At 65.2% G+C, this 115,343-nt stretch carries 89 protein-coding genes (2 of these 89 cut by a window edge); 49 read left to right on the forward strand and 40 right to left on the reverse strand.

Going from position 1 to position 115,343, the window contains the following annotated elements; all coding sequences use genetic code 11:
• The 3 genes from OO12_RS12045 to OO12_RS12055 all read left to right on the forward strand — a co-directional run.
• Positions 1 to 1,035, forward strand: the 3' portion of a protein-coding gene (locus tag OO12_RS12045; RefSeq protein WP_034159149.1) for an acetyl-CoA C-acetyltransferase. The gene continues 219 nt to the left of window position 1, outside the view; 1,035 of the gene's 1,254 nt are visible here — the last part of the coding sequence; the start codon falls outside the window, past its left edge; the stop codon is at positions 1,033 to 1,035.
• Between the two features lie 178 nt (positions 1,036 to 1,213).
• On the forward strand, positions 1,214 to 3,322 hold the full coding sequence (locus tag OO12_RS12050; protein ID WP_034159150.1) for a type I secretion system permease/ATPase: 2,109 nt from the start codon (positions 1,214 to 1,216) through the stop codon (positions 3,320 to 3,322).
• Positions 3,319 to 4,713, forward strand: coding sequence for an HlyD family type I secretion periplasmic adaptor subunit (locus tag OO12_RS12055; protein WP_034158936.1), 1,395 nt, complete (start codon positions 3,319 to 3,321; stop codon positions 4,711 to 4,713). Before OO12_RS12050 ends, OO12_RS12055 begins: the two co-directional genes overlap by 4 nt.
• Before the next feature lie 166 nt (positions 4,714 to 4,879).
• Here OO12_RS12055 and OO12_RS12060 read toward each other — a convergent pair whose 3' ends face one another.
• Entirely contained in the window at positions 4,880 to 5,650 is a 771-nt protein-coding gene (locus tag OO12_RS12060) for a nuclear transport factor 2 family protein (RefSeq protein WP_082006499.1), read from the reverse strand.
• Between the two features lie 182 nt (positions 5,651 to 5,832).
• Positions 5,833 to 6,237: a YybH family protein gene (locus OO12_RS12065; protein WP_160296793.1), complete on the reverse strand. Its 405-nt coding sequence runs from the start codon at positions 6,235 to 6,237 to the stop codon at positions 5,833 to 5,835.
• Positions 6,238 to 6,464: 227 nt separating this feature from the next.
• Here OO12_RS12065 and OO12_RS12070 point away from each other — a divergent pair, with 227 nt between their 5' ends.
• The 13 genes from OO12_RS12070 (at position 6,465) to OO12_RS12130 (ending at position 25,592) form a co-directional block, all read left to right on the forward strand.
• On the forward strand, positions 6,465 to 7,316 hold the full coding sequence (locus tag OO12_RS12070; protein WP_034158939.1) for a sulfurtransferase: 852 nt from the start codon (positions 6,465 to 6,467) through the stop codon (positions 7,314 to 7,316).
• A gap of 1 nt (position 7,317) precedes the next feature.
• Complete coding sequence (locus OO12_RS12075) at positions 7,318 to 8,616, forward strand: hypothetical protein (protein ID WP_034158940.1); 1,299 nt, start codon at positions 7,318 to 7,320, stop codon at positions 8,614 to 8,616.
• Between the two features lie 64 nt (positions 8,617 to 8,680).
• Positions 8,681 to 10,360 carry an alpha/beta hydrolase-fold protein gene (locus tag OO12_RS12080; protein ID WP_160296794.1) on the forward strand — a complete coding sequence of 560 codons (1,680 nt, stop codon included), beginning with the start codon at positions 8,681 to 8,683 and terminating at the stop codon, positions 10,358 to 10,360.
• Positions 10,361 to 10,372: 12 nt separating this feature from the next.
• Positions 10,373 to 11,098: a hypothetical protein gene (locus OO12_RS12085; protein WP_052215795.1), complete on the forward strand. Its 726-nt coding sequence runs from the start codon at positions 10,373 to 10,375 to the stop codon at positions 11,096 to 11,098.
• 168 nt (positions 11,099 to 11,266) lie between these two features.
• Positions 11,267 to 11,836 (forward strand): RNA polymerase sigma factor, encoded by a 570-nt coding sequence (locus tag OO12_RS12090; protein WP_082006501.1) that lies wholly within the window; start codon positions 11,267 to 11,269, stop codon positions 11,834 to 11,836.
• On the forward strand, positions 11,805 to 12,785 hold the full coding sequence (locus tag OO12_RS12095; protein ID WP_235364769.1) for a FecR family protein: 981 nt from the start codon (positions 11,805 to 11,807) through the stop codon (positions 12,783 to 12,785). The genes OO12_RS12090 and OO12_RS12095 overlap by 32 nt, the downstream gene beginning before the upstream one ends.
• 109 nt (positions 12,786 to 12,894) lie before the next feature.
• Positions 12,895 to 16,092 carry a TonB-dependent receptor gene (locus OO12_RS12100; RefSeq protein WP_052215796.1) on the forward strand — a complete coding sequence of 1,066 codons (3,198 nt, stop codon included), beginning with the start codon at positions 12,895 to 12,897 and terminating at the stop codon, positions 16,090 to 16,092.
• Between the two features lie 37 nt (positions 16,093 to 16,129).
• On the forward strand, positions 16,130 to 18,067 hold the full coding sequence (locus OO12_RS12105; RefSeq protein ID WP_052215797.1) for a S9 family peptidase: 1,938 nt from the start codon (positions 16,130 to 16,132) through the stop codon (positions 18,065 to 18,067).
• Complete coding sequence (locus OO12_RS12110) at positions 18,064 to 19,863, forward strand: DUF885 domain-containing protein (RefSeq protein ID WP_052215798.1); 1,800 nt, start codon at positions 18,064 to 18,066, stop codon at positions 19,861 to 19,863. The genes OO12_RS12105 and OO12_RS12110 overlap by 4 nt, the downstream gene beginning before the upstream one ends.
• Positions 19,860 to 21,686, forward strand: a complete 1,827-nt coding sequence (locus OO12_RS12115; RefSeq protein WP_052215799.1) for a DUF885 domain-containing protein — start codon at positions 19,860 to 19,862, stop codon at positions 21,684 to 21,686. The genes OO12_RS12110 and OO12_RS12115 overlap by 4 nt, the downstream gene beginning before the upstream one ends.
• Positions 21,683 to 23,083, forward strand: a complete 1,401-nt coding sequence (locus OO12_RS12120; protein ID WP_034158943.1) for a M28 family peptidase — start codon at positions 21,683 to 21,685, stop codon at positions 23,081 to 23,083. The genes OO12_RS12115 and OO12_RS12120 overlap by 4 nt, the downstream gene beginning before the upstream one ends.
• Positions 23,080 to 24,369, forward strand: a complete 1,290-nt coding sequence (locus OO12_RS12125) for a metal-dependent hydrolase family protein (RefSeq protein WP_034158944.1) — start codon at positions 23,080 to 23,082, stop codon at positions 24,367 to 24,369. Before OO12_RS12120 ends, OO12_RS12125 begins: the two co-directional genes overlap by 4 nt.
• On the forward strand, positions 24,366 to 25,592 hold the full coding sequence (locus OO12_RS12130) for a hypothetical protein (protein ID WP_034158945.1): 1,227 nt from the start codon (positions 24,366 to 24,368) through the stop codon (positions 25,590 to 25,592). Before OO12_RS12125 ends, OO12_RS12130 begins: the two co-directional genes overlap by 4 nt.
• 490 nt (positions 25,593 to 26,082) lie before the next feature.
• Here OO12_RS12130 and OO12_RS12140 read toward each other — a convergent pair whose 3' ends face one another.
• The 6 genes from OO12_RS12140 to OO12_RS12165 are packed head-to-tail and all read right to left on the reverse strand — an operon-like array spanning position 26,083 to position 32,653.
• Positions 26,083 to 27,228 (reverse strand): MalY/PatB family protein, encoded by a 1,146-nt coding sequence (locus tag OO12_RS12140; protein WP_052215800.1) that lies wholly within the window; start codon positions 27,226 to 27,228, stop codon positions 26,083 to 26,085.
• Positions 27,225 to 28,052, reverse strand: a complete 828-nt coding sequence (locus OO12_RS12145) for an ABC transporter permease (RefSeq protein ID WP_034158947.1) — start codon at positions 28,050 to 28,052, stop codon at positions 27,225 to 27,227. Before OO12_RS12145 ends, OO12_RS12140 begins: the two co-directional genes overlap by 4 nt.
• Positions 28,052 to 29,239 carry an ABC transporter permease gene (locus OO12_RS12150; protein ID WP_052215801.1) on the reverse strand — a complete coding sequence of 396 codons (1,188 nt, stop codon included), beginning with the start codon at positions 29,237 to 29,239 and terminating at the stop codon, positions 28,052 to 28,054. Before OO12_RS12150 ends, OO12_RS12145 begins: the two co-directional genes overlap by 1 nt.
• Positions 29,224 to 30,300: a polyamine ABC transporter substrate-binding protein gene (locus tag OO12_RS12155; protein ID WP_200887452.1), complete on the reverse strand. Its 1,077-nt coding sequence runs from the start codon at positions 30,298 to 30,300 to the stop codon at positions 29,224 to 29,226. The genes OO12_RS12150 and OO12_RS12155 overlap by 16 nt, the downstream gene beginning before the upstream one ends.
• A complete protein-coding gene (locus OO12_RS12160; RefSeq protein WP_052215802.1) occupies positions 30,297 to 31,442 on the reverse strand; it encodes an ABC transporter ATP-binding protein in 1,146 nt (381 codons plus the stop codon). The genes OO12_RS12155 and OO12_RS12160 overlap by 4 nt, the downstream gene beginning before the upstream one ends.
• Positions 31,439 to 32,653, reverse strand: a complete 1,215-nt coding sequence (locus OO12_RS12165) for an aminotransferase-like domain-containing protein (RefSeq protein WP_034158948.1) — start codon at positions 32,651 to 32,653, stop codon at positions 31,439 to 31,441. The genes OO12_RS12160 and OO12_RS12165 overlap by 4 nt, the downstream gene beginning before the upstream one ends.
• A gap of 154 nt (positions 32,654 to 32,807) precedes the next feature.
• Here OO12_RS12165 and OO12_RS12170 point away from each other — a divergent pair, with 154 nt between their 5' ends.
• From OO12_RS12170 to OO12_RS12190, 5 genes are read left to right on the forward strand one after another with little or no spacing between them, the layout of a single operon-like run.
• Entirely contained in the window at positions 32,808 to 34,205 is a 1,398-nt protein-coding gene (locus OO12_RS12170; protein WP_082006504.1) for an amidohydrolase, read from the forward strand.
• Positions 34,202 to 35,470, forward strand: coding sequence for an amidohydrolase family protein (locus OO12_RS12175; protein WP_034158949.1), 1,269 nt, complete (start codon positions 34,202 to 34,204; stop codon positions 35,468 to 35,470). Before OO12_RS12170 ends, OO12_RS12175 begins: the two co-directional genes overlap by 4 nt.
• Positions 35,467 to 36,198: a hypothetical protein gene (locus OO12_RS12180; protein WP_034158950.1), complete on the forward strand. Its 732-nt coding sequence runs from the start codon at positions 35,467 to 35,469 to the stop codon at positions 36,196 to 36,198. Before OO12_RS12175 ends, OO12_RS12180 begins: the two co-directional genes overlap by 4 nt.
• Positions 36,195 to 37,604 carry an amidohydrolase gene (locus OO12_RS12185; RefSeq protein ID WP_034158951.1) on the forward strand — a complete coding sequence of 470 codons (1,410 nt, stop codon included), beginning with the start codon at positions 36,195 to 36,197 and terminating at the stop codon, positions 37,602 to 37,604. The genes OO12_RS12180 and OO12_RS12185 overlap by 4 nt, the downstream gene beginning before the upstream one ends.
• On the forward strand, positions 37,601 to 38,893 hold the full coding sequence (locus tag OO12_RS12190; protein WP_034158952.1) for an amidohydrolase family protein: 1,293 nt from the start codon (positions 37,601 to 37,603) through the stop codon (positions 38,891 to 38,893). The genes OO12_RS12185 and OO12_RS12190 overlap by 4 nt, the downstream gene beginning before the upstream one ends.
• A 119-nt stretch (positions 38,894 to 39,012) precedes the next feature.
• On the opposite strand, the gene OO12_RS12195 is transcribed toward OO12_RS12190, so the two are convergent.
• The 3 genes from OO12_RS12195 to OO12_RS12205 are packed head-to-tail and all read right to left on the reverse strand — an operon-like array spanning position 39,013 to position 44,990.
• Positions 39,013 to 41,817 carry a M16 family metallopeptidase gene (locus tag OO12_RS12195; RefSeq protein WP_034158953.1) on the reverse strand — a complete coding sequence of 935 codons (2,805 nt, stop codon included), beginning with the start codon at positions 41,815 to 41,817 and terminating at the stop codon, positions 39,013 to 39,015.
• Positions 41,818 to 41,862: 45 nt separating this feature from the next.
• Positions 41,863 to 42,981, reverse strand: coding sequence for a dipeptidase (locus OO12_RS12200; RefSeq protein WP_034158954.1), 1,119 nt, complete (start codon positions 42,979 to 42,981; stop codon positions 41,863 to 41,865).
• A complete protein-coding gene (locus OO12_RS12205) occupies positions 42,978 to 44,990 on the reverse strand; it encodes an amidohydrolase family protein (protein ID WP_235364770.1) in 2,013 nt (670 codons plus the stop codon). Before OO12_RS12205 ends, OO12_RS12200 begins: the two co-directional genes overlap by 4 nt.
• Positions 44,991 to 45,114: 124 nt before the next feature.
• On the opposite strand from OO12_RS12205, the gene OO12_RS12210 reads away from it, so the two are divergent.
• A complete protein-coding gene (locus OO12_RS12210; protein ID WP_034158956.1) occupies positions 45,115 to 45,825 on the forward strand; it encodes an SDR family oxidoreductase in 711 nt (236 codons plus the stop codon).
• A 3-nt stretch (positions 45,826 to 45,828) separates the two neighbouring features.
• Here the strand turns inward: OO12_RS12210 and OO12_RS12215 are convergent, their stop codons facing one another.
• The 3 genes from OO12_RS12215 to OO12_RS12225 are packed head-to-tail and all read right to left on the reverse strand — an operon-like array spanning position 45,829 to position 48,116.
• A complete protein-coding gene (locus OO12_RS12215; RefSeq protein WP_034158957.1) occupies positions 45,829 to 47,364 on the reverse strand; it encodes a tryptophan halogenase family protein in 1,536 nt (511 codons plus the stop codon).
• An 18-nt stretch (positions 47,365 to 47,382) separates the two neighbouring features.
• A complete protein-coding gene (locus tag OO12_RS12220) occupies positions 47,383 to 47,877 on the reverse strand; it encodes a PIN domain-containing protein (RefSeq protein WP_034158958.1) in 495 nt (164 codons plus the stop codon).
• A complete protein-coding gene (locus tag OO12_RS12225; protein WP_034158959.1) occupies positions 47,877 to 48,116 on the reverse strand; it encodes a type II toxin-antitoxin system Phd/YefM family antitoxin in 240 nt (79 codons plus the stop codon). Before OO12_RS12225 ends, OO12_RS12220 begins: the two co-directional genes overlap by 1 nt.
• A gap of 204 nt (positions 48,117 to 48,320) precedes the next feature.
• Here OO12_RS12225 and OO12_RS12230 point away from each other — a divergent pair, with 204 nt between their 5' ends.
• Together OO12_RS12230 and OO12_RS12235 are read left to right on the forward strand one after the other, a co-directional pair.
• Positions 48,321 to 49,697, forward strand: a complete 1,377-nt coding sequence (locus tag OO12_RS12230) for a cation:proton antiporter (RefSeq protein ID WP_052215803.1) — start codon at positions 48,321 to 48,323, stop codon at positions 49,695 to 49,697.
• 14 nt (positions 49,698 to 49,711) lie between these two features.
• Positions 49,712 to 50,929: an alginate export family protein gene (locus OO12_RS12235; RefSeq protein ID WP_052215804.1), complete on the forward strand. Its 1,218-nt coding sequence runs from the start codon at positions 49,712 to 49,714 to the stop codon at positions 50,927 to 50,929.
• Positions 50,930 to 50,942: 13 nt separating this feature from the next.
• Here the strand turns inward: OO12_RS12235 and OO12_RS28030 are convergent, their stop codons facing one another.
• Entirely contained in the window at positions 50,943 to 51,290 is a 348-nt protein-coding gene (locus tag OO12_RS28030; RefSeq protein WP_152616392.1) for a hypothetical protein, read from the reverse strand.
• 237 nt (positions 51,291 to 51,527) lie between these two features.
• On the opposite strand from OO12_RS28030, the gene OO12_RS12240 reads away from it, so the two are divergent.
• Complete coding sequence (locus OO12_RS12240; protein WP_160296796.1) at positions 51,528 to 51,962, forward strand: VOC family protein; 435 nt, start codon at positions 51,528 to 51,530, stop codon at positions 51,960 to 51,962.
• On the opposite strand, the gene OO12_RS12245 is transcribed toward OO12_RS12240, so the two are convergent.
• From OO12_RS12245 to OO12_RS12255, 3 genes are read right to left on the reverse strand one after another with little or no spacing between them, the layout of a single operon-like run.
• Positions 51,959 to 52,999: an acetylserotonin O-methyltransferase gene (locus tag OO12_RS12245; protein ID WP_235364771.1), complete on the reverse strand. Its 1,041-nt coding sequence runs from the start codon at positions 52,997 to 52,999 to the stop codon at positions 51,959 to 51,961. The two genes, OO12_RS12240 and OO12_RS12245, sit on opposite strands and share 4 nt — an antisense overlap.
• A complete protein-coding gene (locus OO12_RS12250) occupies positions 52,989 to 53,411 on the reverse strand; it encodes a VOC family protein (protein WP_034158961.1) in 423 nt (140 codons plus the stop codon). Before OO12_RS12250 ends, OO12_RS12245 begins: the two co-directional genes overlap by 11 nt.
• On the reverse strand, positions 53,408 to 55,513 hold the full coding sequence (locus OO12_RS12255; RefSeq protein WP_034158962.1) for a methyltransferase: 2,106 nt from the start codon (positions 55,511 to 55,513) through the stop codon (positions 53,408 to 53,410). The genes OO12_RS12250 and OO12_RS12255 overlap by 4 nt, the downstream gene beginning before the upstream one ends.
• Before the next feature lie 290 nt (positions 55,514 to 55,803).
• Between OO12_RS12255 and OO12_RS12260 the strand changes: the two genes are divergently transcribed.
• The 3 genes from OO12_RS12260 to OO12_RS12270 all read left to right on the forward strand — a co-directional run bounded on the left by OO12_RS12260 (position 55,804) and on the right by OO12_RS12270 (position 58,617).
• Positions 55,804 to 56,064 carry a hypothetical protein gene (locus OO12_RS12260; protein ID WP_034158963.1) on the forward strand — a complete coding sequence of 87 codons (261 nt, stop codon included), beginning with the start codon at positions 55,804 to 55,806 and terminating at the stop codon, positions 56,062 to 56,064.
• A 76-nt stretch (positions 56,065 to 56,140) separates the two neighbouring features.
• Positions 56,141 to 58,009: a WD40 repeat domain-containing protein gene (locus tag OO12_RS12265; protein WP_034158964.1), complete on the forward strand. Its 1,869-nt coding sequence runs from the start codon at positions 56,141 to 56,143 to the stop codon at positions 58,007 to 58,009.
• Between the two features lie 11 nt (positions 58,010 to 58,020).
• A complete protein-coding gene (locus OO12_RS12270; protein WP_034159165.1) occupies positions 58,021 to 58,617 on the forward strand; it encodes an NADPH-dependent FMN reductase in 597 nt (198 codons plus the stop codon).
• Positions 58,618 to 58,649: 32 nt separating this feature from the next.
• Here OO12_RS12270 and OO12_RS12275 read toward each other — a convergent pair whose 3' ends face one another.
• From OO12_RS12275 to OO12_RS12285, 3 genes are all read right to left on the reverse strand, one after another.
• A complete protein-coding gene (locus OO12_RS12275; protein WP_052215807.1) occupies positions 58,650 to 60,374 on the reverse strand; it encodes a WD40 repeat domain-containing protein in 1,725 nt (574 codons plus the stop codon).
• Positions 60,371 to 61,138, reverse strand: a complete 768-nt coding sequence (locus tag OO12_RS12280) for a formylglycine-generating enzyme family protein (protein WP_034159167.1) — start codon at positions 61,136 to 61,138, stop codon at positions 60,371 to 60,373. Before OO12_RS12280 ends, OO12_RS12275 begins: the two co-directional genes overlap by 4 nt.
• A gap of 268 nt (positions 61,139 to 61,406) precedes the next feature.
• Entirely contained in the window at positions 61,407 to 63,731 is a 2,325-nt protein-coding gene (locus tag OO12_RS12285; RefSeq protein WP_052215809.1) for a TonB-dependent receptor, read from the reverse strand.
• A gap of 446 nt (positions 63,732 to 64,177) precedes the next feature.
• Between OO12_RS12285 and OO12_RS12290 the strand changes: the two genes are divergently transcribed.
• The 7 genes from OO12_RS12290 to OO12_RS12320 are packed head-to-tail and all read left to right on the forward strand — an operon-like array spanning position 64,178 to position 71,099.
• Positions 64,178 to 65,137, forward strand: a complete 960-nt coding sequence (locus tag OO12_RS12290; protein ID WP_034158965.1) for an aldo/keto reductase — start codon at positions 64,178 to 64,180, stop codon at positions 65,135 to 65,137.
• A 42-nt stretch (positions 65,138 to 65,179) separates the two neighbouring features.
• Positions 65,180 to 66,154, forward strand: coding sequence for a TauD/TfdA dioxygenase family protein (locus OO12_RS12295; protein ID WP_052215810.1), 975 nt, complete (start codon positions 65,180 to 65,182; stop codon positions 66,152 to 66,154).
• Positions 66,154 to 67,257 (forward strand): ABC transporter substrate-binding protein, encoded by a 1,104-nt coding sequence (locus OO12_RS12300; protein WP_034158966.1) that lies wholly within the window; start codon positions 66,154 to 66,156, stop codon positions 67,255 to 67,257. The genes OO12_RS12295 and OO12_RS12300 overlap by 1 nt, the downstream gene beginning before the upstream one ends.
• An 11-nt stretch (positions 67,258 to 67,268) precedes the next feature.
• Positions 67,269 to 68,138, forward strand: a complete 870-nt coding sequence (locus OO12_RS12305) for an ABC transporter permease (protein ID WP_034158967.1) — start codon at positions 67,269 to 67,271, stop codon at positions 68,136 to 68,138.
• A complete protein-coding gene (locus tag OO12_RS12310; protein ID WP_052215811.1) occupies positions 68,135 to 68,890 on the forward strand; it encodes an ABC transporter ATP-binding protein in 756 nt (251 codons plus the stop codon). Before OO12_RS12305 ends, OO12_RS12310 begins: the two co-directional genes overlap by 4 nt.
• Positions 68,887 to 70,281: an LLM class flavin-dependent oxidoreductase gene (locus OO12_RS12315; protein WP_034158969.1), complete on the forward strand. Its 1,395-nt coding sequence runs from the start codon at positions 68,887 to 68,889 to the stop codon at positions 70,279 to 70,281. Before OO12_RS12310 ends, OO12_RS12315 begins: the two co-directional genes overlap by 4 nt.
• The gene (locus OO12_RS12320) at positions 70,278 to 71,099 is read left to right on the forward strand and encodes an NADPH-dependent oxidoreductase (RefSeq protein WP_034158970.1); all 822 of its coding nucleotides are present in this window, start codon (positions 70,278 to 70,280) and stop codon (positions 71,097 to 71,099) included. The genes OO12_RS12315 and OO12_RS12320 overlap by 4 nt, the downstream gene beginning before the upstream one ends.
• Positions 71,100 to 71,168: 69 nt before the next feature.
• On the opposite strand, the gene OO12_RS12325 is transcribed toward OO12_RS12320, so the two are convergent.
• Entirely contained in the window at positions 71,169 to 73,679 is a 2,511-nt protein-coding gene (locus OO12_RS12325; RefSeq protein WP_034158971.1) for an ABC transporter permease, read from the reverse strand.
• Positions 73,676 to 74,374 (reverse strand): ABC transporter ATP-binding protein, encoded by a 699-nt coding sequence (locus tag OO12_RS12330; protein WP_034158972.1) that lies wholly within the window; start codon positions 74,372 to 74,374, stop codon positions 73,676 to 73,678. The genes OO12_RS12325 and OO12_RS12330 overlap by 4 nt, the downstream gene beginning before the upstream one ends.
• A 44-nt stretch (positions 74,375 to 74,418) precedes the next feature.
• Here OO12_RS12330 and OO12_RS12335 point away from each other — a divergent pair, with 44 nt between their 5' ends.
• Positions 74,419 to 75,141, forward strand: coding sequence for an arylesterase (locus OO12_RS12335; RefSeq protein ID WP_152616393.1), 723 nt, complete (start codon positions 74,419 to 74,421; stop codon positions 75,139 to 75,141).
• Positions 75,142 to 75,238: 97 nt separating this feature from the next.
• On the opposite strand, the gene OO12_RS12340 is transcribed toward OO12_RS12335, so the two are convergent.
• Positions 75,239 to 83,656 (reverse strand): hypothetical protein, encoded by an 8,418-nt coding sequence (locus tag OO12_RS12340; RefSeq protein WP_052215812.1) that lies wholly within the window; start codon positions 83,654 to 83,656, stop codon positions 75,239 to 75,241.
• A 1,317-nt stretch (positions 83,657 to 84,973) separates the two neighbouring features.
• On the opposite strand from OO12_RS12340, the gene OO12_RS12345 reads away from it, so the two are divergent.
• Positions 84,974 to 85,291 carry a hypothetical protein gene (locus tag OO12_RS12345; RefSeq protein WP_034158975.1) on the forward strand — a complete coding sequence of 106 codons (318 nt, stop codon included), beginning with the start codon at positions 84,974 to 84,976 and terminating at the stop codon, positions 85,289 to 85,291.
• Positions 85,292 to 85,325: 34 nt separating this feature from the next.
• On the forward strand, positions 85,326 to 87,362 hold the full coding sequence (locus OO12_RS12350) for a hypothetical protein (protein WP_152616394.1): 2,037 nt from the start codon (positions 85,326 to 85,328) through the stop codon (positions 87,360 to 87,362).
• Between the two features lie 258 nt (positions 87,363 to 87,620).
• Here OO12_RS12350 and OO12_RS12355 read toward each other — a convergent pair whose 3' ends face one another.
• Entirely contained in the window at positions 87,621 to 88,394 is a 774-nt protein-coding gene (locus tag OO12_RS12355; protein ID WP_034159170.1) for a class II aldolase/adducin family protein, read from the reverse strand.
• Positions 88,395 to 88,491: 97 nt separating this feature from the next.
• Here OO12_RS12355 and OO12_RS12360 point away from each other — a divergent pair, with 97 nt between their 5' ends.
• The 5 genes from OO12_RS12360 (at position 88,492) to OO12_RS12380 (ending at position 95,892) form a co-directional block, all read left to right on the forward strand.
• On the forward strand, positions 88,492 to 89,160 hold the full coding sequence (locus OO12_RS12360; RefSeq protein ID WP_052215813.1) for a Crp/Fnr family transcriptional regulator: 669 nt from the start codon (positions 88,492 to 88,494) through the stop codon (positions 89,158 to 89,160).
• Between the two features lie 86 nt (positions 89,161 to 89,246).
• Complete coding sequence (locus OO12_RS12365) at positions 89,247 to 90,470, forward strand: AAA family ATPase (RefSeq protein WP_152616395.1); 1,224 nt, start codon at positions 89,247 to 89,249, stop codon at positions 90,468 to 90,470.
• Position 90,471: 1 nt separating this feature from the next.
• Positions 90,472 to 90,942: a hypothetical protein gene (locus tag OO12_RS12370; protein ID WP_034158977.1), complete on the forward strand. Its 471-nt coding sequence runs from the start codon at positions 90,472 to 90,474 to the stop codon at positions 90,940 to 90,942.
• Entirely contained in the window at positions 90,939 to 92,942 is a 2,004-nt protein-coding gene (locus OO12_RS12375; RefSeq protein WP_034158978.1) for a hypothetical protein, read from the forward strand. The genes OO12_RS12370 and OO12_RS12375 overlap by 4 nt, the downstream gene beginning before the upstream one ends.
• Positions 92,935 to 95,892 (forward strand): tetratricopeptide repeat protein, encoded by a 2,958-nt coding sequence (locus OO12_RS12380; RefSeq protein WP_034158979.1) that lies wholly within the window; start codon positions 92,935 to 92,937, stop codon positions 95,890 to 95,892. Before OO12_RS12375 ends, OO12_RS12380 begins: the two co-directional genes overlap by 8 nt.
• A gap of 125 nt (positions 95,893 to 96,017) precedes the next feature.
• On the opposite strand, the gene OO12_RS12385 is transcribed toward OO12_RS12380, so the two are convergent.
• Genes OO12_RS12385 through kynA form a run of 3 tightly spaced genes read right to left on the reverse strand, consistent with a single transcriptional unit; the run spans position 96,018 to position 99,531 of the window.
• A complete protein-coding gene (locus OO12_RS12385) occupies positions 96,018 to 97,511 on the reverse strand; it encodes a benzoate-CoA ligase family protein (RefSeq protein WP_034158980.1) in 1,494 nt (497 codons plus the stop codon).
• Positions 97,508 to 98,743, reverse strand: a complete 1,236-nt coding sequence (gene kynU / locus OO12_RS12390; RefSeq protein WP_034158981.1) for a kynureninase — start codon at positions 98,741 to 98,743, stop codon at positions 97,508 to 97,510. The genes OO12_RS12385 and kynU overlap by 4 nt, the downstream gene beginning before the upstream one ends.
• Complete coding sequence (gene kynA, locus OO12_RS12395; RefSeq protein ID WP_034158982.1) at positions 98,740 to 99,531, reverse strand: tryptophan 2,3-dioxygenase; 792 nt, start codon at positions 99,529 to 99,531, stop codon at positions 98,740 to 98,742. Before kynA ends, kynU begins: the two co-directional genes overlap by 4 nt.
• 154 nt (positions 99,532 to 99,685) lie before the next feature.
• Here kynA and OO12_RS12400 point away from each other — a divergent pair, with 154 nt between their 5' ends.
• A complete protein-coding gene (locus tag OO12_RS12400; RefSeq protein ID WP_034158983.1) occupies positions 99,686 to 100,162 on the forward strand; it encodes an Lrp/AsnC family transcriptional regulator in 477 nt (158 codons plus the stop codon).
• A gap of 145 nt (positions 100,163 to 100,307) precedes the next feature.
• Here the strand turns inward: OO12_RS12400 and OO12_RS12405 are convergent, their stop codons facing one another.
• Together OO12_RS12405 and OO12_RS12410 are read right to left on the reverse strand one after the other, a co-directional pair.
• Entirely contained in the window at positions 100,308 to 100,832 is a 525-nt protein-coding gene (locus tag OO12_RS12405; RefSeq protein WP_034158984.1) for a methylated-DNA--[protein]-cysteine S-methyltransferase, read from the reverse strand.
• Positions 100,833 to 100,909: 77 nt separating this feature from the next.
• A complete protein-coding gene (locus tag OO12_RS12410; RefSeq protein WP_034158985.1) occupies positions 100,910 to 101,371 on the reverse strand; it encodes a MarR family winged helix-turn-helix transcriptional regulator in 462 nt (153 codons plus the stop codon).
• Positions 101,372 to 101,520: 149 nt separating this feature from the next.
• Here OO12_RS12410 and OO12_RS12415 point away from each other — a divergent pair, with 149 nt between their 5' ends.
• Positions 101,521 to 101,937, forward strand: a complete 417-nt coding sequence (locus OO12_RS12415) for an organic hydroperoxide resistance protein (protein WP_034158986.1) — start codon at positions 101,521 to 101,523, stop codon at positions 101,935 to 101,937.
• Between the two features lie 195 nt (positions 101,938 to 102,132).
• Here the strand turns inward: OO12_RS12415 and OO12_RS12420 are convergent, their stop codons facing one another.
• Positions 102,133 to 103,071 (reverse strand): GlxA family transcriptional regulator, encoded by a 939-nt coding sequence (locus tag OO12_RS12420; RefSeq protein ID WP_034158987.1) that lies wholly within the window; start codon positions 103,069 to 103,071, stop codon positions 102,133 to 102,135.
• 118 nt (positions 103,072 to 103,189) lie between these two features.
• On the opposite strand from OO12_RS12420, the gene OO12_RS12425 reads away from it, so the two are divergent.
• Positions 103,190 to 103,981, forward strand: coding sequence for an SDR family NAD(P)-dependent oxidoreductase (locus OO12_RS12425; protein ID WP_034158988.1), 792 nt, complete (start codon positions 103,190 to 103,192; stop codon positions 103,979 to 103,981).
• A 24-nt stretch (positions 103,982 to 104,005) separates the two neighbouring features.
• Here the strand turns inward: OO12_RS12425 and OO12_RS12430 are convergent, their stop codons facing one another.
• From OO12_RS12430 to OO12_RS12445, 4 genes are all read right to left on the reverse strand, one after another.
• Complete coding sequence (locus OO12_RS12430; protein WP_034158989.1) at positions 104,006 to 104,896, reverse strand: alpha/beta fold hydrolase; 891 nt, start codon at positions 104,894 to 104,896, stop codon at positions 104,006 to 104,008.
• 66 nt (positions 104,897 to 104,962) lie between these two features.
• Positions 104,963 to 106,282 (reverse strand): acetamidase/formamidase family protein, encoded by a 1,320-nt coding sequence (locus OO12_RS12435; RefSeq protein ID WP_082006506.1) that lies wholly within the window; start codon positions 106,280 to 106,282, stop codon positions 104,963 to 104,965.
• Positions 106,283 to 106,334: 52 nt separating this feature from the next.
• The gene (locus OO12_RS12440) at positions 106,335 to 106,709 is read right to left on the reverse strand and encodes an antibiotic biosynthesis monooxygenase family protein (protein WP_034158990.1); all 375 of its coding nucleotides are present in this window, start codon (positions 106,707 to 106,709) and stop codon (positions 106,335 to 106,337) included.
• On the reverse strand, positions 106,706 to 107,035 hold the full coding sequence (locus tag OO12_RS12445; protein WP_034158991.1) for an NIPSNAP family protein: 330 nt from the start codon (positions 107,033 to 107,035) through the stop codon (positions 106,706 to 106,708). The genes OO12_RS12440 and OO12_RS12445 overlap by 4 nt, the downstream gene beginning before the upstream one ends.
• A gap of 137 nt (positions 107,036 to 107,172) precedes the next feature.
• Here OO12_RS12445 and OO12_RS12450 point away from each other — a divergent pair, with 137 nt between their 5' ends.
• Positions 107,173 to 107,874: an ArsR/SmtB family transcription factor gene (locus tag OO12_RS12450; protein ID WP_034158992.1), complete on the forward strand. Its 702-nt coding sequence runs from the start codon at positions 107,173 to 107,175 to the stop codon at positions 107,872 to 107,874.
• 137 nt (positions 107,875 to 108,011) lie between these two features.
• Here OO12_RS12450 and OO12_RS12455 read toward each other — a convergent pair whose 3' ends face one another.
• The 5 genes from OO12_RS12455 to OO12_RS28560 all read right to left on the reverse strand — a co-directional run bounded on the left by OO12_RS12455 (position 108,012) and on the right by OO12_RS28560 (position 111,807).
• Positions 108,012 to 109,328, reverse strand: a complete 1,317-nt coding sequence (locus OO12_RS12455) for an alpha/beta hydrolase family protein (RefSeq protein ID WP_052215815.1) — start codon at positions 109,326 to 109,328, stop codon at positions 108,012 to 108,014.
• A 28-nt stretch (positions 109,329 to 109,356) separates the two neighbouring features.
• Complete coding sequence (locus OO12_RS28555; protein WP_052215816.1) at positions 109,357 to 109,842, reverse strand: MarR family winged helix-turn-helix transcriptional regulator; 486 nt, start codon at positions 109,840 to 109,842, stop codon at positions 109,357 to 109,359.
• A gap of 77 nt (positions 109,843 to 109,919) precedes the next feature.
• Positions 109,920 to 110,867 carry a fatty acid desaturase family protein gene (locus tag OO12_RS12465; protein ID WP_052215864.1) on the reverse strand — a complete coding sequence of 316 codons (948 nt, stop codon included), beginning with the start codon at positions 110,865 to 110,867 and terminating at the stop codon, positions 109,920 to 109,922.
• Positions 110,867 to 111,637: a crotonase/enoyl-CoA hydratase family protein gene (locus OO12_RS12470; protein ID WP_034158993.1), complete on the reverse strand. Its 771-nt coding sequence runs from the start codon at positions 111,635 to 111,637 to the stop codon at positions 110,867 to 110,869. The genes OO12_RS12465 and OO12_RS12470 overlap by 1 nt, the downstream gene beginning before the upstream one ends.
• Positions 111,634 to 111,807, reverse strand: coding sequence for a hypothetical protein (locus OO12_RS28560; protein WP_160296797.1), 174 nt, complete (start codon positions 111,805 to 111,807; stop codon positions 111,634 to 111,636). The genes OO12_RS12470 and OO12_RS28560 overlap by 4 nt, the downstream gene beginning before the upstream one ends.
• A 59-nt stretch (positions 111,808 to 111,866) precedes the next feature.
• Between OO12_RS28560 and OO12_RS12475 the strand changes: the two genes are divergently transcribed.
• Both OO12_RS12475 and OO12_RS12480 read left to right on the forward strand, forming a co-directional pair.
• On the forward strand, positions 111,867 to 112,655 hold the full coding sequence (locus tag OO12_RS12475; protein WP_034158994.1) for a hypothetical protein: 789 nt from the start codon (positions 111,867 to 111,869) through the stop codon (positions 112,653 to 112,655).
• Between the two features lie 168 nt (positions 112,656 to 112,823).
• On the forward strand, positions 112,824 to 115,343 hold the 5' portion of the coding sequence (locus OO12_RS12480; RefSeq protein ID WP_034158995.1) for a M16 family metallopeptidase. It continues 339 nt past the right edge of the window; 2,520 of the gene's 2,859 nt are visible here — the first part of the coding sequence; its start codon is at positions 112,824 to 112,826; its stop codon lies off the right edge, out of view.

Consider the following 115,343-nt stretch of genomic DNA (forward strand, 5'->3'; position numbering starts at 1 on the left):
GCGCTCGATGCGGGCTATGACATCAAGGCCAGCGGCACCACGCTCGATCGCTTCTGTGGCGGCGGCATCACCACGGTCAGCCTGGCTGCCGCGCAGATCATGTCCGGCATGGAGGATCTGGTCATCGCCGGCGGCACCGAGATGATGTCGCTGACCGGCACCATGGCCGCCGCCGAGCAGGCGGCGGGCTTTCCTCCGCCGCTGATGGGGTCGCACAACGACCGCCTGACGCTCACGCATCCGCAATCGCATCAGGGCGTATGTGGCGATGCGATCGCGACGATGGAGGGGATTTCGCGCGAAGCGCTGGACGCGCTCGGGTTGGAAAGTCAGCGCCGCGCAGCGGTCGCCATCGCCGAGGGCCGTTTCGCCAGGAGCGTGGTGCCGGTGCTCGACGACGACGGCGCCGTCATCCTCGATCAGGAGGAATTCCCTCGCCCGCAGACCACCGCCGAAGGGCTTGCCGCGCTGAAGCCAAGCTTTGCGGCGATCGCCGATTATCCGATCGACGCGCAGGGCACGACTTTTCGCGGGCTGATCAACCAGAAATATCCCGACCTGGAGATCGAGCATTTCCATCACGCCGGCAATTCGTCGGGCGTGGTCGATGGCGCGGCGGCGTTGCTGCTCGCCAGCCCGGCTTATGCCGAAAAACATGGCTTGAAACCGCGCGCGCGCATCGTCGCGACGGCGAATATGGGTGATGACCCGACTCTGATGCTCAACGCGCCCGTGCCCGCGGCGCGGAAAGTGCTGGCCAAGGCGGGGCTGACCGTCGACGATATCGACCTGTGGGAAATCAACGAGGCGTTCGCCGTCGTTGCGGAGAAGTTCATTCGCGACCTTGGACTCGACCGCGACAAGGTCAACGTCAATGGCGGCTCGATCGCGCTTGGCCATCCGATCGGCGCGACCGGCGCGATCCTGATCGGCACGATCCTCGACGAGCTCGAGCGCCGCGATCTGAAACGCGGCCTGGTGACGATGTGCGCGGCGGGCGGCATGGCCCCGGCGATCATCATCGAGCGTGTGTAGACGCCATGGAAAGCGTCGGGCGGGGGAGAAGTGCAGGAGGTTGAAATCCTAGCGCATTGAATTGCACTCAAATTGTCTTTGATCCGCCGCGTCGCTTGTCTACGGTCGATTCGACGGGGACTGGCGGCAAATTGGCATGACTCAAGCGGAACAACGGACAGGAGCCGACCCACGGGGCGTGGGCGACGGGTTGGTGGCCTATGCCACGATCCTGGCCATGCACCGTGTCGCGGTCGATCCCGATCAGCTTCGTCACGCGCTGGGCCATCACGATCCGGTGACGGCGGAAGAAATATTGCGCCTCGCCAAGCGGCAGGACGGAGTCCGTGCCCGGGCAATCGACAGCAAGTTCGACAAGTTGCACCGCCTGCCCTTGCCGGTCATGGCCGAAGGCGATGGCGGCTGGTTCATCGTCGGCCGCGTGACGGGCGAGGACGTGCTCATCCAGTGCCCCGGATCGCGCGCCGAGCGGGTCGATCGCGCCCAGCTGGAGCAGATGTGGACGGGCAAAGTGATCCTGCTGACCACGCGCGAAGGTATTGCGGGTGTGGTGGGCCGGTTCGACTTCACCTGGTTCATCCCGCAGATCGTGCGCTACCGCAAGCTGATCGGCGAAGTGCTGCTGATCACATTGTGCCTCAATCTGCTTGGCCTTGCCGCGCCGCTGTTCTTCCAGAATGTGATCGACAAGGTCCTGGTCCACAACACGCTCGCCACGCTGCAAGTGCTGTCGATCGGCTTCGTCGCGGTCTCCGTCTGGGAAGTCGTGTTCGGCTGGTTGCGAACCCGGCTGTATTCGGAAACCAGCCAGAAGCTCGACGTCGAACTCGGCAGCAAATTATTCCATCATTTGCTCAGCCTGCCGCTCACCTATTTCGAGGGGCGGCGCGTCGGCGACACGGTGACGCGCGTTCGCCAGCTCGAATCGATCCGCGAATTCCTGACCAACGCCTCGCTCTCCGTGCTGGTCGACCCGGCCTTCACCATCGTCTTCCTGGTTGCGATGTGGATCTATTCGACCACCCTGTTCTGGATCGTCGTGGTGACCATCCCGGCCTATATCGCGGTGTCCCTGATCGTGACGGGTCCGTTGCGGCGCCGGCTCGACGAGAAGTTCGAGCGCGGCTCGGCGAACAATGCATTGCTGGTCGAAAGCGTTTCGGGGATGCAGACGGTGAAGGCCGCCGCGGTCGAGCCGCAATGGCAAAGCCGCTGGGAACGCCAGCTCGCGGGTTACAGCGCGGCCAACCAGCGTGTGATCAACCTCGGCAATACCGGCAGCCAGGCGGTCCAGCTCATCTCCAAGCTCAGCCTGGCGGCGATCCTGTTCTTCGGCGCGCGCGAAGTGATCGCGGGCGCGATGACGGTCGGCGGGCTGGTCGCATTCAACATGTTCGCGCAACGCGTGTCGGGTCCGGTGATCCGCATGGCACAGCTGTGGCAGGATTTTCAGCAAGTGCGCCTGTCGATCGAGCGGCTCGGCGACGTGCTCAATGCGCCGGCAGAGCCTGGCGCCGGGTCGAAGGTCGCGCTGCCCAGGCTCAAGGGCGAGATAAAGTTCGAAGGCGTCCGGTTCCGTTATGGCCTGGAAGGTCCCTGGACACTCGAGGACATCGATTTCGAACTCGGGGCCGGAACGACGCTGGGCATCGCGGGATCCTCGGGATCGGGAAAATCGACCCTGACCAAATTGCTGCAGCGGCTCTACACGCCGGCCGGCGGGCGGATCATGATCGATGGCGTCGACATCGCCCAGATCGACCCGGCCTGGCTGCGGCGGCAGATCGGCGTGGTGCTGCAGGAGAATCTGCTGTTCAACCGCTCGATCCGCGAGAATATCGCGCTCGCCAATCCGGCGATGCCGCTTGGCAATGTGATGGCGGCGGCGCAGCTGGCGGGCGCGCACGACTTCATCCTGACCTTGCCGCAAGGCTATGACACGATCATCGAGGAACGCGGCGTCAATCTGTCGGGTGGGCAGCGGCAGCGGATCGCGATTGCCCGTGCGCTCGTCACGCAACCGCGCATCCTGATTCTCGACGAAGCAACCTCGGCGCTCGATGCCGAGAGCGAGGAAATCATCCAGAAAAATCTGAAGGCGATGGCGCAGGGTCGCACCGTGCTGATCATCGCGCACCGCCTGTCGGCGATCCGTCAGTGCGATCGGATCATGACGCTGGAGCGCGGGCGTATCGTCGAGGTCGGTTCGCATGACGAGCTGATCAAGCTTGATGGACGCTATGCCGGCCTGCACCGGCGCCAGATGGGCCTGGGGGATTCGGCGTGAGCGCAATCAGACGCCACTGGGCGATCGTCCGCGCCGCGCTTGCGCATGAAAAGGAGCGTAAGAGCACGTTGTTCCGGTCCGACGAGACCGACTTCCTGCCGGCCGCGCTCGAAATCGTCGAAACGCCGGTGTCGCCGACGGCGCGGGCAACCACCTGGATCCTGGTCGGCGCGCTGGTGTTCACCATTTGCTGGCTGACTTTCGGCAAGGTCGATGTCGTCGCGGCGGCGCCGGGCCGGTTGATCCCGGTCGACAGCGTCAAGCTGATCCAGCCGGCCGCGCCCGGTGTGGTCCATGCGATCCTGGTGCATGATGGACAACGCGTTCGGGCCGGGCAGGCGCTGGTCGAACTCGACCCGACCGTTTCGAATGCCGAGGCAGTACAGGCGCGCAAGGCACTGGAGACGGCGGAACTCGATGCGGCGCGTGGACATGCGATTCTGTCGGGCCTCGATGGTCATGGTCTTGTCTTCAATCCGCCGCCAGGCACGCCGCCAGCGGTCGCCGCGACGCAGGTCGCACTGGCCCGCGCGCAACTTGCCGATATTCAGGCAACCGCGGAAACGCACCGGGCGGAGCGCCACGCATCGGTGTCGTCGCGCAGTGAGGCGCTGATCCAGGCAGCGAAACTGACCGAGACGCTCCCGCTGCTTGACGAACAGATCGCGGCGAACGAGCAATTGCTCGCCAAGGGCTATGTCTCGAAGCTGAAGGTGATCGAGATGCGGCGCCAGCGGCTGGCGGCGGCGCGCGACCGCGATGCGGCGATCCAGACGGCGAACAAGGCTGCGGCGCAAATGGCGGGCGCGGGCAGTAATATCGTCCAGTCGGGGGCGGAAGCGCGCGCGCGCGTGCTCGCCGACCTCGCCAAGGCCGAGTCCGATGCGAAGCTGCGCCGCGAGGAACTGGCCAAGGCAACGCAGAAATCCAGCCTGCAGACGCTGACCAGCCCGGTGAACGGGACGGTCACGCAGCTTGCCATCCACACGCTGGGCGGTGTGGTCGAAGCGGCCAAGCCGATCATGGTGATCGTACCCGATGGCGGCAAGCTGGTCGCCGATGTGAAGATCCTCAATCGCGATGTCGGATTTGTCCGGGTCGGTCAGGCGGTTGCGGTCAAGCTCGATGCCTTTCCCTTTACCCGGCACGGCACCTTGCCCGGGACGATTCAGAGCCTGGGTTCCGATGCCATCGAGGACGAAAAGCTCGGGCTGGTCTATCCGGCCCGGATCATCCTCGATCGGACCAGCGGTCTCAAACCCAATAGTCAGGTCAAGGCCAGCGTTGGGATGCAAGTGACCGCCGACATCCGCACGGGCCAGCGCAGCATCCTTTCCTACCTGCTGAGCCCGATCGATGAAGCGACGCTGGAGGCGGGACGGGAGCGGTGAGGCGGGGCGGCAATCCCTCACCGATATATGATCGAAGCGCTGTCCACGGTATTGCGGTCTCTTCAGCAGGTCCGGGCCACGCAAATCGACCCTGTTCCAGCGGTGGTGAGCGCGGTTAGCCCGACCGATAAAATATACGGAAGCGCCGGATGGCGCGATGCTGGAATCAGGCGAGCTTCTTCAGCAGCATATCATTGCCATTGCGGCGGCTGATATAGCCGATGATCCGACCGGAATGGTCGCGCTGGAAGAGGCGCCGGCCAGTGGGAACGCCCGGAGTGAACAGCACGTCGCGAATCTCGACCGCCAGCGGTGTTGCCGGGCCGCCATTGCTGCTGGAGACCAAGCCTTCGCCCTTGCGGGAAATCGTTACCGAGTAGGTGGGGTCGAGTTGATAAATGCCGGCATAGGCTTCGAGCTCGGCGGTCGGCACACTGATCGCCGGCGGATCAATCGGTACGACCATGGTATGGCTGGCGATCATCTTCCAACCGCCCGGCCGTTTTGCCCATGTCTCCGTGGACTGAAATTTATAGTCGAGCCTGTGGCCGTGAAAATCCTGGGTCAGTTCGTCGATGAAGGTGGCGGTGGCGACATTTCCCTGGCGGCTCAGGGCCCAATGGGTGACCTCGATCCGGCCCGGGATCGGCGACGGAGCCGCACTCGCGACAATTTCCTTCCTGGTGACGATTTCACCGGTTTCATTGGTGAACACCACGTCGGGTGCGAGATAGCGAGCCAGTGTCGCGGCATCCCCTTTTTGACCGGCTTCCGAGAAATCCTGGGTTTGCCGCTTCAACAGAGCGGAGAGCGCCGAATCCGCAATCCTTTGCGCTGGCGTTGCCGCTATCGCGTTGATGGAGATTGCCGCGATCGTCGCCCCGAGCGCTACCACGATGAGTCGGCGTTGCCCGGTCGGGGAGATGAAGGCGAGCATAGGACTCCTCTCTGTTCGGGCGGGCCGGTCGGGCTCGGATCGAAAGGATGAAATAGTCCCGAAACCTCGGTCCGTCGATGGCGCGGCCGATCCGTTCAGAGCTTATAGCGGACGTTCATGGATGCGGTGCGTCCGCATGGCCATTTCCGCTGCAATGCTCATGGCGCGCGAGGCGACATCGGTCATTTCCGGCCGCTCCCGGCCATGTCCGCATGACGGTGGATCAGTTTCCAGTCGCCATCCTCATGGCGAAAGACTTCCGTCACCCGGATGCGCATAGCGACCGGCTCATCCTTGCCGGCAAGGTGAACGCTGGCATCCTGGAATCCCGTCCAGAAGGCGATGTCGCCGGTGGCTTTTTGCAGGACATCCAGTCGCGAGGTGCTGCCTGGCGCAAAACGCTTCGCATCTTCCTCGTAACGGTTTGCCACCGTCTTCGCGCCGGTGACGCTGTCGCCGCCCGGGCTGTGGAAACTGGCCTCGTCATTAGGCGTCAGCAGGGCTTGCAACGGCGCTGCGTCGCCATTGACGTACGCGCTGGCGGCCTCTGCGCGGCGACCGAAGAAAGACTCGAAATCTGCGCTCATCATCATTCTCCATCGTCGAAAGCCTGTCGTGGCGGGTGAACGATCAAGCTGATGAGGGGTTTCGGGTGCCGCGCGGACAATGCGGCGACGATGATCGGCGGGTGGCGGAAGGCGGTGTCCAGCGCATCATAGTTTCTGCGCATCCGGGCGCCGGAGCGTGCCAGCACAGCAAGCCTGTACGGTCCGGCGGTCCAGCGATGCCTTCAGGGTCGGACGGAAGGAACATCATGTCATACACTTGCCTGATCAGCGCGGAAGACCTGGCCAACTGGCCGGGCGGTTCGGGTCTGGTGATCTTCGATTGCAGCTTCAGCCTGGCGGATTCAGGCGCCGGGAAGGAAGATTATCTCGCCGGGCATATTCCGGGCGCCCGGTATCTGCACCTTGAGCTTGACCTCTCCAGCACGCCGACGGGTCGCAACGGCCGGCACCCGCTGCCCGATCCGCGAGTCCTTGCCGCGACGCTGCGGCGCCATGGCCTCAGCCACAATGATCAGGTCGTTGTCTATGACGCGTCCGGCGGCCCGTTCGCGGCGCGCGCCTGGTGGCTGCTGCGCTGGCTTGGTCATCCGGCGGTGGCGGTGCTGGATGGCGGCCGCCAGGCCTGGGAAGATGCCGGGCTGGTGTTCGAGGGTGGCGGTCCCGCCACAATGGTATCCGGCGATTTTGAAGCAATCCGGCCGGACGAACTGATGACGGTCGATGCCGCCAATGTCCTGGCGAGCGTCGGCGCGGCGGATGCGCTCATTCTCGATGCGCGCACCGCTAGCCGGTTCCGCGGCGAAGCCAATCCGCTCGATCCGATCCCCGGCCGCATCCCCGGGGCGGCCAACCGCTTCTACGGCGACAATCTCGCCGCGGATGGTCGATTCAAGTCGCCCGCGATCCTGGCCGACGAATTCTCTTCGATCCTGAACGGGACGGCGCCTGCCGGCGTGATCCTGCAATGTGGGTCCGGGGTGACGGCGTGCCATAATGCGCTGGCGATGGAGGCGGCCGGGCTGCGCGGTGCACGGCTCTACCCTGGATCATGGAGCGAATGGATTGTCGATCCGGAACGCCCCCGGGCGCGCGGCTGACATGGTTTGGCCGGTCGGACTCGTCGCCCCACAGGCGGCATTGCTGCTGACCATGCTATGGCTCGCCGCGATGCCGGCGCGTGCCGAGCCATCTCCGGCACCGATCGCGCACTATCAATTCTCCGCGCGCTTCGATGCGGCGCGGGGCACGATCACCGCAAAGGCGACCATCACGCTGCCGGCCGCATCCGGGGAAACCGCTTTCGTATTGGGGGAGCGTTTCACGCTCACGGGAACGTCGAACGATTGCGGCGCGCGCATTGAACTCGCACCGGCCACTGCACCGCTGCCGCATCTGCAGCGCATTGCTCTGCGGTCGGGCGATGCGCGGCGGGCTTGCCGGGTGACGATCGCCTATCACGGGCCGATCGATGAAGTCGGGGAGGTCTTGCCGTCGCTGTCGGCCGGGCGGATCGAACTTGGCATCGACACGATGTGGCTGCCCGTCCGCCAGGATCTGGGCATGGCCTTTACGATCGATGCCGATATCTCCGGGCTGCCGCCCGCCCTGGTGGTCGTGACGCAAGGTGCGCTGACACGGCGCGGCGAGCGGCTGAATATCCACCGCGCGACGCCGGACAATGATCTGGTGCTGGTCGGCGCGACAGGGCTCAAGCGGGTTACCGCGCCCGATGTCGAATTCTACACCGCAATCCCGGACGACCCGCTGGTCGCGACATTGCGCCGGAACGCGTTCGGGGCCGCCGCTTTCTATCGCAACCTGCTCGGCGCGCCGCAGGTCGGGCCGGTACGAATGATCGTCGTGCCGCGCGGCAGCGGTGCGGGTTATGCGCGGCGCGGGCTGGTGGTGATGCCGACTTTTCGCGCGCCCGGCGCGCCGGTGCCGCCGTTCGACGCCGCCAGTCCGGCGCGCTTCGTGGCGCATGAATTCCGCCACGCCTGGGGTGCGACCCCCGATGTTGCGTTCGCCAATTACTGGATGTCGGAGTCGATCGCGGAATATTTCGGGTTGCGCTATGTCGAGGTGACGCTGGGCATTGCCGAGCGCGATGCGATGCTGAAACGCAAAGCAGAGGCGGCGCCCAAGGCCGGACCGCTGCTCGGTGACAAGCGGCCGAGCGGCGCTGCGCTCTATCAAAAGGGGCCGTTGCTGCTCTTCGCGCTTGAGGCGAAGATCGGTCGCCCGGCGCTCGACCGGATCCTGGTCCGCGCCGATCCACCGATCGCCACCGATGCATTCCTCGCCCGGCTGAGCGAAATCGCCGGGCCGGCAGTCGCGGCGGATTTTCGTGCCCGCCTTGCCGATGCGTCGTGGCAGCCGGAGAGATTGGCGAACTGACTGGCGGAAAACGCTGCGCCGACCATCATCGCCAGCGGGAAGCCGATTTTTGGGGAGCGGGCGGATGGGTGACAGGAACATGTTCAGGCTGGGGTTGCGCGCCGTGCTCGCTCTCCTTGCGCTGACGCTCGCGCTACCGGCGGTCGCCCAGGTCAGCTTTTCGGTGCAATTGCCCGGCGATGCCAAGACCGGCCCGGTCACCGGCCGGCTGATCGTTGTCGCGGCGACCGCCGATACGGCCGAGCCGCGCATGGTGATCGGGATGAACGGACCGCCTTCGTTCGGGGTCGATGTCGATGCATTCAAGCCGGGCAGCAGCATCACTGTCGGGCAGGAATCGATCGGTTATCCGATTGACCTGAAGCGCTTGCCGCCGGGTGATTACAACATTCAGGCGGTGCTGATCCGTTACGTCCTGGCGAAGCGGTCCGATGGTCACGCCATCTGGGTGCCGGCGCCGAACCCGGAACGTGCACCGGCATTCATGAGCGGCGGCAATCTCTACAGCAAGCCGATCAAGGTGAAGATCGCGCCGACATCGCCGGCGCCGATCGCTTTGTCGCTGACCGAGACGATCCCACCCCCGGCACCGCTTGTCGACACGCCCTGGCTCAAGCATGTCCGGATCAAGAGCAAGATCCTGTCCGATTTCTGGGGAATTCCCATGACGATCGGCGCGACGGTGCTGCTGCCCAAGGGGTTCGATGACCATCCCAATGCGCGCTATCCCACGGTTTACGCGCTCAGCCATGGCGATGTGCCGTTCGGCTTCGACACCGACCCCGCCACCGACACGCCGCGCGCGCGTGCCCAGGCGGCCGATGGCGGGCTCAAGACCGGCTATCAATTCTCGCAGGAATGGCAGGGCGATCTACCGCGCTTTGTCGCGATCACCCTCGAACAGTTCAGCCCGTATTTCTTCGAATCCTATGTCCTCAATTCGGCCAATAACGGGCCGTGGGGCGATGCCATCACCAAGGAATTGATGCCGCATCTTGAAAAGAAGTACCGGCTGATCGACCAGCCTTATGGCCGCATCACCGAAGGCGCGTCGACCGGCGGCTGGGAATCGCTCGCGCTGCTGCTCCATTATCCCGACCTGTTCGGTGGCGCTTGGACCTTCAATCCCGATCCGATCGACTTTTCGCGCTACCAGCTGACCGACGTCTACAAGGACGCGAACATGTTCGAGTTCCGGTTCAACGACTGGCAAGTGGCCGACCGGCCATTCCGCCGCACGCGCGAGGGGCAGCCGGGATTGTCGGTTCGCGATCTGTCGAAGCTGGAGGCGATGCTGGGATCGAAGGGGCGCGGCTATTACCAGCTTGCGATCTGGCAATCGACCTATGGCCCGGTCGGCAAGGATGGCTATCCGGTGCCGCTGTTCGATCCGCTGACCGGCGTGATCGATCATGAGGTCGCGGAATATTCGCGCAGGAACGGCTATGACCTGACCGATTATGCGCGCACCAACTGGAAGACGCTGGGGCCGAAACTGGCCGGCAGGATGAACTTCTTCGCCGGCGAACAGGATGATTTCTTCCTCAACCTGGGCGTCTATAAATTCCAGGAAATGGTCACCGAGGTCGCCGGGCAGAATTATCCGATCCGCTTCGAATATGGCCGGCCGAAAAAGGGTCACAACTGGCATCATACCGACTGGGCCGGCGTCATCCGCGAAATGGCCGCGCATGTGCGCAAGACCGCCCCGGCGGGCGCGCCGCTGACCGACTGGAACTATTGAGGGGGACGGGCGATGTTCAGGCCAGGCTGGAAATTGCCGCTCGCGCTCGGCGTGGCGGTCGGGGTCGGCGCGTTGCTGCCGGGGGGATGGGCGATCGCAACCTCAGGGCCGCCCGATGCGAGCTTCGGCACGATCAACGCGGCGCGCATCAACATCGTCGAGCCGAACGGCAAATACCGGCTGGTGATCGCCAACACGCCGCGCTTCCCCGGGCTGTTCATGGGCGGCAAGGAATATAAGCATCACAATCGCAAGCAGGGCGGGATGCTGTTCTTCAACGATGAAGGCGACGAAGTCGGCGGCATGGGTTTTGGCAGCCGCAGCGCCGACGGCCATCAATCGGCCAGCGCGAGCATATTGTTCGATCAGTACAAGCAGGATCAGACCGTAGGCATGGTCTATTCCGAAACCGACAAGAATCGCACCGCCGGCTTGCGTGTCTGGGATCGCCCCGATGCGTCGATCCAGCCGCTGATGGAAATGAGCGATCGCGCCGCGCGCGCGGCAAGCGATGCGGAGAAGGACAGGATTCGTGCCGAGATGCTTGCGCACGCCAAGGCCAATGGCGGCGTCGGTGAGGAACGTTTCTTCGCCGGCAAGCAGCTTGACGACGCGATCGTCCGGCTGGCCGACAAGCAGGGCCGGCCCCGGCTGGTGATGAAAGTCGGTGCCGACGGGCAGCCGATGATCGAGTTTCTGGGAGAGGATGGCAAGGTGGTGAAGCGCATTACCCAGTAGTGTGAGACCCTCCGGACCGCACCGATTGCCGCGCTACCCATGCGATCGAGGACGCGAGTTCTCGATGAATTTTCCGTGTCTTTATAATATCTTGACATCAATTTTCTTTTGTGACGCGGTCGTGACATTTCGCTTGACGTAGCGTCAGATTACTGTTGCGATTGCGTCATGGAACATCAGGCCCGGCTTCTCTGGTTTGCGCGCGAAGTGCTGCCGCACGAGGCCGATGTGCGTCGCTGGCTGTTCGGGCGGATTCGCGGGCTGAGTTCGTGCGAACTCGATGAAGTGGTGCAGGAGGCCTATGCGCGGATCTGGGCTGCCGATATCGAGCGGATTGGCAATGGACGCGCCTATCTGTTCGTGACGGCGCGCCACATTGTCGGCGAACATGTCCGGCGCTCGCGGATCGTTTCGATCGAGCTGGTGGCGGATTTGGAGTCGCTGAACATCGTCGATGATGAGATCGGCGCGCATCGCCGGCTAAGTGGCGAACAGGAAGTCGAGCGGGTCATGGCCGCAATCGCGACCCTGCCGCCCAAATGCCGGCAAGCGTTCCAGCTCAAGAAATTCGAGGAATTGTCGCAACGCGAGATTGCCGAGCGCATGGGGATCGCGGAGAGCACGGTGGAGAAGCATCTTGCAAAAGCGCTGCGGCTCGTGATGCAGGTAATGAAAGCGCCGGCGGCCGGCGTGGAGGATGATGACGGTGGTAAGCGGAGACTCTGGGGCCTCGGATGACGTCGAGTCCCGCGCCGCGACCTGGGTCGTCCGCTCTGCCGAAGGCCCGCTTTCCGACGTAGAGCAGCAGCAACTCGACAACTGGCTTTCCGAAAATAGCAGGCACCTCGGCGCTTATGTCCGCGCCCAGGCGGTATGGATCGATGTCGATCGCCTGGCCGCGCTCGATGGCGGACGCGATATCGAGCCGGTGCCGCAAGCGCGGCATTGGCCGTGGCGGCGGATGGCGCTTGCCGCATCGGTGCTGATCGCGGTTTCGGGTGGCCTGATCGCGCAGGACCGGCTTGGCGGAAGGATCGCCACTGCGCGGGGCGAAGTGCGCGAGGTGGCGCTTGATGACGGCTCGAAACTGTTCCTCAATGGCGACACCGTGGTTCAGGTGCGGTTTGCGGGCAAGGAGCGCCGGATCCTGCTTCGGCGCGGCGAAGCGTCGTTCCAGGTCGCGCATGATCGCGCGCGGCCCTTCATCGTTCAGGCTGATGCCGTGTCGGTGCGCGCGGTCGGCACCGATTTCGCGGTCGGCATTGCCGATGCCGGCGACGTCTCGGTCACCGTTGCCCAGGGCGTCGTCGCTGTGACCGAGAAGGAAACCGGGCAGCCGCGCCAGCATATGCTGCGCCATGACGAACAATTCGTCGCCGCGGCGACGGGCACGCGCCGTGTCGGTCTTGACGCGCGCGAGGTCAATCGCCGGCTGGCCTGGCGCAAGGGCCAGTTGGTGTTTCGCGGCCAGATGCTCGCCACCGCCGCCGCCGAGGTCAATCGCTATGCCGCCAAGCCGGTGGTGATCAATGACCCTTCGCTCGGGCGTGCCGAGTTCATGGGCGTGTTCAATGTCGGGGACGCGCGCGCCTTTGCCCGCGGCGCCGCCGCGGCCTTCAATGGCGAGGTGGTCGAGACCGACAAGGCGTTCATTCTGTCGCGGGAACAAAATTCGCCGTCACATTAATGGCGGATATCGCGTCGTCGCCGCTCTCTTGCCTTGAGGCCGATACAGGTCATGGGGCGGGAGACATTCAGTGGCAAAGCGGCAAGGGGTTCGAATTGTAACCAGGACGATGTTGTTGGCCGGCGCGGCGATGCTCGGCGTGATGTCGAGCGCGGCTTACGCGCAGAGCAAGCAGCACTTCAGGATTCCGGCGAGCGACGCCGGCGATGCGGTACAGAGTGTCGCGCAGCAATCCGGGCTGCAGGTGTTGGCGCCCGACGCCGACCTGCGCGGGGTACGCACCAATCCGATCGACGGCGATTATTCCCCGATCGACGCGCTGCACCGGATGCTCGCGGGACACGGGCTCGAGGTCGTTGCGGGCCAGGACGGCATTGTGACCATCCGCCGTGCGACGGTGGTGGGGCAGGCTGAGACCAAGCCCGATCCGCTGGCCGAGGATATCGTGGTCACGGGGTCGCGCATCCGCCGGCCCGGCTTCGACACGCTCGAAGCCACGATCGTCACCGATAGCGAAGTGATCGCGCAGCGCGGCTATACCAATGTGGCGCAGGTGTTCGACGATACGCCGGGCTTTGTTGCCTCGGGCGTCAACCCGATCGGCACGACGCAAGGCACGTTCAATGCAGGGCAGAGTTTCGTCGACTTTCTCGGCCTCGGGTCGCAGCGCACGCTTGCGCTGATCAATGGCCGGCGCGCGGTGTCGTCCAACTCGATCTCGGGCAGCGGCAACAATGCGTCTCCCGGACAGCAGGTCGATCTCAACGTCATTCCGGTCGGGTTGATCGAGCGGGTTGAAACGATCGCGATCGGCGGCGCGCCGATCTACGGCTCCGACGCGATCGCCGGCACCGTCAACATCATCCTGAAAGACAAATATCAGGGCCTCAGCGTGACTGGCCAATACGGCATCAGCGAACGGGGCGATGCGCCGGGCTATTCGATCCGCGGTCTGGCCGGGATCAATTTCGACGAAGGGCGCGGCAATATCGCGATCAGCGGCGAATATCATGAGCAGAAGGGAATGGTGCTCAGCAAGCGATCCGGCCTTCGTTTCGCGGTACCGAAACCGGGATCGACACCGTCCAATACCGTCACCAACGATCTGGTCTATGGCTATTTCACCGAAGGTGGCCTGCCGTTCGATCCCAACACCTTCGGTTTCATCCGCGACAGTTCGGGCCAGGCGCTGCAGTTCCAGGGTGGCGACCTGCGCGCCTATGTCCCGGGGACCAATGTTCGCGGCGCCCTGTTCGATGGTGGCGACGGCGTCCGCATGGCGGATCATTTCAGCCTGTTGTCGCCAACCAAGCGGGCGATCGTCAGTGGCATCGGTCATTATGACCTGACGCCGTCGATCCGCTTCGTGTTCGAAGGGTCGTATGCGCGCAGCGAGGGCAAGGAACTCAGCGAGGTCGCAGCGTTCACCTCGCCCTATGTCAGCGGCACGATCCTGACCGTGTCGGCCAACAACCCCTTCCTCTCGCCGGCAACGCGCAGCACGCTGGCGGCCAACGGCATCACCGGCGATTTCGTGCTGGCGCGCAATTTCAGCGACTTGCTCGATCGCGGCGGCCTGACCGTCAACACGGTCAATTTCTACCGCGCCGTGGCCGGCCTGGAAGGCAAGACCAGCCTGTTCGGCGAGGCCGCGGGATGGGAGCTTTCGGTCAACTACGGCAAGAGCCGTGCAACGACCGAAATGAGCTATATCAACAATGACCGTTTCCTGGCGGCGGTCGATGCAGTCCGCGATGGCAGCGGCAGAATCGTCTGCGCCAGCGGCGGAAGTTGCGTGCCGTTCAACGTCTTCGGCGTAAACGCCTTCAGCGACGAGGCGGCGAATTATGTCCTCGACCGGGGCAAGGCGGTCAGCCTGAACCAGCAATTCGTCGCGACGGCGAATTTCAACGGGGCACTCCCGTTCCGCATCTCGCCCGAGCCGATCAAGTTCAACATCGGTGCCGAATATCGCAAGGAAATGGGCGATTTCAGGGTCGATCGCGTACTCGGCGCAGGGGCGAACCTGCTCGGCCTCGACCTGGCCAGCCCCTATTCGCCCGACAAGGGGAGCTTCAATACCAAGGAGCTCTACGGCGAATTGTCGGTTCCGCTGGTATCGGAATCGCAGGACATCCCGATCATCAAGAATCTCAGCGCCGACGGCTCCGTGCGCTATGTCGACAATTCGATTGCCGGCGGCGACGTGACCTGGGCGGCTGGCGGTCGCTTTGCGCCGCGCCTGCCGGGGATCTTCGATGGCCTGTTGCTGCGCGGCACCTATGCGCGCGCGATCCGCGCGCCCGCGGTCACCGAGCTCTTCTCCGGCGCATCGCCGACGCGTGGGTCGATCAGCGATCCCTGTTCGCCGGCCAATTATCAGCGTGGCGACAATCCGGCGGCACGCACCGCCAATTGCACCGCGGCGCTGAGCGCGCTGGGCATTTCCAGCCCGGCGAATTTCAACCCGACCACCGCGGGCCTGTCGCCGATCGGCACGATTTCCGGTAACCCGAACCTCGACAATGAAAAGGCGCGCTCCTGGTCGGTGGGCGTGGTCTATCAGCCCAGGCTGATTCCCGGTTTCCGGGTCTCGGCGGACTGGACACAGATCAACCTGACCGGCGGTATCGAAAGCCTGGGGATCCAGCAGGTACTCGCGGCCTGTTACGACAGCAGCGATTTCCCCAACGCCGCTGGCTGCGGACAATTCCGCCGTCTCACCGCGGCCGAAGTCGGACCCGGCACCGCCAACCCGACGCGGTCGGTCGGCGATATCGCGAACGGCTATCGCAGCGGGTACATTAACACCGCGGGGCTCAAATTCGCTGGTCTGATCGTCGCGGCAGAATATGGTTTCGGCATGGCCGCGCTGGAAAAACAGGGTCGGATCAAGCTCGGCGCCAAGCTGTTCCACAACAGCAAGTTCGAATCCCGGATCACCGACAGCGCGCCGGTCTCCAATTCGGTCGGCGGTGTCGGGCTGCCCAAATGGTCGGGTCAGTTCAACCTGGGCTATCAGGGCGCGGCGCTCGATCTGCTGCTGCAGGGGCTCTACACGGGACCGGTCAAGAACGACATTCTGGCGACGTCGGCCACGATTGCGGACAAGGACAATTTTATCGGGTCCTATTGGCGGTTCAACTCGACCCTTGGCGTGCGGGTCAATGACCGTTTCTCGCTCCAGCTCGTCGTCAACAATCTGTTCGATCGCAAGCCCAGCCAGTCGCAGCTCTTTTCACGGAGCTTCGGCACCTACGACCTGATCGGGCGGCGCTTCCTGTTCAGCGTCACGGCCGGACTCTGAGACGAAATCAATGATCGGCGTTCGCGGGAGACGGCATTTGTACAGGGCAATCGGATATCTGGCACTGACCCTGTGCCTGGCATCTCCCGCTGCGGCGACCGACGCGCCGCCGGCCAAACACTATACGATCGAACAATTGATGGGCGGCGACAGCTTCGGCGGCGCATCGCTGTCCCCAGACAATAGGAAGCTGCTGACCACCAGCAACCGGACCGGCATCGCCAATCTCTATGTCGTTCCGGTCGATGGCGGTCCAATCAGGCAGCTCACCGATTCGACGAAGGAAACAGTCAGCTCGATCGGCTATTTCCCGCATGACGAGCGGATTCTCTATTCGAGCGATCAGGGCGGCAACGAACTCGCCCATATCTATGTCCGCGAAGTGGACGGGCAGGTCCGCGACGTCACGCCCGGCACCAAACATGTCGCGCGCTTCGTCGAATGGGCGAAGGACGGCAAATCCTTCTTCGTCCAGACCAACGAACGCGACCCGCGCTATTTCGACCTCTACGAGATCGCGGCCGATGGTTACGCCAAGACCCTGTTGTTCCAGAACGACAAGGCCTACCAGATCCGCGCGGTGAGCCCGGACCGGCGCTATGTCGCGATGAGCCGGATCCATGACAACGCCAACAAGCGCACCTATGTCTATGACCGCACCGCCAAGGCACTGAGCGAAGTCACCGCCGGCACCACGCCGGTGTCGAGCGAGCCGCAGACTTTCGCGGCGAGCGGCGCGACGCTCTATTACACCACCGACAATGGCGGCGAGTTCGCCGGGCTGGCGCGGATCGATTTCGCGACCGGCACGCGCGCCACGGTCTTCGCGCCCAAATGGGACGTGGCGAGCGCTTCGCTCTCCGACGACGGCCGGACGCTGGTGGTCAGCGTCAATGAGGATGCGCGCAGCCGGCCTTATCTGTTCGACGCGACGACGCTGAAGCCGATCGCCTTTACCGATCCCGCGCCCGGCGCGACGGTCGGGGTGCAGCTCGCCAACAATGCACCGTTCGCGGTGGTATCGACCGCCAATGGCGCGATCCCCGGCGATGTCTCGATCCTCGACCTGAAGACCGGCAGGAAACGCCTGCTGCTCAGCGCGCAGCCGCCCGGCGTGGCCCCTGCCGACCTGGTCGCGGGCACGGTGGTGCGCTTCAAATCCTATGACGGCGTCTCGGTGCCCGGCATCCTCTACGTGCCCAAGGGCGCGAAGCCCGGCGATCGCCGTCCGGCGGTGATCCATGTCCATGGCGGCCCGGGCGACGAAAGCCGCATCGGCTATCGCCCGCTGGTCCAGTATCTCGTCAATGGCGGCTATGTCGTGTTCGAGATCAACAATCGCGGCAGCGGCGGATCGGGCCGCAGCTTCTACCATATGGACGATCATCGCCATGGCGACGCCGATCTCGACGATGTCGTCGCGGCGAAGAAAATGCTCGCCGAGACCGGCTTCGTCGATCCGGCGAAAGTCGCGATCCAGGGGCAAAGCTATGGCGGTTATATGACGCTCGCCGGGCTGACCTTCCGCCCCGATGCATTCGCTGCCGGCGTCGATCTCTACGGCGTCGCCAACTGGCCGCGGCTGCTCAGGAACACGCCGGCCTGGTGGGAGGATCTGCGCCAGCTGCTCTTCACCGAGGTTGGCGATCCCGACAAGGACGACGCCTATCTGCGCAAGATCTCGCCGGTGTTCCATGCCGAACGGATCAAGCGGCCGTTGCTGGTGCTGCAGGGCGCCAATGATCCCCGCGTGCTGCCGGTCGAATCGCAGGACATCGTCGCCAAGGCCAAGGCCAATGGCGTGCCGGTCGACTATGTCGAATTCGCCGATGAAGGGCATGGCTTCCGCAAGAAGGCCAATCAGATCGTCGCGTATCGCACGATCCGCGATTTCCTCGACAAATATGTCCGGGGCGGCCCCGCGCCGCGCGCGGAAGGTAGCGCGGTCGCCGGCGACCTTCCGCTCGGGCCATGACCGGGCTGACACGGCGCACCCTGCTGGTGGCGGGAGTGGCTGCGGCCGCCTGTCCCGGCTGGGCGGCGGAAAGCGAAGGCGCCCGGCTCGACCGGTTTTTCGAGACATGCTTCCAGCGCCGGATTGCGCGCAACCCGCTGAGTCAGACCGGGCTTGGCCTCAAATCGGGCATGGACCGCTGGCCCGATACCGGCGAGGCGCGCGCCGCCGATGATGCGGCGATGGCGCGCGCGGAGTTGGCCGAGCTCGCAACGTTCGACCGGGCTGCGCTCGATCCTGCGCGGCGGCTCAGCTGCGACGTGTTCGCTTATGACGGTGCCGAGGCGCTGACATCCTATCGCTGGCGCGGGAACCGCTATCCGGTGTGCCAGATGCGCGGTCCGCAACGCACCATCCCGCAGACGCTGATCAACAATCATCCAATCCACGACCGCGCCGATGCGGAGGCCTATGTCGCCCGACTCCTTGGTGTGAAATCCTATCTCGCCGGCATTGTCGACGGGCTTGAGCGGCAGGCGGCGGCGGGGGTACGACCGCCGGCTTTCTCCTATCCGCTGGTGATCGGCAATTGCGAGAATCTGCTGCATGGTGCGCCGTTCGGCGGCGCTGTCGACAGTCCGATCCTGGCCGACTTCAAGGGCAAGGTCGCGAAGCTCGACCTGCCCGATGCCGTTCGCGCAAAGCTCGTCGCCGATGTCGAGGCGGCGATGCGCGAAGGCTTCGGCCCCGGTTTCCGGCTGCTGATCGACTGGCTGCGTGCATCGCAGGCAGTGATGCTGCGCAACGATGGGGTGTGGAGCCTGCCCGATGGCGACGCCTATTATCTGGCCGCGCTCGAGCTCGAAACGACGCTGCCGCTGACGCCGCAACAGGTCCACCGCACCGGCCTCGACGAAGTCGCGCGGATCCAGGCGGCGATGCGCGAGGTCATGGCAAAGACAGGCTTCTCCGGCGCGCTCCCCGACTTTTTCCGGCACATTCAGACCGATCCGACATTCTATTATCCCAACACCGCCGAAGGGAAAGCCGCCTATCTCGATGCGATGCGCGGCCGGATCGCGGCGGTCGAGGCGCGGCTCGGCGAGGTGATGACGCGCGTCCCCAGGGGCAAGGTCGTGGTCAAGCCGGTCGAGCCCTGGCTCGAAAAATCGGCCGGCACCGCGGGCTATTTCGCCGGCGCCCCTGACGGGTCGCGGCCCGGCATCCTCTATGTCAACACGGTCGAGATGCGGAACCTGCCGCGCTATGCGTTGTCCTCGCTCTCCTTCCATGAAGGTGTGCCGGGGCATCATCTGGAAAATGCCATCAGCCAGGAACTGACCAGCCTGCCAAGCTTTCGCCGTCACGGCGGCTATACCGCCTATAGCGAGGGGTGGGCGCTCTATGCCGAACAACTGCCCTATGCGATGGGCCTGTATGACGACCCCTATCAGGCGTTCGGGCAATTGTCCGAAGAACTGATGCGCGCGGGGCGGCTGGTGGTCGATACCGGCGTGCATCATCTGCGCTGGAGCCGCGAGGCGGCGATCGACTGGCTCGACCGCAATACCGCGAACGGCCATGCCGACAGTGTCACCGCGATCCAGCGCTACATCGTCACGCCGGGCCAGGCGACGGCGTATGAGATCGGCAAGCTCAAGATGATGGCGCTTCGCCGCCAGGCGGAAAAGACGCTTGGCGCACGCTACGATCAGCGCCGCTTCAACGATGCGCTGCTCGGCAATGGACCCTTGCCGCTGGCACTGCTCGATCGGACGATGACCGCGTGGATCGCGGACGGAGGAAAGCCGACATGATCCCGACGATTTCGCGCCGGCACTTCGCCGCCGGCACCGCCGCGCTGTTCGGCGTGCTTGCCGCACCGCCGGTCTGGGCGATCGCGGGGGATGAAGACGCGCGCCTCGACGCCTTTTTCGAACGCATCTGGCAGCGCGGGATCGATCGCAACCCGGTGCGCCAGTCGCAACTCGGCATCAAGCGCGACCAGGACAAATGGACCGATATCAGCGAAGCGCGCGCGATCGAAAATATGGACCTGCTCAAACAGGATCTGGCGACGCTCCGGACCTTCGATCGCGCCAAACTCTCACCTCAGGCGCAAATCAGTGCCCGCATCTTCGCCGAGAATGCCGAGGAATCGATCGCCGGCTTTGCGCTGCGCCGCGACGATTACGTCATGACCCAGATGGGCGGGCTGCACACGCGGATCCCGATCACGTTGCTCAACACGCATCCGATCGACGATCCGGTCGACGCCCGCGCCTATTGCGCGCGGATCGAAGGGGTCGGTCCGCTGCTCGACCAGGTGGTGACCGAGCTTGAGCGGCAGGAAAGGGCCGGGGTCAGGCTGCCGCGCTTCGTCTATGCGCTGCTGATCGAACCGAGCGAGAATATGCTCAAGGGCAGGCCATTCGATGCGGGGCCGGCCCAATGCCCGATCCTGGCCGATTTCCGGACCAAGATCGCCAAGGCGAAACTGCCCGATACCGAGCAAACCGCGCTGCTCGCGCGCGCCGAAGCCGGGTTGAAGGGTCCGTTCGGTGCGGGTTACCGCAAGCTGATCGCGCATCTCGCCACGGCACAGGCGGCGGCCGACGACCGCGACGGGGTGTGGAAACTGCCGCAGGGCGCGCTCTTCTATCGCCAGCAATTGAAGAGTTACACCACGCTGCCGGTAACGCCCCCCGAATTGCACCAGCTCGGGCTTGATCAGGTCGCGCGGATCCATGGCGAGATGGCGCGGATCCAGGCGAAGGTCGGCTTTGCCGGCACGCTGCAGGATTTCTTCACGCATGTCCGCACCGATCCGAAATTCTTCTATCCGGCGACCGATGCGGGCAAGGTGGCCTATATCGCCGACGCCGAGCGGCTGCTTGCCGAGGTCCATGCGCGGCAGGGCGAGCTCTTCACCCGTATCCCGAAACAGGCGGTGGTCGTACGCCCGGTCGAGGCCTGGCGCGAAAAATCGGCGGCCAAGGCCTTTTACCAGAACCCGCCCCAGACCGGATCGCAGCCCGGCGTCTTCTACATCAATCTCTACGATCTGAAGGCCCAGCCCAAATGGCAGCTCGCGGCGACGCTGTATCACGAAGCGATCCCGGGGCATCATTTCGAGACCTGCATCGCGCATGATCTGGAGAGGCTGCCAAAGTTCCGCCGCTTCGCCAGCAACGCCGCGTTCAGCGAGGGCTGGGGGCTCTATTCCGAACGGCTCGCCAAGGAAATCGGGCTTTATCCCGATCCCTATGACGATTTCGGCCGGCTGTCGCTCGAACTGATGCGCGCCTGCCGGCTGGTGGTCGATACCGGTCTCCATGCGATGAAATGGACGCGCAAACAGGCGGTCGATTACATGGACGCCAACATGCCGAGCAGCCATTACGACAATCAGCGCGAGGTCGACCGCTACATCGTCCTGCCCGGCCAGGCCTGTTCCTATTATGTCGGCATGCGCAAGATCGTCGAACTGCGCGAACGCGCCAAGTCCAGTCTCGGCGCGCGCTTCGACATCCGCGCCTTCCACGATACCGTGCTCGGCAACGGGCCATTGCCGTTGCCGATCCTCGAACAGACGATCGACGCCTGGGTCGCGGGCGGCGGCAAGCCGGCAAGCGCATGAGGAGAGTGTTCGCCCTTGCTGCGCTGGCGGTCTCGACACCGGCGTTCGCCGCGGATGGCGAACGCACGGCGGTGCAACTCGTCAGTCGCGCCGGCACCGGTGCTCATATCGCCTGGGACATGGTTTCGGAACTGACCACGCGGTTCGGCCCGCGACCGGCCGGCTCGCCGAACGAACGCGCGGCGGCGCGCTGGGCGGCGGCCAAACTCAAGGACTATGGCTTTCGCAACGTCGCGGTGCACGACTTCGCGATCACCGGCTGGACGCGCGGGCAGGAAAGCGCGGCGATCCTGCTGCCCCACCCGCAGCCGCTGGCCGCGACGGCGCTTGGCGGATCGCCCGCGACGCCGGGCGGCGCGATCGAAGGGGAGATCATCTCGTTCGCCTCGCTTGAGGCGCTGAAGCTCGCCGCGCCGGGATCGCTTGCCGGCAAGGTCGCGCTGGTCGATCTGGCGATGCCGAAGGGCGGCACCGGTTTCGGCTATGGCTATGTCGGCCGGGTCCGTGCGTTCGGCCCGGGCGAGGCGGCAGCGCGCGGCGCGATCGGCTTCCTGATGCGCTCGGTCGGCACCGACAGCCACCGCCTGCCGCATACCGGCTCGACGCGCTATGTCGACGGCAAGGTGCCGATCCCGAGCTTCGCGCTGTCGGTACCCGACGCCGATCAGATCGCGCGGCTGGAGGCGCTTGGCGAGCGCGTCCGCGTGCGGCTGTCGTCAACCGCTTCGTATCAGCCGGGGGCGATCACCAGCTATGTCACCGGCGATATTCCGGGCAGCGGTGCGGCGGAAGAGATCGTCCTGCTCGGCGCGCATCTCGACAGCTGGGATCTCGGCACCGGCGCGATCGACGATGGTGCGGGCATCTCAATCATTACCGCCGCGGCGAAGCTGATTGGCGACCAGCAGCGCCGTCCCCGCCGCACGATCCGCGTCGTCTTCTACGGCGCTGAGGAAGTGACTCAACCCGATAGCGCGGATGTCAGCGGCCGCGCCTATCTCGACCCGCGCCTGGCGCAGATGGCGAAGCATGTGCTGGCCATGGAAAGCGACGAGGGCGCCGACCCGATTGTCGCGCTGGCCCTGCCCGATCATCTGAAGGGCAGCGCGTTCGAGGCTGCGGCGCAGCGCATCCTCGGCCCGCTCGCGATCGTGCCCGCGCGCGAGCCGCCGGGGCGCGGCGGGGTCGATATCGCGCCTCTGGTCGACGCCGGCGTGCCTGCTTTCGTGCTGCAGCAGAGCGCCAGCCGCTATTTCGACTATCACCACACTGCCGATGATACGCTCGACAAGATCGACCGCGTATCGCTTGATCAGAATGTCGCGGCCTGGGCTGGGCTTATCTGGCTTGCCGCCGATGGCGATACCGATTTCAGGCCCAGGGGGACCGCAAAATGAGCTTCCGCCGTTCGTTTGCCGCACTGGCCTTTGCGCTGGCGCTGACCGCTGCCGCACCCGCGCCGCGCACCACTTACATCCAGGCCGGTCGCCTGCTCGCTGATCCGGCGACCGGCCGGGTCGAGAGCAACAAGACCATTGTCGTGCGCGACGGGCGGATCGTGGAGATTCGCGATGGCTTTATCGATGGGCCGGATGGCGATGTGGTCGACCTGCGTGATCGCTTCGTGCTGCCCGGCCTGATCGATAGCCATGTCCATATCTGTCACGAAAATGGCCCCGACGACAAATTGCGCCGCACCGTTCAGACCGCGTCGGATCTCGCCATCCAGGGGGCGATGAACGCGCGCAAGGTCCTCGGCGCGGGCTTCACCACCGTGGCCGATCTCGGCGAGGAGAATGAGGCGATCTTCGCGCTCCGCGACGGCATCGCCGAGGGCAAGGTGCCGGGCCCACGCATCGTCGCGGCGGGCAATGTCATCAGCCCGCATGGCGGCGAAGGCGATGTGTTCGGCTATCGCCCCGAGGTGATCCGGGCGTTGCAGCGACCCAATCTCTGCTCCGGCGCGGATGATTGCCGCCGCGTGGTGCGCCAGCAGGTCCAACGCGGCGCGGATGTGATCAAGGTGGTGGCGACTGGCGCGGTCCTGTCGGACATCGCGGCGGGACTGGGCCAGCAATTCACTCAGGACGAACTCAACGCGATCGTGGAGACCGCGCATAATCTCGGCCGCCGCGTCACCGCGCATGCGCACGGCGCCAACGGCATCAACGCCTTCCTAATCGCGGGCGGGGATTCGATCGAGCATGGCACCTATCTCGATGCGGAGTCGATCCGGTTGTTCAAGGCGAAGGGCGCATATCTCGTGCCGACGCTGCTTGCCGGCGACACTGTCACCTTATGGGGCAACGACCCCAATTCCTTCCTCAGCCCGGCCGCCAAGGCCAAGGCGATCGAGGTCGGCCCCAAAATGCTCGACATGGCGCGCCGCGCGCATGCCGCCGGGGTCAAGATCGCCTTCGGCACGGATTCGAGCGTCAGCCGCCACGGCGACAATGCGCGCGAATTCCTCCTGCTCGTGCGCGCCGGGCTGACCCCGCTCGAGGCGATCCGCGCGGCGACGACCAGTGGCGCCGATCATCTCGGGCTTGCCGGCAAGGTCGGCGCGCTCAAGCCCGGCATGGCCGCCGATATCGTCGCGACGACGGGTGACCCGCTTGCCGATGTGTCCATGCTCCAGAAGATATCCTTCGTCATGAAAGGCGGCGAGGTGTTCAAACGATGATCCGCTTTCTCGCCGCGCTATTATTCACGCTGGCACCGTTCACCGCACAGGCCGCCGAGACGATCCATTATGATGTCCGCGCGACGATCGGTGCGGACGGGATGCTCGATGCCGATGTGCGCATCACCTTGCCCGAGGCAGCGGCGGGGACGGGCAAGGCGTTCCTGCTCGGCCGCCGCTTCGTGCTTGTATCGGGCGGCTTTGGCCGCAACGTGCGGGTGGAGACGGTGGCCGCGGAAACGCCGGTCAAGGCGCTCAACCGGATCACGCTCAGCTACCCGGCGGGTAAACGCACCCTGCGCTTCCGCTATCGCGGCCCGCTTACGCCGGCGGAGGCCGATGGGGTGCCGCCGATCCGGCCGGAGGGGGTCGAACTGTTTATCGATCATATGTGGCTGCCGTTCGGCGCGGACATCCAGACCATGTTCGATGTCGATGCGCGGATCGACGGGCTGGCCGGGGATCTGGTCGTCGTCGCACAGGGCGAGGTCAGGCGCACGCCCACCGGTGTCGTCATCCACCGTCCGCAACTCGACGTGGATCTGCCGCTCGTCGCGATGCGCGGGCTGCACAAGGCGGCGGGGCCGGGGGTCGAATATTATGCCACCGACCTGACCACGCCCGTCTCGCAACTCTATCAGCGCCATGCGCTGGCGGCCTCGGCCTATCTGGCAAAATGGTTCGACCCGTTGCCCGATCCGATCCGTATGGTCGCGGTCTCGCGCGAGCGCCGGCTGGGCTATAGCCGGACCGCCTATACCGTGGTCAATGACAGCGGTCGCCCGGAAGGGCCGCTGGTCGAGGCGGGAACCGCGCGCCATGTCGCGCATGAATTCGCCCATGCCTGGTGGCGTTCGGCGAGCCCGCTCACAGATGATTTCTGGCTGGTCGAATCGACCGCCGAATATGTCGCGATCCGTTACATCGATGCGATGATGGGGCCGGACATGGCGAAGCAATTGCTCGACGCCAAGCGCGCCGAGGCGGCCAAGGCGGGGCCGGTGATGGGCCATGGCCGCCCGAACCGCGTCCAGCTTTACCAGAAAGGCCCGCTGCTGCTGGTCGATCTCGAACAACGCATCGGCCGCGACAAGATGGATGCGCTGCTGCTCGAGGTCAGTCGCACCACGCCCAATACGACCGGACAATTCCTCGAGCTGCTGACGCGGATCGCCGGCAAGGATGCGGCGCACGACTTCGATACCGCGCTGCACGCGGGTTAGGGTGTTTCGGGCTGGAGTTTGATCCGCCACGGGGGCGTGCGCCAAGCCGCGCTGCGCCCGGGAGATCATCGAGCCGGCTGGATCACTCCGGCATCCGTTCGGCTCCGGACCCATGAGCGGCGCTGATTCAATACCGATGCCGGCTATGGCAGCGTGGTGGCGGACGGGATGCCAGCCGGCGTTCCGGCCCGCTCTTTCACATGACTGGCAAAATTCTGGACGTTTCGCGCAAGCTCTTCGGTGAAAACAGCGTGCTGTTCCATGCTGTTATTGAATAACAGCATAATGACGGACAACCTATTGAGAATAATGTGGAAATCTGGGGCTGGAATCCAACTTAACAGCATGGAAAAATTTCCGCCGAAATATCAGCAAAAACACCAGGCAAAACGGCTTGGATGTTGACCGCGAATCGCGTTTCCGTCCCCGCGATTGAATATCGGTTGATGCTGGTGCGCGGTTGAACGGGGAGGGAACCCGGACCGACCGGTTATTGCGCCCGTCGCTCAACGCTCAGCGCGGCTTCCATCCGGTCGAGGATCTCGTCGAGCAACTCGATTGAGGTCGCGAAGTTGAGCCGCACGAAACCCGCGCCCGGTGCGCCGAAATCGAGGCCCGGTGACAAGGCGACCCGCGCCTCGCGCAGGAAGAAAGCGGCGGGCTCTTCGCTCACCGCCGCTCGGCAATCGAGCCAGGCGAGATAGCTCGCCTGTGGCGGTATCCAGCCGATCCGCATCGCCGGCAGGCGCTCACCGATCCGGTCGCGCATCGCCGCCAGATGCGCGACGCACTCGTCCAGCCAGATCGCACCCTCGTCGCTCCACGCCGCGCGCGCGGCGCGCACACCGAGTGTGGAGAAGGCGTTCCACCGCGTCGAGGGCAAGGCCGTCAGCCGCTCACGCAACGGCTTCTCCGCGACGCACACTGCGGTGCGCAGGCCGGCGACGTTGAACGCCTTGCTTGGCGAATTGAGCGTGATCGTCCGTACCGCCATGCCGGGCAGCGTTGCGAAGGGAATGTGACGGCGGCGGTCGAGCGTCAGGTCGGCATGCACTTCGTCCGATACGATCACCAGGTCGCGCCGCTCGGCGATCCCCGCCAATGCTCGCAGCTCGTCCTCCGTGAAGACTCGCCCGCTGGGGTTATGCGGATGGCACAGCAGCAGCATCCGCACGCGGCGCTCGGCCATCACGGCATCGAGCGCGGTAAAATCGATCGCGCCCGGTTCGAGCCGGTGAGTGACGAGCCTGCGCCCGGCAATCGTTACCGAATTGAGCAAAGGCGGATAGGCCGGGGTGTGGACCAGCACCGCGTCGCCGGGCGCGGTCAGCGCTTCGACGCAATTGGCGATGCCGCCGACCACATCGGGCATCAGCATCACGTCCGCCGGGTCCAGTGACCAGCCCCAGCGCCGCCCGGCCCAGGTGGCGAATGCCTCTGGTACGCCGCTATCGGTGGCGACCGGCCCATAGCCGAGATCGCCCAGCGCGATCGCTTGCAGCAAGGTCGCGGCGATCGGCGCGGCGGGCGCGAAATCCATGTCGGCGATCCAGGCCGGGATGATCTCGCTAGGATAGCGCCGCCATTTGCGCGCGATGCGCGCGCCGAGCAGCGCCGGTGGCGGGGTGACGATCATTCGGGCCGTTGCGCGCCGAGCCGCTCGGCGCGACGCCGCAGCAGCTCGGCCGATCCCAGCAACAGGGTCGATGCGATGATCAGCAGCGTGGCGGCGGCAGTGATTGCCGGGCTGATCTGCTCGCGCACGCCCTCGAACATCTGGATCGGCAAGGTCCGCTGTGTCGGGCCGGCGATGAACAGGGCGACGACGGTCTCGTCGAACGAGGTCATGAAAGCGAACACTGCGCCCGCCAGCACGCCCGGCGCGATCAGCGGCAGCAGCACGCGCCGCATTACCGTAAGGGGTGGGGCGCCAAGGCTTGATCCGGCCCGCAACAGGCTGATGTCGAAGCCATGTAGCGACGCTGCGACCACCACCACCACGAACGGCGCGGCCAGCACGCTGTGCGCGATGACCATGCCGGCAAAGCTGTTGGTCAGGCCGAGCGGCGCGAACAGGAAGTAAAAGGCGATCGCGGCCACCACTACCGGCACCACCATCGGCGCGCCGAGCAGCGCGACCACCAGCGGCCGGGCGCGCGACTTCATCCGCACGATGCCGATCGCGGCCAGCGTGCCAAGCGGCGTCGCGATCAGCGTCACGACGGTCGCGATCGCCAGGCTGTTGCGGAACGCGCGGCTCCAGTCGGGCGAGTCGAGCAGCGCGCGATACCAGCGCAGCGACAGCCCGGTCTCCGGAAAGACCAGGAAGGTGGTCGGGTTGAACGACATCGGGATCACCGCAAGGATCGGCAACAGCAGAAAGCCGAGCACCAGCGCGACGAAGACGATCAGCGCAACGCGCGTGACGCGCTGCCCCGGCGAAGCGAAGGGAATATGCATCAGATCGGCCGCCAGCCCGAGATCGCGCGTCCGGCGAGCAGGATCGCCCCGAGCGGCGCGACCAGCAGGATGCTGAGCGCGGCGGCCATACCCCAGTTGAGCGACTGGTTGGTGTAGAAGGCGATCGATGCGCTGATCATCTGATCGGCCCCGCCCCCGACCAGGGCCGGAGTGACGTAATAGCCGAGCGCGAGGGTGAAGACGATCACCGCGCCGGCGATCACGCCGGGCATGGTCTGCGGCAGATAGACCCGCACGAACGCCGTGACCGGGCTCGCGCCGAGCGAGCGCGCCGCGCGGGCCGTATCCGACGGCACGCGCCGCATCACGCCGTAAAGCGGCAGGATGAAGAAGGGCAGCAGCACATGGACCATCGCGATGTACACGCCGCCGCGGCTGTAGAGCAAAGGCAGGGGGCGGTCGGAAAGGCCAAGCCATTGCACCGCGCCGTTCACCACGCCGTTGGTCTGGAGCAGCACCACCCAGGCGGTGGTGCGCACCAGGGTCGAGGTCCAGAAGGGCAGCAGCACGAGGATCAGCAGCGGATTGGCGACGCGGGGCTTCAGCGTCGCGAGCAGATAGGCGACCGGATAGCCAAGCAGGATGCAGCACAAGGCGACCACCGCGCTGATCTTGAAGGTGCGCAGGAAGATCCCGACGAACACCGCCTGTTCCTGCGGTACCCCGATCAACGCGCCGTCGGGATCGACACGGCGGTCGAGCGACGCCCAGAGATAGAAGGAGGTGGTTGCGCCGCTCGCGTGGCGGAGCGCCGCCCAGGTCTCGCGCTCGCCCCAGCGCGGGTCGATCGCGCTCAGGTCGGCGAGCCCGGCGACGCGCGCGCCGCCGGCGAGCCGCGACGCGGTCGAGAAGATCAGCGTCCGCGACCCGACAATGTCATAGTTCAGCCGGTTGGCGACGCGGTTGAGCGTGCCGCTGCGCCGTGCCGCGACCAGCTCCTGCGCGGTGGTGCGTGCGATCGCGTCGGAGGGCAGGGCGGCGCCGTCCCATGCGCGCAGCGCAGCGGCGGTGCGCGGCCAGGTCTCGGGCAGCTCCTGTTCGGTCACGCCGCGCATCAACATCATGCCGACCGGCACGGCAAAGGCGATCAGCAGCAGGATCAGCAATGGCGCGACCAGCGCGCCGTTCCGGCCGAACAGGCGCACCAGGCTCAATGCGCAACCCATGCGTTGAACCGCTGGGTGAGCTCGTCGCCATATTCGACCCAGAAATCGCCATCCAGCTTGAGCGCACCGGCCATGTTGGCGGGATCGGTCGCGGTGTTCTCGCGGTAGCGCGGCTCGATCGCCTGTTGCGCGGCCTTGCTGGTCAGGCCGGTCGGCATGATCCGCGCCAGGCGCATCTGGTTCTCGGGCCGGGTGACGTACTGGATGAACTGCGCCGCCTCGGCCTTGCGCGGGCTGTTCTTCAGGATCGCCCAATAATCCACGGCATAGATGTTGCCGGCCCATTGCAACTTGAAATTGCGATGCTCATCGCGATTGGCGATGATCAGCCGCCCGGGGCTGGTCACTGACATCACCACTTCGCGCGATCCGAGCAGGTCGGGGACTTGCGCGATCGATGACCACCACACGATATTGGGCTTCAGCTGGTCGAGCTTGCGAAAGGCGCGGTCGACTCCGCCGGGCGTGCGCAGCACGGTATAGATCTGCGCCGCCGGCACGCCGTCGGCGAGCAGCGCGATCTCGAGCGTGTATTTGGGCGTCTTGCGCATCCCCCGCTTGCCCGCAAAGCGCTTCACATCCCAGAAATCGACCCAGGATCTTGGTCCCGCACCCTTGATCGCATCGCCGTCATAGCCGAGCAGATAGGACCAGAGCTGCGATCCCACGCCGCAATTATTGACCGCCGCATCGCTATAGGCGGCCCGCCCGCCGAGCGATGCCCAGTCGAGCGGCTCGAACAGTCCCTCTTCGCACCCCAGGATGATTTCTTCGGTTTCGGCCTGGACCACGTCCCAGCTGGTGTCGCCGCCCAGTACCTTGGTGCGGATCACGCCGATGCCGCCGTGCCAGCTATCTTCCTGCACATGCAGGCCGGAGGCTTTGGCGAACGGGGCGATCAACGCCTCGTGATCCGCCGCCTGCGACGATCCGCCCCAACCGACCACGGTCAGCGGTCGCCGGTCCTGTTTCTCACCGCAGCCAGTGAGCGCTGTGGCGGCCAGCGCCGTGGCGGCCAGTAGCGCGATCCTTGCCGGACGACGGCTTGCCCTGATCTTCACTCGTCGCCCCCTTGCAATCGTCCCGCGTCGCCGGCGGCGAAGGCGAATGAGCGATCGATCGCCCAGCCGATCTCGACCCGGCCCCCGCCACTTGTGCCGGGCAACTGGCCCAGTGACGGACCGGGCGACCGGATCGTCACGCGCGTACCGCCGGGCAGGCTAGCGTAAATCTTGATGTGGTCACCATGATAGATGCGATCATCAATGGTCGCCGCGAGGCGATTGGGCAGCGCGCTGGCCGCGTCGCCGGTCGCGATATCCTCGGGCCGGATCGTCACGACCGCCCGATCGCCCGGCCCGATGCCGTTCATCGTCCGCGCCATCACGAAACCGCCGTCGGCCAGCTTCACCGTGCAATGATCCCGGGCGGATTCCACCACCGTGCCGTCGATCGCATTATTCTCGCCGACGAAACCGGCGACGAAAGCGTTGGCCGGCGTGTCGTAGATCGCGCGCGGCGATCCGAGCTGTTGCAGTTTGCCGCCCGCGAACACCGCGATCCGGTCGGACAGCGCCAGCGCTTCCGACTGGTCATGCGTCACATAGATCACGGTGACGCCGGTCTGGCGCTGGATATGCTTGATCTCGACTTGCAGCTTTTCACGCAGCTGCCGGTCGAGCGCGCCGAGCGGCTCGTCCATCAGCACCAGGTCGGGATCGAAGATCAACGCGCGCGCCAGCGCCACGCGCTGCTGCTGCCCACCCGACAATTCGTTGATCCGCCGTCCACCCAGTCCGTCGAGATTGATCAGCGCGAGCGCGGTTCTGACGCGCTCCTTCGCCGGGGCGCCGCGGATGCCGCGCACCGACAGCGGGAAGGATAGATTCTCGGCGACCGTCATATGCGGGAACAACGCATAATTCTGGAACACGACGCCCATGTTGCGGCGGTGCGGGGGTTTGCGCACCAGCGACTGGCCCGCGAGCCTTATATCGCCCGCGCTCGCTTCCTCGAAGCCGGCAAGCATCATCAACGTCGTGGTCTTGCCCGAGCCCGACGGGCCAAGCAGCGTCAGGAACTCGCCGCGCCGCACCGTCAGGTCGAGGCCCGCGACCACGTCGGACACGCCGTCATAGCTTTTCGATACGCCGCACAGCTCGACCAGCGGCGTGTCGACCGACAGGTCGGCGAGAGTGTTCACCGCGCGGCCATCGCGCGATAGACCTGCGCAAGGCGCGCGACCCCGGCATCGATCTGCTCGGGTGTCGCGTAGCTGTACGACAGCCGGACATGATTCTTCGGGGCGACCCGGTTGCCCGACCCGGCACCACCGGCGGAGAAGAATTTGGACCCCGCGATCAGGTTGATCCCGGCGGCGGCGGCATTGGCGGCAAGCACATCGCCATCGACATGCGCCGGCAAGGTCAGCCACACATAATAGCCGCCTTCGGGCACATGCAGCACCGCATCGGGAAATGCCGCGCGGATCGCCGCCACCATTGCGTCGCGCCGTTCGCGATAGACGATGCGGACGCGGTCGACATGCTGCTCGAACGCCGGCGAGCGACCGAATTCGTAGAGGATGCGCTGCATCAGCGGCGACGATCCGCCATCGGATTTCAACTGCATCAGCCGCGCGATGATTGCGGCGTCGGCGGCGACCCAGCCGATCCTGAGGCCCGGCGCGACCAGCTTGGAGAAGGTCCCGACATGAATGACATGACCGCTGGTATCGAGCGCCTTGAGCGAGGGCGGGGTCTCGCCCTCGAAGCGGACACGGCGATAGGGCGTGTCCTCGACCAGCACGATCCCCTCGCGCGTCGCCAGCGCGACGAGCGCGCGGCGGCGCTCGGCCGACATGGTCGCGCCGGTCGGATTGTGGAAATCGGCGACATTGTAGATCAGCTTGGGCAGAGCGGCGCCTTCGGCCGCGCGGGTGCGCAGCACTGTCTCGAGTTCGTCGACCAGGATGCCGTCATTGTCCTGCCCGACCTCGATGAACTCGACGCCGAAGCTGCGGAAGATCGGGATGGCGGTGAAATAGGTCGGCGCGGTGACGACGATCGCATCACCCTCGTCGAGCAGCAATCGGCAGATCAGTTCCAGACCATGCTTGGCGCCGTTGACGACCAGCAGATTCTCCGGCGTCAACATGCAGCCGTCACGGTTCATCAGTTCGGCGAGCCAACCGCGCAGCTCGGGCTGACCTTGCGTCGCTGAATATTGCAACGTCTCCTCGCGATGCTCGGTGAGCGCCGCGATTGCATAAGGGACGAGATCGGGAAGCAATTGCGGCGCGGCGAAGCCCGAATCGAACGCCACAACGTCCTCGCCCAGTTCCGAAGGAAAATGCGGCGCCGGAAACGCGGTCGAAAGCCCGGCGGCGCGGCGTGCAAGACGAAGATCGATCACCCCTGCTCCCATTCATTGCGGGGGCGTGCTGCACAAACGCATCCGTCCCCTCTCGCCAAGATGATCCGCGGTCCGAAATCCGCCATCGCGATGCGGTTTTCGCGCGACTGGCGGATTCCGTGTCGCGAGCCATCCTAGGCGGCAGGGGAAGCGAATGTTCAGAGCGGCCAGGGTCAGGATTGCGATGCTCGCACTTGTCGGCACGGCGCAGATCGCGCCTGCTGCGGATTTGCCGCGCGGGCTCGACCCCGCCGCGAATGCTGATGCCTTCCCCAGCACTTATGTCCCTGTATCCGTTCCTCCGATGGCGATCGTCGGCGCGACGATCCTGACCGGAACGGGCGATGAAATCGCTGCAGGCACCGTGCTGGTGCGCGACGGCAAGATACAGGCGGTCGGTGCAGGCCTCGCCGTCCCGCAAGGCTATGTCGCGATCGATGGGCGCGGCAAATGGGTCACGCCGGGTGTGATCGACGTGCATTCGCACCTTGGTGCGGCGGGCTCGCCCTCGGTTCCCGCCCATGACGATACCAACGAGGCGACGTCACCCAATAGTGCCGAAGTGTGGATCGAGCATTCGGTTTGGCCGCAGGATCCCAAGTTCCGCCTCGCGCGCGCTGCGGGCGTGACCACGCTGCTGCTGTTGCCGGGTTCATCGAACCTGTTCGGCGGGCGATCGGTGACGGTCAAGAATGTGCCCGCCGACACGGTGCAGGCGATGAAATTCCCCGGCGCACCCTATGGCCTGAAGATGGCATGCGGCGAGAATCCCAAAGCCACCTTTGGCGGTCGTGGGCGTGCTCCGGCGACGCGGATGGGCAATGTCGCCGGCTATCGCGCGGCGTGGATCAATGCCGCCGATTATGCACGCAAATGGGATAAATGGCGCGCCGACGGTGGCAAGGGCGACCCGCCCAAGCGCGACCTGCAGCTTGATACGCTGGCCGGGGTGCTCAAGGGCGAGATCCTGGTCCACAACCATTGCTACCGCGCCGACGAGATGGCGATCATGATCGACATCGCGCATGATTTCGGCTTCCGCATCGCTGCGTTCCACCATGCGACCGAGGCGTACAAGATCGCGCCCGTCTTGGCGAAGGAGGGGATCTGTGTCGCGACCTGGGCTGAGGCCTGGGGTGCGAAGATGGAATCGTTCGACGGGGTCGAGGAGAATGCCGCGATGGTCGACGCTGCCGGCGGCTGCGCGATCATCCATTCGGATGATGGCTTGCTGATCCAGCGGCTCAATCAGGAAGCGGGGATCGCGCTGGCGGCGGGACGCGCGGCGGGTCTGCCGGTCAGCCGGGGCGAGGCGGTGAAATGGTTCACGCTCAATCCGGCCAGGGCGATGGGGATCGCTGACCGCATCGGCTCGCTCGAAACCGGCAAGGCTGCGGATCTCGTGCTGTGGAACGCCGACCCGCTCAGCGTCTACGCGCGCGCCGACCGGGTCTGGATCGACGGCGTGACCGTGTGGGACCGGAGCGATGCGCATTTCCAGGCGCCATCCGACTTTCTGCTTGGCCAGCCCGGTCAGGATTTCGCCCGGTGATCGCGCGGCTTCTTGCCCTGTTGTCGGTGACCGTAGCGGTGCCCGCTGCCGCACAGACTGTGGCGATCGTCCATGGCCGCGTACTGACCATGGGCCCGGCGGGAGATATCGCCGATGGCACGGTGATGCTGCGCGATGGCAAGGTGGTTGCGGTCGGTTCCGGGATTGCGGTGCCGGCTGACGCGCGTGTGATCGATGCGACGGGCAAGATCGTCACGCCCGGGCTGATCGCGTCCGTCACCAGCCTCGGCCTGGTCGAGGTTCGCTCGCTTGCCGGGCCCGATGACCGCGCATCGACCAATGACCGGATCAGCGCCGCGCTTGATGCCGGGGATGGCCTCAACCCGGATTCGGTGTTGATCCCGGTTGCGCGGCTGGGCGGCATTACGCGGTCGATCGTCACGCCGGGCTATGGCGGCAAGGCGGGGCGCACCCTGCTCTTCGCCGGGCAGGCCGTGGCGGTACAACTCGGCGCGGGCGGACCGATGCTGGTGCGGCGCGGGGTGGCGATGATGCTGGCGATGGGCGAGGAGGGTGCCGAGCGCGCCGGGGGCTCGCGTGGCGCTGCGCTGACGTCGCTGGCCATCGCGCTTGACGACGTACGCAGCTATGCGCGCCGCCGCGCCGATTATGATCGTGGCGAGACGCGCGCCTTCGCCTTGTCGCGCGCCGATCTCGAAGCGCTGGTGCCGGTGGTCGAAGGACGAATGCCGCTGCTCGTCACGGTCAATCGCGCGTCCGACATTCGCGAAATGCTTGCCTTCGCCCGCGCCCAGCGCTTGAAGCTGATCCTCGAAAGCGCATCCGAAGGCTGGCGCGTGGCGGCGGAGATCGCATCGGCCCGGATACCGGTACTGCTCACCCCGATCGAGAATATACCCGCCTCATTCGAGATGCTCGGCGCGACGCTGTCCAATGCGCAGCGGCTGCACGCGGCGGGCGTACTGATCGGCTTCGAAGGCAATGGGCCGGAGCGCGAGCGCGAACTGCGCCACAATGCTGGCGCGGTGGTGGCCGAGGGGCTGCCCTATGCGGCGGCATTGGCGGCGATCACGATCAACCCGGCACGCATCTTCGGCCTCGCCGACCGGGTTGGGTCGCTTGAACCGGGCAAGGAAGGGGATGCGGTAATCTGGGACGGCGATCCGCTGGAAACCACCAGCCGCCCGGTTGCGATCTTCATCCGCGGCATCGCCCAGCCAATGACATCGCGCCAGACCGAACTTCGTGACCGTTACATTCAACAGGTGAGGAAACCGCAATGAAACTTGATTCAACCAAATTGCTCATGGCGTATTCGGCCGTGCTGACCGCTGCTTTCGCCATGTCGCTCGGCGGTGGCGGGGCGGTCGCCCAGTCTGGCGCCAAGACCAGCTTCGACACGATCGACGTGAAGCGCATCAATGTCCGCGAGGATGACGGTACGCTGCGCATGATCGTGTCGAACACCAGCCGCTCGCCCGGCATCATCTATCATGGCAAGGAACGTCCGCACCCCAGCGGCAATCGCGGCGCCGGAATCATCTTCTACAACAGTGAGGGCACCGAGAATGGCGGCCTGACCTTCGGCGGCGAGACCGGCAAGGATGGCAAGGTCTCGGGCAGCGGACATCTGAGCTTCGACCAGTATCAGCAGGACCAGGTGATCCAGCTGACTCAGAGCGAATATGACGGCCGGCGCTGGGCGGCGATGATCGTCAACGACCGGCCCGAAACGCCGCTCGATTTCGACCTGGCGGAGAAACTCGGCAAGATGCCGGCGGGCGCCGAACGCGATGCGTTCCTCAAAAAGCTCGAGGCCGATGGCGTCGGCGGGCGCCAGCGGCTCTTTGTCGGCAAGACCCGCAACCGGGAGTCAGCGGTGATGCTGAGCGACGCGCTGGGCCGTCCGCGCATGATGCTGAAGGTGACCAATGACGGCGCCGCCTCGATCGACTTTCTCGACGAGAAGGGCAAAGTGCAGCGCTCGCTTGCGGCGACTGACAAACAGTGAGGTATGCCGCGACCCTGGCGGCGCTGGCGCTGGCCGGTTGCGCGGCCAAGCCCGCACCGGCACCCGCTGCGGCTTCTGCAAAGCCGTTGCCGGCCGGTCTCGACCCGTCGCGCGACCCGGGCTTTCCGAGCAGCTATGTCGCGCGGCCACAGCCGCCGGTGGCGCTGGTCGGGGCAACCGTGCTGACCGGCACCGGTGCGGAGATTGTCGCCGGCACCGTGCTGGTGCGTGACGGCAGGATCGAAGCGGTCGGGGCGGCGTTGCCCGTCCCGGCCGGCTATGCAGCGATCGACGCGCGCGGGCGCTGGGTGACGCCGGGCGTGATCGATGCGCATTCGCATCTCGGCGTCTATGCCCATCCCGGCGTACCGGCGCATGACGATGGCAATGAATTGACCGACCCGAATACCGCGCAGGTCTGGGCCGAGCATTCGGTCTGGCCGCAGGATCCGGGCTTCGACACCGCGCGTGAGGCGGGAGTCACGGCGATGCAGATCCTGCCTGGATCGGGCAATTTGTTCGGTGGCCGGTCGGTGACATTGAAAAATGTACCGTCCGATACGGTGCAGGGAATGAAGTTTCCCGGTGCGCCCTATGGCCTGAAAATGGCCTGTGGCGAGAATCCCAAGCGCGTCTATGGCGCCAAGGGTCGCGCGCCCTCGACGCGGATGGGCAATGTCGCCGGCTATCGCGCGGCGTGGATCAATGCCGCCGATTATGCGCGCAAATGGGATAAATGGCGCGCCGACGGTGGCAAGGGCGATCCGCCCAAGCGCGACTTGCAACTCGATACGCTGGCCGGCGTGCTCAAGGGCGAGATCCTGATCCACAACCATTGCTACCGCGCCGACGAGATGGCGATCATGATCGATGTCGCGCGCGAATTCGGCTACAAGATCACTGCCTTCCACCACGCCACCGAGGCCTACAAGATCGCGCCGCTGCTCGCACGCGAGGGGATTTGCGTCGCCACCTGGGCGAACTGGTGGGGGTACAAGATGGAAGTCTATGATGCGATCGAGGAAAATGCCGCGATGATCGAGCGCGCCGGTGGCTGCGCGGTGATCCACTCTGATGACGGTATTTTGATTCAGCATCTCAACCAGGAGGCTGCGGTCGCTCTATCCGCCGGACGCCGCGCCGGCATCCGTATCAGCGAGGGCGAAGCGGTCAAATGGTTCACCGCCAACCCGGCGAAGATGCTCGGGATCGCCGACAAGACCGGCTCGATCGAACCCGGCAAGGCCGCCGACCTCGTGCTGTGGAGCGCGGATCCGTTCAGCATCTATGCGCTGGCCGACCGGGTGTGGATCGACGGCGCGATGGTCTATGACCGCAAGGACCCGGCATATCGTCGGCATTCCGACTTCCTGCTTGGCCAGCCCGGTCAGGAGTTGCCACGATGAGTGCGCGGGGAATCACCGCGCTGCTGACGGCGTTGCTGGCGAGCGCGCCAGTTGCTGCGCAGACCATCGCCATCACCAATGTTCGCATCCTGTCGATGGGCCGAGCGGGCGAAGTTGCGCGGGGGACTGTGGTCATTCGCGATGGCCGCATCGCAGCGGTCGGCGCCGAAATCGCCATCCCGGCGGATGCGCGGCTGATCGACGGCAAGGGCGGGGTGGTCACCCCGGGTTTCGTGCTCGCTGATGGACGCATGGGGCTGATGGACGTCAGCCAGGTGCCGCTCAGCGTCGATCGCGCCCAGCATAATCCGGCGCTCAGCGCGGCATTCGACGTCAGTCAGGGTCTCAATCCCGACAGTGTGGTCATCCCCGTCGCGCGCCTCGGCGGGATCACGCGCGCGATTCTCGCGCCCGATTATGACGACAAGGGTGACCGCGACTTGCAATTTGCTGGTCAGGCGGCGGTGGTCGATCTCGGACAGCGTCCCGATATGGTGATGCGGCCGCGTGTCGCGATGATCCTCGAACTGGGCGAGAATGGGGCCGAACGCGCTGGCGGCGCGCGCGGCGCGGCGCTGGCCGAATTGCGCGCGACGCTTGCCGATGTGCGCGATTATGCCCGCCGTCGCGCTGCCTATGAACGCGGCCAGACGCGTGACTATCGCCTGTCGCGCGTCGATCTTGAAGCGCTGGTGCCGGTGGTCGAGGGACGGATGCCGATCGTCGTCACGGTCGATCGTGCCTCGGACATTCTCGAAGTCCTGGCGCTGGCGCGCGAGGAACGTCTGAAGATCATACTCGACGGCGCGGCGGAGGGCTGGCGCGTGGCCGACCGGATCGCGCAGGCGAACGTGCCGGTGATCCTCGATGCGCGGCTCGACTTGCCCAACAGCTTCGAACAGCTTGGCGCGCGCAACGACAATGCCGCCCGGCTCTTCGCGGCGGGCGTGACGATCACGATCAAGGATGGCGAGGGCGGGAGCTACCGTGCGCGCGAGCTGCGTTATGATACCGGCCATGCTGTCGCGCATGGCCTGCCCTATGTGGCGGCGCTCGCCGCGATCACCATCAATCCGGCGAAAATGTTCGGCATCGATGACCGCGTCGGCTCGCTCGATATCGGCAAGGATGCCGATGTGGTGCTGTGGAGCGGTGATCCGCTCGAGCCCCTGTCGCAACCCGGCGCGATATTCGTGCGAGGGATCGAACAATCGCTGACCACCCGCCAGACCGAATTGCGCGACCGTTATCTGGCGAAACAGCCGCTGGGGCGCGCGGGGGCGCCTTGATCCACCGCACCCCGGACTTGTTCCGGGGTGCGGTGGCATGGTTGCAAGGGTCGCCACGGACAATCCCCCCGTTCGTTTCGAGCGAAGCGGAGAGTCTGCTCATCCCTCTTCCGACGGTCTCACTTCCCGATCAGCGTCGCCGCATCGACCAGTTCGACATTGGGATGTGCTGCGCGCAGCGCCGGCAGCCAGGCCTTGCTGTCGCCGACCACCAGAACCGTCGCGGTTGCCGGATCGATCCGCTTCGCCGCCGCCGCGATTTCGGCCGGCGACACGGCCGCGCCAGGACTTAACTCGGCGCGCGCGACCGACAAGGGTGCGCCGGTCGCGATCAGGCCGGCGAGATAATCGCCGAGCCCGGCGGTCCGATCGGTCTGCGAGGCGAGGATGCGTGACACGAACTCGCTGCGCTCCGCATCTTCCGCCGCGCTTGGCGGATCGGCGGGGAGCCGCGCGAACTGGGCAAGCATCAGGTCGACCACTTCGGGCGCCGATGCGGTCTTGGTTTGCGATGCGGCCATCACGAAACCGCCGCCGCGGCGCATGTCGATCTGGCTGCCGGCGCCATAGCTCAGTCCGCGCTTCTCGCGGATTTCCTTCGACAGCCAGCCGATCGATCCGCCCCCGACGATTGCGTTGGCAACCTGAAGCGCGCGCTGGTCGCCGGCGCTGCGCGGGCCGGTCGGCAGTGCGGCGATGACGGCGCTTTGCGGGGCGCCGGGCAAGTCGATCGCGATGATCCGAGATGGTGCGGCGATGGCGGTGAAGGTCGGCGCGGGCGCCCCGCCGCTCCAGTCGCCGAACGTCCGTTGGGCAAGCGCGGCCGCCTGTTTCGCGTCGAGCGACCCCGTGACGACCAGAGTCGCGCCGCGCGGCCCCCATTTGGCGCGCGTCGCAGCAACATCGGCAGCGTCGATCGCGGCAAGCGACTGCGGAGTCGCGACCGCGCCATAAGGGGTGCCGGCAAACAGCGCCGCCGGCAGGACGCGCAGCGCGAGCTGGACCGGCTGCTTTTCGCTGACGGCCAGAGCGTCGGCGAGTTTGCGCCGCTCTCGGTCGAGTTCCTCGGGTGCCGCGCTTGGACGTAATGCCACATCGCCGAGTAATGCAGCGGCGGCATCGGCATTGGCGGCCGGCACGGTGATCTTCACGATCGTGGCATCGGCTTGGGCGTTCGCGCTGATCCGTCCGCCAAGATCGTCGACCGCCGCCGCGAGCGCGACCGCATCGCGTCTGCCAGCGCCGCGCAGCGCCAGCGCCGCCGTCAAATCGGCAAGGCCGGCGCGGCCCGCCGGATCGGCCGCGTCGCCGCCGGCGATGACCAGTTCGAGCGTGACCAGCGGCACTTCAGTGGATTGCGCGCTGACAAGGGTCAGGCCGTTGGCCAGCGTCGCTTCGATGATTGGTGGAACGACGCGCCGCTGGGGTCCGGGGCTAGGCGGCTGTTCGCGCTCGCTGGCCGAAGCGATCGTCACCGGGGTCCGTGTCGCCGGTGGAACGGTCGGTCCCATCGCTGCCACGTCGTTGGTCGAGACGTCGCCGGTATAGCCCGCCGGGCGCAAGCTTTCGTCCTGATAGCGGATCGTCACCTGGCGCTGTGCGCCCAGCCACCGTGTGGCGATGCGCTGGACATCGGCGGGCGTCATCGCGCGGATCGCAGTGAGCCTTTTGTCGTCATGCGCGGGATCGCCCGACAGGACATCGCCATCGCCGACCAGCAGGACACGTCCAGCGGGAGTCTCCCGATCGCTCAGCGCCGCACCGAGCAGCGCATTCTTGACCGAGGCAAGCTCGGCGGCATCGACCGGCGTATCGCGCAACCGGGCGATCTCGGCATCGAGCGCGGTCCGCGCGGCCGCCATGTCGGCGCCCTTGGCCAGCGTCGTGACGATCGCGAACGCATGGCCGTCGCGGGTATCGAAATTATAGGTCATGATCGACGAGGCCAATTGCTTGTCGGTGACCAGGACCCGGTTGAGCCGTGACGCGGCGCCGCGTGTCAGCAGCGCTTCGATCACGTCGATCCCCGCTGAATCGGGGTTCGCCTCAGCCGGCGCGACCCAGGCCGCGACCAGCGCGGGCAAGGGGACGTTGGGGGCATAGGCATCGACCAGGCGCGGGCTGGTTCGTTCCGGCTCAATGGACGAGGGGATCCGGATCAACGGCGCGGCCGGTTTGGGGATCGATCCGATATAGCGGTCGGCCCACGCTTCTAGCTGCCTGGGATCGAAATTGCCGGCGATGACCATTACTGCATTGTCGGGGCGATAGAATGCCTCGTGGAATGCGCGGACATCGGCGAGCGTCGCCTTGTCGAGATCCTCGGCGGTACCGCCGATCGGTCGGGCATAGGGATGGGTCGAGAAGACGAAGCCGGGGATCAGCTTGAACAGGATGCGCCCATAGGGTGCGGCGAAGATGCGCTGGCGCAACTCTTCCTTCACCACGTCACGCTCCGAAGCGAAATTGGCCTGATCGACAACCAGGTTCTTCAGCCGCTCGCCCTCGAGCCACAACAGGGTTTCGAGCCGGTTAGCCGGTGCGGTGGTGGTATAAAGCGTGTCGTCGAACAGGGTCGTCGCGTTGGCGCTTTCGACGATCGTGCTCATATAGGTGAAGGCGCCTTGCGGCAGGTTGCGCGTCGGCTTGAACATCAGATGTTCGAACAAATGTGCGAAACCCGCGCGCTCTTTCGGGTCGTCGCGCTGGCCAACCTTGTACCACATATATAGCGACACCGACGCCGCCTTTGGATCGCGCATCGCATAGAGTGTCATGCCGTTCTTCAGGACACGCTTGGTATAAACCAGCGGTGGCACGACGATCGGCGCGGCGGCCACTGCCGCGCGCGGTGCCGGCGCGGCAGTCACGGCGGTGGATGCGCACAATGTGGCGATGGTGATGGCGGCAAAGGACTTCATCATTCGGTCTCCCCTTGATGGGTGAGAGCGACCGCCGGGAATTTTCCGCTAGTTCGCCGGCCATGTCTCGCCGAAAAGCCGCGCGAAATTGCCGCCGAGGATCTTGTCGATCCGGCGCGGCGGATGGCCGCGTGCGGCAAGATCGCGTCCGATGTCGAAGAAGCGGCGCGGCGTGCTGTATTCGGGCAGGATGTTGAGCACGTCGGGCGCTTCGCCCGGCGCGGCGATGCCGCGTGACTTGCGTCCCTCGTAGAATTGGCGCTGCGCTTCATAGGCTGCGGCATTGACGGGCGTGGCGGTGATGCTGCCGTCGGTGCCGATGCCGACATGATCCTCGCCGCAAATGTCGATCGCATGCTCGACATGGCGCAACAGGTCCTCGGCATGGGGCTGGCCCGAGGCGCGCAGGAACGGCATCAGATAGAGGCCGACCACGCCACCCTTCGCCGCCATCGCACGCAGCGTCGCGTCATCGACGTTGCGCGGCAGGTCGGCCAGAGTGCGACAGCCGCTATGACTGATCGCCATTGGCCGCGTTGCAGCGGCGACCCCCTCGGCGATGGTGCGCGCGCCACCATGGCTGAGGTCGAGCAGCAGCTTCTGCGCCTCGATCTCCGCGATCAGCTGGCGGCCATAGTCGGACAGGCCGGCATTGGCCGCCTCGATTGCGCCGTCACCCGCGAGGTTGCGCTTGTTATAGGTGAGCTGGATCATCCGCACGCCCATTCCTCTGAACAGGGCGACATGGGCGAGATCGCCCTCGAGCGGGCTGGAATCCTGGAAGTTGCAGATCATGCCCAGCCGCCCGCTGCGCTTTGCCTCGGCCAGGTCGGCGGCGGTGCGGACCAGAATCAGCAGCTCGGGATTGTCCAGGCACATCTGCGTGACGCGCGCGACCTCGGCGACAGAATCGTGGAACTGGCCCGGGCCGCTGCCGGTCCGGCCGACCGTCATGCTCAGTGCGGTCATGCCCGAGGCGCGGATCGCGGCAATCACCTCCGGCGTCATGCGCTGTCCGCCGCCGGTCGACCCTTGCGCGTCGATCACCATCGCCTTGGCATAATCGCTTTCGCCCCATTGCCTCGCCGCCGCGCGCAGCGGCATGCCGATCAGGCCAGTCGCAAGCAGCGCGGAGCCGCCCAGCAGCATGTCGCGCCGCGTCGTCATTGGCAGGCTCCGTTGCGCGGCTTCAACCCGACGGCGACCGCGAGGTCGTTCCCGTCATGGATCACGCCGTCCTTCATCACCAGCGCGGCACAGCGCACCGCGCCGATCCGCTTTGTCGGGTCGCCATCGACCAGAATCAGGTCGGCGCGCTTGCCGGCCGCGATCGAGCCAGTGTCACGATCCTGTTTCATCACCCGCGCCGCACCGAGCGTGGCGTCGTGAAGCACATCGGCGGCCGGAACGCCCGCTGCGACATGCAATTCGAGTTCGCGTGCATACAGCATCGCGCTGCCGTCGGTGCCGTTGACCACCGGCACGCCGGCATCGTGCATCGCCTTGAGCAGCTGCTGCATGCGCAGGAACGACGCGCGATAATCGACCAGTTGCGCGCTGGTCGTGGCGCGCCCGCCGCCGCGGCTGTCGCGCAGGGCAGTGGCCGGCATGCGCGCCGCCCAGGGTGCGATCCAGGCCGACATCTCGCCCTTCCAGCCCGTGAACATGGTCTCGAAGGTGACGAGGGTCGGGTCGACCACGGTGCTCTTCGCCTTGAGATGCGCGACAAAGCTGCGTGCCGCTGCGCCCGCCGGGTCGATCTCATGCCCGCGCGTATAGGCGTCGGTGAAGCGCGCCGGCGTGTTGCTGCGCGCGGCGACCTCGGGCCCGAGGAAGTTGAGCAGCCAGAAATTGGCGTGCTGCACCTCGTCATAACCGGCATCGACCGCCTCGGTCATGGTCATGCCGGCGGGCACATGGCCACCGACGCGCAGGCCCCTGGCATGCGCCTCGGTCACTGCGATCGGCACCAAGGCGGGGGCGAGCGAGCTGTAGAGCTTGACCATCGGATAGCCGAGCGCGGCGAACCGGTCGACTGCCGCCCTTGTCTCTTCCGGGGTCGACACCAGGAATTTGGTCGGCCCGGCGAACGGACCGCGCCCGTCGATCAGCCCGGCTTTCAGGACATGCGGGCCGATCAGCGCGCCGCTGTCGAACTGGTCGGTGAGCGCCTTTAGCGTGGGCACGTCATTGCCCAGATCGCGGACGGTGGTGAGCCCCGCCATCATCGCCATCAGCCCGTCGCGCTGGCCGAGCAGATGGACATGCATATCCCACAGCCCGGGCAGCAGCGAACGGCCCTGCGCGTCGATCACCTGCGCGTCCTTCGGCACGGCGATGCTGCCGTCGCTGCCGACCGCCGCGATGCGGTCGCCGCGCACCAGCACGCTCATCCCCGGCCGCATCGCCCTCGTCTCGGCATCGAACAGCAATGCACCGCGGATCAGCACGGGACCCACTGGCCGCTTTGCGATCCGCGTGGCCTCGGCGCGAGCGGCGTCGTCGGATGCGCGGGTCTGCGCTGCGATCAAGGCGGTCTGGGCGGCCTCGTAACCGGCACGGATCACCCCAAACCAGGTGCCGCCACCGGCGAACAGCTCACCGTCGCGGTCGAGCCAGACCGGGGTCGGCTCCATGCCCAGCCCGTCGATGAAATAGAGCGTGGCGACGGCTTCGCCCGCACTGCCGGTCACCTTATGCTCGGCCATCCGGCGGATCGATGCTTCCCCTGTGGGGAGCAGCGGCAGGCGACGGCCCGGCACCTTGAGCAAGGCGCGGGCGAGCGCAGCGAGCTGTTCGTCATTGCCTTCATTGGTAACGTAGAAGCCTTTGGCGGCGGCGCTGCCGGCATCGACCGCGCTGGTCCATTGCGCCTTGCCGGCAGCGCTGGCGAAATGCTCGGCGATGACGATGCGGCGATAATCGGTGCCGGAGATATCTATCTCGACCGGCACGCCGTTCGGATCGTAGCGGGTCACCGTCACCAGATCGGGGCCGCGCCCGCGATCGCGAAAGGAGAGCCGCACGCGGCGTGCGGCATCTTCGCGTGAGACGTCGAGATTGCCCTTTGCGATGCCCGACATCACCACGGTGTAGCGGGTCGGCGGCACCGGGCTCGCGCCGAGCAGCAGCACGGCGGCGAGCAACCCCGCACAAGTCGGGACAGGTGGTTTCATCTTCATCGATCGGTATGAGGGACGAGCTCTGGCGATCCTCTACCGAATATCGCTCGGCATCTCTATTTCGGCGACATTATCCGTTCGACTGCCATCACTCGCAATCACCTGGAAAGGTTTATTCATGTCAGGAACGCGGCAACTCCAGATCGTCGTGATCGGCGGCACATCGGGGATTGGCCTGGCCATCGCCATGCTGATGGCGGGCAAGGGCCTGGCGGTGACGATCGTCGGCCGCGATCAGGATCGGCTGGACGCGGCGGTCGCGAGGATCGGTGGCGGCGCGCGGGGTGAAGCGATCGACGCCGCCGATGGCGATGCGCTTCGTGCGCTGTTCAAGCAGCTCGGGACGGTCGATCATCTGGTGATCGCCGCATCGGGTGGCGCGGGCGCGGGACCTTTTGCGTCGCTCGACGCCGCGGCATTACGGCGCGGTTTCGAGGCCAAGTTCTGGGTCCATTGGACCGCGGCGCAGGCGGTGCTGGATCATCTGCCCGATACCGGTTCGATCACCTTCATCACTGCGGCCTCGTCACGCCTCGCCAATCCGGGAACATCGGGCCTCGCCGCGATCAACGGCGCGCTGGAGCATATGGTGCGCACCCTGGCGCGCGAACTGGCGCCACGTCGCATCAACGCGGTCTCACCGGGCGTGATCGATACGCCGTGGTGGCACGACAAGCCTGACGCGCTGTTCCAGTCGGCGAGCAAACAGGCGCCGCTCGGCCGCCCGGGCGAGGCGGCCGAAGTTGCCGACGCTGTGGCATTCCTGATCGGCAACCGCTTCGTCACCGGCGTCATCCTCGATGTGGATGGCGGTCTGCACCTGACGTGACGCTCAGCCCGCGTCGTTGATCTGTCGGATCAGCTCGCGGTGTGGCGGGAGTTCCTGGGTCGCGCGCTCGCCGAAGCTGCGGATCCGGGTAAAGGTGCGCGCCGCCGCCTCGACATTGGGAAAGTCGCTCCGCCCGCCGGCCAGGTCGGTGTCGAACTCCATGCCGTAGAGAATGTATTGATAGTTGAAATAGGCGAAGGATTCGAGGTCGAGGATGAAGTCGAACCGGCCCGGCGGGCGGTGGCGCCATTGCTCGAGCAGGTCGCGCAGTCGTTCGGGGATCGTCGCCGGATCGGCGTTGGCGCGCCAGAACGGCTCGGGCCTGCGACTGAGGCAATAATGCAGCTTCAGGAACGTGACGATATTCTCGTAGCGCGCGGTCATCAGTTCGTTGAAGCGCCGCGCCGGTGCCTCGACCGGGCCGCTGTGCGGGAACAGGTCGGCGATCATGCCGATCGCTGCCTCGATCAGCACCACGCCGGTTGATTCGAGCGGCTCGAGGAACCCCGCCGACAGCCCGACCGCGACGCAATTCTTCACCCATTGCCGCCGCCGATAGCCCGCGTCGAACGTGATATGGCGCGTCGCGACGGTGCCGGGCGCCACGCCGAGATAGTCGTGGAGAATCGCCGCGGCGCGATCGTCATCGATATGGTCGCTCGAATAGACGCAGCCGACGCCGCGCGCGCCCTCCAGCCCGATGTCCCAGGTCCAGCCGGCCTCATGCGCGGTGGCGATGGTGAAGCTTTCGATCGGCGCGTCGGGCCGGTCATAAGGGACCTTGCAGGCGATCGCCCGGTCAGTGAACAAAATGTCGCGCACCGACACGAAGGACTGCGCGTCCACCCGTCCGATCAGCTCGGCACGGAAGCCGCTGCAGTCGATGAACATGTCCGCCGACAGCGCGCCATGATCGTCGGTCAGGACATGGTCGATCGCCCCGCGATCGTCGAGTATGACGTCCTGCAGCGTGCCCTGCAGATGCGTCACGCCCAAATTGCGGGCGCGCTCGGCCAGGACGCCGGCAAGCGCCACGGCGTCGAAATGATAGGCATAATTCAGCGGCCCGGTGAAATCACCCTCGTCGCGGCGCTTGGGGCCGCGCTTCGCGTCGGCGACGCGGTTCTGGATCGTGATCGCTTCGGCAAAGGGCGGCCGCGATGCTGGATCCTGCAGCAGCCAATAGGGCACCAGGCTGACGCCGTCCTTTTCAAAGGGCGCTTCGAATGGATGGAAGAAGCGATGGTGCCGGTCGCCGTCGGGCGCGTGCAGCCAGTCGATGAAGCGGATGCCTTGCTTGAACGTCGCGGAGGTGCCGCGCACGAACGCCGCCTCGTCGATGCCGAGATAGTGCAGCGTGGTGCGGATGGTTGGAAAAGTGCCCTCACCGACCCCGATGATCCCGATCTGCGGCGATTCGAGGAGGACGATCTCAAGCTTTTGATGCGCGGCCAGGCCGAACGCCTTGGCGAGATAGGCTGCGGTCAGCCAGCCGGCCGTGCCGCCGCCGACGATCAGGATGCGCCGTTTCTCGCTCATGCGCGGACCATTCCCTGCTCAACCACGAACGAACAGGCTCTTGAGCCAGACCGGGCCGCCGCGCGCCGCCTGGCGCCAGTCATGATCGTCGCCCTCATCGGGCGTATAGCCCCAGGGGTTGAACAGCCTGACCCGGCCGGCCTTGAACGCCGTCGTTCGCCGCGTCGCCAGGGTCAGCCCATGCACCAGCGCCGTCGCGGCGAACAGGCCGTCGCGCATATCGGCATAGCCGAGCTGCGAACGCCGTGACGCCACCGCCGCGTCGAGCGGCAGCACGCGTCCGTCGAACGCGCCGAGCAACTGTCGCTCGACCCAGTCGCGCAGCGCTGTCGCACCGGTCTTGTCGCGCCGGCCCAGCGTCGCCGCCGCGCTTTCGATCTCGATCGGGGTCAGGACCGACAGGAAAAGATTGGCCTGCGCGATGCCCGCGATCCAGGCAGCAAAGCCGGGATCGGTATCGCCGCTGCGGATCTTGTGCAGCTCGAACGCCAGATCGGTGTCGAGCAGGTACATCAGCCGCGTTCTCCGCTGCCGCCAAACCGGGCGGCAGCGAGGTCGATATCGGGCAGGCGCGGCGCGGCGAGCAGTTCCGCCACCCCCTCGGTCTGGCCCGACAAGGTACGAAAGGCATCGATGCTGAGCAGGACATGAGTCGGCCGGCCGCGATCGGTCACGAATACCGGTTCGAGTCGCGCGGCGCGCTTGGCGCTGCTGACATCCTGGTTGAACTCACGGCTGGTGAAGCGCTTCACAGGGTCCGCTCCCGGTGTTCGAACGACTGAATTGACGTAGGTACGTACCTACGCTGTGACGGACCCGCAACAGATTATGCCGGATCGGCCAGAAAATTGTGAGAACGTTCCCATTTTGCATGATTTTGCATTGCGCAGCAACGCCCACCTGGTTTCTCCTCCTGCACGAGCCGCAAAAGATGCGGTCGCACGGGGGGATGGCGAATGACTCAGGGGCTGATCGACAGCACGCTAGCGACATTGGGCGACGTGCTGTCGCCGCATGGACCCGCAGTCCAGGCAGCCGCGAAGAGCTTCGCGCCGGGCGATTTCAGCGTGCATTTCTTCCTCCAGCTCGCGGTCATCCTGCTCACCTGCCGCGTGGTCGGCTGGCTTGGGCAAAAGCTGCTCGGACAGCCCCAGGTGGTCGGTGAGATGATCGCCGGCGTGGTGCTTGGCCCGTCGCTGCTCGGCCTGTTGTTTCCCGAATTGCAGGGCGCCTTGTTCCCCAAGGAAACCAAGAGCGTGCTCTATGCCGGTGCGCAGCTCGGCGTCGGGCTCTACATGTTTCTGGTCGGCACCACGCTCAAGATCGACCATTTCCGTTCCAAGGCGAAGAGTGCGTTCGGCGTGTCGCTTGCCGGCATCATCGCGCCATTCATCATCGCGGTGATCATCACCCCGTGGCTGATCGGCGTGCCCGGCCTGTTCGCGGCGGGCATTTCGCAGCTCAACGCGACGCTGTTCATGGGCGCGTGCATCGCGCTGACCGCTTTCCCGATGCTGGCGCGGATCATCAATGAGCGCGGGCTGGCTGATTCCTCGCTCGGCACGCTGTCGCTGACCGCCGGGGCATTCGACGATGCCTGTTCGTGGTGCGTGCTGGCGATCGTGCTCGCTACCTTCGGCGGCGGTCCGGGCGTTGCGTTGCTCGCGATCGGCGGCGGCCTGCTCTATGTGGCCTTCATCATGCTGTTCGGCAAAAAGCTGCTCGCACCGCTTGGCCGCAAGGTCGAGCGCGAGGGCGAGATGAGCCTGACCGTGCTGGCGATCACATTGGCATTGTTCTGCCTGTCGGCCTTCCTGATGGACGCGATCGGCATCCACGCGATCTTCGGCGGTTTCATCCTCGGCACGGTGATGCCGCGCGGCCTGTTCGTGGTCGAGCTCAAGCGCAAGGTCGAACCGCTGGCCGTGGTGCTGTTGCTGCCGATGTTCTTCACCTTCTCCGGCCTCAACACGCGCATGGACATGGTCAATTCGCCGACCCTGCTGCTCATCGCGTTCGGCATCCTGGTCGCGTCGATCCTGGCCAAGGGCGGCGCCTGCTATCTCGCGGCGCGTCTGTCGGGCGAGGACAACCGCACCTCGCTCGGTATCGGCGCGTTGATGAATTCGCGCGGGCTGATGGAACTGATCATCATCAATATCGGCCTGCAGAAAGGCATTATCGGCCCGGCATTGTTCTCGATGCTGGTGCTGATGGCGATCGTGACGACGATGATGGCCGGGCCGTTGTTCGAGTTCGTCTATGGCAAGAAAGCCCGTGCCTCGGGTGAGCTGGGTGCGATCGACGCCCGGCTTGCCGCCGACCCGGTCTGAGCCGGAGGCATCCGATGAATAGGAAGGTGGCGCGGGCGATCGGGCTTGCGGTGCTGGCTGCGGGGATTCAGGCGGCCCAGGCGCAGCAGGTCGAATTCAAACCTTTGGTCGATGCGCGGCTGCGCTATGAGCAAGTCGACCAGCAGGGCCTTGCGGACGCCGCGGATGCTCTGACCCAGCGCATCCGCAGCGGGGTGCAGGCGAGCAAGGGGCCCTGGTCGGTGCTGGTCGAAAGCGAGGCGACGCTGGCGATCAGCGAACACTATAATAGCGGGACTAACGGCAAGGCGGCCTATCCGCTGGTGATCGATCCGCAGAATATCGAACTTAACCGCGCGCAGCTGCGCTACGCCGCGCACGGCGTCACCGCGACGGCGGGACGCCAACTGATCGAGCTGGCCGATCAGCGCTTTGTCGGGTCGTCCAATTTCCGCCAGAACCAGCAGACCTATGACGCGGCGCGGCTGCAATGGGGCGGGGCGAAGGGGCCGTTTGCCGATATCAGCTATGCCTGGTCGGACCGCACCGTGAACGGCATCGACGGCACCGGCGCGCGCCAGCCGGCGGTCAGTGGCAATAATGTCTTCGCGCTGCTCGGCTATGCCGGCAAGATCGGCACGCTGACCGGCTTCGCCTATCTGGTCGATCAGGACGAGGCGGCGGTGCAGGGCTTTCGCCTGTCGAGCCAGACTTATGGCCTGCGCCTGGCGGGGAGCGTGCCGCTCACCCCGGCAGTCAAGCTCGGCTATGTCGCCAGTTGGGCGCGGCAAAGCGATTATCATCGCAACCCCAATGACTATGCGGCTGATTACTGGCTGGGCGAAACGAGCGTGACGATAAAGGGCCTGGCCGCCACCGGCGGCTATGAGGTGCTCGGCGCCGATCGCGGCGTCGCGCTGACCAGCGTGCAGACGCCCCTGTCCAGCCTGTTCAAATTCCAGGGCTGGGCCGACAAATTCACCACCACCCCGCCGAACGGCATCCGCGACCTGTACGCCGTTGCGGGCTACAATTGGCGCAAGACCGGCCCGTTCGATGCGATCGCACTATCGGCGACCTATCATCGCTTCGACAGTGACCGGCTTGGCCAGCATTATGGCGATGAATGGGATCTGCTCGCCAGCGTGAAGCGCAGCCACGCCACAGTGTCGGCGCGCTACGCCCGCTACCGTGCCGACAGTTTTGCGACCGACACCGACAAATTCTGGCTGGAGTTCGGCTGGACCCTTTAAAGCTTCGCCCCTGTTACCCGCTGTTATCCCCTGTTTTCGACGTTGTATTTTCTGGCCCCTGTTGTGTTGGATCCGGGATCTGGATTATGCGTCTGTTTTCAGTAACATGGCTGATGCCGCCCCTGTTATGAAAACAGGGCGGAACAGGGACATTAACAGGGGCCGTTCCGATCGAAACAGGGGTGATGATCACCCGACGTTTCACGGCCATATGAAAGAGCGCAGACAAGAGCGCCTGGCTGGCGTCTCGTCCGACCGTCACCGTGCGGCATCCTGCAGCTTGATTGAATCGCCCTTGACGGACAAGAAATTGCGCTAAGCCTATTTCTGTATCGTCAACACCGCGATCATCAGCCTGCATTACGACATCGAATATCAGAACAGGTCATCCCCCGAATTTCGCATCGGCGGCAACCGCACATTGCCAACCTTGCCATCGGCGCAAAGTTATTCGGGCCATGCGCCGCTGCCGCTGCCGCTGCTCGCCTTCGTATCTCGATCCCGCATAAGCGATCCGTCCATTTCGCACCCATTTCCCCACCATTGATGTGCGCCCAATGCTAAATGATCCCGGCGATGATATTGGGGGATGGTCAGCATGAAGCACGCGATTTCCTTGTCGCACCTCAACCTGCCGGTGACCGATCTCGAACGGTCGATGGACTTTTACGTGCGCAAGCTCGGTTTTCATTATGTCCGCCATTTGCGCCCGGGCAAGGTGATCCTCGAAGTGGGCGGTTTCGACTTTTTCCTCGAGGAGGGTGGGGAGGGCTTTGGCCATCCGCGTTTCCATTTCGGCTTCGAAACCACGACTGACGGCGTGCATGAATTCGCCCGGCTGATTGAGGATCGGGGCATCTCGCAAGTGGTCGGCCCACAGCCGACCGGCCGCGCCGAACTCTATGTTACGCCGGACGGGCTGCGCACCGTGTTCTATTTCGCCGATCCCGACGGCCATATCATCGAGGTCTATTCGCATATCGGCGTGGATGTCGGCTATGTCGATCCGGCTTATGCGGCGCAGATGGCTTAGCTGACCCGTCCGACCAGGAACTGCCCGCTCGGCTGGTCGATCTCGCCGAACCCCGCTTCGCGCAGCATGGCCTGTACATCGCTCAACCGGTGCGTCCGCCCTTCGAGCGTCTCGATCATCAGCGTCATGCCGAACACCGCCCCGCCCCGAGCGTTGGTGCCATCCTCCTCAAGGAAGGAATCGCGGATGATCACACGCCCGCCGGGCGCCAGCGCGGCGCGGATCCTGCGCAGCAAGGTGAGCGCGGCGGCAGGGCCCTCGCCGTGCAGCACATTGCTCAGGAACACCACGTCATGGGAGTCGCCCAGATCGTCGCGGGTGAAATCGCCACATACCAGCCGGATCCGATCACGCATCGGATAGGGTGAGATGATCTCGCGTGCGATGTCGATCGCGTCGGGCAAGTCGAAGATGGTGCAGACCAGATCGGGATTGGCTTCGCAAAAGCCAAGCGAATAGCTGCCCGCGCCGCCGCCGAGATCGAGCAGGTTACGCACGCCGGCCAGGTCGATCGCCGCGACCGTGGGTGCCAGATGGAACAGCAACGCACGTTCATGTGCGGCCAGCAACAAGGTGCGCAGTCGTTCGCGATCATGGAAAATGCTTCCCTCCGCCGGTTCACGTCCTTCACGGATCGACCGGGTCAATCCGGCCCAGGCCGGCCAGTCGGTGTCATGCAGCTTGAACCATGAGCCGATATAATGCGGCGAGGAACTGGTCAGGAAGGCCGAGGCAGCCGCCATGTTGCGATAGCCGTCGGCGGTCAGCGCGAGATAGCCCATCTCGTGCAGCGCGCTGAGCAGCCGCGCCGTCGCCGCGTGATCGGTGCCCAGCCGTTCGGCGATACGCGCCGCCGAAGCCGGTTCGGTCTCCAGCGCGGAAAAAATGTCGAGCTGTACCGCCGACATCAGGATGCGCGGCCGCCAGATCTCGGCATCGGCAAGCAAGCGGTCGAGCGCCGCCGATAGATCCTGCTCGGGCGGCGGCTCTGCGCCCGTCTCCCCATTCCGGTCCGGCACGTCGCGACTAGCCGTCAAGGTCATAATCGTTGCGCTCGGCGGGATAGGCGCTGAGATAATGGATAATCTCGATCTCGTTGCCGTCGGGATCGCGGATATAGATCCGCTCACGGAACGGATGATTGCCTTTGCGGCGATACGCGCAACCCAGGCTGTCCAGCCGCCCGATCACCTGGTCCAGGTCGGGCACGACGATGCCGAAATGCGTATGGCCGAGCCGCGTGCCGTCAATCTGCTCGCCGCCATGATAGGGCGTGCGGAAGGCGACATAGCTATCGTCGGTGCCGATATGGACCCAGTCATAGGAGCGGTCGGCAGCTTTCTCCAGCCCGCGCCCGCGCAGCCGCCAGTCGAACACATGGCTGTAGAAACCGACCAGCCGGTCGAGGTCGCCGGTGATATATTGGATATGCTCGACATAGCTGGTCATGCTGCCGCTGCCTTGCCGCTCACCATCGACTTTGCATCGTCCAGCCGCTCGATCGTCACTGCCGCCAGGCCGAGTTCGCGCAGCAGCGCCGCCGCCTCTCGATCCTCTTCGAGATAGGCTTCGGGCCGCTGCAGATGCACTTTGAGCGAGATCAGTGCCGCCGCGGGTGGTGAGGCGCCGCTATCGTCGAGCCTGAATTTGCTGATGATCAGCGTGCCGCCGGGCGCGAGCACTTGTTGTGCATTGGCGAGGATACGGCGCTTCTCGGCGTGCGAAAAATAATGCAGCAAGTCGCTGACCAGCACCAGGTCGAAACGGTTGGCCAGCGTGAAGTCGAGCGCGTCGCCGCCTTGCAGTACAATCTGCCCGGCACGAATCTGTGCCGCGAAGCGCGGGCCATTCTGTTCGATCACCTCGGGCCGGTCGAACAGGGTAACCCGGAGTTGCGGCGCGACCGACAGGATGCGATCGGAGAAAGTGCCGCTCCCGCCGCCCAGGTCGAGCACGTCGGTCGCCCGTTCGAGCAGCGGTGCGATATGCTCGACCAGCCGGTCGGCGGCGGGCTGGTTGGCCATCGCGACCGAGGTCAGATACTCGGGCAAATGCGCGCTTTCCATGATCCGTGCGGCTTCGGGGCGCGTCTCGGGCGACCGCAGGATGTCGCCGAGCTGCAGCCAGATTTCGTTCTCGGCGCGGAACTGGAGGATTTCGGGCAGGATGCAGCGCGGTCCTTGCGCCAGCAATACCCGGACATCGCCATGGATCGCGAACTGGTTGTCATCCTTATGGATGATGCCGATCGCGGCGAGCGCATTCATCAGCACCTCGGCGCCGACCGTGCTGGTGCCCGTCCGCGCCGCGACGTCCGCCGCGCTGCATCCCTCCGGCGGGATCTGGCTGAACAGGTCGAGCTCGGCGCCGGCGAACAGGACTCCGGCAAGCCGGAACGACGTCGCCACTGATATCAGCTCGCGCCACAGCGCGAGTTCGCCCGCCGTCGCCTGTGTCTCGTTCATGCCGTCTCTCTCCCGCAAGATTTCCGTGCTGCCCGTCCGCCGGCCCAGCATCACCGATTTTATCCCGCCAATGTCGAGCCGTTCGATCGCGTCGCAGCCGCACGCGCCAAGCATCGCGGCGACCTCGTCATCGCTTTCCAGATAGGCGCCGTCCGATTTCAGCGTCATCCGGACCGAGAACAGCGCCGCGCCCGCCGGCCGCACCCCGTCGCGGTCGAGCGCGAACTTGATGATCGCCACGTGCCCGCCCGGCGCCAGCGCGGCGACCGCGCGCTCGACGATCGCCCGTTTCTCCGCGTGCGGAAACAGTTCGAGCAACTCGTTGATCACCACCAGATCGTAGCGCGTGCCACTCGTCAGGGTACGCGCATCCCCGATGCGCAGCGCCACGCGGCCGGCATCCGGGCCTGTCGCAAAGCGCCGGCACATGCCGATGCCGCTGGCCAGGTCGAGGATCTCGACTCGCGCTTGGGCATTGTGCGCGAGCAGCGCCTCGCAGAAATCGCCATCGCCGCCGCCAATGTCGAGCACATGCCGCGCGCGCGACGCCAGCGGTCCCATCCGGTCGAGAATGACCTGAGCGAGCTGGCGATTCATCGCCCGGATGCCCGGACGCTCCGCCATCCGCCCGTCGAGCAACTCGCGCCGATACGCGACCGGTACATCCTCCAGCCCGCGCAGAAATGCCGCCGTCCGCAGCCAGGCCGCGGCCTCGCGGTGATGTGCGCGGACCTCGGCTAGAAATCCCTCGGTGAGTGCCGCGCTGTCCAACGCCGACAGCGGCCGGTATCGCGCGTCCTGACCGTGTCGGGCGAGGCCGATCGAGACCAGCCCGTTCAGCAATAGCCTGGCCGAGGTCTCGGTCATGCCCACCGCTTGGGCGGCCTCCGCAACGGTGCTGCCGTCCGGCGAGAGTGCCGCGAAAAGGCCGGTCTGAACGGCTGAGAACAGCACGCAGGACGGCCTGAAGCTCATGGCAAGATCGCGGATCACGGGCGCCAGGCTGGCAAGTCCGGGGCTGCGCGATTCGTCAGGCGCGGTACCGGACTTAGGTTCGATCCTGGCCATGACGGCGGCGCGCGTCATCCGGCCGGGCTCCGCCTCCGCGCCCGGCGAGCCCAGGATTGGACGATCAACTGGCTCTGCGTGAGTTGAGCATCGAAAGACTGCATGCCCGTTTCCCTTCGTAACATTACTTACACCGGGAGTCCCCGATATCCAAGTTCAAGTATCTGTCATATAGTCTATATCAGCATCTGATATATTTATACTCCAAATTGGATATGTATCCTTGACTGGAAAGTGATTCGTTGGATACTCAAGGTCGTCATCTCGGAATACATCCATTCTAGATGTTTCAAGAAGGAGAGATAATCATGATTCTTGATCTCGGAAAAGCTTCTGCCGCACTTAGCGGTATCAAGACCAGCGAAGGCCAGAAGAACTTGGATGAACTTTACAAGCATCTTGAGTCATTCCGTGGTAAACTTGACGGAAAGCTTAACGATGCCGAATTTCGCTATGTGATGCAGACCTTGTTCAACGAACAGGTTTTGAGCGTCCCTGCGGCCGAAGCACGCAATATTCCGCCCGCCACCGTCCTCGCTCATGGGTTCTCGATCCGCCAGATGATCTGACCGACTTCGGATCCGTGTTGGCTCGCCGCATACGAATGCGGCGAGCCGCAACGACCTCCGAGGGGCTTTTTGTCAGATGCAGTCTTCGCGCAAGATCGGGTCGTTCGCGCTTGCGCCGGACGAAGAGATTCTCGTTGCCGGCACCATGGGTGGTGACGTCATCGTCATCCGGGTCGATGATTTCGCCGTGCTCGAACGGCAACACGCACATGGCGGCGCGATTGAAGTCATCGCGGCGCATCCGACGCGGCCTTATTTCGCGGCCATGTCGATGGACCGCAGCGTCAGCATTTTCGAGCGCCAGGGCAGTTCGCTCCGGTTGCTCGATCGGTTCGTGTTCCGCGACGTGCCGTGCCGCAACGACGCCACGCCGGTACCGTTTGCGCACTCGCTCAGCCAGGCACTGACCTTCCACCCGCGTGAGAAGCGGCTTGCGGTGCGCAGCGGCAATGCCGGCGTGCTCGAACTCGATTTTCCCGATGATCGCCTGACCATTCGGCACTGCACCCGCTTCCACCATGATATCGATCTGGTGACCTTGCGTTACGTCGATGATGATGGCTCGCTGATCAGCGCTGCGGGCGGCCATGCCGTGTTGTCGCGCGACGGTGTCGAACTGCGTTCCTGGAATCTGGGCAATTTCAACCTTCACTGGTTCGAACCGCTCGGCGACGACGAATATCTCATCGCCTGTGACGAACTCTATGTCATCCGCATCGATATCCGCGGCCGGACGGAACCGTTGCGCGGCCATCGCCTCACGCGTGACGATCTCGAACATGTCACCTATAATTCAGTCTCGCGGCGGGCGTTCGCCGCCGGCTTTGACGGCACGGTCTATGAGATCGATCCGAAGACCTGCGACTATAAGCGCCTCGCCTGGCGGGCGCCGTACAAGATGCGCTGGATCAGGACGCTTGAGCGCGCGCCCGATACGCTGATCGCGCATTGCTTCAATGGCGGCCTGTACAAGGTCGATCTCGCCACCCAGGGCATCGTCGCCAGCATCAAGGAGACACCCAACACCGTCTGGACCTGTCTGCGCGATGGCGACACGTTGTACTTCGCGGGCGAGGGCGACAGCATCGGCCGCATCGACCTTGGTGAACCGGATCCGGTTACCGGTCTGGTCGGGAGCACGCCCGGCGCGCCGGTCGCCAAGCCACCGTCCAATGGCAGCACCTATACCAAGCGCATGGTGATGGGCTCGGCAGGCCTGTTGCTGGCGCAGAAGAATGGCCAGCTGATCGAACTGGGGCAGGGTGGGGCGCGGCAGGTGTGCGATGTGGGCGAGGAACTGCGCGATCTCGCGGCAGTGCCGGGCCGGCCCGTCGCTTATGTCTGCACCGAACGCGGCTGCGTCTACAAGATCGACACGGTGAGCGGCGATATCGTCAAGGCCTATCAGAACCAGCTTCGCGAGCCGATCTGGTCGCTCGCATATCATCCGGGGCGCGATGTACTCGCCTTTGCCGAACGTCGCGGCGACATCATGCTGTGCGATGGCGATCTCAAGCCTCTGTTGTCCTTCGGTCCGACCTCGCGTCCCAAGCGCATGAAATGGTGCGATGACACGCTGATCTATGTCGACACCTGCGAACTGCGCCGGTTCGACCTGCTGACGCAGCATGTCAGCGACTATGTCGACAATTGCGGCAACACGATCGAGGATTTCATCTGGGACGAATCGCGCCGCTATCTCGCTTTGGTCAATTATCGCACCGAACTGGTGCTGTGCGATTTCGCCAGCGGCGCGAAACTCTCGGTCGTTCCCGACCAGTCCGATTTCTCCAAGGGGCTGGTGTGGATGACCCGGCCGGACGGTTATCCATTCGACCTCGCGACTTTCGGGCGCTCGGGCACGGCGCACCGCTTTCGCATTCACAATGAGCGGTGCATGGCATTGGGGCCGATCGCGCCTGCGCTTATCCCAGCGCTTATCTGAGTATCGATGTCATGATCACCATCATCACCGGCAGTCAGCGGCCACGGTCGCAATCGGCCAAGGTCGCCGCCTTTATCCAGGCTCTGCTCGAACGTCGCACCGTCGGCGCGCATGCGGTCACGCTTGAAACCGGCCTGTTACCGCTCTGGACTGACGACCCCGATGCTCAGGTGGCGCAGGCCGCGGCCTGGGCGCCGATCGCGGACATGATCCGCGCGTCCGACGCGCTGGTGCTGGTCGCGCCCGAATGGAACGGCATGGCGCCGCCCGCGCTGAAGAATTTCTTCCTCTATTGCACCAGCCACGAACTGGCCGACCGGCCGGCGCTGATCATCGGCCTGTCATCGGGCCATGGCGGGTCGTCGCCGGCGTCGGAACTGCGGCTGAGCAGCTATCGTGATACGCAGATCTGCTACATTCCGGAACAAGTGATCGTGCGCCGCGTCACCGAAGTCCTCAACGACCCCGAACCGGTGTCGGAGGACGATGCCTATATTCGCTTCCGGCTCGACTATGCACTCGGCATCCTGATCGAATATGGCGCGGCGCTGGCACAGGTGCGCAGCAGCGGCGCGCGCAATTTCGAGCTGATTCCCTACGGAATGTGAGGGGCGTATCGGCCGGATTCGCTCGGCCTGGATCAGCCGCTCATCGGAATGCGGTAATAATTCCCGTCATAGGATGTCGCGACGAACGCATTTCCGGCTTCGTCGGCGGCGAGCGAGGAAATGCCGAAACGGCTGATCTGCCGCACGATCGGCCAGTCGCCATTGGTCAGGTCATGGATCGCCACCTTGCCGTCATAGGAGCCGGTGGCGATCGCGCGCGCACCCTCGAGCGTCGCGACGCATTTGATCGAATGGTCGTGCGGCGTCGCGATCGCGCGGCAGCCGGCATCGGTCCATAACCGCAGCTTGCGGTCGCGGCTGACGCTGACAAAACCGCCGCCGGGCAAACGGGCGGCGCCATTGGCGATCTTGTCATGTGCCTCGGGCAGGCGTTCGATCGCGTCCAGGCTGAGCGCATCGTGGCGCGCCATCGCGGCGGTCGCACAAACGCTGAACAGCGTGTGGCCGTCACATGCCACGCCTTTGACCGCATTGTCGTGCAGCGCGATCTCGCCCTCGAACCGGACGGTTCCATCATCCTCCAGCGCGAACACCAGCCCCTCGCCGGTATAGGCGCCGATGATCAGCCGCTCACCGCTCGCCACGCGCCACGACGCCGCGCAATTGAGCGGCGAATGGTGCCGGTGCAGCACCTCACCGGAAATCGCGTCGAACAGGATGCCGAGCTGTCCGCCGGTCACCAGCCGCCCGGACCAGCCATGGATGAAGTTGCACAGGCTGCCGAGCCGGGTCACCGCTTCGCCGTCGCGGCGCACCACGCCGGCATCGCCCACCGTCCAGACCGCGCCGTCATGGACATGGCCGGCATTGATGCCGGGCGTGTCCTCGATCCGGTCGACCCGCCATTGGTCGGATGACGGGGAATATTCGGCATAGCTGCTGCCGAAGCTGCCGAACAACAGCCGGTCATGCGACGCGAAGGTTGCCGCGCGCAGCCAGATCATCGCCGGCACAGCGGATTGCTGCACCAGGCGCAGCGCGTCATCGCCCCCTGGTTCCCAGAGTTTGACGGTGCGATCATAGCTCGCGCTCATCAACCGTTGCGTCGCTTCGTCAAAAGCGAGGCGCTTGATCCCGGCATCATGACCCGGAGTCACTGACGCCCGTCCATCGCGGAGCACGATGATTTCGCCGCGATCATTGCCTGCGAACAACGTGCCCGCGCGCGTGATCACCACCGTGTCGGTTTCTCCCCCGAGCGAAAAACGCTCCAGCTCCACGCCGCTTACCACATCCCATCGGCGTACGGTGCCGTCATCGCTGCTCGAAACCAGCGCCTGACCATCGACACGCCATTCGACCGACAAGACATCGGCTTCATGCCCCTTTATGCTGCGCAGCAAAGTGCCGGCGGTATCGAAGATGCGGATCAGGTGATCGCGCGACGCGGTCGCGACCAGACGCCCGTCGGGGCTCCAGCTTGCCATCTCCACATCGTCCGTATGTCCGCGCAGCACGGCAATCGGAGTCAGTCCACCGACCGACCAGATTCGCGCGGTATAATCGCTGCTCGCGCTGAGCAGTTGACGGCCATCGGGACTGAAGCGGCATTGATTGACCAGATGATCGTGCCAGGCATTGGCGAGCGGGCGGCCGTCGCGCGCATCCCATAATATCACCTGGCTGTCATAGCCGGCAGTGGCGACATAATGATCGCCGAATGCATCGATCCCGCTGATCGGCGAGCGATGGGCGATGTCGAAGGTCGCGGACGACAGGGCTTCGCGCTCGCTCATGCCACCACCACCCGAAAGCCGCGATAGCGGAATTGCGGTGCCGGATGCGGCCCATGCCGGCGTGCGCACCGCGCCAGATCCCCGCCGAGCGCGAAGGATCCACCGCGCAGCGTGCGGTAGCGCGACCCGGCCGCGCTGCTGATATCATCGTCGACCCGCGCGCCGCCGGGATAGGGGGCATAGAAGCTCGAGGTCCATTCCTCGACATTGCCGCCCATGTCGAACACGCCATAGCCCGACATGCCCTGGGGATAATGGTTGACCGGCGTGGTCGTGCCGACTCCGCCTTCGATCGTGTTGCAGCGTGCGGGATCGAAGTTGTCGCCGAACGGATAGTCGGCATGGCCCGGGCCGCGCGCGGCGCATTCCCATTCGGCCTCGCTCGGCAAGCGGCAATTGGTCCCGGTCTCGTCACCCAGCCAGAGCGCATAGGCGAGCGCATCGTCATAATCGACGCCCCAGACGGGGTGCCGGGCCGGGCCGCCGATCGCGATCGATTCCGGAATCGGGTGACCGGTCGCGGCGACGAAATCGGTATAGGCCTGATTGGTGACCGGGAAGCGGCCGATATGGAACGGCGCGATCCGAATGCCGTGCCGGGGATATTCCTTGCGGATCCAGTCGCGAAAGGCTGGCGCATAGCCGGGGTCGACCAGCCGGTCTCGCCAGGCGTCGACACAGGCATCTATTTCATCCAGCGTCGATCCGATTTCGACTTCGCCTCCGGGAATTGCGACAAGATCGAGCTCCCTGCAAGACGGCATTTCGCGCCAGTTCGGTTTCAACATTGCCCCCGATCGTGCCCAGTAACTTGATGTAATGATTTGTACTGAGTCGAAGGATAAGAGGTCGCACTCTTCCAGGTCCAATTCTTTTGGAACCATAATAGATACGGTTTTGCGTAAACAGGCAGATGTGGAGCAACATCAGGGTTGCGTGAAATCACCTCTTCCCGTTTGCCCCAAGTCGATCCCAGAAGCTGGCCCAGAAGCTGGCCCAGAAGCTGGCCCAGAAGCTGGCCTAGAAGCTGGCCTAGAAACTGGCGCGCAACGTCGCGCCGATCGTACGCGGCGCGCCCAGTTGGCCGGCATAGGCAAAAGGCGAGGTGCCGACGATCGCGGTGGTCGACAGGTTCTGGAAATATTTCTTGTCGAATGCATTGTTGATCCAGGCGGACAGATCGTAGCGGCCCTTGGCGAAGGTCGTGCCAATGCGGAAATTAGCCAGCGCATAGCTGTCGATCCGGCTATAGGGACCGGCATCGGCGGTGCCGAAAGTGCTGGAACGATAACTGATCTGCGCCAGGGCATAGGGACGCAGGCCGTTCGCCAGTTCGACATGATAATCGACCGTCGCGTTGCCGACCCATTTGGGTGCCTGGAACAAGGGCTTGCCGGTCAGGTCGCAGATGCCGGTCACGCCGACCGGGCAGGGCGCGTTGGCGTATTTCGTATAGGTCGCGTCATTATATGACCCATTGGCGCTGAGCGTCAGCGTGTCGGTGGCGCGAAGCGACGCATCGACCTCCACACCACGCGACCGCACCTCGCCGACATTGGCGAGATAGGAGCGATTGCCGTTGGTCGGGACGATATTGGCCTGCAGCCCCGACAAATTGGTCGAGAAGGCACTGAGGTTGAGTGTCAGGCGCCGGTCGAACAGCTGGCTCTTCAGCCCCAGCTCCCAGTTCCGGACCTTTTCCGGCGCCAGCACCAGCGGCGTGCCCGCCGACACCGCCGAATTCAGGTTCAGGCCCGATCCCTTGTAGCCGGTCGAATAGGAGGCATAGGTGAGCACGTCGTCGGCCAGCTTGTACGAGACGCTGGCCAGATACGACACATTGTCGTCAGTGACCGATACGTCATAGTGGAACGGGATAGAGGTCGGGACATAAGGCGTACCGAAGGTCGAGGTGTCCGATGTGCCCGAACGCTTGTCGTGCGTGTAACGAATGCCGCCGGTCACGGTGAGGCGGTCGGTGACCGCGAAATTGGCCTGGGCGAATGCCGCGACGCTGTCGACCGTCGTGTCGACATCGTCGAGATATTGCGATCCCGGTGCGATGTTGATCGCGGCTGCCGCCGGATTGGCGAGCCGGGCATAGGTCGTGTAAAACGCGCTGGCATCGGTGCCGAACTGGTTGAGGATGAAATGATCCTTCAGCCGCTGGTGGAACAGATAAGCGCCCACCTGCCAGTTGAAGCGCCCAGGGCGCGACGCCAGCCGGATTTCCTGCGAATATTGATCGTCCTTGGTCTGCGCGACATTGACCTGGATGATATCGAGCGGCGTGCCGTCGCTGTCCTGCAACGGATTGAAATGCCAGTAGCGCCAGGCCGAGATCGAGGTCAGGCTGGCGAAACCGAGATCCCAGTCGGCCTGGAACGACACGCCCTTCTGGTCGGTCTTCATGTTCTGCGGTGAATTGTTGCGGGTGAAATCGAGGCTGCGCGCCGGGACATAGCCGAGCGCCGCGAGCGCCTGGAGCGTGCGCCCGGTGGTCGCGCTGAGGCTCGCGGGCAGCACCAGCTTGGTCGCGCTGACGCAGCAGCTGTCGTCCTCCATCGAATAATCGGCGATCAGCCGCAGCGTCAGGTTGGTCGCCGGGGTCGCCAGCAACTGGATGCGCCCGCCGGCGCGGCCCACGCTGTTGGCGCCGAGCCCGGTCTTGATATTGTCGAGCACACCGTCGCGGTGCGTGTTGAAGCCAGTGACGCGGAACGCCAGCAGCCCGTCGATGATCGGCCCGGTGATGCTGATGCGTTCCTGGTTGTAGCCGTAATTGCCCGCCGACAGTTCGGCGGTGCCGCCAAAGGTGAATTCGGGCTTGCGCGTGGTGATGTTGAGCACGCCGGCCGAATTGTTGCGGCCGAACAAAGTGCCTTGCGGACCGCGCAGCACTTCGACCCGATCGACATCGATCAGGTCGGACAGCGCCATGCCCGGGCGGCCGAGATAGACATTGTCGATATAGACCCCGACTGAGGTGTCGAGACCGTCCGAGGCGGAGGAGACGCCGATGCCGCGAATGCCGATCGAGCTGTTGCGCGGGTTGGAATTATACGCGGTCAGGCTCGGCGTCTGGAACTGCACATCGGTCAGCGTATAGCCGCCGGTGCGTTCCAGCGCCGCGCCGGTCAGCACCGACAGCGCGATCGGCACGTCCTGCGCGCGCTCCGACTGACGGCGCGCGGTAACGATGATCTCGGTGCCGGCGGCTTCGGTTGCCGCATCCGTATCCGCCGTCACCGCCGGGTCCGCATCGCGCACCGGGTCGCTGGCAAAGGCCGGCGCGGCGATCATTGCCATGCCCGTGACGCAGGACAGGAGCAGCGCGCGGCGATGGGATTTGTGCATGACGATACCTCGACTTGGATTGATCTGGGACTTGGATTGATCCGGGACTTGGATTGATCTGGTGCGTTGGGCTGGCTGACATCCGCTCGTGGCGGCGGCCCGGTCAGTGCCGGACTGGTGCCGTTCCAATTCCTATCTAGTCAATCGGAATTAAGCCGTTTTTCCTCTTCTCAGGACGATAGATTTTCTGCGCCCGCGCCCATCTCGGCGGCATGATTTCGCTTTCATGTCTCGCTGATCATACAGATATTAAATGCAATTATCGGGCCACGTGGGATAATGGCCGCATGCGCCGTCACCCTGCCCACGCTTGATCTTTAATTCCTATAAGATCAGTATGGATTCTGTCGATCGTGAAAGATTTTCTACGTTCGCCGACCGCGCCGATGGGCGCACCCTGAATGGGTTCGGACGTGCGGCGGGTCGCCGCAGCGAGGGAGTAAGCCATGCCGCAAATCGGAAGTTTCGAGGTCAGCCGCCAGGGGTTCGGCGCGATGGGATTGTCGCACAGCTATGGGCAGGCCGATGATGCAGCCTCGATCCGCACCATCCGCCGCGCGATCGATCTGGGCGTCACCTTTTTCGATACCGCGACCGGCTATGGCGATGGCCATAATGAGGCATTGCTCGGCCAGGCGATCGCGGTGCGGCGCGATGAATTGCTCATCGCCAGCAAATTCGTCCACCGCCCCAATGGCGGTGGCGCGGCGGTCGAGCCGGTGCGGCCACGCGACGCGGTCGAGGCCAGCCTGAAGCGCCTCGGCGTCGATCACATCGATCTCTATTATCTCCACCGCGTCGACCCCGATATCGCGATCGAGGAATCGATCGGCGAACTCGGTCGCCTGGTCGATGAAGGCAAGATCGGGGGCGTCGGCGTGTCGGAGGCAAGCGCGGACGGCATCCGCCGCGGGCACGCCACCTATCCGCTCACCGCGCTGCAAAGCGAATACTCGTTATGGACGCGCGATGTGGAGGTGGAGATCCTGCCCACGGTGCGTGAGCTGGGCATCGGCTTCGTCGCCTATAGCCCGCTTGGCCGGGGCTTTCTTGCCGGGGCAGAAGTGACCGATCCCGAGGATCGCCGTCACCTGCATCCGCGTTTCCAGCCCGATGCGATCGCCGCCAACAGCCGCCGGCGTGACGTGATCAACCGCGTCGCCACGCAAATCGGCGCCACCCCCGCGCAAGTCAGCCTCGCCTGGGTGTTGTCGCGCGGCGTCGTGCCGATCCCGGGCACGCGCCACATTGCACATCTCGAAACGAACTGGGCGGCGAACGACCTGACGCTCGATGCCGATGCGCTCGCCGCGCTCGAGGCTGCCTTCCCGCGCGGCGCCACCGCTGGTGCGCGTTACCCGGCCGAGAGCCTCAGGCTCGTGCCGCCCGAGCCCGTTCCCGCCTGATCCGCTGGTTTCGACCCCCGCTTTTTTCCGAAAGGAACCGCCATGAACATCGCCACCGCCATTCGCCCCGATCCCGCCGACCGGTTCAGCTACAGCCGCATCACCGTCGACCCGGTTACGCCCGTAATCGGCGCGGAGATTTCAGGCGTCGACCTGCGCCAGCCGATCGATCCCGAGACTGCCGCCGACATCCAGAAAGCGCTGCATGACTGGCGTGTGGTGTTCTTTCGCGACCAGCAGATCGGCAATGATCAGCTCAAGGCGTTCGGCCGCGCCTTCGGGCCGTTGACCCCGGCGCATCCGATCGCCGAGGGACTGGAGGATCATCCCGAGATATGGGAACGGAGCGTCGAGGAATATCGCACCCGTCGCGCGCGCAACGATGCCGCCCCGCCGGGGCGCGAGCCGCCACGTGACTATAAAGGTTGGCATATCGACATCACGTTCGTCGCCAACCCCAACCGCTATTCGATCCTGCACGGCGTGGAGATCCCGCCTTATGGCGGCGACACATTGTTCGCCAATCTCATCGCCGCCTATGAGGGCCTGTCCGCCCCGATCCGCTCGCTGATCGACGGGTTGCAAGCGGTCCACCGCACCAGCGGCTATGATTCCGCCGGCAGCAAGCCGCGTCGCGACGGCCGCTCGACCGGGCCGTTCGTGTCGCTCCATCCTTTGGTGCGCATCCATCCCGAAACCGGCGAGAAACTGCTGTTCCTCAATCCCGGTACGATCAGCCATATCGTCGGATTGAAGGAGCCGGAGAGCAAGGCGCTGCTCGATTTGCTGTTCTACGAAGCAACCCGGCCGGAATATCAGGTGCGCTTCCACTGGCGGCCCAAATCGCTGGTGGTGTGGGACAATCAGGCGGTCGCCCATGCCGGGCCGATCGATTATTCCAACTTCGATCTGCCCCGCGCGGTCCGGCGCATCACCGTTGCCGGCGACCTGACGCGCGGACCCGATGGCTTTGTCTCGCAGCCGCTGGAAGGCGAGCTGTTCAACGTACTCGGCTGATGCCGCGCGCGACGACGGCGAGGCGGCCCTGGGGCTTTATCGGCCTGGCCGCGTTCGTCGTGGTCAGTATCGGCCTGCTCTTCGCTTTCGCGCCCAACCGCCAACCGCCGCGCGACGCGAGCGGCGATCTGGCGGAGACGGCGGCGCTGCCCGACACGGTGCCCGGGGGCACCGTCCTGGTGGTCGGCGACCCGGTGACGCAATGGGTGTTCGAGCATCTGGGCTGGGACAAGAAGCTGCCCTTCACGGTGAAATGGGCGCAGATCACTGGTGGTCCTGACGTAACCGAGGCATTTCACGCCAAGGCGCTCGATGTCGGGCTTGGCGCCAATGTGCCGCCGATCCATGCCACCTGGGTTGGGCTGCCGGTCCGGATCGTCGCCTTTCGCCAGCGCCTCGACCCGCTGAAGCATCCCGCCTTTGTGCTTGCCATCGCACCCAAAGCCGGGATCAGGACGCTCGCCGACCTGCGCGGCAAGCGCATCGCGTTCAGTCCGAGCCAGGTGCAGAGCCAGATCGTGCTGCTGACGCTGAAGGCGCTCGGCCTGACCAAAAACGACGTGAAGCTGGTCGAACTGCCGTCGAGCATCGGCGGCGATGTCTATACCAGCGCGCTCGCCAGCAATCTCGTCGACGTCGCGCCGATCGGCAGCGGCATCGTCGCCGAACGCTATCTGCGCAAGTTCGGCAAGGACGGCGCCAGGATCATTCCCCATCCCGAATTCCGCGACGATGCGGTGCTCGCCTATGTCCCCGCCGAGGTGCTGCACGACCCGGCCAAGGCCGCGGCGCTCAAGCAGTTCGTGCATTGGTGGGGCCGCGCCCAGGCCTGGCAGCAGACCCACCGCGACGAACTCGCCCGGGGCTATTATGTCGAACATCAGGGCCTGCCCCCCGCCGATGCGAAGCTGATCCTCGCCGCGCTCGGCGACATCGACGTGGCGCGGGGCTGGGATCAGCCGGTCGCCTATCAGCAGGCCGCGATCGACCTGCTTGCCCCGGAAATGAACAAGCCACGCATCGATGCCGCCACCCTGTTCGACCGGCGCTTCGAAGAGATTGCCGCCAATGGCTTCGCTACGGGCCTGGCCGCCGACCATTGAAAGGAGCTGTCATGAACGCGCCCTTCCCAAACATCGCGACCTTCCCGGCTATTGCCGAAGTGCTGTTGCCCAATATCGCGACCGAGGCACCCGTCCGGCGCGGTACGCGCCGGCTCGGGCTCGATACCCCGCTCGCCTGGGGCTGGGTGCTCGGGCCGGCGCTGCTCCTGGTCTATTGGTCGGTCTTCTCGCTCACCGGTTTTCTCGACACGCGCATCCTGCCCGCACCCTGGACCGCGGTTACCGCCGGGATCGAGCTGATCCGCGATGGGCGGCTGCAGGAGAATCTCGCCGTCTCCGCCTGGCGCGCCGCGCAAGGGCTGGCGTTCGGCACCCTCGCTGGCGTGCTGCTTGCGCTGATCTCGGGGCTGAGCCTGCTCGGCGGCTATGTCATCGATGGGCTGGTGCAGCTGAAGCGCGGCATCCCGGTGCTCGCGCTGATCCCGTTCATGATCCTGTGGTTCGGCGTGGGCGAGGCCATGAAGGTCACGGTCATCGCCGTCACCGTATTCGCGCCAATCTATATCCACACGCACAGCGCCCTGCGCGCAATCGACATCAAGCAGGTCGAGCTGGCCGAGACATTGGGGCTCGGACGCTTCGCCTTTATCCGCCATGTCGTGCTGCCCGGCGCACTGCCCGGCATGCTGCTTGGCTTGCGCTTTGGTGTGACGGCGGCCTGGCTCGCGCTGGTGGTGGTCGAGCAGCTCAATGCGACCAGCGGCATCGGTTACATGATCACGCTCGCGCGCAATTATGCCCAGACCGATGTGATGCTGGTCGGCCTGGTGATCTATGCCGTGCTTGGGCTTGGCTCGGACGCCGTGGTGCGCGTGGTCCAGCGGCGCGCGCTGGTGTGGCGCCGGACGCTTGGCGCATGAGCGTCGTCCGCATCCGCGACCTGGTCCGCCGCTTCACCCGAAAGGGCGTACTCGATGGCATCGACCTCGATATTGGCGCGGGCGAATTCGTCGCGCTGCTTGGCCGCAGCGGTTCAGGCAAGAGCACCCTGCTGCGCGCACTCGCTGATCTCGATCACGAAGCGGAAGGGTCGGGCGACCTGATCGTGCCCGACCGGCTGTCGGTGGTGTTCCAGGACGCGCGACTGCTGCCGTGGAAGCGTGTGCTCGACAATGTCGTCCTCGGGCTCGACGGCCCCGATGCGCGGCAACGCGGGCTCGAGGCGCTGGCCGAAGTCGAACTGGACGGGCGCGAACGCTCCTGGCCCTATGAACTGTCGGGCGGTGAACAACAGCGTGTCGCGCTCGCCCGCTCGCTGGTGCGCCGACCCGAACTGCTGCTCGCGGACGAGCCCTTTGGTGCGCTCGACGCGCTGACTCGCATCCGCATGCATGTCCTGCTGCGGCGTCTGTCCGCAACGCACAATCCCGCCGTGCTGCTCGTCACCCATGATGTCGATGAAGCGATCGAGCTCGCCGACCGCGTGGTGGTGCTCGACCAGGGCCGCATCGTCGCCGATATCCGGGTCGCGCTGCCGCCCGCCGGCCCCGCCCGGCGTGAGCGTTTCGCCGCGCTCCAGCACCAGCTGCTCGGCCTGCTCGGCGTCGAGACCGAATCCGGCGCCTCCCCCTACGCTGCCTCCCCTTCCGACAGAGCAAGGATCACCGCATGAGCCAGACCGATCGCAAGCCCAACCGCAAACTACGCCTCGGTGCGTTTCTCCAGGCGACCGGCCATCATGTCTCGGCCTGGCTGCATCCCGCGACTCAGGCCGATGCCGGCCACAATCTCGACCATTACAAACAGATCGTGCAGACCGCCGAACGTGGCAAGTTCGACCTGGTGTTCGTCGCCGACAGTCCCGGTGGCTATGCCGATTTCACTGACGAAGCGACTTTCCGCCAGAACGCCAAGGCGGCGCATTTCGAGCCGGTCACGCTCTGGTCGGCATTGTCGCAAGTGACCGAGCGGATCGGTTTCGTCGCCACCTCGACCACCACTTATGAGGACCCGTACACCACGGCGCGCAAATTCGCCTCGCTCGACTGGATCTCGGGCGGGCGCGCGGCGTGGAACGTCGTGACCACTGGCGCCGACGTGTCGGCCAATTTCAGCCAGCCCGCGCATCTCGAACATTCGCGCCGCTATGAACGCGCCGAGGAATATATCGATGTCGTGAAGGGGTTATGGGACAGTTACGAGGATGATGCGTTCGTGCGTGACCGCGATGCGGGCGTGTTCCTCGATACCGACAAATTCCATGTCCTTGGCCATGAAGGCGAACATTTCCAGGTGCGCGGGCCGCTCAATATCGGTCGTCCGCCGCAGGGCTATCCAGTAATCGTGCAGGCCGGCGCGTCGGAGCCGGGCCGCGAGCTCGCCGCGCGCACCGCCGAAGTGATCTTCACCGCCAATCTGATCCTCGCTGATGCGCAGGACTTTTACCGCGACGTCAAGGCGCGCTTGCCGCGCTATGGCCGCCGCGCGGACGATCTGCTCGTCATGCCCGGAATCTTTCCGGTGCTCGGCGGGACCGAAACCGAGGCCGAGGCCAATTACGAGCAACTCCAGTCGCTGGTCCACCCGGCGATCGCCTGGGGCATCTTGCGGCGGCATTATCAGGGGTTCGATCTGTCGGGCTATTCGCTCGACGATATCGCACCGCCGCTGCCGAGCGACACCAATGGCAGCAAGAGCCGCCTGAAGCTGGTGTCCGACCTGGTCGAGCGCGAACGGCCGACCCTGCGCCAGCTCTACCGCCAGGTGTCGACTGCGCGTGGACACCTGACCAGCGTCGGCACGCCCGAACAGATCGCTGATGTGATTCAATCCTGGTTCGAGGGTGAAGCGGCCGACGGCTTCAACATCATGCCGCCGATCCTGCCCACTGGCCTGACCGACTTCGTCGATCAGGTCGTGCCGATCCTGCAGCGGCGCGGCCTGTTCCGCGAAGATTATGAAGGCCGCACCCTGCGCGAAAATCTCGGACTCGAGCGGCCGGTGAACGGGCTGACCGCGCGCGCGACGCAACGCACGCCAGAGCTTGCGACGCAGCACGCATGAGCGAGTCCCACACCGCCGTCCGCGCCCGCTACCGTTATGACGACGCACCGGTGCCGGTGACCGACAATGCGATATTGCGCGGCTTGTTCGATCACCGCTCGGTCCGCGCCTATCTGCCCGATCCGCTCGACCCCGGCACGATCGAGACGCTGGTCGCCGCCGCACAATCCGCCGCGTCCTCGTCCAACCTGCAAGTGTGGAGTGTCGTCGCGGTGCAGGATCCCGCGCGCAAGGCGCGGCTGGCGGCGCTTGCCGGCAACCAGAGGCATATCGTCGAGGCGCCGCTGCTGCTGGTCTGGCTGATCGATTTCGACCGCCTGACTCAAATCGGCGAAGCGCTGGGTACACGGCCCGAGGCGCTCGACTATACCGAAAGCTTCATACTTGGCGCGGTCGACGCGTCGCTCGCCGCGCAGAACGCAGTGGTCGCGCTTGAATCGCTCGGGCTTGGCTCGGTCTATATCGGCGGCATCCGCAACAGGCCGGCCGAGGTCGCCGCCGAGCTCAACCTGCCGCCGCGTGTCTTCCCTTTGTTCGGGCTGGTTGTCGGCAGGCCCGACCCGGCGCGCCCGGCATCGGTCAAGCCACGCCTGCCCCAGGCGTCAGTGCTGTTTCACGAGCAATATGCCTGGACCGATACGCAGGTCGAGGCCGCGCGGCATTATGACGAGCGGCTGCGCACCTTCCAGCGCGAACAGGGCCTGGCCGAGCGCGACTGGAGCGACCAGGCGAGCGAACGCACGCGCGGGCCCTGGTCGATGGCTGGCCGGCATGTCCTGCGCGACGTGCTGGGCGAGCTCGGGTTTCTGCTACGTTAGGCAATAAACAGAACTTCCTCTCTCCGTTCGCCCTGAGCACGAACGGGGAGGGGTAACCTCCCGGACTTTCTAAAGCTGTCGCAATGCCCGCGCCGGCCGCACCCCGAGGATCGGCCAGGCACCGGCCAGGCCCAGCACCATCACGCTCGCCACCCCGGCAACAAGCGTCACGGCGACCGCGCCATAATCAGGCAGCCAGTCGAACTCGAACAATTCGACCACCACATACCACGCGCCGCCCAGCCCGAGAATCACCGCCAGCACTGCCAGCGCCGCACCGAGAAAGGCATATTCGATCGCCTGGCTCGCCAGCACCTGCCACCGCGTCGCGCCGAGAGTGCGCAGGATGACGCTGTCATAGGTCCGCACTTCGCGCGCGGCGGCGATCGCGCCGATCAATACCGCGATTCCAGCCAGTACCGCGACCGACGTCGCCGCGGTGATCGCCGCCGCCATTTGCGTCACCAGGTCGCGCACCTGGCCCAGCACCGCGCCGACCTCGATCACCGACACCGACGGGATGGGGCTCAGCAGCGCACGCATTACCGCGCTTTCCCGCCCCGGCGGCAAGTCGATCGTCGCGGCGAGATTATGCGGCGCATCGGCAATCGCATTGGGCGAAAACACCATGACATAATTGAAGCCGAGCGTGTCCCAGTTGATCCGCCGGAACGACGCGATCCGCGCGCTGCGTTCGACCCCGAGCAAGCTGTAGCTGATCGGATCGCCGATCTTCAGGGCGAGCGCCTGCGCCAGCCGCTCGTCGACCGACACCAAAGGCGGGCCGGCATATTGCGCCGGCCACCAACGCCCGGCGGTCAATATGCTGCCCTCGGGCAAGGTCGCCGCATAAGTCAGCCCGCGCTCGCCACGCAGCGCCCAGGCGCCGTCGGGAATGGTCTTGAGGTCGGCGACCCGCGTCGCGCCATAGCCGGTGATCGTCCCGCGCAGCGCCGGCACGGTGGCGATGGTCGCGCGCGGTTCGACGCCGGTGACGACACGGCGGAACTCGGCTTCGCGGTCGCGCGGCACGTCCAGCGCGAACAGGGCAGGGGCGCGCTTCGGCACGGTCTGCGCGATATTGGCGTCGATGCTGGTGCGGATCGCCGCCAGCAGCACGAACAAGGTCAGCCCCAGCCCAAGCGCGACGACCAGGGCGCCGGTCCGCGCGCCCGGCCGATGCAATGCGGCGATGGCCAGCCGGAGTAACGGCCGCCGCGCCCGCGGCATCGCCGCCGCGCCCCGGCGCACCGCCCAGCCGAATCCGGCCAGCACCAGCAGTACCCCAACCATCGCGCCCAGGAACCCGGCGGTCAGCCAGGGTTGCTCCGCCGACCACAATGCCAGCGCGACGATCGCCGCGCCCGCACTCGCCATCCAGGGCAAGGTCCGGCGCAACGGCGCACGGCGCTCATCGAACACGCCGCGCAACAAGCCCGCCGCCGGCACGCTCCCCGCCGCGACCAAAGGCGGCGCGGTAAAGGCGAGCGCAATCAGCAAGCCATATGTCGCCGCCAGCACCAGTGGCAGCCACTCGACCGAGAAACTCGGCGCGACCGGCAACACGTTGCCCGCCAGCGCCACGATCAGCGGCACCGCGCCAACACCGACCACCAGCCCGGCAAGGATGCCGATCCCCGCCACCACCCCGATCTGCAGCACATAGATGCGCGCGATCATCCCCGATGTCGCGCCCAGCACTTTCAGTGCGGCAATGCTCCCGCGCCGCGCGGCAAGATAGGAGGACACGCCATTACCGACGCCGATCCCGGCAATGACTAATGCCGACAGCGCCACCAGCATCAGGAATTGCCCCATCCGCTCGACGAAGCGCGCAGCGCCCGGAGCGGCGCGGTCGCGCGTCTTGGCCTCCCAGCCGCCCGCCGGAAAGCGCGCCTTGAATGCCGCCACTGCCGCCGGCGCCTGCGCGCCGTCGCGCATCTTCACGCGGTATTTGCTCTCATACATGCTGCCCGGCTGGATCAGCCCCGCGCGCGCCATGCCCTGCTGCGACACGATCGCGACCGGCCCCAGCGTGAATCCCTCGCCCAGCCGATCGGGCTCGTCGGCGATGATCCCGCCGACCGTGAAGCGCGCAGACCCGAGCTTGAACTGGTCGCCGACCTTCGCGCCGAGCCGATCGGCCAGCGCCGGTGCGATCCACACCTGGGCCGCCCCCGGCGCCCCGACCACGCGCCCGCCTTGCAGCACCAATTGCCCATAGAGCGGATAATGCGCATCGACCGCCTTCAATTCGACCGGCACGATCAGCGGCGCGGCGGTGCTCCCGCCGACCGCCGTCGCCTGCATCCGCGCGGTTTCGGACACGGCGCCGATTGCTGCCATCGCCGCGCGCTCATTCGGGTCGGCGCCGCGCTGCGAAATGGCAAATTCCACATCGCCGCCCAGGATCACCCCGCCGCGCGCCGCCAGCTCGCGGTCGATCGCCTGGGTCAGGCTGCCGATCGCCGCCAGCGCGCCCACGCCGAGGAACAGGCAAGCCAGCAACAGCCGCAGCCCGCGAAACTTCAAGTCGATCTCGCGCCGCGCCAGCCGCCACGCCGTCCGCCACTCGTTCATCGCATCCGGTCCGCGACGATCCGTCCATCGGCCAGCTCGACGATCCGGTCGCAGCGCGCCGCTAGCGTCGCGTCATGCGTGATCACCACCAGAGTCACCCCCGCCGCCGCCTGGCGCTCGAACAGCAAATCCATCACCGCCGCGCCCGTCGCCAGGTCGAGATTGCCGGTCGGCTCATCGGCGAACACCAAATCGGGGCGCGGCCCCAGCGCACGGGCAATCGCCACGCGCTGCTGCTCACCGCCCGACAATTGCGCCGGATAATGATCGAGCCGATGCCCCAACCCGACCGCGGCCAGCTCGGCATCGGCGCGGGCAAAGGCGTCGGTCATGCCGGCCAGCTCCATCGGCACCGCGACATTCTCGCGCGCGGTCATCGTCGGCAGCAAATGAAAAGCCTGCAGCACGATGCCGATCCGCCCGCGTCGCGCCCGCGCCAACGCATCCTCGTCCAACGTGCCGAATTCCAGTCCGGCCACCGCGACGCTTCCCGCGCTTGCCCGCTCCAGCCCGGACAGGATCGCCATGAGCGACGATTTGCCCGACCCCGACGGCCCGAGCAGTGCGACGCTGCTGCCGCGCGCCACGTCCAGGTCGATGCCGCGCAGGATCACCGTCGGCGCGGCTGTCGCCCCCAGTGTCAGCGTGACTCCGCGCGCGGCGATCACCATATCGTCGGGGGTAATGGTCGGCATGTCAGGGAAACCTGGCTGGGCGGTTGATGATGAAGGTGGGAAAGATGATCGGACGACGCGGATATGGGGCGGGACTGCTGCTTCTCCAAGCGATGCTGCTGGTTAGTTGCGGCGCGCAGCCGACACCGGCACCCAACCCGACCGTTGCCGCGACCCCCGAAACGCCCGCACCCCCGGTCATAAAGCCGGTCGCCGGCCCGGAACGCCTCGTGCTGGCGTTCGGCGACAGCCTGTATGCCGGTTACGGTCTGGCGCGCGGCCAGAGCTTGCCCGACGCGATTCAGGCCCGGCTCCGCGCCCAGGGTCTGAACGCGATGATCGTCAATGCCGGCGTGTCCGGGGACACCAGCGCGGCGGGGCGCCAGCGCCTGGGCTTTGCGCTCGACAATCTGAAGCGCAAGCCCGACCTGGTCCTGCTTGGCCTTGGCGGCAATGACGTCCTGCGTCAGATTCCTCCGGCCGAAACCCGCGCCAATCTCACCGCGATGCTGGAGGAATTGCGGGACCGGAAAATCGCCGTGATCCTCACCGGCATGCGCGCGCCACCCAATCTGGGCCCCGACTATGTCGCGGCGTTCGACCGCATCTACCCCGATCTGGCGAAACACTATGGCGCGACGCTCTACCCCTTCATCCTCGACGGCGTGATCGGCAACCGCGGCCTGATGCAGGCTGACGGCATCCACCCCAACGTTACTGGCGTCGCGCGCATCGCCGACCGGCTGGCACCGATGATGGAGCAGCGGTTGAAGGAGGGCGCCCGCTAGCGCAGGTCACGCAACCGCGATCCTGCCTGCCGGCACTCTTTCCCGCAGACAGAGTTTCCGCCGCGCCGATGCCTGGCATCAGCGCGGCGGGAATCCGTTAGAAGTTGAACCGCAGGCCGGCACTGATCGAGAAGCTGCGCAGCCTTGAGTCGTCATTGACGTTGCCGACCACGAAGCCCGAAACCTTGCCGTTCGCCGCATTGGCCAGGATGCCCGCAGAGTAACGCATCGCATTCTTCCATGTCGTCGAGTCGAGCGAGAAGGTGGTCACTGGCGAACCAAAGGCGAAAGTCGAACTGTCCGTGCGCGACCAATTCTCCAGCCGCGCCGCACTGATGAACGGCTCGACCGTGACGCGCGCCGCGTCGCCGGTACGATAGGACAGGCGCAAACCTGCCTGACCGACCTTGGTCCGGTCGCTCCCCGGGGTCCAGGTGCTCAGCGCGTCGATCTGCAGCGGATCGATGCTGCTGGTCGCATAATTGTAGCTGGCGAACGGCGTGGCCGCGAAGCCGGTCTTGCCGCCGACACGATAGGATGCACGGACCGAATATGCGGTGGCGTCGCCATCCAGCTTGCGCAGTCCCGCCGTGCCGAACAATGTCGGCATGCCGAGCCGATAGTCGCGCCATTCCTTGCGGATCGCGCCCTCGACCGTCAGCGCGTCGTTGCTGATCACCGCATAAGCGCCGGCGAACGACGCCTCGACCTTCTGCCGCTGGTTTCCGGCGAGCGGGACCTGCGCGTCATACCAGCCGCCCAGCGCGCCCATGTTGAGCGCCCAGTCCTTGCCGAGCCTGACACTGAAGTCGCCGCCGATCTCCATGACCTGATGCTCGGCGCGGAAACGGCCGGTCGAGGTGTACAGCACCCCGCCGCCCGACAGGCGTGAATCGATCACCTGGGTGGTGTGGCCGGTGCCCCCGCGCATCCACAGGCTGAAGCGCAGCTTTCCGGCCGGATCGTCGGTCCGCGAGGTCACGAACGGGCTGATCGGGTCGTTGAGCGTATCGGAGGCGGCCTCGGCGATGAAGCTCAGATTGCCCAGCGTTCCGGCCATCGGGTTGATCGTCTGGATCAGGCCGAACTGGGTGTTGGAGCCGGGCTTCTGCCCGAACGTGTCGAGGACGAAGCCGGTCGTGGCGAAGGGCGTGTTCGACGTAAAGGCGCTCGCCGGCGCACCCCCATTGACCACGACCACCGGCAGGAAGCCGCCCGGCACGAAGCTGCGCGTGCCGACCAGGTTCATCGTGACGTTGGTATTGCCCGATCCGGTGCCGACGATGTTGAGGCGATCCGCGGTGGCGGTCACGGTGCTGTAGTCGGCGAAGAACTGGCCACCGCCGACATAATTGCCGCCCACGGTGACGACATTGGTCGTCAGGTTGTTCTGCGCGTTGATGATGCCCGTGTTGGTCAGCGTCCCGACGGTCGTGAACGAACCGGCGCCGGGGAAGTTGATCCGGCCCGCGTTCAGCGCGTTGCCGAGGATGTTCAGGCTGCCACCGGCGGCGATGTTTGTCGTGCCGGCGTTGGAGAGGTTGCCCGAGAAGCTCGATGCGCCCGTCAGGTTCGCGATCGAGCCTGCCCCATTGGTCCAGAGCGAGGTCGCGACGTTCGACCCCGCCACGTTGACCGCACCGTTCAGAGTCCCGTTGTTGACCAGCGTGAACGGCCCGTTGTTGAGCTGGGCGAGGACCGCGTTGGTGCCGCCGGTGATTGTGCCGGCATTGTTGATCGTGCCTGTGCCGGTGCCAGTCGCGACCATCTGCACGCCCGTGACCGTTCCGCTGATCAGGCCGGAATTGTTGACCGTCAGCGCGCCGTCCACCGTTGCCATATCGGAACCGATGTCCGGATCGATCTTGCCGCTCGCGGTTACGACGAGCGTGATGTCGCCCGTGGTCGAGGTCGCCCGCACGCCGGCATTGCCGGCGCCGGTCGCCTTGATCTCACCCGCGACGACGATCGTGGTTGCGCCGGTGGAGAGGCTGCTGGTGCGGATGCCATAGCCGTTTGTCGCGGTGATCAACGATCCAGCCGCCTGGTTGACGTTGATCGTTCCGCCGCCGCCGGCACCCTGCGCCAGCGCGAGGACGCCGGTGCCGTTCGTCGCGGTGATGTTCTTGTTGACGTTGACCGTCACGCTGCCGGTGCCGACCGCGTTGGCAACGATGCCGGCAGTGTCGGCGAAGACGTCGCCATTAGTGGTGATGGTGCCGACGCCATTCTGGACCTGACCCTGGATGCCGAGACCATTGCTGGTCACCGTACCGGCCGTGGTGATGGTCAGCGTCGAGGCGCCGCTCACGACGCCGCGAATGGCCTCGCCACCGGTGCTGGTGACTGGTCCGGCCGGCGTGATGGAGACATTGCCCGCCATGGATCGGGCAACGATGCCGAAGCCGCTGGTGCCGTTGACCGCGCCGGTCCCCGCGATGTTGATGTTCCCTGCGGTGGAGAAGGCGTTGATCCCATCGACCGCGCCGCTGACGGATCCCGTGCCGAGCAGATCGATGTTACCCGAATTGGTCATCGCCGAGATGCCGATGCCGGTCGAGCCCGTGACCGAACCGGCGCCTATGACCTTGATCGCGCCTGCCGGCGACACCGTCTCGATGCCGTTTGTGCCGATAACCCCGCCATCGATGCGGACCGTGGTAAGGCCGCCCGACAGGCCGCTGTTGGTCAGGATGCCGCTGCCGCCAGTCGCGGTTACGGTCTTGCCCGCCGCGACGGAGATGTCGATCGTGCCGGCACTCGCGGCTGCGTCATTATTGAAAGCGGAGATGCCGGCGCCCGCGCTGGCGTTGACGTTGCCGCCAGCCGCGACCGTCACATTGCCGGTTCCGTTGGTCTGGGCGATGATGCCATTCGTGCCGGATACCGTCCCGCTGGTCGTCACCGATACATTGCCCGCACCGCCGGCCAGAACTTGCTGAGCGATGATGGCGGTGTTGCCGGTCGAGGTGACATCGCCTGTCGTGACCAGGACGTTGCCGCCGGTGGTCAGCGCGAAGATGCCGTTGCCGGTGGTTACGTTGACCGGACCGACGGTGGTCACACTGGTCGAGCCCGTGCCGAAATTCTCGGCGTCAACGCCGAACCGCGCATTGATCGCGCCGTTCGCGGTCACATCGATATTGCCGGTCGCCGCGGCCGGGAAGATCGCGGCGACGATGCCGGCATTGCCCGCCTGGACGTTGCCATTGGCGACCACCGTCACATCGGCGGTCAGCGATTGGGTCTGGATGTCGATGCCGTTTTTACCGTTGGCGAGCGCAGTCACTGCGCCCGTGGTGACGCTGATGTCGCCACCGATCGCCGTATTGCGAACGATGATGCCGTTCCCGCCGGTCGAGCCACTTGCGCCCGAAATGTTGACCGTGGTCGTCCCGGCGCCGTTGTTGAGGATGTTGGCGCCGTCGCCGGTGCCGCCGAAGAACCCGCCGGTGCCCGTCACAGAGATATTGCCCGCGCCGCCAGTGCCGCCGATTAGGGCCAGGCCGCTGGTCGCGCCGGTCACGGTATCGGCAACCGCCACGGTCACCGCGCCATTGCCGGTCGCCTTGATGCCCTCGGCTGCCGTGCCGGTGACCGTGCCGTTGGTTGTCACGCCGACCGCGCCTGTACCGAGGTTCAGCGCGACGATGCCCGTCGTGCCGGAGATATTTCCGCCGGTGACGTCGACATTACCCGCACCGCCCGCGCTGGTTTGTTGCGCGACGATCGCCGTGTTGCCGGTCGAGGTGACGTCGCCCGCAGTCACCGTAACGTTGCCGCCGGTGGTCAGCGCGAAGATGCCGTTGCCGGTCGTCACGTTGACCGGACCGACGGTGGTCACACTGGTCGAGCCCGTGCCGAAATTCTCGGCGTCGACGCCGAACCGCGCATTGATCGCACCGTTCGCGGTCACGTCGATATTGCCGGTCGCCGCGGCCGGGAAGATCGCGCCGACGATGCCGGCATTGCCGGCATTAATGTCGCCATTGGCGACGATCGTGACATTGCCGGCCAACGACAGAGACTGAACGTCGATGCCGTCCTTGCCGCCGGCCAGGGCTGTCACTGCGCCGGTGGTGACGCTGATGTTACCGCCCGCTGCGGTGTCGCGCACCACGATGCCTTCGCCACCCGCCGAACTGCTCGCGCCGGAGATGTCGACCGTGACGGTGCCCGAGCCGTTGTTCAGGATGTTGGCCGCGTCGCCGGTGCCGCCGACGAACCCGCCGGCGCCCGTCACTGAGATGTTGCCCGCGCCGCCAGTGCCGCCGATCAGGCTCAGGCCGCGCGTTGCACCGGTCACGGTGTTGGCAACCGCCACGGTCACCGCGCCATTGCCGGTCGCCTTGATGCCCTCGGCGAACGTGCCGGTGACCGTGCCGTTGGCGGTGATGCCGATCGCGCCCGTGCCATTGTTGAGCGCCAGGATGCCGGTGGTGCCCGAGACATTTCCAGCGGTCACGTCGACTGTGCCTGCGCCTGCGGCTGAAGTCTGCTGCGCAACGATCGCCGTGTTGCCGGTCGCGGTGACATCGCCGGCGGTTACCGTGACGTTGCCGCCAGTCGACAGCGCGAAGATACCGTTGCCGGTCGTCACATTGACCGGACCGACGGTGGTCACACTGGTCGAGCCCGTGCCGAAATTCTCGGCGTCGACGCCGAACCGCGCATTGATCGCACCATTCGCGGTCAAATCGATATTACCGGTTCCCAGGCCCGGGAAGATCGCGCCGACGATGCCGGCATTGCCCGCATTGATGTCGCCATTGGCGATGATCGTCACATTGCCGGTCAACGACTGAGCCTGGACGTCGATGCCGTCCTTGCCGCCGGCCAGGGCGGTCACCGCGCCAGTGGTGACGCTGATGTCGCCGCCCGCCGCCGTATCGCGCACCACGATGCCTTCGCCACTCGCCGAACTGCTCGCACCTGAGATGTCGATCGTGACGGTGCCCGAGCCGTTGTTCTGGATGTTGGCCGCGTCGCCGGTGCCGCCAACAAAGCCGCCGGCACCCGTCACCGAGATGTTGCCTGCGCCGCCGGTACCGCCGATCAGGCTCAGGCCGCGTGTCGCACCGGTCACGGTATCGGCAACCGCCACGGTTACCGCACCATTGCCAGTCGCCTTGATGCCCTCGGCGAACGTGCCGGTGACCGTGCCGTTGGCGGTGATGCCGATCGCGCCCGTGCCATTGTTGAGCGCCAGGATGCCGGTGGTGCCCGAGACATTTCCAGCGGTCACGTCGACTGTGCCTGCGCCTGCGGCTGAAGTCTGCTGCGCAACGATCGCCGTGTTGCCGGTCGCGGTGACATCGCCGGCGGTCACCGTGACGGCCCCTCCGGTCGACAGCGCGAAGATGCCGTTGCCTGTCGTCACATTGACCGGACCGACGGTGGTCACACTGGTCGAGCCGGTGCCGAAGTTCTCGGCGTCAATGCCGAATCGTGCATTGATCGCGCCGTTCGCGGTTATGTCGATATTGCCGGTCGCCGCGGCCGGGAAGATCGCGCCGACGATGCCGGCATTGCCCGCATTGATGTCGCCATTCGCGACGATCGTGACATTGCCGGTCAGCGACTGAGCCTGGACGTCGATGCCATCCTTGCCGCCGGCCAGGGCGGTCACCGCACCGGTGGTGACGCTGATGTTACCGCCCGCTGCGGTGTCGCGCACCACGATGCCTTCGCCGCCCGCCGAACTGCTCGCGCCGGAGATGTCGACCGTGACGGTGCCTGACCCGTTGTTCTGGATGTTGGCCGCATCGCCGGTGCCGCCAACAAAGCCGCCCGCGCCGGTTACCGAGATGTTGCCCGAACCGCCGGTGCCACCGATCAGGCTCAGGCCGCGTGTCGCACCGGTCACGGTATCGGCAACCGCCACGGTCACCGCACCATTGCCGGTCGCCTTGATGCCCTCGGCAAACGTGCCGGTGACCGTGCCGTTGGTGGTGATGCCGATCGCGCCTGTGCCATTGTTGAGTGCCAGAATACCCGTCGTGCCTGACACATTGCCTGCGGTTATATTGATGGCGCCTGCGCCTGCGGCTGAATTCTGCTGCGCGACGATGGCGGTGTTGCCGGTCGAGGTGACATCGCCGGCGGTTACCGTGACATTGCCCCCGGTGGTCAGCGCGAAGATGCCATTGCCGGTCGTCACATTGACCGGACCGACGGTGGTCACACTGGTCGAGCCCCCGCCAAAATTCTCGGCATCGACGCCGAACCGCGCGTTGATCGCGCCATTCGCGGTCACATCGACACTGCCGGACGGCCCTACCGCGAGGATCGCGCCGACAATGCCGGCATTGCCCGCGTTGATGTCGCCATTGGCCACGATCGTCACGTTGGCCCCCGCTGACTGCGTCTGAACGTCGATGCCGTCCTTGCCTGCGGTCAATGCGGTCACTGCACCGGTGGTGACGCTGATGCTGTTGCCGATCGCGGTGTCGCGCACCACGATGCCTTCGCCGCCGGTCGAACTGCTCGCGCCCGAGATGTTGACCGTGACGGTGCCCGAGCCATTGTTCAGGATGTTCGCCGCGTCGCCGGTGCCGCCCACAAAGCCGCCGGCGCCCGTCACTGAGATGTTGCCCGCGCCGCCAGTGCCTCCGACCAAAGTCAGGCCACGGACCGCGCCAGTCACGGTATCGGCGATGCTGACGCTTACCGCATTGTTGCCGGTGGCGGCGATGCCATCCCCGGACGTGCCGTTGACCGTGCCATTGGTGGTGACGCCAACCGTGCCGGTGCCGGAATTGGTCGCGACGATGCCCGTCGTGCCGGAGACATTGCCTGCGGTCACAGCGATATTGCCCGCACCGGCGGCCGAGGTTTGCAGCGCGACGATCGCCGTGTTGCCGGTCGAGGTGACATCGCCCGCATTGACCGTGACGTTGCCGCCAGTGGTCAAGGCGAAGATGCCGTTGCCGGTCGTTGCGTTGACCGGACCCACGGTCGTCACCGTCGTATTGCCCCCGCCAAAATTCTCGGCGTCGACGCCGAACCGCGCGTTGATCGCGCCATTCGCGGTCACATCGACACTGCCGGACGGCCCTACCGCGAGGATCGCGCCGACAATGCCGGCATTGCCCGCGTTGATGTCGCCATTGGCCACGATCGTCACGTTGGCCCCCGCTGACTGCGTCTGAACGTCGATGCCGTCCTTGCCTGCGGTCAATGCGGTCACTGCACCGGTGGTGACGCTGATGCTGTTGCCGATCGCGGTGTCGCGCACCACGATGCCTTCGCCGCCGGCCGAACTGCTCGCGCCCGCGATGTCGACCGTGACGGTGCCCGAGCCATTGTTCAGGATGTTGGCCGCGTCGCCGGTGCCGCCGACGAACCCGCCGGCGCCCGTCACTGAGATGTTGCCCGCGCCGCCAGTGCCGCCGATCAGGCTCAGGCCGCGCGTTGCACCGGTCACGGTGTTGGCAACCGCCACGGTCACCGCGCCATTGCCGGTCGCCTTGATGCCCTCGGCGAACGTGCCGGTGACCGTGCCGTTGGCGGTGATGCCGATCGCGCCCGTGCCATTGTTGAGCGCCAGGATGCCGGTGGTGCCCGAGACATTTCCAGCGGTCACGTCGACTGTGCCTGCGCCTGCGGCTGAAGTCTGCTGCGCAACGATCGCCGTGTTGCCGGTCGCGGTGACATCGCCGGCGGTTACCGTGACGTTGCCGCCAGTCGACAGCGCGAAGATGCCGTTGCCGGTCGTCACATTGACCGGACCGACGGTGGTCACACTGGTCGAGCCGGTGCCGAAATTCTCGGCGTCGACGCCGAACCGCGCGTTGATCGCGCCATTTGCGGTCACGTTGATATTGCCGGTTCCCAGGCCTGGGAAGATCGCCCCGACGATGCCGGCATTGCCTGCATTGATGTCGCCATTGGCGATGATCGTCACGTTGCCGGTCAACGATTGGCTTTGCGCGTCGATGCCGTCCTTGCCACCCGTCAGCGCGGTGACGGTGCCGTTGGTCGTGACGTCGATGCCGGTGCTGCCGGCCACGTCGCGCACGACGATGCCTTCGCCCGATGCGGCAAAGATCGTGCCCGCCGTGATGCTGATCGAACCGACGCCGCCCGTCTGAGTGGCATCGAAGGCATTGCCGTTGCCGTTGTTGATGATGCTCCCGCCATTATAGACGAGCGGGCCGCCAGCCGTACTGGCCGACAATGCCGCCGTACCGCCTGCGGTCGGCGTGTTGCCGGCATCGACGCTGATCGTTCCGTTATTGTTTATGGTAACGCCACCGGTGCTGCTGTTGGTCACCGCAAGGCCGTTTCCGCTGATCGTCGCGCCGCCATTCACATTGATGGTGATCGGCGTCGCGATTGGACCCGTATAGTGACGATCGTTCGGCGGGCTGGCCGGAAACGTCGTGTCGGTGGTCGATGTATCGGCGCAGGTCACGGTGACACCGCCGACGACGCACTGTGCCCAGGCCTGGCCCGGCGCGAGAAGGCTGAATCCCGCAACGGTCGCTGCGGCAATGGTGGAACGCAAGGTCAATCGACTCGCCTGCGACCGCAAATTACGGCGCCGCGCCGCTCCCGAAGATGGCGCCAATGCGGCCATACCAAGTTGGCCCGAAGAATACGGTGCGCGCGCCATGTGAGTGCCCTCTCGTTGATCAGTTGAATAGGGATGGTGTCAGGGACTCATGGCCCGCCCAACCCTGTCTTCAATTTGTGCACCTATCCGATAATGCCTCACCGGGATTGGCTAAATACGACATCGCCGAACCGACAACTTCTAGAGCGAGATAGGATAGGCTGGTGCTTCACTCCCCACCCAATTAGGTAATGACGTCCTTTGGCCGCTGGCTCGTGCGAACCAGCCAGTGCGCTAAGTTCATGACGGCAAGGGGCTTTGTGACGTCTGACTATGACACGGTCCTCGCGTCACTGTACGAAGCGGCGGTCGCGCGGGATCGCTGGCCCGCGCTTCAGCGCAGCTGGATCAAACTCCAGTCGGGCATTCACGGCGTCTGCATCTTGCGTCGAAAATCCAAAACGGAGGTCCGATTTCATTTGTCGGCCACCCTGTGGTTGTTCGGCTCACGTCATATTGGCGTCCCGGCCTCCAAGGCCGGCAAGAGATTCAACGTCACACCAAGCCATGCCATCACCCCGCGCGAACGCGACTCTCACCGGCCGCGTCTCCGCTCTTTCACAGGTCAAGACATCCAAACCGCGTGGCGTCCCGTTTCGCCCGGAAGGGGACCTGTTCCGTCACCTGTTATCACCTGTTTTTCCACCTGTTATGCGATAACAGGTGGAACGGTATCATCGGCTTGATAAACAACCGAAAATTCGACCGTGATTTCCAACATAACAGGTGTGGAAAAATCCTCGCGCCATAACAGGTCGAACAGGCGAAAATCGGCAGACGGCCAGCTCGAAACCCCTGCTGCTGTTCCATCCGAACCGCGCTGTTTTCAATGCTGTTATCATGCTGTTCCTATGCTGTTATTCAATAACAGCATAGGAACATGTTAAATCACTGAAGCAAAACCGGATTTTTCTCTCGAAAATCCAACATAACAGCATGAAAAAAATCCTGCCGAATAACAGCGTGGAACAGCACGGTCTGGGCCCCGATCATCCTGCTGCCCAGCCGTACTTTCGGCATGCCATCCGACAATTGCATCCGGAACCGATCTTGTTGGCCAATGCCGCTTTACTCCGTGTCATGCGGGACGCATCCTTCGTCCTGGAAAGAGGTCGCGCGCGGAGTCGCCGCTGCTCCCCGCCCGGGGACGCGCCTGAGACGATCTCGCCGCCTGTGATGCAGTGACCATAGCGTCCGACAACCGGGGAGAGAGTCATGTCCGTATTGAACAGCAGGAACTGGAAAGCGATCGAGAGCACTGACCTGATCGGGTCGGCCTATACGCTCACCGTGACCGGTGAGGTCGAGGTATCGCAGATCAATGAGACGCCGATCCTGACGGCGGCGGTGCCGCCGGGGATCAATCCGGCGATCCTGCTCCTCGACCTGTCGACCGAAACCACCGGCGATGTCGGCGGCGCCGCGACCAAATGGGCGCCGGTCGCCTATAGCCAATCCGTCTCGTCGGGCGAGTATGAAGCGGTCGACATCATCGGCCAGGCCTTTGTGACGGTGGAACGCATCCTGTCCTGAACGCCCAGGCGCCGGCCAGTCAAAGGGGGAAATGATGAGCGAAGCAATCCAGGCGGGCGTCGATGCCTTTTTCACCGCGTCCGCCGTCCGTGGTCCGCAGGCATCGGTGTTCGCGGCGCTGCCGGGCGATACGCCGCCGCCGTCGGGCCGCGCTTTCTCGGTCTTCGTCGCGGAGGATATGGAGGCGGCGATCGCGGTTGCCGACCGCATGACGCAGGCCGCTGCAGCGGCGCTCGCCGACAGCGGCAGCGACAATGAAGCGGTCGCGGCGGCGTTCGCGCTCGCCGCCCGGCTGCGCGGCGACTATCCCGAGGGGCTGGTCGATCACGCCGCCAAGCTGTTTCTCACGCATGATCATGCCGCGCGCAACGTGCGCATCCCCAATCTGATGTCGCGCATGACGGTCAATCTCACCAGTCCGCTGGCCGGAGCCGGGCTGACCGGCACCTTGCCCAGCCTTGGCGGCACCACCGGCTCGGCGGATGAGGACCGGATCGGCTGGTTCCGCGAAGACCCGCTGGCCAATGAACATCACGAACATTGGCATCTGGTCTATGTCCGCTTCGACAGCCCGAATTTCTCGGTTCGCCCGCGTCATGGCGAGCTGTTCTTCTATATGCATCAGCAAATGCTCGCGCGCTACGACGCCGAACGGCTGGGGGCGGGTATCGGCCGCGTCGTGCCGTTCGACGATTACAACGCGAGCATCGGCGTCGGTTATGATCCGGGCGGGCTGGCGATCGGCGGCACGGCCTATCTGCCGCGTCCGGCCAACGGCCAATGGTCCGCGCTGACTCAGATCGGCAATTACGCTCCCGCCGATCATGCGCTGCGCCGCGACCGGCTGCGCGATGCCGCCGCCAATCTGAAGCTTGCGGTCCCGGGCGGCGCGTCGCAGCCGCTCGACGGAGCGCCGGGCAGCGACGCGCTCGGCCATGCCGATGAAAGCAGCGGCAAAAGCATCAGCGGCCCCGGCTATACCAGCTTCTATGGCAATCATCATGGCTTCGGCCATGTCTTCACCGCCGCCTTGTCCGACCCGGCGACCTATGAAGGCGGCGTGATGTACAACCCCGCCGCGGCGATCCGCGATCCGTTCTTCTGGCGCTGGCACCGCCATGTCGACGACATCAATTTCCACTATCAGGAAAAGCTGCCCGCCAACGACTTCGCCGCCGCGCCGGAGGTTGCGTTCGGCGGCGGCAATGATGCCGGGCTGGTGATCCTCGACAGCGCGCTGCTCGGCAATGCGGCGGCGGGGCTCGGCGCGACGGTCGGGCAGCTGGCCGACGCCTTGCTCGGCGGACCGCGCTTCGCCCTCGATGCCGCGCGGGACAGCGTGCAGGTCGGCCAGTCGGGCGGCGGTCAGCCGTTGATCGTGACGCTGCACGACACGATCGAGACCGAGCTGCGTCACGGCATCTTTCAGCTCAACACCGCGCAGGAGGTCGAGGACGAACCGCGCTTCACCTACCCCTATCTGTGGCACCCGTCCTATCACTTCGCCATCCGCCTGCGCTCGACCGCGGCGGTCGAGCAGCTGGTGACGGTGCGGCTGTTCCTGTGCCCGGCCTATGATGTCGACGGGGTGACGGACGGCTCACTCAACGACCGCCGGCAATGGATCGAGCTCGACAAGTTCGCCGCGCCGATCGCGGCGGGCGAGGAGAAGGTGCTGGTGCGCGCCGACACCGATTCGACCATCGTGCGCCGCCCGGTCACGCCGCTCCAGGCTAATCCCGATGTGGTGCGCGATCTGCATTTCGAAGGGCAGGGCGACGACCATCCCGACGCGGCGGCGTGCGAATGCGGCTGGCCCTATCACTTGCTCTATCCGCGCGGGACGACCGCGGGGATGCGCTTTGCTTTGCTCGCGGTGGTGACGAAGGACGATGCGCTGATCAAACAGGGGCAATGCGGTTCGATGAGCTTCTGCGCGGTGACCGACGAATATCCGGACGCCAAGCCAATGGGCTATCCCTTCGATCGCCCGCTGGCCAGGCCGTTCGCCGACCTGGTCGCCGGCAACCCCTCGCTGGCGCTACGCTTCATCACCATCAAGGAGCGCTGAGCGGGCGGAACCCTCTCCGTTCGTTTCGAGCGAAGTCGAGAAACAGGTCACGGAAGCTGCGCACGGCTTCTCGACTTCGCTCGAAACGAACGGAAGAGAAAACGCCGGTCAGCTCATGACCGGGCTAGAACGGTTTTGAGCTGGGTTGATCCGCCATCCCCGTTCGCCCTGAGCCTGTCGAAGGGCACGCGCAGCGCATGGGCTTCGACAGGCTCAGCCCGAACGGAGGGAAGCGATTCCACGCCAGTCGATGGTGCTCTAGTCGCGATACCCCGGATTGACCCGGTCGAGCTTGCGCAGCAACGCCGGCCAGGCGAGGAAGTCCGACAACATCTTCATTCCCGGGCCGGACGACTGGTCCTTGACCTTCTCCGCCACGCCCTGTTCCGGGTTGTTGAGATTGTCGCGGCCCGCGCTCAGCATCAGGATCTGCGCTTCGCAGGCGCGCTCCAGAAAGTACATGCGCATGAATGCCTGCGGGATCGATTCACCCACCGTCAGCGTGCCATGGTTGCGCAGGATCATCGCGTTCTTGGTGCCGAGATCGGCGACCAGCCGTTCGCGCTCCTCCAGATCGGTCGCGATGCCCTCGAAGTCGTGATAGGCGACATCGTGCTGCGCGATCATCGCCGTCTGCGTATGCGGCAACAGGCCGAACGCCATCGCCGATACCGCCTGACCGTGCGGCGTGTGCAGATGGAGCACGGCGGTGGCATCCTCGCGCGCGGCATGGATCGCGGAATGGATCACGAACCCGGCCTGATTCACTGGCGCCGGCGTATCGTCCACCTTGTTGCCCTGCAGGTCGATCTTGACCAGCGCCGACGCGGTCATTTCGTCGAACATGTGCGAATAGGGATTGATCAGGAAATGATGCTCAGGGCCCGGCACGCGCGCCGACAAATGCGTGAAGATCAGGTCGTCCCAGCCGAACATCGCGACGAGCCGGTACGCGGCGGCAAGGTCGACACGCAGCGCCCATTCCGCATCGCTCATCTGGTCGCGCGGGGTGATCATCTGTGCGGTCGCCATCATCTCTCTCCTGTCGTCGTTTTGACCTTTTAACATGAGTCGCCGGAATAAAGTGTCGCCTGCTTGACAATCTTTTTCGATCGGCAATGTTCCGGGCATGACCATCGCCGAACTGCCCTTGCTGGAGGCCGATAGCTGGTTCGGCGCCTTGCCCGCGGCGCGGCGCCGGCTGATCGTCGACCAGGCGCGAGTGCGCACGGTCGGCGCGGGTCAGCTGGTCTATGCCGCGGGCGATCCGCCCAATGGTCTGTGGGCGGTGCTTGAGGGGCAAGTGCGGCTCATCGGACACCTCGCCAGCGGCGTCGATCTGCTGGCGCTGATCCTGCGGCCCGGAACCTGGTTCGGCGAACTGTCGACGATGGACGGCCGCCCCCGCCCGCACGACGCGATCGCTTTCGGCACGACGCGGCTGCTCCATCTATCCCAACCGGTGTTCGCGCGGCTCGCGGCGGACGAACCGGGCCTGTACCGCGACATCGGCCTGCTGGTCTGCGCGCATCAGCGCACCGCGCTGGCCTTCATCGCGCAGGGCCTGTCGCAATCGGTCACCATCCGGCTTGCGCGCACCTTGCTGCAGGGCGCGGAGGTCTCGGGCAGCGATCTGCTCAACGTGCGCCAGTCCGACCTCGCCGGCACCATCGGCGTGTCGCGTCAGACGCTGAACAAGGAGCTGCAGCGCTTGCGCCGCGCCGGGCTGATCGAGCTGGCCTATGCCCGCATCACGCTGCGCGACCGCAAGGGGCTGGCGGCGATCGGCGATGATTGATTGGTGCCGGCCTTCCATTCCGATTGCTTGGGAAGGCGATGTCGGCAACAGTTACCCCGATTCTAGAAAAGCCCGATCGGACCTGAATGCCTCTGTCTACCATTCCAGCGAGCGGGACCGCACCCGCCATCGCGACCCTCAACGCGCATATCGACCGACTGAGCGAGCGCTTCGTCGCGCGCCGTGCGCTGCTCGAACTGATCATGCTCGGGCTGATTGCGCGCGAACATGTGTTGCTGATCGGCCCGCCGGGCACCGGCAAATCGGCCGCGGTTCAGGCGGTCGCCGGCGCGATCGACGCGACCACCTTCGAATATCTGCTCGGCCGCTTCACTGAACCGTCGGAGCTGTTCGGAGCGCTCGATCTCAATGCGCTGAAGGAGGGGCGGGTCGAGCCGGTGACCAGCGGCATGCTGCCTCAGGCTGATGTCGCGTTCCTCGATGAGATCTTTCTTGGCTCGACCGCGATCCTCAACTCGCTGCTCAAGATCCTCAACGAACGCACCTATCGCCGTGGCCAGTACAGCATGGTCACGCCGCTGATCTCCTGCGTCGCGGCGTCGAACGCATTGCCCGACGATCCGCTGCTCGCGGCGTTCGCTGACCGCTTTCTGATCACCATGTTCGTCGACCCGGTCGGGGAGAATGAACTCCCCGAACTGTTGCGTACCGGCTGGCGGCTTGGTGCGGGTGATCCCGATCCGATCCCGCCGGTCGACAAGTCGGTCATCGCCGGCCTGCATCAGGCCGCGCTGCAGGTGGATATGGGACCGATCGGCGAGACCTATGCCCATATCGTGCGCAAGCTCAGGCTGGTCGGTGTGACCATGTCGGACCGCAAGATCGTCAAGGCGCAGAAGCTGATCGCCGCTGCGGCGTTGTTGCGCGGCGAGATGGTGGCGGGACCGGAGGACCTGTGGCCGATCACCTACCTCGTCCAGGACAAGGCGCAGCAGGCCGAGGCGAGCGAACTGCTCCATGCCGAACTGAAGGATAGCTTCAACCCCGTGCTGACCGACAGCGTGGCCAAGGCGACCTATGGCCCGACCGCGCATGCCGCGCACCTGACCGAACAGGCGACGCGCCTGCTCGAGGGGCGCCCTGCATTGGCCACCGATCGGCTGTACGAGATCTGGCTGGTGCGGCTGGAGACGATGCTGACGCGGATCGATGCGGCGTTCGACGGCGAGACCCTGCCGCAGCAGTTGAGGGTGCTCCGCGTCAGCCTGCAGGCGGTGCTGGAAACGCCCCAGCATAACGGTCCGGTGGACAATCCCATCCCGGGCAGCATCTTGGCAGAGCCCGCCTGACATGCACTGGTGCCGGACCGCGCCGGTGCAGGACGTCGGCGCGCTGATCGTGATCGGCGCCGGTGTGGTCGATCGCGTGCTCGACACGCTCGCGTTCAAATCGGCGGTCTTCGCCACGCTTCAGGTCGATCATGGTGCAGACTGGCTCGCGGTGTTCGCCGTACCGCTGGCGGGTGCCGGAACGGAACTGATGCTGCCCCGCCTGGCGGATGCGATCGCACTTTATGAGGAGGTACCGGGCTGGTGGCTGCCGGTCGGGACTGAGATCGGCGTGCCCGCGCATGTCCGGCCGGCGCTGCGCCGGGCGCTGTGCGATGCCCATGATGTGGATCCGCCGGCGATCGTCGTGCCGCGCTTCACCGGACCTGCGGCACACGCCGATCGGGCGGACATCTTTATCGTGCGCGATCCGCGGCCCTTCTCCTCGTTCGATGCGCGTGCCCCTGGTCGGCGCTGGACGGTGCCGGCATGACCGCCGTGCCGCCGGGGGGCGATGCCGCACCGCCGGTGCCGGCTGCCTATACGCCGTTCCTGCCGGTGCTCGAACAATTGTCGGCACCGCTGCAACGGCTGCTGCGCGGCCAGCTGGCGCAGTTTGAGCGGTTGATCGGCAGCGTCGATGACCGCGACCGCCGCGATAATGGCGAGTTCGAGGGGCTGGGCAGCCTGACCACGCGCGGCGACATCGCGCATATCGTGCAAAGCGAACTGCTGCTGCGCACTGAGGCGCCGCTTGAATTTCTGCGCCGTCTGGCGGAGGGGGAAACGCTCTATCATGAAAAGGATTATGCCGATCCGGGCGCCAAGCCGGTCTATCGGCTCACCGTCTCGGTCGGGCCCGCGTTGCTCGGCCATGGCCGCGTCCTGGCACTTGCCGCGATCTTCTTCATGGCACGGGTGGCGGCGATGCGCGGCGGCACGCTGCACTGGTGCTTCGTGCCGCGCGCCGACGGCGCGGTGTGGTTCGAGGAAATCTCGGTCAATACGATCAAGCGCTTCCTGCGCGCCGCGAGCTATCGTGAGGCCACCACCGAGGATTTGGCGGAAGCACACCAGTTGTGGGAGCGGCTGACCGTGGCGGATCGGGCCGGTGCGGAGCTGCGGACGATCGACTGGGTGGTCGGCGTGCGCGGTTCGCGCGGTGCATCGGCCCGCGCGGTGGACGCGGCGTCTCATGCGCTGGCCATCGCGCTGCGCCCGCCGATTGCGGGAGAGACGCGGGTCGCCGAACTGACCGTCCGCCGCAAGGGCCAGAACGGCAAGCGCGCACTGATCGATTTCCCGCCCGACACGGTCTGCCTGTCGGCACTGAACACGCCGTTCGCACCGCTAAAGCCGACCAAGGTAGCGGCGGCGGCCAATGTACCGAGTGCGAACCGGCCCCCCGATCATGGTTGGGAACCGCGCTATTTCATCGCGGCCCATGCCGGTGCGAAGCTGGTGCGCATGCGGGACGGCATTCTGGTCCTGCTCGCCGAGAAGCGGTTCAATTTCACATTGCCCTTCTTCGTGCCGCTGCCCGACGGTATCCAGCTGGCCGGTATCCGGCTGAAGGACAAGAAGCTGTCGATTCTGGTCCAGGCCGATGTCGCGGGCAAGGATATGCTGATTCATGCCGAGTTCGACTTGTCCAGAATATCAACCCCGAGCCAGGCACGTCGGGTGCGCCGAAAGGAATCGGTCGCAGCGCATTTGTTCAGGGGACAACATCCCTTTGCCTTGCCGTTGCTGTTCCCCGGGCATGGCGTCAAATTCTATTCGACCCATCGTCGCGAGTTCGGCTTCGAGTTCAACGACTATGACACGCAGGCGGCCTTTCGCGTTCTGCACGATCGGCCGCTCATCTTGTGCGCGACCGGCACGCATCGCGTCGTGCGATCGGTCGAGGGCGATGATGCCTATCTGAGCGTGCTCAGGGATAGTGGCAGCCAACTGGCCGACTATCGCGAAAGCGACGTACCGATTGCTCCCGATCGGCTCCGCGGCCTGATCTATTCGGATTCACATCGCGGCCTCGCTTATAGCGTGGCGCCAAATCGCTGGACCATTCCGCTGCACCAGCGTGGCTGGGCGCGCGCGGCGGGCGAGCATGGCAGCCTGCAATTCGACACCGCACCTTATGAGGTGCCGCTGATGGCCAAGGCAGACGGTGACCAGATCGTCGTGACGACCTGGTCGGATGCGCGCGCGGGCGGTGATGGCCATGTCCGCACGCTTCACATATTGAACGGGCAGCGCCAGTCGCATGAAACGATCCTGCGCACCGGTGCGGATGCGGCGAGCATCGTCGATATCCGCATCACGCATGACGGCATCTGGGCGATGTCAGTTGACGATACTGGCGATCCGCGAGCCCTGCTTTGCTATTATCGCGACAAACAGGGCGGGAAACATCAGTGCATGCCCTTCGACCTCGGCGTGCTGGTCGATAAGGCGATGCAGCTCGATCTGACAGAGGTGATCGGTGGCTGATCGCAGCTTCGTCGCGGATCGCAGCCGTGCCGCCCTCGACACGACTTTCCCGGTCAGCCCGACCCTCTCGCACGCCCGGCCATGCGATGGGCTGCTGGCGATCGGCGGGGCGGTGCCTGATACGCTGAGGGTGCGATCGTTGCGCGACGCGGTCACTGCGATGTGGCGCGGTGCGCTCGCAGATGGCACGGAGATCTTGGTTATCGCCTTCGATCACGCGATCCCGGTCGATGTGAGTGCATGGCCATCGGCGCTGCCGCTGATCGTCGGCCGGGCCGACACGCTGACCAGCTATGCCGATGGCGCCGATCGCGCACTGTCCGCCGGCACACGCGCTGGTGCGGCGTTGCGGCGGATCGACCTGTGGTGGGGCGGGCGCCAGCATCTGATCGCGCTCGATACGCTGACGGTGGTGCCGATCGGCATGCTGTGGGATGCGCCGCGCGTCACCGTGCACCGCTCGACCCCGCGCACCGTGGCAGTGGCTGCCGACCAGGCCGCTGTCCAGGATGGCGCGGCTCCGGTGTCGCGCGCGCCTGTTCCCCCGCCCGGCGACGGTATTGCGGTATTTGACGAAACCAACGCTGCGCTGCGCGACCTGGAAGAACGCACCCGGCTGGGGGCGATCTTCAAACAGGCCCTTGCCGGGCTGTTCGGCCAGCGCATCGTTGGCGAGGGGCAGGGGAACGGACCAGACGGCGCACCGCCACGGGAGCGCGGGCCGAGCGTGTTCGAAAATCTTGCCGGCTGGTTGCGCTGGCACAGCCCATTGAGCAAATCATTGATCGCCCAGTTCGGTGATCGCCTCGGCATGGTGGAGAAGCTGCTCGCCTCCGGCGATATCGACAGCGCATTGCGGCTCGCGCTGAAGCTCGGCAAGGAAAGTGCCGGAAAATCGCGCAGCCTGTTCCCCAATCGCTTGCCCGACATCCGCGCCAAGCTCGACTTTTCGTTCGGCGGTGGCGGTTATGCCATGCCGATCCTTGGCGGCGACAGCTATCATGCCCTGCGCATGCGCTATGTCGAACTGGCCAAGAAGCTCGAGCGCGATGGCGATTTCCGCCGCGCCGCCTATGTCCATTCGCAGTTGCTTGAGGATCACCGCACTGCGGTGCTGACGCTCGAAAAGGGCGAGTTGTACCGTGATGCGGCACGGCTCGCGCTCGATGCGAAGCTTGAGCCGGCGCTCGCGATCAGGATGTTCTACAAGGCAGGCGAGCTGGATGCGGCATTGGCGCTGGCACGGCGCACCGGTTGCTTCGATCAGCTCGCTGAGACCAGCCGGACCGGCCATGCGGATTTCCACGCCTATGTGGTCCGCGCCTGGACCGACATGCTGGTCGCGACCGACCAGCCTTTGCGCGCCTTGCAGGTGACCGACGCGCTTGCTGATCTCGCCGCGCCCGATCCCGAGTTGATCGCGGCACGGCGGCACTGGCTCGGCGCGACGCTTGCGCTGGAGGCGACACATGGCTTCGGTAGCGAAACCATTGCCCGTGGACTGGTCGCGGCGCGCTGGACTGGGGAAGACTTCTCGCCGCTTGGTCTGGTCGATTTCCCATTCGTCAGCGCGATCGCCGGCACCGGCGCGTTCCCCTTGTTGCTGCAGCAAGTCCAGGATCTGGTGCGGCTCGACACGGCGGATGCACGGCGGAACATGCTCGACCTGCTCCACGCCTTGACTCGCTTCGCCAGACCCGGGCGCGAGGAACAGGCGGGATTCTGGAGCGGACCAGCAGCGATCATCGTCGAGGTCTTTGCGCGCTCCCTGCTGGAAGTCGCATCCGATGCCCTCACTTCGCATGACATGCAGGCGTTGCGCGGATTGCTCGGCATGGCCGATCTGCATGTGTTCGCCACAGATCTGGGCAAGCTTGCCAAGCTGCATGTCGCGCCGTCGCTCGGCTATGAAAGCTGGCGCTTGCCGCCCGCGACGACGATCGCATCGCCGATCCGGCTCGGCTGCCTGCTGCACAACGGCACGATGGTCGTGTGGCGGGAAAACACGCTGTTGCAGCTGCTCGACCCGGACGGGCGACCGCTATGGCAGGGCAATGTCAGCGATATCACTGCGCTGATTGCAGTCGGCTCAAGCCCCAATGTTATCATCGTGCAACACCCGGACGACGGGCCCGGTCAGCTGACCCGCTTCGCCAGCCATCGGCGCAGCTTCCATGCGATCGGCCGGGCCGATCTGGTCGCGCATCACGACGTGACGTCGGAGGGACAATGGATGGTCCAGATCGGCGGGGAAATCGGCGCGATCGACCTGGCCGCGCTGTGTGCCGACGTGCCGGGAGTCGAGTGGCTGTGGTCTTGCGCGCTGACCGACCGGTTGCGCGTGGTGGCATTTTTCCACGATCCATCCACGCCGGCCTGGATCACGCGCAATGCCGAGCGAGGTCGGGCCGGCCTGCTCGAACTATGGTCGCTGCGACATGGCGGTGAACTGACCACCCAATTGTGCAATCCGGCACCGGCAGTGATGCGCCCCCCCTATCTGGCGCCGCGCGACTGGTTCTGGTCCGCGCAGCATGGCAGCAACCGGATCGAGGCGGCCGATGCGTCGGGTGCCGTGATGCCCTGTGTCGCATGGAGCGAGCAGGTGGAGCGGCAGGTCGCCGCAGTGATGACCGACCGGCACGAGACGCTGCCCGGCTTCGACACGTTCCAGAGCACTGATTTCCACCGCACACGGATCACCTTCACCGCCGCTGACGGTGCCGTGCCCGCTACGACCCGAGTGCAGGGGGCGGCGAACAAGATGGCACGGATGACGGTCGAACATGATGTTGAGATGCCGCTGACCCTGATCGCGCGCGGCATGACCATCGGAGGGTCCGGCAGTGCAGGCGAAGGGGTCGACCAGTCGGCGCGTGTCCTGTTCGCCGATCCGCATGGTCGTTTATTGCGAGTCGATGTCGCGGCGAAGCGCGTGATGGTGTTCTGAACGGAGGAGGGGTTCAGCGTGCCGGCAGGATTACGGTCGCCTCGATCTTTGCGGCGGCCTTTATCGGCGCGGTGACTGTAAAGCGCTACGCCTCGGCCGAAATGCGCCGCCGAGGCCGGCGATCTTCACGGAGCTTGTCCGTCCAGTGCCCAGGCGCGCAGCTTGAAGCGTTCGATCTTGCCGGTCGCGGTCTTGGGCAGCGCATCGACGAAGCGGATGCGGCGGGGATATTTGTACAGCGCGAGTTCGGTCCTGGTGTGCGCCTTGAGCATCTCTTCCGCTGCCGCGTCGCGAGGAGCGCCCGGTGCCGCGACCACGAAGGCGACCGGCTTGATCAGCCCGTCGCGGTCGGGCGCACCGACCACGGCGACTTCGCCGACCATCGCATGGGTGGCAAGCGCCGCTTCGATTTCCAGCGGCGAGACATAGATGCCGTTCACCTTCAACATGTCGTCGCCGCGCCCGCAATAGACGAAGCGCCCGGCCGGATCACGGTAGAAACGGTCGCCGGTCCTGACCCAGCCATTGGCGAACACCGCGGCGGATTTGTCGGGCTTGTTCCAGTAACCGATCGCGCAAGTCGGCCCGCGCACGAACAACTCGCCGATCTCGCCCGCCGGGGTCGGCGCACCGCTTTCATCGCGCAGTTCGAGCGTATAGCCTTTGACCGCGCGGCCGGTGGTGCCGGGTTCGATCTCGCCCGGGCGGTTGGCGAGGAAGATGTGGAGCATCTCGGTCGATCCCATGCCATCGACGATCGGCACGCCGACCTGCGCCTGCCAGCGGCGGCACAATTCGGCGGGGAGCGCCTCGCCGGCCGAAACGCACAAGCGCAAGCGTTCGGTTGCCGCGCGCGGGATCTCCTGCTGGCCGAGCAAGGCGGCATAGAAGGACGGCACGCTGTAAAGAATGGTCGGGCGGTGTGCGGCCATCCGCGCGAGCGCTGCCGTCGCTGTCGGACGCTCCGCCATCAGAATCGCGGTCGCGCCGTGCCACAGCGCGAACAGCACGCTGTTGCCGAAACCATAACCGAAGAACATCTTCGAGACCGAGAATGTCACGTCCGCGTCAGACAGCGCCAGCACCTCTTCGGCGAACAGGGCGGGGGCCGCGATCATCGCGCCGTGCGAATGGATCGTGCCCTTGGGCCGGCCCGTCGTGCCCGACGAATATTGCCACAGGCACACGCCGTCGGCCCCGGACATTGCGGGCAATTCGACCGGTGTGGCGGCGGGGATCTCGTCGACGAACATCATTTTGGGGACGTCCAGCCCCTCGAAGCGCGGCCGGGCGGCGCGCGAGACCAGCAACAGGCCCGCGCCGCTATCGTCGAGCAGGTAGCGGTAATCCTCGGTCGGCAGCTGCGGGTTGACCATCACCGGCACCACCCCGGCCCAGATCGCGCCGAGGCAGGCGACGACGAAATCCACGCTGTCTTCGGCGCACAGCATCATTCGCGTGGCCGGTGCGACGTCGCGGTCACGCAGGACTCCGGCGAAACGGCGCACCCGCTCGGCGAGTTCGCCATGGCTGCACGGACCGCGATCATCGATGAGCGCGATCCGATCGGGTCGGTCGCGATTGCGTTCGAGCAAGGCCGCGGCGGCGTTGACGATCATGTCACTGCCGCGCGGACATGGAAGTCGGGATGGTTCCAGCTGCCGCTGACCAGGACATCGCGCAACGCCTCGACCGCGTGCCAGACATCGACATGGCTGGTGTAAAGTGGGGTGAAGCCGAAGCGCAGCGCATCGGGCGCGCGGAAATCGCCGATCACCCCACGCGCGATCAACGCCTGCATCACTGGCCAGGCCTGGGCATGGCGGAGCGAGACATGGCTGCCGCGTGCCTTGGGGTCGCGCGTGGTGAGCACCTCGAGACCGAGGCCGGCGCAGCGATCCTCGACCAGATCGATAAAGGCCGAGCACAGCATTTGTCCCTTGGCGAACAAGGCGGCGCGATCGACTGAGAGCATCAAGTCGACGCCTTCCTCCAGCGCGGCCATGCCCAGGATCGGTGGTGTGCCGCACAGGAAGCGGCGAATGCCCTCGCTGGGGGCATAATCGTCAGTGAAATCGAACGGCGCGGCATGGCCCATCCAGCCCGTCAGCGGCGAGCGCAGCCTCGCCTGATGCCGCTCGGCGACGAACAGGAAGGCCGGCGCACCGGGCCCGCCATTGAGATATTTATAGCCGCAACCGATTGCGAGATCGGCATTGGCGGCGTTCAGATCGACCGGCACCGCGCCGGCGCTATGGCTCAGGTCCCACAGCATCAACGCGCCTTTCGCCTGGGCAGCGCGCGTGATCGCGTCCATGTCGAAGCGGGCACCGCTTTGGTAATGGACATGAGTCAGCATCACCACCGCGACGTTCTCGTCGATCGCGGCGGCGATCTGGTCGCGTGGTACGGTGCGCAACGCGCATTCGGGCAAGGTCGCAGCCACGCCTTGCGCAACATACAGGTCGGTCGGAAAATTGCCCGGTTCGGACAGGATCACGGAGCGGCCGGCTTGCGCCTGCATTGCCGCGACGAGCAATTTGTAAAGATTGACCGATGTCGAATCCGCCACCAGCACTTCATCCGGCCGGGCGCCAACGATCGCCGCGATCTTGCCGCCGATGCGTGCCGGCGTACCGATCCAGTCGGCCTTGTTCCAGCTGCGGATCAGCCCGTTACCCCATTCGCTGCGTACCGTATCGGCGATGCGACGCGCGGTGGCGTGGGGCAGCGCGCCGAGCGAATTGCCGTCGAGATAGATTTCGCCCGGCGGCAAGTCGAACGCATCACGCATGGCGCGAAGCGGGTCGGCCACGTCACGCCGCTGCATCTCTTCCAATGTCGGGCTCATAGCTGGGTCCGTACGCTAAGCAGTTCGGGGAAGAAGCTCTTGTCCAGCACCTTGGCGAGATACTGCACCCCGGCCGTGCCACCGGTGCCGGTCTTGAAACCGATCACGCGTTCGACCGTCTTGAGATGGCCGAAGCGCCACAGCTGGACGTGATATTCGATATCGACGAGCTTTTCGGCCAGCTCGTACAGATCCCAATATTCCTCGGGGCTGGCATAGACTTTGGCCCAGGCCCGCTCGACGTCGGGGGAAGGGGAGTAGGCCTGGGTGAAATCGCGGGTCAGCCGTTCGGGCGCGATCGCGAAGCCGCGCCGGGCGAGCAGTCGCAGCGCCTCGTCATACAGGCTCGGCGCTTCGAGCGCCGCACGCAGCGTGGCATGGACTTCGGGCTCGGCGGCATGGAGTTCGACCATCGCCGTATCCTTGTTGCCGAGGATGAATTCCATCTCGCGATACTGGTCGGACTGAAAACCCGAGCTGGTGCCGAGCCGGTCGCGCATTCGCGTATAATCCGCCGGGGTCATCGTCGCGAGCACTTCCCAGCTCTGGATCATCTGCGCCTGGATGCGCGCGACGCGCGACATCATCTTGAAGGCGGGACGCAGGTCATCGGCGATGACATGAGCCCGTGCGGCGCGCAATTCGTGCAGCGCGAGCTTGAGCCAGATTTCCGACGCCTGGTGGATCGAGATGAACAGCAACTCGTCATGCGCGTCGGACAGAGGCGACTGGCAGGCGAGCAATTCGGGCAAGCGCAGATAGCTGCGATAGGTGATGGTGTTGCTCATCCGGGCTCCCTGTTCGATGCACAGGCTAGCGCGAATCATCACAACCATTGTTCGCCGATTGCCTGTCGGATGCTATCCATGCAAAACGAATGGTGGATAGGGATGTTGTTGGCAGAACATTGTCCTTCTAGCAGCGGATTCCAGGGGTTGGGCGATGGACCGGATCGATCATGCGATACTGAGCGCGTTGGAGGCCGATGGCCGGCAATCCTATGCGACGCTTGCCGAGAGCGTCGGCCTGTCCAAGACGCCCTGTTGGAATCGGGTACAGGCGCTGGAGGAAGCCGGGATCATCACCGGCTATCGTGCTGATATCGAACCCGGGCGGCTTGATCTCGGTGTCACCGCTTTTGTCCAGGTGATTATCGACTCGGCATGCCGCGAAGCGTTCGAGGCAGCGGTGCTCGCGGCACCGGCAATCCTCGAATGCCATACGATCGCCGGTGAAGCGGATTATGTTCTGCGCGTGGCGTGCCGCGATGTCGACGATCTCGACCATTTGCTGCGCTTCGACATCGTTGTGCTGCCCGGGGTGCAGCGATCCTCGACCATGATCTGCCTGAAGACGGTCAAGCGGGGCGGGAGGGTGACTCAGGCCGCGCTGTCGCGGGCGCGGCCGGTCAAGGGATAGATCTGGAGTGCTTCAAGGTTGAATTGAGTCACACCCCCGTTCGTTTTTTGAACGAAGTCGAGAAACCTCGTATAGCGCTTATGGCCTGTTTCTCGACTTTGCTCGAAACGGACTGAAAAAGGCGATTCAAGCCAATCTCTAAGGGCTAAGCCGCTGCCTCGAGCGCAAGCAGGCGGCGCTTGCGGCGCACGCCCCAGCGATAGCCGGAAATGCCGCCATCGGCCTTGATCACGCGGTGGCACGGAATGGCGATTGCTATGCGATTGGCTGCGCAGGCCGCGCCGACTTCCTGCGCGGTTGCCGGCACGTTGAGTCGCTTGGCGAGCGCACCATAGCTGCGCGTTTCGCCCACCGGGATGGTGCGCAATGCTTCCCACACCGCCAACTCCTGGTCGCTGCCGCGCAGATCGAGCGGCAAGTCGAGTGGCGCGCGCGGAGTATCGAGCCACGCAGCGATCGTGACGATCGCTGCGGCGACCGCAAGGTCGTCTTCGATCAGAGTCGCGCCGGGCAAGCTGCGGCGCAGTTCGCGAGTCAGCGCGGCGACATCGTCGCCGATCAGGATCGCGGCGATGCCGCGTGAGCTGACCGCGGCCAGCATCGTGCCGAGGCTGGTTGGGGCCAGGCCGTAGCGGATCGTTTCGGCGGAGATGTTCTGCCCCTGGGTCATCGGAAGCTCCTCGATTGTCTATGTCGCTCCTTCTGACACCTTCCACGATTCGATGCGTCCCGCCGCTTGCGCCCGAATTATCCCTTGGCCTTGGCTGCCCGGATCAGATTGTCGCGCAGGGCGACAACACCGCGTTGCATCGTGGCGAATTCCTCCAGCGACAGGCCCGATTCCTTGATCAGGTCCAGACCCAGGCCCTTTTCGCGCAATCGGCGCCCGGCGTCGGTCAGGCTCACGATCACCTGGCGTTCATCGGCGGGGTCGCGTCGGCGGTGCAGAAAGCCCAGCCCCTCGAGCTTTTTAAGGATCGGGGTCAGTGTGTTCGATTCCAGGAACAGCTTCTCGCCAAGCCGGCCGACGGTCTGATTATCCTCGTCCCATAGCGCCACGATGGCGATATATTGGGTGTAGGTCACACCGAGTTCCTCGAGGATCGGCTTGTACGCGCGGCCATAGGCAAGATTGGCCGAATAGACCGCGAAGCACAGGAAATCGGACAGTTTCGGGTCGGGTCGGGCGGTCGGCGTGGGCGTCGTCATGGGGCAATCCTTGTCGATACGGATAAATATCTCGGCATCTATATATATCGTGTCCGATTAAATCGGAAGTAGGTTGACTTTGTAAAGGTCGCGCCCATATGGATCGTGTCCGATCAAGGCGGATACGATATAAATCAAAGGAAGCCCCAATGACCCAAGCTGCGAAGACTCTCTACACCGGCAAAACTCATACCACCGGCGGCCGTGATGGCGTCGCGCAAAGCGACGATGGTCGTCTCGATATCAAGCTGTCGCCTCCCGGCACCGCCGGTGCGGGCACCAATCCCGAGCAGCTGTTCGCGGCCGGCTGGTCGGCCTGCTTCCTTGGCGCGATGGGGATTGCCGCAAGCCAGCTGAAGGTCGCGTTGCCGGCCAATCGCGCGGTCGACGCAGAAGTCGATCTGGCACTTGAAGAGGGCACCTATTTCTTGCGCGCGCGGCTCAATGTCAGCCTGCCGGGCCTCGAGGCTCACGTCGCCCGGGCGATCGTCGACGCGGCGCATCAGACTTGCCCCTATTCCAAGGCGACGCGCGGCAATATCGATGTTGAGATCAATCTCATCTGAGCCCGCCGCGACCACGACCTGCGCCACGATCGCCACGACGCTTTCCGCACCCGCCGTGTTTCTCGGCTGGTGACCGAAATTGCCGGTTATTGATCGGCTGCGGCGCTCTCCCGCTCGGGCTGAGCTTGTCGAAGGGCCGTCCTTCAAGGCAAGGCTTCGACAGGCTCAGTCCAAGCGCGAGGGTGCTGGTCGCGATCAAGCATCGGCGCGCGCGTTCCGGCGGATGGTCAAGGGTGGCTGGCCGAAGGCGCGCAGAAAGGCGCGCCGCATCCGCTCACGGTCGGCAAAGCCGGTTTCGCGCGCGACAATGTCGATCGGGTGGCGGCTTTGCTCCATCATCAGGCGCGCCGCTTCGACGCGCAGATTCTCCACCGCCTTGGCCGGGGACTGGCCGGTCTCGGCGCGGAACGCGCGGCTGAACTGTCGTGGGCTGAGATGTGCCGCTTCGGCCAGGGCTTCGACCGGCAGCGGTGTGCTCAGGTTGCGTCGGGCATAATCGAGCGCGCTCTGAATCCGGTCGGACTTGGGTTCGAGTTCGAGCAGCGCGGAATGTTGCGACTGGCCGCCCGCACGGCGATGATAGACCACCAGCTTCTTCGCCACCGATCGCGCGATATCGCCGCCCAGATCCTTTTCGACCATCGCGAGTGCCAGGTCGACGCCCGCGGTCATCCCGGCCGACGTCCAGATATGGTCGTCGATGATGAAGATGCGGTCCTCCTCCAGTTTCACCTTGGGAAAGCCGGCCTGGAACTCGCGCGCGAGCAGCCAGTGCGTGGTCGCGCGCCGCCCGTCGAGCAACCCCGCCTCCGCCAGTACAAATGCGCCGGTGCAGATCGACGCCAGCCGCCGTGTCGATGCCGCCGCAGCGCGGACATAGGCCAGAAGCCCCGGCGACATATCGGGTACGCCGGTGCCGCCGCACACCAATATCGTGTCGAAGCGCGAGGCGTCGAACGCCACACTGTCCATCCCGGCCCCGATCGAACTTCCCACTTTGCCGCCATGTTCGGAAATGATGTGGATGTCATAAAGCGGCTCGCCGGTGGTGACGTTGGCGAACTCGAACACCGAGAGTGCGGCCAGACTCATTATCTGGAAGCCGGGGAAGATGACGAAGGCGATGCGTTGCATGGCGTGATTCCGGCTATGTCCTAAAAAGTGGTATATATGACATTTGAGACAAATGTCACTCACCCTATCTCCACTCCACAACGCCGGGCTCTCCGTCCGACGCTCAAGGAGTTTCGATATGACCAGCAATAAGGGTACCGCCGTCGTCACCGGCGCCTCGACCGGGATCGGCGCGATTTATGCCGACCGCCTCGCGCGGCGCGGTTACGACCTGATCGTCGTGGCGCGCAGTCGCGACAGGCTCGATACGCTCGCCGCGCGCATCACCAGCGAGACCGGGCGATCTGTCGAAGTGATCGCCGCCGATCTCGGCGACAAGGCCGGGCTCGCCCGGGTCGAGGATCTGCTCAGGACCGATGCCAGCATCACCTTGCTGGTCAACAATGCCGGGGTCGGCGCGGCCGCGACGCTGCTCGATGCCGATATCGACAAGATGGAGGAGATGATCACGCTCAACGTCACTGCACTGACGCGGCTGACCTATGCGGTCGCGCCCGGCCTGGTCGCGCGGGGGGGCGGTACGATCGTCAATATCGCTTCGATCGTCGCGATCGGGCCGGAAATCCTCAATGGCGTCTATGGCGGCTCGAAGGCGTTCGTGCTCGCGCTCAGCCAGTCGCTGCATCACGAACTCGGCGACAAGGGCATCCGCGTGCAAGCGGTGTTGCCCGGCGCGACCGCGACCGATTTCTGGGATGTGGCCGGCATTTCGATCGCTCATCTGCCAAGTGAGATCGTGATGCAGGCGACCGACATGGTCGATGCGGCGCTGGCCGGGCTCGACGCGGGAGAGTTGGTGACAATCCCGGCGCTGCCCGACATTGCCGACTGGGACGCATATGAAGCGGCGCGGCAGACATTGCTGCCGAACCTGTCGCATACTCAACCCGCCGCACGCTACGCCGCCTGAGGTCCGTCGCGGCCTGGCGCAGACTCAGGCCGTGGCGGGCTGCCGCGCGACTTCCTCGAATGCGTCGAGGATCGTCGGGATCAGCGCCACCGGTATGTCATGACCCATGCCGGGAATCTCCAGCAGCTTCGCCCCCGGAATGGTCGCGGCGGTGTCGCGGCCGCCCTCGACCGGAACCAGCGGATCGTCAACGCCATGGATCACCATGGTCGGCGCAGTAATCGTCGCGATGGCACGGCGGCGGTCCCCGGCAACATAGATCGCCGCCATGTGACGGGTGAAGCCGGTGGGATGGAAGCTACGCTCGAAATTGCTCTGGATACGCTGGCGCAACGCCTCTGCATCGGTGGGGTAGCTGGGGCTGCCGATCACGCGCGCGGTGTTGATGCCGTGCGCAACGATCGATTCCAGGTCGATGCCCGCCGGGCGTGTGGTCAGCGCCGCCATCGCCGTGGCGCTGGACTGCGGCACCGCGGGATTGCCCGTGGTCGACATGATCGAGGTGAGTGACAAGGTACGCGCCGGCCAAGTGGCTGCGAAGATCTGCGCGATCATCCCACCCATCGATCCGCCGAGGATGTGCGCGCGTTCGATGCCGAGCGCGTCGAGCAGGCCCGCGGCGTCCGCGGCCATGTCGTTGAGCGTATAGGGAACCGACGGTGTCATTCCTGTGAACAGCGTTGCGGCGAGCTGCACCAGGTTCGGCACACCCGCCGCGTCGAACTTGGCCGACAGCCCGACATCACGATTGTCGTAGCGGATCACGCGATAGCCACGCTCGACCAGTCCATCGACCAGCTGGATCGGCCACCAGGTGAGCTGCGCGCCGAGCCCCATGATCAGCAGCACGGCGGGAGCGCCGTCCGGACCATAGCTTTCATATTCGATGCTGATGGCGTTGGCTTGGATCTTCATGGGCGCACTCCTTGTGGCGGCCCATCGCAGCACAACGCGGGCGCGGCAAGGAGAGTCACGTTGAATTCAGTCTTTGCCGGGGGTGATCCGGGGCGGCAGGATCGCTTTGTCGATCCGCGCCGCGACGCCGACGCTGCGCCCGGCCAGATTGGGCACCGAATAGCGCATGCCCACGCCCAGCACTTGCGCGGCCTGTGACAGGGTCAGCCCGTAATCCTGTTGCAGCCAGGCGACCATGCCAGTGCTCGCTGCCTTGAGCGCTTCGTCGAGCGAACCCGCCTGACCCAGCACCATGATCTCGCGCGGCGATTCCACGCGCGGCATGGGAATGTGCTTGTGCTTGATCAGCGTGACGCTGAATTCGACCTGCATCGAGGTTTCCAGCGCATATTGCGATGTCTCGCCATCGCCTTGCAGCGCATGGGCATCGCCGAGATAGAGTAGGGCGCCCGGCTGCTGAACCGGCAGATAGACGGTGTTGCCCTCGACCACTTCGTTGAAGTCCATATTGCCGCCAAATGATCCGGTATCGCCGGTCGAGAGCGGTGCCGAACCGAATCCCGGCGCCACCGCCAGGCCGCCGAGCATTGGGCGGACCGGGATCGAGAATTCTGCCAGCGCGCCGTTCGCGCCTTGCGGACTGGCACGTCCGGCCGCGCGGTCCAGCGTCCAGCGGACCGGCTTGCCGAGATCGCCGGCCTTGGCGATGAGGCTTGCTCCCAGCGCCCGCCCGACGATCGTGTCGAGGCTGTCGGCATAATCGCGGTCGAGTCGCAGCTTCATGATATGGATCGCCAGCGTATCGCCTGGCGCGGCACCGGCAATGAAGAACGGCCCGGTCTGCGGGTTGCCGAATAGCGCGACGGTCTTGCCGTTCGCATCAACGCCGCCTGAATCGATCGTGTTGGTCACGACGCTGTCGCCCGGCCAGAGGGTCAGCACTGGCAAGCGATGCGGGTCGAAGCTGTTGGCGTAATCGGTCGGCTGGAAGCGCCAGCTGCGCGGTGGCCCGGGTGCGCGGTCCGCGATGCGCCGCGCGGTGAAGCCATGCCGCACGCGGCGATCGGGGAAGTTGCTGTCGGGGAGGTCCGCCTCGCCAGTCATCGCCGTGCCGGCTTGCGTGCCGGTAAAGGCATAGACAACGCCCTTGGCGTCCTGTGCCGAGAAGCGGACCGCTTTGCCTATGGCGCTGCCGGTCACCGGATCGCCATCGAGTTCACCACTCAGCCGATCACCGTCGCGCACCAGAGTGAGCGTGGAATAGGCCGGGTTGCCCCACATATCCTGGATCACGACCCAGTGCTCCGGCGCCACGCCGGATCCAGGTTGGGCGATCGACGGCGTGGCGATCAGGTGCAGGGCCATCGCGATGAGCAGGCGTCGCATGATCTCTCCAGTTTCGACTACAAATGTAGTCATACCCGCAAGAGGGATGCCGTCAACCGCTGTCGCGCCCGTCTGCCGAGGTGTCGCCATGCACCGCGCGGCTGTCGCGCGGTGCATGGGTGCGATCGGTCAGGCCATAGTCGCGCGCTACCTCCGCGATGCGCAGCCGGTAATCGATGAAGACGCCGCTACGGCCCTTCGCCTGGGTAGCGCGGTGGTCGGGAGTGTTGCGCCATGCCGCGACCGCCGCTTCGTCGCGCCAGAACGATAGCGAGAGCAATTTGCCCGGCTCGGCAAGGCTTTCGAATCGCTCGATCGAGAGGAAGCCGTCGATCAGATCGAGCGCGGGGCGTAGCTGCGCGGCGAGATCGAGATAATGCTCGCGCTCGCCCGGTGCCGGCCACACTTCGAAGATCACCGCAATCATGGCCGTACCAGCGGCGCATGCGGAGCGGAGGCAAGGCGCAGGAACAGCCGGTCCTCGCGCTGGATGAATTGTTCGCGCTGGCTGAATTCGTAATTCTCGCGGCCGAGCGGATCGTCGCGCAACCGGGCGCGGTACGCTTCGTACGCGGCCAGGTCTTCAATGGCGTAGACGCCATAGGCGGTGGTCGCCGACCCTTCATGCGGCGCGAAATAGCCGATCAGATCGGCGCCGCAACGCGGGATCGCTTCGCCCCAGTTGCGCGCATACTCCTCGAACTGGCGGATTTTATAGGGATCGAGCTCGTAGCGGATGAAGCAAGTGATCATGTCGTGTCTCCGTAAATGCCGGGACAGCCAGTAAAGCTTCGGGCAAGGTGATGGTTCGGCCGAGGCCGAAACATTATCGGTCGCTCTGGAGCAAGGATCGGGCGGACTAGGGTCAGACGGGCAAAGATTGGGACATCATGACGAGCATTTCCTCCCTGGCCGAGATCGCATCGCTGATCGGCGAACCCGCGCGCACCGTGATGCTGGTCACCTTGATGGATGGTCGAGCGCTGACTGCGGGTGAACTGGCGCGCGCGGCAGGCGTGACCGCACCGACCGCGAGCGGGCACCTGGCGCGCATGCTCGAGGCGAGTCTGATCGCGGTCGAGGCGCAGGGCCGGCACCGTTATTACCGGCTTTCCTCGCCGTCGGTCGGCGCCATGCTCGAACAAATGATGGGCGTCGCTGCGACGGTTGGCGATCCCGGGCTGATCGCGCGTCGGCGGATCGTCACTGGCCCGCGTGACAAGGCGCTACGTCATGCGCGTGTCTGTTACGACCACCTCGCGGGTGAAGTCGCGGTCGCCATCGCCGATGCATTGATCGCCAGCGGCCGGATCGATCTGGCGCGCGACGGCGCGGCGGTGACGGGTGAGGGGCTGGGATTTCTCGCTTCGGTTGGCGTGACGCTGGATGCGTCGGCATCGGGCCCGGTATTCTGCCGCCCGTGCCTCGACTGGAGCGAGCGCCGCCCGCACATCGCCGGCGCGGTGGGCAGCTCGCTGTACCGGAGCTTGCTCGAGCGGCACTGGCTGCGCCGGGTCGAAAGCAGCCGCGCAGTGACGATCACTCCGGCTGGTGTGATGGGGCTGGAAAGCCGCTTCGGAGTCAGGGTCTAGAGTTTGATGCAGCTGCGCTGAAGCGCGGCACCGCCCTCCACAGCCATTCCAACGATGCGTTGCATCGCCGGAATGGCTGTGGAGGGCGGTGCCGTCTTGCTGAATCAAACTCTAAGGTGACGCCGTCGGGGATTCGGCTAGCGAATGATCCGGGCATCGTCATAAGCGGTATCGAGCCGACGCCCGCGCGCGAAACCGGTCAGAAGGCGCTGCAGCGATGCGGGCTGCCGCGTCGAGAGCCGTTCGTCGCCTTTGACTTCGAAGCGGTACAAGCCGTGCTCGGTACCGGGATAGACAATGACCGAAATCGGGCGCCCCTGCTTCTTCAGGGCCATGAGGCGGCGATAGGTCTCGAGATACGGCGCATCGATATCGTCCCCACCCAAAATCCACAGCTGCGGTGTCTTCAGCGTCCGCAGTACCGGCATCGGATCATAATCGGGAATGATCCCCGCAAACAGACGCGGTGCCTTGTCCCGCACTTCTGCCTCGGGCGTATTGATCACATAGTTGGTCAAATTGCCGCGCACGAAGCGAAACCAGGGCTCACCGCGATACTTGTCCAGCACGACGCGAAGGGCATCATAGCCGGAACGAAAACCGTCCCGGGCAATCGCCTGTGCGGCCGCGCCGATCTCCTGCGCCTTGGCGACCTCCACCGCCCCGAATCCGTGCCGGGTCATGTCGAGCGTCAGCGCTTCCTGATCTTCCGCGATCGGCGATACGGCGAGCCCATAGCCGACAATGACGAAATCCACGCCGCCGCGCGTTGCCGCCAGCGGCGCGGTCCAGCCGCCCTGGCTCGTGCCGTAATAGCCCACGCGCCCGGCCCGCGTGCCCGCCAGCGATTTGGCGGTGGCCAGCGCCGCGCGCGCATCCGTCGCCAACTGATTGAGGTCGTGGGTGAACAGGCCTTTGGAGTTTCCTGTGCCGCGCTTGTCATAGACAAAGACGCCGATACCCTGTGCCGGGAGCATTCGTTGCAATGCATAAGTGCGTAGCGCTGAACTATCTTCCGAACCATGTACGAGGATCACGATCGGCACAGCGCCGCGCCCGGCAGGCAAAATGAGTCTCCCGGCGAGTTGCGCGTCGCCGCTGACGAAGTGCGTTTCGCGCGTCGGGAAATTTTCCTGCGTGCCGGGCATGCCGGCAAACCGGATCCTGCCCTGACCACAGTCTGACAGATCGACGATTTTGCCATCGTCGCGGTCGGTCCAGCCCAGCGTGCTCGACCATTGACCGTCGGGCCGGAGCGACAACAGCCCCGATGTGCCGTCCAGCCGCCGCCAGCGGAAATGGCCTTCACCTGACGGTGCGATGTCTATGCCGGATCCGTCGGCGAGACGATAATATCCTGCGACACATGCCGTGGCCGGGGACTCGGCCGAAGCCGGTGCGGGAACCGCCAACAGCGCCATAATCGCGGTTTCGAACAGTCGCTTCAACACCATGCATCTCCGTCCATCGATCGGCACTGGCTCACTGCGGCGAGCCGATCCGGTCACGCAGCGTTCTGACTCGCAATGCCTCCAGCGCATCATCGAGCACCGTCACCAGGTTCACGCCGGTTTCAGCGAACAAGTCTTCCATGGCACGCGCATGCGCACCGATCGCGGCCTGGATGGTGCGCGCTTCCGCTTCGCCGGATCGCGTCAATTGATAGGGGCGGCGTCTGGCGTCATGCGGATCGGCGAAGCGCTCGACCAGCTCCAGTTTCTCCAGCGGTTTGAGCCGCGACGACAGTAGCTGATGCGACTGGCCGTCGGTCCGCGCCATTTCCGCCAGGCTGGCGGGCCCGCGCTCGAGCAAGAACAGCAAGGCGGAATGCGCCTGGATCGGCGCTTGTAATCCCGCCGCATCGGCCAGCGCCTGAGTGGACGCGCACAAGGTCTCGGTCAGGCGCTCCGCCAGATGCGCCACAAAGGCCGGCCTCAGGTCGCCGAGAAATTCGAGCGCGCGCTGCATGCGGTAATATATCCAAATATTTGCGCAATTATTTGCATATATTGGACGACCGCGCAAGAGCCGCTTGCCGACCTCGATCAGGCCGAGGCGGCCATCCGCATCGTCGCGCGATAGCCGGGCTGGATCTCCATTCGGTCGACGATGCCATTGTCGACAAGCAGGCGGTGAAGTGTCTTCAATCGATAGCAGGGAACGTAGAGCATGAAGTGATGCTCGGCGTGATAATTGACGTAATAAGGGGCCAGGAATGTCCGCGCGATCCATCCGGCGCGCGTCGTCCGCGCCACGCGCCAGGGGTCGGCATGAGGCAGCACGGCATGTTCGGCGATATTGCGGATTCGCGTCACCGCCTGATACCAGGTGAGCAGCGGCAGTATCCAGAGTAGCGGATAGAGCCACCAATGGCCGGCGGCAGTCAGTATGCCGAGCAGCAGCAGGTTCATGAAGAGCTGGCGGCCCATAGACCCCGCAAACATCCATAGCCGCGTGACGAAGGGGGTGCCCGGTCGGCCCAGGGCGGCGGCGATCTGCGCGCGGCGCTGCTTGAAACCGGTCTGGCCGGTGAGATCGCGGACCAGCTTGCGGCGAATGCTGGCGCGCGTGGTCGGGAAGGGCGCCGACAGGACGATGTCCGGATCCTGCGTGGTTTGTGCATGGGCGTGATGCTGCATGTGATAATGCCGGTATGACAAGGTGTCGCCGAATACCGGATAAGCGCAAAGCCATTGGCTCAGCCACAGATTGAGCTTCTGGTTCGCTGCCAGGCCGCCATGCGCGCCTTCATGCAGCAGGATCGCCAGGCCGAGTTGCCGTGAGCCGATCACTATGATCGCGAGCAGGATGGTCAACGGGTTGGGCCATAGCGCCGCCAGCGCCATCATCGCGACGATGGCGCCCCAGCAATGCAGGATCATGCCGATGCCGCGCAATGTCGAACGCTTGCGCACCGCAAGAATCTGTTCGCGAGTCAGGTGATGGTGCAGGTTGATCCGTCGCAGTTCGGCTGGGGGCGCGGCCCTCGTCATCATTCCTTCTCCGATCCGAATGCCCCACCCCGGCCGGCGCCCTCGGCGAAGCGTTTGGCGCCACGCGACGCTTCTTCCTGCAACGGTGCCATGCCACCATGCCCCTCCGCCTTCAGCGCCTGATCGAGCGGCAAATCCCATTGCGCATGGGTCGAGAGGCGATCAGCGCGGAGGCATGTTTGCGGGAATGCGGCAATGTCCCGGGCCAGCCCTTGTGCCGCCGCCAACGCATCGCCCGTCGGAACGACGCGGTTCGCCAGGCCGATCGCCATCGCTTCACGCGCGTCAACCGGCCGTCCCGTCAGGATCATGTCGAGCGCGTGCCCCTGGCCGACGATGCGCGGCAGCCGCACCGTGCCGCCATCGATCAGCGGCACGCCCCAGCGTCGGCAGAAGACGCCGAAGATTGCCGTTTCCGACACGACACGGAGGTCGCACCACAATGCCAGTTCCAATCCGCCGGCAACGGCATGCCCCTCGATCGCGGCGATCACTGGCTTGCTTAGCAGTAGCCGCGTCGGCCCCATCGGCCCCGGCCCTTCGGGATCATGACGCGAAGTGCCGTCGCCGACGCGAGTCAGATCGAACCCCGCGCAGAAATGACCGTTCGATCCGGTCAATATGGCGACGCGCAAATCCGCATCAGCGTCGAACGCCGTAAAGGCGTCGCGCAACGCGACCGCAGTTTCGGGGTCGACCGCACCGCGCCGTTCCGGCCGCACGATTGCGATCGTGCGCACGACGCCCTCATCGGTGATGCGAACACTCATGCGATCCTGTCCCCGGTCGGCATGCGCCGCGAAGCCTGCACCGCGATCGGGTCGCTGCTGTCGCGTTCGGCTATCGCTTGCGTGACGCCGGCATCCTGCGCACGTTCGCGGGACCAGATGCCCTCGGGCATATGGTTGACGACGCCCAGGCCTTTCACAGGCAGTGCCATTGCCATTTTCTCCTATTGTTTCCATAATTGGCAGAATAGACCGTTTTATGCAACAAGACATGACGCCTCCTACCATTACCGCGCGCACGGTCGTGCTCGATTTGCTCGGAACCGGGGAGCATGTGCGTTATTCGACCGCGCAGTTGGTTCGTGCCGGCGCTGCGTTCGGAATTGGTGCGGCGGGCATGAGAACCGCGATCACCCGCCTCAACGCCGAGGCGCGCGTGCGCCAGATCGGGCGCGGCGCTTATGCCGCCGGACAGGCCAGCGAGCCCTTGCAGCGCCGGCTGCGCGACTGGCGGAACGTGCTGGCGAAGCGGATCGACTGGAACGGCGAATGGTTGCTTGCGGTGGCCGGCCCGGCCGAGCGCGCTAACCGGAACCTCTGGCGCCGAACGCTGCGCGCCTTCGATTTCAACGGTTTTATGGAGGCGGAGCCCGGCCTATGGGTTCGGCCCGACAATCTCATCGGCGGGGCCAGCGCGGCGCGAGAGCGCCTGGCGGATTTCGGCTATGCCGAGACTTTGTTGGTGGTCAGCGCCACCGGGTTGGACGACGCGCGCGATGGACATTTTCGCGGCTTGTGGAACGCCGATGCGATGAATGCGGCGCTGGCCGGCGCGATGGGGAATCTGATCCGACATCGGACGGAAATCGCCACGCAAGACCCTGCGCAGATCGCTGCCGCAACCTTGCTTCATGGTCGCGCGGCGATCCGGGCGATCGTTCATGATCCACTCCTGCCCGACCAGCTTTGCTCGCCGTCCCCGCTACAGCGGTTGATCGCCGACATGGATGCCTATGACCATATCGGCCGGCGGGCCTGGCAGACCTATCTTACGGCGTGAAGCCAATGTCGGAGAGAATGCGTCTTGTTTTGATGGCATCGACGATCTTCGAGCCGTTGATGGCAAACCGCATACCGCTGCTGCCGTTGCGCTTGACATTGCGGCACACGGTTCGATTCTGGCGGCAGATTTCCGGGCAGCGGTGATCCAGATGACGAAAGGGGAACTATGAGATCGGTGTTTTGCCTGGCCCGTGCGGGCGTCGCCGCGATGGCGCTGGCGTCCGGTGGTGCGGGACTGGCGGCCGGTGGCGAGAAGCGTGCGGCTCCCACCCCCATAGTCTCGGCCGAAGTGCCCCCGATCCAGTATAAGGAACGCATCCTCCGGAACGGCCTGCGCATACTCTCGCTCAGGGATACGACCACGCCCAATGTCTCGGTGTCGATCTGGTATGGCGTGGGGTCGAAGCATGATCCCGACAAACGCTCGGGCTTCGCGCATCTGTTCGAGCACATCCTCAGCCGCAAGACGGTGAACATGCCCTATAACATGATCAACCGGCTGACCGAGGATGTCGGCGGGGTGCGCAACGCCTCGACCAGTTTCGATCGGACCAATTATTACGAGACGGTGCCGGCGCAGTATCTCGAAACCATGTTGTGGACTCATGCCGAACGCATGGCGCGTCCGGTGATCGATAAGGAAGTGTTCGAGACCGAGCGCAATGTGGTGAAGGAGGAATTGCGTCAGCGCGTGCTCGCACCGCCTTATGGTCGCCTGTATAACTTCGCGATGACCGAGAATGGCTTCGACGTGCTACCGCACCGTCGCCCGGTCATTGGCAGCATCGCCGATCTCGATGCGGCAACGCTGGAGGATGCCCGCGCTTTTCATGAGGCCTATTACGGGCCGGATACCGCGACGCTGATCGTGGCGGGCAATTTCGACGAAGCGCGGCTGCAGGCTTTTGTCGATCGCTATTTCGCGGCCATTCCGAAGCGCGCCAAGCCTATTTCACTGGCCATCAAAGGCAGCGAGCCGCCCATGGCCCTGCGGCGGATCAACGCTACCGGGCCCAATGTGCCGCTGCCGCTGGTCGGTGCGCTCTATAAGGTGCCGGGTGCGACTCACCCCGATCGCGAAGCGCTTGAGGTGATGGCCGCGCTGCTCGGCCGGGGCGAGACGTCGCGGCTGTACCGGACATTGGTGCGCACCGGCAAAGCCAGCCGGATCGACGCGGATCTGGACGTTACCGGAGAGGCGGGGGTACTCGCGCCGATCGCGATCCTGAGCGCCGGGCAGGATGTCGAAGCAGTGGCTGGCGCGCTTGACGCCGAGCTGAAGACCATTGCCACGGTCGAAGTGTCCGATGCCGAACTGGGCGAGGCGCGGAGCCAGTTGTTGTCCGATGCGCTTGAGGAACGCGAGACTTTCTCCGGGCGTGCGTTCGAACTGGGCGAAGAACTGGTGCTTACGGGCGATCCTAAAGCGGCCGACAAAAGGCTGGCCGCGATCGCCAGGGTGACTAAGGCCGATGTTCTGCGCGTAGCAAAGCGCTATCTCGACCCCGGGGCACGGGTTGAAGTTCGCTACACCAATGGCGACGGCAATCCCGCGAGTTGGGCCAACCCCGTGCCAATGCCGACCTTCACCATCGTCCCCGCAGCGCAGGGCACCGCCAATCAGTTGGGGGCGGAAGGCGCGCGCCAGACGCCGCCGGGGCCGGGTCCGGTCCCGGCAGTGGCCATACCGAAGATCGTCGAAACGCGGCTCGACAATGGCGCTCGGGTCGTGGCGATCAAAACCGGGTCGGTGCCGCTGGCGACGATGAGTGTGGTGATTGCGGGCGGCGCGTCGACCGATCCGGACGGCAAGGCAGGGCTGGCGCGCTTCGCCGCCAATCTCGCGACCAAGGGCACCGCGACCCGCACCGCCGAGCAGATCGCGGCGATCCTGGAGCGGCTGGGCGGCTCGATTGCCGGCGGGGCCGGGCCCGATGGAACCACCTTCTCGATCACCGTGCCGACCGTCAATCTGGCGCAGGCCGCGGCCGTGCTGAGCGACGTGATCCGCAACGCAAGCTACCCCCAGGCCGAGTTCGATCTGGAGCGCAAGCGCGCGGTCGATCAGATTCAGGTGACGATGAAGGATCCCGGACCACTGGCCAACATGGCCATGCTACCCGTGCTGTACGGCGCGGCCCCTTATGGCCGGCAGAGCGGCGGGACGGCCAGAAGCCTGAATACGCTGAGCCGTGCCGATCTGGTCGACTATCGCCAGCGCTGGTGGCATCCCGCCAACAGCTCGATCATCGTCACCGGCGGGATCGATCCGGCGGCGGGAACCGCGCTCGTCAAAAAGCTGTTCGGGGATTGGCAAGCGGCAGGTGCGGCGCCGGAAATCCCCAAAGTGCGCGCTGGGCAGGGCAGGGCGATGCACACCATCGTCATCGACTTGCCCGGCGCTGGGCAGGCGGCGGTGATCGCGGCGGTGCGCGGGGTAAGCCGGTCGGATGCCGATTATCCCAGTCTGCTGCTCGCCAATGCAGTGCTCGGCGTCGGCTCCAATGGCCGCCTGTTCACTGAAGTACGCAGCAAGCGTGCGCTGAGCTATGGTGCTTATAGCGTGCTGCCCGCGCGCAATGACGTCGCCATGCTCTCGGCGAGCGCGCAGACCAAGAACGAGACTGCGACCGAAGTCGCCGAAATCTTCCTGAATGAGTTCAAGCGGCTCGGTACGGAACCGATC

The organism is Sphingomonas sp. ERG5 (assembly GCF_000803065.1).
Taxonomy (GTDB): domain Bacteria; phylum Pseudomonadota; class Alphaproteobacteria; order Sphingomonadales; family Sphingomonadaceae; genus Sphingomonas.

Coding starts and splice junctions, on each gene's coding strand:
- OO12_RS12125 (WP_034158944.1), top strand. CDS start 23,080: ATGAGCTTCCGCCGTTCGTTTGCCGCACTGGCCTTTGCGCTGGCGCTG.
- OO12_RS12435 (WP_082006506.1), bottom strand. CDS start 106,282: ATGCGACGCCTGCTCATCGCGATGGCCCTGCACCTGATCGCCACGCCG.
- OO12_RS12140 (WP_052215800.1), bottom strand. CDS start 27,228: ATGATCGTCACCCCGCCACCGGCGCTGCTCGGCGCGCGCATCGCGCGC.
- OO12_RS12120 (WP_034158943.1), top strand. CDS start 21,683: ATGAGGAGAGTGTTCGCCCTTGCTGCGCTGGCGGTCTCGACACCGGCG.
- OO12_RS12355 (WP_034159170.1), bottom strand. CDS start 88,394: ATGGCGACCGCACAGATGATCACCCCGCGCGACCAGATGAGCGATGCG.
- OO12_RS12210 (WP_034158956.1), top strand. CDS start 45,115: ATGTCAGGAACGCGGCAACTCCAGATCGTCGTGATCGGCGGCACATCG.
- OO12_RS12350 (WP_152616394.1), top strand. CDS start 85,326: ATGAGCGAAGCAATCCAGGCGGGCGTCGATGCCTTTTTCACCGCGTCC.
- OO12_RS12075 (WP_034158940.1), top strand. CDS start 7,318: ATGGTTTGGCCGGTCGGACTCGTCGCCCCACAGGCGGCATTGCTGCTG.
- OO12_RS12320 (WP_034158970.1), top strand. CDS start 70,278: ATGAGCGAGTCCCACACCGCCGTCCGCGCCCGCTACCGTTATGACGAC.
- OO12_RS12375 (WP_034158978.1), top strand. CDS start 90,939: ATGACCGCCGTGCCGCCGGGGGGCGATGCCGCACCGCCGGTGCCGGCT.
- OO12_RS12145 (WP_034158947.1), bottom strand. CDS start 28,052: ATGCATATTCCCTTCGCTTCGCCGGGGCAGCGCGTCACGCGCGTTGCG.
- kynA (WP_034158982.1), bottom strand. CDS start 99,531: ATGAGCAACACCATCACCTATCGCAGCTATCTGCGCTTGCCCGAATTG.
- OO12_RS12440 (WP_034158990.1), bottom strand. CDS start 106,709: ATGATTGCGGTGATCTTCGAAGTGTGGCCGGCACCGGGCGAGCGCGAG.
- OO12_RS12200 (WP_034158954.1), bottom strand. CDS start 42,981: ATGACGACGCGGCGCGACATGCTGCTGGGCGGCTCCGCGCTGCTTGCG.
- OO12_RS12305 (WP_034158967.1), top strand. CDS start 67,269: ATGAACGCGCCCTTCCCAAACATCGCGACCTTCCCGGCTATTGCCGAA.
- OO12_RS12060 (WP_082006499.1), bottom strand. CDS start 5,650: ATGCTCGCCTTCATCTCCCCGACCGGGCAACGCCGACTCATCGTGGTA.
- OO12_RS12215 (WP_034158957.1), bottom strand. CDS start 47,364: ATGAGCGAGAAACGGCGCATCCTGATCGTCGGCGGCGGCACGGCCGGC.
- OO12_RS12070 (WP_034158939.1), top strand. CDS start 6,465: ATGTCATACACTTGCCTGATCAGCGCGGAAGACCTGGCCAACTGGCCG.
- OO12_RS12415 (WP_034158986.1), top strand. CDS start 101,521: ATGACCCAAGCTGCGAAGACTCTCTACACCGGCAAAACTCATACCACC.
- OO12_RS12325 (WP_034158971.1), bottom strand. CDS start 73,679: ATGAACGAGTGGCGGACGGCGTGGCGGCTGGCGCGGCGCGAGATCGAC.
- OO12_RS12405 (WP_034158984.1), bottom strand. CDS start 100,832: ATGACCCAGGGGCAGAACATCTCCGCCGAAACGATCCGCTACGGCCTG.
- kynU (WP_034158981.1), bottom strand. CDS start 98,743: ATGAGCCCGACATTGGAAGAGATGCAGCGGCGTGACGTGGCCGACCCG.
- OO12_RS12130 (WP_034158945.1), top strand. CDS start 24,366: ATGATCCGCTTTCTCGCCGCGCTATTATTCACGCTGGCACCGTTCACC.
- OO12_RS12275 (WP_052215807.1), bottom strand. CDS start 60,374: ATGAGCGAGCGCGAAGCCCTGTCGTCCGCGACCTTCGACATCGCCCAT.
- OO12_RS12270 (WP_034159165.1), top strand. CDS start 58,021: ATGATCACCATCATCACCGGCAGTCAGCGGCCACGGTCGCAATCGGCC.
- OO12_RS12235 (WP_052215804.1), top strand. CDS start 49,712: ATGAATAGGAAGGTGGCGCGGGCGATCGGGCTTGCGGTGCTGGCTGCG.
- OO12_RS28555 (WP_052215816.1), bottom strand. CDS start 109,842: ATGCAGCGCGCGCTCGAATTTCTCGGCGACCTGAGGCCGGCCTTTGTG.
- OO12_RS12330 (WP_034158972.1), bottom strand. CDS start 74,374: ATGCCGACCATTACCCCCGACGATATGGTGATCGCCGCGCGCGGAGTC.
- OO12_RS12290 (WP_034158965.1), top strand. CDS start 64,178: ATGCCGCAAATCGGAAGTTTCGAGGTCAGCCGCCAGGGGTTCGGCGCG.
- OO12_RS12410 (WP_034158985.1), bottom strand. CDS start 101,371: ATGACGACGCCCACGCCGACCGCCCGACCCGACCCGAAACTGTCCGAT.
- OO12_RS12300 (WP_034158966.1), top strand. CDS start 66,154: ATGCCGCGCGCGACGACGGCGAGGCGGCCCTGGGGCTTTATCGGCCTG.
- OO12_RS12470 (WP_034158993.1), bottom strand. CDS start 111,637: ATGAGTGTTCGCATCACCGATGAGGGCGTCGTGCGCACGATCGCAATC.
- OO12_RS12255 (WP_034158962.1), bottom strand. CDS start 55,513: ATGACGCGCGCCGCCGTCATGGCCAGGATCGAACCTAAGTCCGGTACC.
- OO12_RS12365 (WP_152616395.1), top strand. CDS start 89,247: ATGCCTCTGTCTACCATTCCAGCGAGCGGGACCGCACCCGCCATCGCG.
- OO12_RS12400 (WP_034158983.1), top strand. CDS start 99,686: ATGGACCGGATCGATCATGCGATACTGAGCGCGTTGGAGGCCGATGGC.
- OO12_RS12065 (WP_160296793.1), bottom strand. CDS start 6,237: ATGAGCGCAGATTTCGAGTCTTTCTTCGGTCGCCGCGCAGAGGCCGCC.
- OO12_RS12360 (WP_052215813.1), top strand. CDS start 88,492: ATGACCATCGCCGAACTGCCCTTGCTGGAGGCCGATAGCTGGTTCGGC.
- OO12_RS12465 (WP_052215864.1), bottom strand. CDS start 110,867: ATGACGAGGGCCGCGCCCCCAGCCGAACTGCGACGGATCAACCTGCAC.
- OO12_RS12445 (WP_034158991.1), bottom strand. CDS start 107,035: ATGATCACTTGCTTCATCCGCTACGAGCTCGATCCCTATAAAATCCGC.
- OO12_RS12370 (WP_034158977.1), top strand. CDS start 90,472: ATGCACTGGTGCCGGACCGCGCCGGTGCAGGACGTCGGCGCGCTGATC.
- OO12_RS12110 (WP_052215798.1), top strand. CDS start 18,064: ATGACCGGGCTGACACGGCGCACCCTGCTGGTGGCGGGAGTGGCTGCG.
- OO12_RS12345 (WP_034158975.1), top strand. CDS start 84,974: ATGTCCGTATTGAACAGCAGGAACTGGAAAGCGATCGAGAGCACTGAC.
- OO12_RS12230 (WP_052215803.1), top strand. CDS start 48,321: ATGACTCAGGGGCTGATCGACAGCACGCTAGCGACATTGGGCGACGTG.
- OO12_RS12190 (WP_034158952.1), top strand. CDS start 37,601: ATGAGTGCGCGGGGAATCACCGCGCTGCTGACGGCGTTGCTGGCGAGC.
- OO12_RS12195 (WP_034158953.1), bottom strand. CDS start 41,817: ATGATGAAGTCCTTTGCCGCCATCACCATCGCCACATTGTGCGCATCC.
- OO12_RS12430 (WP_034158989.1), bottom strand. CDS start 104,896: ATGAAGATCCAAGCCAACGCCATCAGCATCGAATATGAAAGCTATGGT.
- OO12_RS12150 (WP_052215801.1), bottom strand. CDS start 29,239: ATGGGTTGCGCATTGAGCCTGGTGCGCCTGTTCGGCCGGAACGGCGCG.
- OO12_RS12295 (WP_052215810.1), top strand. CDS start 65,180: ATGAACATCGCCACCGCCATTCGCCCCGATCCCGCCGACCGGTTCAGC.
- OO12_RS12280 (WP_034159167.1), bottom strand. CDS start 61,138: ATGCCGTCTTGCAGGGAGCTCGATCTTGTCGCAATTCCCGGAGGCGAA.
- OO12_RS12085 (WP_052215795.1), top strand. CDS start 10,373: ATGTTCAGGCCAGGCTGGAAATTGCCGCTCGCGCTCGGCGTGGCGGTC.
- OO12_RS12285 (WP_052215809.1), bottom strand. CDS start 63,731: ATGCACAAATCCCATCGCCGCGCGCTGCTCCTGTCCTGCGTCACGGGC.
- OO12_RS28560 (WP_160296797.1), bottom strand. CDS start 111,807: ATGGCACTGCCTGTGAAAGGCCTGGGCGTCGTCAACCATATGCCCGAG.
- OO12_RS12265 (WP_034158964.1), top strand. CDS start 56,141: ATGCAGTCTTCGCGCAAGATCGGGTCGTTCGCGCTTGCGCCGGACGAA.
- OO12_RS12315 (WP_034158969.1), top strand. CDS start 68,887: ATGAGCCAGACCGATCGCAAGCCCAACCGCAAACTACGCCTCGGTGCG.
- OO12_RS28030 (WP_152616392.1), bottom strand. CDS start 51,290: ATGCAGGCTGATGATCGCGGTGTTGACGATACAGAAATAGGCTTAGCG.
- OO12_RS12260 (WP_034158963.1), top strand. CDS start 55,804: ATGATTCTTGATCTCGGAAAAGCTTCTGCCGCACTTAGCGGTATCAAG.
- OO12_RS12250 (WP_034158961.1), bottom strand. CDS start 53,411: ATGACCAGCTATGTCGAGCATATCCAATATATCACCGGCGACCTCGAC.
- OO12_RS12425 (WP_034158988.1), top strand. CDS start 103,190: ATGACCAGCAATAAGGGTACCGCCGTCGTCACCGGCGCCTCGACCGGG.
- OO12_RS12385 (WP_034158980.1), bottom strand. CDS start 97,511: ATGATCGTCAACGCCGCCGCGGCCTTGCTCGAACGCAATCGCGACCGA.
- OO12_RS12090 (WP_082006501.1), top strand. CDS start 11,267: ATGGAACATCAGGCCCGGCTTCTCTGGTTTGCGCGCGAAGTGCTGCCG.
- OO12_RS12420 (WP_034158987.1), bottom strand. CDS start 103,071: ATGCAACGCATCGCCTTCGTCATCTTCCCCGGCTTCCAGATAATGAGT.
- OO12_RS12240 (WP_160296796.1), top strand. CDS start 51,528: ATGAAGCACGCGATTTCCTTGTCGCACCTCAACCTGCCGGTGACCGAT.
- OO12_RS12115 (WP_052215799.1), top strand. CDS start 19,860: ATGATCCCGACGATTTCGCGCCGGCACTTCGCCGCCGGCACCGCCGCG.
- OO12_RS12335 (WP_152616393.1), top strand. CDS start 74,419: ATGATCGGACGACGCGGATATGGGGCGGGACTGCTGCTTCTCCAAGCG.
- OO12_RS12450 (WP_034158992.1), top strand. CDS start 107,173: ATGACGAGCATTTCCTCCCTGGCCGAGATCGCATCGCTGATCGGCGAA.
- OO12_RS12455 (WP_052215815.1), bottom strand. CDS start 109,328: ATGGTGTTGAAGCGACTGTTCGAAACCGCGATTATGGCGCTGTTGGCG.
- OO12_RS12310 (WP_052215811.1), top strand. CDS start 68,135: ATGAGCGTCGTCCGCATCCGCGACCTGGTCCGCCGCTTCACCCGAAAG.
- OO12_RS12220 (WP_034158958.1), bottom strand. CDS start 47,877: ATGTACCTGCTCGACACCGATCTGGCGTTCGAGCTGCACAAGATCCGC.
- OO12_RS12100 (WP_052215796.1), top strand. CDS start 12,895: ATGTTGTTGGCCGGCGCGGCGATGCTCGGCGTGATGTCGAGCGCGGCT.
- OO12_RS12080 (WP_160296794.1), top strand. CDS start 8,681: ATGGGTGACAGGAACATGTTCAGGCTGGGGTTGCGCGCCGTGCTCGCT.
- OO12_RS12475 (WP_034158994.1), top strand. CDS start 111,867: ATGACGCCTCCTACCATTACCGCGCGCACGGTCGTGCTCGATTTGCTC.
- OO12_RS12180 (WP_034158950.1), top strand. CDS start 35,467: ATGAAACTTGATTCAACCAAATTGCTCATGGCGTATTCGGCCGTGCTG.
- OO12_RS12205 (WP_235364770.1), bottom strand. CDS start 44,990: ATGAAACCACCTGTCCCGACTTGTGCGGGGTTGCTCGCCGCCGTGCTG.
- OO12_RS12170 (WP_082006504.1), top strand. CDS start 32,808: ATGTTCAGAGCGGCCAGGGTCAGGATTGCGATGCTCGCACTTGTCGGC.